Annotated in this window: 95 protein-coding genes and 1 pseudogene (1 of these 96 cut by a window edge); 47 read left to right on the forward strand and 49 right to left on the reverse strand. The window is 61.7% G+C overall.

The genetic code is table 11. The features are described from left to right. A protein-coding gene (phnC, locus tag NH195_RS01345; protein WP_066701904.1) for a phosphonate ABC transporter ATP-binding protein crosses the window boundary here: on the reverse strand, positions 1 to 390 show its 5' end (the start). Its footprint begins 435 nt before the window's first position; only the first 390 of its 825 coding nucleotides appear in the window; it begins with the start codon at positions 388 to 390; its stop codon lies off the left edge, out of view. A 225-nt stretch (positions 391 to 615) separates the two neighbouring features. Here phnC and NH195_RS01350 point away from each other — a divergent pair, with 225 nt between their 5' ends. From NH195_RS01350 to NH195_RS01360, 3 genes are all read left to right on the forward strand, one after another. Then, entirely contained in the window at positions 616 to 1674 is a 1059-nt protein-coding gene (locus tag NH195_RS01350) for an AbrB family transcriptional regulator (protein WP_238379672.1), read from the forward strand. A 114-nt stretch (positions 1675 to 1788) separates the two neighbouring features. Further along, complete coding sequence (locus NH195_RS01355) at positions 1789 to 2820, forward strand: glycosyltransferase family 2 protein (protein WP_081423730.1); 1032 nt, start codon at positions 1789 to 1791, stop codon at positions 2818 to 2820. Between the two features lie 6 nt (positions 2821 to 2826). After that, positions 2827 to 3732 (forward strand): hypothetical protein, encoded by a 906-nt coding sequence (locus NH195_RS01360; protein ID WP_066701909.1) that lies wholly within the window; start codon positions 2827 to 2829, stop codon positions 3730 to 3732. A 12-nt stretch (positions 3733 to 3744) separates the two neighbouring features. Here NH195_RS01360 and rpe read toward each other — a convergent pair whose 3' ends face one another. Beyond that, the gene (rpe, locus tag NH195_RS01365; protein WP_066701911.1) at positions 3745 to 4443 is read right to left on the reverse strand and encodes a ribulose-phosphate 3-epimerase; all 699 of its coding nucleotides are present in this window, start codon (positions 4441 to 4443) and stop codon (positions 3745 to 3747) included. Between the two features lie 185 nt (positions 4444 to 4628). Between rpe and NH195_RS01370 the strand changes: the two genes are divergently transcribed. The 3 genes from NH195_RS01370 to NH195_RS01380 all read left to right on the forward strand — a co-directional run bounded on the left by NH195_RS01370 (position 4629) and on the right by NH195_RS01380 (position 8933). Further along, positions 4629 to 5471: a helix-turn-helix domain-containing protein gene (locus NH195_RS01370; protein ID WP_081423731.1), complete on the forward strand. Its 843-nt coding sequence runs from the start codon at positions 4629 to 4631 to the stop codon at positions 5469 to 5471. A gap of 71 nt (positions 5472 to 5542) precedes the next feature. Further along, on the forward strand, positions 5543 to 6556 hold the full coding sequence (gene deoC / locus NH195_RS01375) for a deoxyribose-phosphate aldolase (RefSeq protein WP_066701913.1): 1014 nt from the start codon (positions 5543 to 5545) through the stop codon (positions 6554 to 6556). Between the two features lie 46 nt (positions 6557 to 6602). Continuing rightward, complete coding sequence (locus NH195_RS01380; RefSeq protein ID WP_066701915.1) at positions 6603 to 8933, forward strand: aldehyde dehydrogenase family protein; 2331 nt, start codon at positions 6603 to 6605, stop codon at positions 8931 to 8933. Positions 8934 to 8957: 24 nt separating this feature from the next. Here NH195_RS01380 and NH195_RS01385 read toward each other — a convergent pair whose 3' ends face one another. From NH195_RS01385 to NH195_RS01395, 3 genes are read right to left on the reverse strand one after another with little or no spacing between them, the layout of a single operon-like run. Next, positions 8958 to 9485 carry a methyltransferase family protein gene (locus tag NH195_RS01385; RefSeq protein WP_066701918.1) on the reverse strand — a complete coding sequence of 176 codons (528 nt, stop codon included), beginning with the start codon at positions 9483 to 9485 and terminating at the stop codon, positions 8958 to 8960. Continuing rightward, positions 9482 to 10114 carry a DUF1523 family protein gene (locus NH195_RS01390; protein ID WP_066701921.1) on the reverse strand — a complete coding sequence of 211 codons (633 nt, stop codon included), beginning with the start codon at positions 10112 to 10114 and terminating at the stop codon, positions 9482 to 9484. Before NH195_RS01390 ends, NH195_RS01385 begins: the two co-directional genes overlap by 4 nt. A 9-nt stretch (positions 10115 to 10123) precedes the next feature. Next, complete coding sequence (locus NH195_RS01395; RefSeq protein ID WP_066701925.1) at positions 10124 to 10390, reverse strand: hypothetical protein; 267 nt, start codon at positions 10388 to 10390, stop codon at positions 10124 to 10126. Positions 10391 to 10565: 175 nt separating this feature from the next. Between NH195_RS01395 and NH195_RS01400 the strand changes: the two genes are divergently transcribed. Then, on the forward strand, positions 10566 to 11132 hold the full coding sequence (locus NH195_RS01400) for a hypothetical protein (protein WP_066701927.1): 567 nt from the start codon (positions 10566 to 10568) through the stop codon (positions 11130 to 11132). A 58-nt stretch (positions 11133 to 11190) separates the two neighbouring features. On the opposite strand, the gene NH195_RS01405 is transcribed toward NH195_RS01400, so the two are convergent. After that, on the reverse strand, positions 11191 to 12435 hold the full coding sequence (locus NH195_RS01405; protein ID WP_238379673.1) for an aminotransferase-like domain-containing protein: 1245 nt from the start codon (positions 12433 to 12435) through the stop codon (positions 11191 to 11193). Between the two features lie 156 nt (positions 12436 to 12591). Here NH195_RS01405 and NH195_RS01410 point away from each other — a divergent pair, with 156 nt between their 5' ends. Continuing rightward, on the forward strand, positions 12592 to 14757 hold the full coding sequence (locus tag NH195_RS01410; protein WP_066701929.1) for an esterase-like activity of phytase family protein: 2166 nt from the start codon (positions 12592 to 12594) through the stop codon (positions 14755 to 14757). Between the two features lie 89 nt (positions 14758 to 14846). On the opposite strand, the gene NH195_RS01415 is transcribed toward NH195_RS01410, so the two are convergent. The 5 genes from NH195_RS01415 to NH195_RS01435 all read right to left on the reverse strand — a co-directional run bounded on the left by NH195_RS01415 (position 14847) and on the right by NH195_RS01435 (position 20156). Next, the gene (locus NH195_RS01415; RefSeq protein WP_066701932.1) at positions 14847 to 15326 is read right to left on the reverse strand and encodes an Hsp20 family protein; all 480 of its coding nucleotides are present in this window, start codon (positions 15324 to 15326) and stop codon (positions 14847 to 14849) included. A 125-nt stretch (positions 15327 to 15451) separates the two neighbouring features. Continuing rightward, the gene (locus NH195_RS01420) at positions 15452 to 16252 is read right to left on the reverse strand and encodes a trypsin-like serine peptidase (protein ID WP_066701934.1); all 801 of its coding nucleotides are present in this window, start codon (positions 16250 to 16252) and stop codon (positions 15452 to 15454) included. A 60-nt stretch (positions 16253 to 16312) separates the two neighbouring features. Beyond that, a complete protein-coding gene (gene glcF, locus NH195_RS01425; RefSeq protein ID WP_066701936.1) occupies positions 16313 to 17605 on the reverse strand; it encodes a glycolate oxidase subunit GlcF in 1293 nt (430 codons plus the stop codon). After that, positions 17605 to 18696, reverse strand: a complete 1092-nt coding sequence (locus tag NH195_RS01430; protein WP_066702194.1) for an FAD-binding protein — start codon at positions 18694 to 18696, stop codon at positions 17605 to 17607. Before NH195_RS01430 ends, glcF begins: the two co-directional genes overlap by 1 nt. Before the next feature lie 23 nt (positions 18697 to 18719). Continuing rightward, complete coding sequence (locus NH195_RS01435; protein ID WP_066701938.1) at positions 18720 to 20156, reverse strand: FAD-linked oxidase C-terminal domain-containing protein; 1437 nt, start codon at positions 20154 to 20156, stop codon at positions 18720 to 18722. Between the two features lie 81 nt (positions 20157 to 20237). Between NH195_RS01435 and NH195_RS01440 the strand changes: the two genes are divergently transcribed. Further along, the gene (locus NH195_RS01440) at positions 20238 to 20933 is read left to right on the forward strand and encodes a DUF599 domain-containing protein (RefSeq protein ID WP_066701940.1); all 696 of its coding nucleotides are present in this window, start codon (positions 20238 to 20240) and stop codon (positions 20931 to 20933) included. Positions 20934 to 21197: 264 nt separating this feature from the next. Continuing rightward, positions 21198 to 21629: a DoxX family protein gene (locus NH195_RS01445; RefSeq protein WP_066701948.1), complete on the forward strand. Its 432-nt coding sequence runs from the start codon at positions 21198 to 21200 to the stop codon at positions 21627 to 21629. An 83-nt stretch (positions 21630 to 21712) separates the two neighbouring features. Here NH195_RS01445 and NH195_RS01450 read toward each other — a convergent pair whose 3' ends face one another. From NH195_RS01450 to NH195_RS01465, 4 genes are read right to left on the reverse strand one after another with little or no spacing between them, the layout of a single operon-like run. Continuing rightward, positions 21713 to 23776, reverse strand: coding sequence for a hypothetical protein (locus NH195_RS01450; RefSeq protein ID WP_066701950.1), 2064 nt, complete (start codon positions 23774 to 23776; stop codon positions 21713 to 21715). Further along, positions 23773 to 26517 carry a DUF4159 domain-containing protein gene (locus NH195_RS01455; RefSeq protein WP_066701952.1) on the reverse strand — a complete coding sequence of 915 codons (2745 nt, stop codon included), beginning with the start codon at positions 26515 to 26517 and terminating at the stop codon, positions 23773 to 23775. The genes NH195_RS01450 and NH195_RS01455 overlap by 4 nt, the downstream gene beginning before the upstream one ends. After that, positions 26517 to 27398, reverse strand: a complete 882-nt coding sequence (locus NH195_RS01460; protein ID WP_066701955.1) for a DUF58 domain-containing protein — start codon at positions 27396 to 27398, stop codon at positions 26517 to 26519. The genes NH195_RS01455 and NH195_RS01460 overlap by 1 nt, the downstream gene beginning before the upstream one ends. Beyond that, the gene (locus NH195_RS01465; protein WP_066701958.1) at positions 27395 to 28414 is read right to left on the reverse strand and encodes an AAA family ATPase; all 1020 of its coding nucleotides are present in this window, start codon (positions 28412 to 28414) and stop codon (positions 27395 to 27397) included. Before NH195_RS01465 ends, NH195_RS01460 begins: the two co-directional genes overlap by 4 nt. 106 nt (positions 28415 to 28520) lie before the next feature. Between NH195_RS01465 and NH195_RS01470 the strand changes: the two genes are divergently transcribed. Next, positions 28521 to 29084, forward strand: coding sequence for a DUF1285 domain-containing protein (locus tag NH195_RS01470; protein ID WP_066701961.1), 564 nt, complete (start codon positions 28521 to 28523; stop codon positions 29082 to 29084). A 27-nt stretch (positions 29085 to 29111) separates the two neighbouring features. Beyond that, positions 29112 to 29876 (forward strand): hydroxypyruvate isomerase family protein, encoded by a 765-nt coding sequence (locus NH195_RS01475; protein ID WP_066701964.1) that lies wholly within the window; start codon positions 29112 to 29114, stop codon positions 29874 to 29876. Positions 29877 to 29880: 4 nt separating this feature from the next. Here NH195_RS01475 and NH195_RS01480 read toward each other — a convergent pair whose 3' ends face one another. Next, positions 29881 to 30807: a cation diffusion facilitator family transporter gene (locus NH195_RS01480; protein WP_066701967.1), complete on the reverse strand. Its 927-nt coding sequence runs from the start codon at positions 30805 to 30807 to the stop codon at positions 29881 to 29883. Between the two features lie 375 nt (positions 30808 to 31182). On the opposite strand from NH195_RS01480, the gene NH195_RS01485 reads away from it, so the two are divergent. After that, a complete protein-coding gene (locus NH195_RS01485; RefSeq protein ID WP_066701970.1) occupies positions 31183 to 31524 on the forward strand; it encodes a hypothetical protein in 342 nt (113 codons plus the stop codon). Positions 31525 to 31627: 103 nt separating this feature from the next. Here NH195_RS01485 and NH195_RS01490 read toward each other — a convergent pair whose 3' ends face one another. Next, positions 31628 to 31855: a hypothetical protein gene (locus tag NH195_RS01490; RefSeq protein WP_066701973.1), complete on the reverse strand. Its 228-nt coding sequence runs from the start codon at positions 31853 to 31855 to the stop codon at positions 31628 to 31630. A 28-nt stretch (positions 31856 to 31883) separates the two neighbouring features. Then, entirely contained in the window at positions 31884 to 32702 is an 819-nt protein-coding gene (locus tag NH195_RS01495) for a sulfotransferase family protein (RefSeq protein ID WP_066701988.1), read from the reverse strand. Positions 32703 to 32836: 134 nt separating this feature from the next. Here NH195_RS01495 and NH195_RS01500 point away from each other — a divergent pair, with 134 nt between their 5' ends. Then, positions 32837 to 34414: a DUF5928 domain-containing protein gene (locus tag NH195_RS01500; protein ID WP_066701996.1), complete on the forward strand. Its 1578-nt coding sequence runs from the start codon at positions 32837 to 32839 to the stop codon at positions 34412 to 34414. A gap of 119 nt (positions 34415 to 34533) precedes the next feature. After that, the gene (locus NH195_RS01505; protein WP_066701999.1) at positions 34534 to 34911 is read left to right on the forward strand and encodes an HIT domain-containing protein; all 378 of its coding nucleotides are present in this window, start codon (positions 34534 to 34536) and stop codon (positions 34909 to 34911) included. Positions 34912 to 34989: 78 nt separating this feature from the next. Here NH195_RS01505 and NH195_RS01510 read toward each other — a convergent pair whose 3' ends face one another. Next, entirely contained in the window at positions 34990 to 35922 is a 933-nt protein-coding gene (locus NH195_RS01510) for an ABC transporter ATP-binding protein (protein WP_066702003.1), read from the reverse strand. Positions 35923 to 36118: 196 nt separating this feature from the next. Here NH195_RS01510 and NH195_RS01515 point away from each other — a divergent pair, with 196 nt between their 5' ends. From NH195_RS01515 to polA, 3 genes are all read left to right on the forward strand, one after another. Further along, positions 36119 to 36301, forward strand: a complete 183-nt coding sequence (locus NH195_RS01515; RefSeq protein ID WP_066702008.1) for a zinc-finger domain-containing protein — start codon at positions 36119 to 36121, stop codon at positions 36299 to 36301. 76 nt (positions 36302 to 36377) lie between these two features. Next, complete coding sequence (locus tag NH195_RS01520) at positions 36378 to 36800, forward strand: globin family protein (protein ID WP_066702011.1); 423 nt, start codon at positions 36378 to 36380, stop codon at positions 36798 to 36800. A gap of 92 nt (positions 36801 to 36892) precedes the next feature. Continuing rightward, complete coding sequence (polA, locus tag NH195_RS01525; protein WP_420795649.1) at positions 36893 to 39724, forward strand: DNA polymerase I; 2832 nt, start codon at positions 36893 to 36895, stop codon at positions 39722 to 39724. Between the two features lie 86 nt (positions 39725 to 39810). On the opposite strand, the gene NH195_RS01530 is transcribed toward polA, so the two are convergent. Together NH195_RS01530 and nth are read right to left on the reverse strand one after the other, a co-directional pair. After that, positions 39811 to 40797, reverse strand: coding sequence for an adenosine kinase (locus tag NH195_RS01530; protein ID WP_066702013.1), 987 nt, complete (start codon positions 40795 to 40797; stop codon positions 39811 to 39813). Then, positions 40790 to 41437 (reverse strand): endonuclease III, encoded by a 648-nt coding sequence (nth, locus tag NH195_RS01535; RefSeq protein ID WP_066702020.1) that lies wholly within the window; start codon positions 41435 to 41437, stop codon positions 40790 to 40792. Before nth ends, NH195_RS01530 begins: the two co-directional genes overlap by 8 nt. Before the next feature lie 162 nt (positions 41438 to 41599). Here nth and NH195_RS01540 point away from each other — a divergent pair, with 162 nt between their 5' ends. The 5 genes from NH195_RS01540 (at position 41600) to NH195_RS21860 (ending at position 45256) form a co-directional block, all read left to right on the forward strand. After that, positions 41600 to 42232, forward strand: a complete 633-nt coding sequence (locus tag NH195_RS01540) for a Hint domain-containing protein (protein WP_155846053.1) — start codon at positions 41600 to 41602, stop codon at positions 42230 to 42232. Positions 42233 to 42338: 106 nt separating this feature from the next. After that, positions 42339 to 43208, forward strand: coding sequence for a methylated-DNA--[protein]-cysteine S-methyltransferase (locus tag NH195_RS01545; protein WP_238379676.1), 870 nt, complete (start codon positions 42339 to 42341; stop codon positions 43206 to 43208). A gap of 79 nt (positions 43209 to 43287) precedes the next feature. Then, positions 43288 to 43935, forward strand: coding sequence for a YiaD family glycine zipper/OmpA-like lipoprotein (locus tag NH195_RS01550; RefSeq protein ID WP_066702029.1), 648 nt, complete (start codon positions 43288 to 43290; stop codon positions 43933 to 43935). 116 nt (positions 43936 to 44051) lie between these two features. Continuing rightward, positions 44052 to 44822 carry a FadR/GntR family transcriptional regulator gene (locus NH195_RS01555; protein ID WP_066702199.1) on the forward strand — a complete coding sequence of 257 codons (771 nt, stop codon included), beginning with the start codon at positions 44052 to 44054 and terminating at the stop codon, positions 44820 to 44822. A gap of 179 nt (positions 44823 to 45001) precedes the next feature. Beyond that, positions 45002 to 45256 (forward strand): helix-turn-helix domain-containing protein, encoded by a 255-nt coding sequence (locus NH195_RS21860; protein ID WP_081423733.1) that lies wholly within the window; start codon positions 45002 to 45004, stop codon positions 45254 to 45256. A gap of 298 nt (positions 45257 to 45554) precedes the next feature. Here NH195_RS21860 and NH195_RS01570 read toward each other — a convergent pair whose 3' ends face one another. From NH195_RS01570 to NH195_RS01590, 5 genes are all read right to left on the reverse strand, one after another. Continuing rightward, a complete protein-coding gene (locus NH195_RS01570) occupies positions 45555 to 46127 on the reverse strand; it encodes a F0F1 ATP synthase subunit B (protein WP_066702037.1) in 573 nt (190 codons plus the stop codon). Between the two features lie 4 nt (positions 46128 to 46131). Further along, positions 46132 to 46677 carry a F0F1 ATP synthase subunit B' gene (locus NH195_RS01575; RefSeq protein WP_066702040.1) on the reverse strand — a complete coding sequence of 182 codons (546 nt, stop codon included), beginning with the start codon at positions 46675 to 46677 and terminating at the stop codon, positions 46132 to 46134. A gap of 180 nt (positions 46678 to 46857) precedes the next feature. Beyond that, positions 46858 to 47094 carry a F0F1 ATP synthase subunit C gene (locus NH195_RS01580; RefSeq protein WP_066608699.1) on the reverse strand — a complete coding sequence of 79 codons (237 nt, stop codon included), beginning with the start codon at positions 47092 to 47094 and terminating at the stop codon, positions 46858 to 46860. Between the two features lie 58 nt (positions 47095 to 47152). Then, positions 47153 to 47929 (reverse strand): F0F1 ATP synthase subunit A, encoded by a 777-nt coding sequence (locus tag NH195_RS01585; protein ID WP_066702042.1) that lies wholly within the window; start codon positions 47927 to 47929, stop codon positions 47153 to 47155. Between the two features lie 2 nt (positions 47930 to 47931). Next, positions 47932 to 48294, reverse strand: coding sequence for an AtpZ/AtpI family protein (locus tag NH195_RS01590; protein WP_066702044.1), 363 nt, complete (start codon positions 48292 to 48294; stop codon positions 47932 to 47934). 228 nt (positions 48295 to 48522) lie between these two features. Here NH195_RS01590 and NH195_RS01595 point away from each other — a divergent pair, with 228 nt between their 5' ends. After that, on the forward strand, positions 48523 to 48876 hold the full coding sequence (locus NH195_RS01595; protein ID WP_066702203.1) for an ArsR/SmtB family transcription factor: 354 nt from the start codon (positions 48523 to 48525) through the stop codon (positions 48874 to 48876). Between the two features lie 255 nt (positions 48877 to 49131). Here the strand turns inward: NH195_RS01595 and NH195_RS01600 are convergent, their stop codons facing one another. From NH195_RS01600 to NH195_RS01615, 4 genes are all read right to left on the reverse strand, one after another. Further along, on the reverse strand, positions 49132 to 49545 hold the full coding sequence (locus NH195_RS01600) for a universal stress protein (protein WP_066702046.1): 414 nt from the start codon (positions 49543 to 49545) through the stop codon (positions 49132 to 49134). A gap of 82 nt (positions 49546 to 49627) precedes the next feature. Beyond that, positions 49628 to 50479, reverse strand: a complete 852-nt coding sequence (locus NH195_RS01605) for a DMT family transporter (protein ID WP_066702207.1) — start codon at positions 50477 to 50479, stop codon at positions 49628 to 49630. A 189-nt stretch (positions 50480 to 50668) separates the two neighbouring features. Continuing rightward, positions 50669 to 51571, reverse strand: a complete 903-nt coding sequence (locus NH195_RS01610) for a LysR family transcriptional regulator (protein ID WP_066702053.1) — start codon at positions 51569 to 51571, stop codon at positions 50669 to 50671. Positions 51572 to 51638: 67 nt separating this feature from the next. Further along, entirely contained in the window at positions 51639 to 52433 is a 795-nt protein-coding gene (locus NH195_RS01615) for a glycosyltransferase family protein (RefSeq protein ID WP_066702054.1), read from the reverse strand. 313 nt (positions 52434 to 52746) lie between these two features. On the opposite strand from NH195_RS01615, the gene ffh reads away from it, so the two are divergent. The 12 genes from ffh to rpmE all read left to right on the forward strand — a co-directional run bounded on the left by ffh (position 52747) and on the right by rpmE (position 61523). Then, the gene (ffh, locus tag NH195_RS01620; RefSeq protein ID WP_066702055.1) at positions 52747 to 54249 is read left to right on the forward strand and encodes a signal recognition particle protein; all 1503 of its coding nucleotides are present in this window, start codon (positions 52747 to 52749) and stop codon (positions 54247 to 54249) included. 17 nt (positions 54250 to 54266) lie between these two features. Beyond that, the gene (locus NH195_RS01625) at positions 54267 to 54809 is read left to right on the forward strand and encodes a GNAT family N-acetyltransferase (RefSeq protein WP_066702061.1); all 543 of its coding nucleotides are present in this window, start codon (positions 54267 to 54269) and stop codon (positions 54807 to 54809) included. A gap of 88 nt (positions 54810 to 54897) precedes the next feature. Beyond that, a complete protein-coding gene (locus tag NH195_RS01630) occupies positions 54898 to 55194 on the forward strand; it encodes a chorismate mutase (RefSeq protein ID WP_066702063.1) in 297 nt (98 codons plus the stop codon). Between the two features lie 46 nt (positions 55195 to 55240). After that, the gene (rpsP, locus tag NH195_RS01635) at positions 55241 to 55633 is read left to right on the forward strand and encodes a 30S ribosomal protein S16 (protein WP_066702064.1); all 393 of its coding nucleotides are present in this window, start codon (positions 55241 to 55243) and stop codon (positions 55631 to 55633) included. 200 nt (positions 55634 to 55833) lie between these two features. Next, a complete protein-coding gene (gene bluB, locus NH195_RS01640) occupies positions 55834 to 56481 on the forward strand; it encodes a 5,6-dimethylbenzimidazole synthase (protein WP_066702065.1) in 648 nt (215 codons plus the stop codon). A 25-nt stretch (positions 56482 to 56506) separates the two neighbouring features. Beyond that, the gene (rimM, locus tag NH195_RS01645; protein WP_066702066.1) at positions 56507 to 57013 is read left to right on the forward strand and encodes a ribosome maturation factor RimM; all 507 of its coding nucleotides are present in this window, start codon (positions 56507 to 56509) and stop codon (positions 57011 to 57013) included. Beyond that, positions 57010 to 57822 carry a hypothetical protein gene (locus tag NH195_RS01650; protein ID WP_066702069.1) on the forward strand — a complete coding sequence of 271 codons (813 nt, stop codon included), beginning with the start codon at positions 57010 to 57012 and terminating at the stop codon, positions 57820 to 57822. Before rimM ends, NH195_RS01650 begins: the two co-directional genes overlap by 4 nt. Then, positions 57823 to 58611 carry a hypothetical protein gene (locus NH195_RS01655; RefSeq protein WP_066702071.1) on the forward strand — a complete coding sequence of 263 codons (789 nt, stop codon included), beginning with the start codon at positions 57823 to 57825 and terminating at the stop codon, positions 58609 to 58611. It abuts the gene before it with no gap. Between the two features lie 21 nt (positions 58612 to 58632). Further along, positions 58633 to 59481 (forward strand): tRNA (guanosine(37)-N1)-methyltransferase TrmD, encoded by an 849-nt coding sequence (gene trmD, locus NH195_RS01660; RefSeq protein ID WP_202906473.1) that lies wholly within the window; start codon positions 58633 to 58635, stop codon positions 59479 to 59481. A gap of 121 nt (positions 59482 to 59602) precedes the next feature. Then, positions 59603 to 60637: an acyltransferase family protein gene (locus NH195_RS01665; protein WP_066702073.1), complete on the forward strand. Its 1035-nt coding sequence runs from the start codon at positions 59603 to 59605 to the stop codon at positions 60635 to 60637. A gap of 278 nt (positions 60638 to 60915) precedes the next feature. Next, positions 60916 to 61290, forward strand: a complete 375-nt coding sequence (rplS, locus tag NH195_RS01670; RefSeq protein ID WP_066702075.1) for a 50S ribosomal protein L19 — start codon at positions 60916 to 60918, stop codon at positions 61288 to 61290. An 11-nt stretch (positions 61291 to 61301) separates the two neighbouring features. Continuing rightward, on the forward strand, positions 61302 to 61523 hold the full coding sequence (gene rpmE, locus NH195_RS01675; protein WP_066702091.1) for a 50S ribosomal protein L31: 222 nt from the start codon (positions 61302 to 61304) through the stop codon (positions 61521 to 61523). Positions 61524 to 61604: 81 nt separating this feature from the next. On the opposite strand, the gene NH195_RS01680 is transcribed toward rpmE, so the two are convergent. Then, entirely contained in the window at positions 61605 to 63401 is a 1797-nt protein-coding gene (locus NH195_RS01680) for an OmpA family protein (protein WP_066702096.1), read from the reverse strand. Positions 63402 to 63626: 225 nt separating this feature from the next. Here NH195_RS01680 and NH195_RS01685 point away from each other — a divergent pair, with 225 nt between their 5' ends. Then, a complete protein-coding gene (locus NH195_RS01685) occupies positions 63627 to 64439 on the forward strand; it encodes a division plane positioning ATPase MipZ (protein WP_066702102.1) in 813 nt (270 codons plus the stop codon). 14 nt (positions 64440 to 64453) lie between these two features. Here the strand turns inward: NH195_RS01685 and NH195_RS01690 are convergent, their stop codons facing one another. The 10 genes and pseudogenes from NH195_RS01690 to NH195_RS01735 form a co-directional block, all read right to left on the reverse strand. Further along, entirely contained in the window at positions 64454 to 64726 is a 273-nt protein-coding gene (locus NH195_RS01690) for a hypothetical protein (RefSeq protein ID WP_066702105.1), read from the reverse strand. A 111-nt stretch (positions 64727 to 64837) separates the two neighbouring features. Beyond that, complete coding sequence (locus NH195_RS01695) at positions 64838 to 65791, reverse strand: glycosyl transferase family protein (RefSeq protein ID WP_066702109.1); 954 nt, start codon at positions 65789 to 65791, stop codon at positions 64838 to 64840. A gap of 16 nt (positions 65792 to 65807) precedes the next feature. Next, positions 65808 to 68444 carry a nitrate reductase gene (locus tag NH195_RS01700; protein ID WP_066702111.1) on the reverse strand — a complete coding sequence of 879 codons (2637 nt, stop codon included), beginning with the start codon at positions 68442 to 68444 and terminating at the stop codon, positions 65808 to 65810. A gap of 11 nt (positions 68445 to 68455) precedes the next feature. After that, positions 68456 to 69682 (reverse strand): annotated as a pseudogene (locus NH195_RS01705) (NAD(P)/FAD-dependent oxidoreductase); the annotation flags it as partial. Positions 69683 to 69686: 4 nt separating this feature from the next. After that, complete coding sequence (locus NH195_RS01710; protein WP_202906474.1) at positions 69687 to 71372, reverse strand: ABC transporter ATP-binding protein; 1686 nt, start codon at positions 71370 to 71372, stop codon at positions 69687 to 69689. Positions 71373 to 71377: 5 nt separating this feature from the next. Then, on the reverse strand, positions 71378 to 72481 hold the full coding sequence (locus NH195_RS01715; protein ID WP_066702119.1) for an ABC transporter permease: 1104 nt from the start codon (positions 72479 to 72481) through the stop codon (positions 71378 to 71380). Positions 72482 to 72558: 77 nt separating this feature from the next. Further along, entirely contained in the window at positions 72559 to 73926 is a 1368-nt protein-coding gene (locus NH195_RS01720) for a CmpA/NrtA family ABC transporter substrate-binding protein (RefSeq protein WP_066702122.1), read from the reverse strand. A 243-nt stretch (positions 73927 to 74169) separates the two neighbouring features. Next, on the reverse strand, positions 74170 to 75345 hold the full coding sequence (locus NH195_RS01725; RefSeq protein WP_066702125.1) for a CmpA/NrtA family ABC transporter substrate-binding protein: 1176 nt from the start codon (positions 75343 to 75345) through the stop codon (positions 74170 to 74172). After that, complete coding sequence (locus NH195_RS01730; protein ID WP_066702128.1) at positions 75342 to 75926, reverse strand: ANTAR domain-containing response regulator; 585 nt, start codon at positions 75924 to 75926, stop codon at positions 75342 to 75344. Before NH195_RS01730 ends, NH195_RS01725 begins: the two co-directional genes overlap by 4 nt. Before the next feature lie 124 nt (positions 75927 to 76050). Further along, complete coding sequence (locus NH195_RS01735; RefSeq protein ID WP_066702131.1) at positions 76051 to 76548, reverse strand: DUF2478 domain-containing protein; 498 nt, start codon at positions 76546 to 76548, stop codon at positions 76051 to 76053. 76 nt (positions 76549 to 76624) lie between these two features. Here NH195_RS01735 and mobA point away from each other — a divergent pair, with 76 nt between their 5' ends. Then, positions 76625 to 77236, forward strand: a complete 612-nt coding sequence (gene mobA / locus NH195_RS01740; protein ID WP_066702133.1) for a molybdenum cofactor guanylyltransferase MobA — start codon at positions 76625 to 76627, stop codon at positions 77234 to 77236. On the opposite strand, the gene NH195_RS01745 is transcribed toward mobA, so the two are convergent. Both NH195_RS01745 and NH195_RS01750 read right to left on the reverse strand, forming a co-directional pair. After that, positions 77237 to 77482 carry a sulfurtransferase TusA family protein gene (locus tag NH195_RS01745; protein WP_238379675.1) on the reverse strand — a complete coding sequence of 82 codons (246 nt, stop codon included), beginning with the start codon at positions 77480 to 77482 and terminating at the stop codon, positions 77237 to 77239. Between the two features lie 52 nt (positions 77483 to 77534). Next, on the reverse strand, positions 77535 to 78485 hold the full coding sequence (locus NH195_RS01750; protein ID WP_066702134.1) for an isopenicillin N synthase family dioxygenase: 951 nt from the start codon (positions 78483 to 78485) through the stop codon (positions 77535 to 77537). Positions 78486 to 78939: 454 nt separating this feature from the next. Here NH195_RS01750 and NH195_RS01755 point away from each other — a divergent pair, with 454 nt between their 5' ends. The 5 genes from NH195_RS01755 to NH195_RS01775 all read left to right on the forward strand — a co-directional run bounded on the left by NH195_RS01755 (position 78940) and on the right by NH195_RS01775 (position 84197). After that, positions 78940 to 80244 (forward strand): extracellular solute-binding protein, encoded by a 1305-nt coding sequence (locus tag NH195_RS01755; RefSeq protein WP_202906475.1) that lies wholly within the window; start codon positions 78940 to 78942, stop codon positions 80242 to 80244. Positions 80245 to 80314: 70 nt separating this feature from the next. Continuing rightward, on the forward strand, positions 80315 to 81196 hold the full coding sequence (locus tag NH195_RS01760) for an ABC transporter permease subunit (RefSeq protein ID WP_066702137.1): 882 nt from the start codon (positions 80315 to 80317) through the stop codon (positions 81194 to 81196). Positions 81197 to 81205: 9 nt separating this feature from the next. After that, entirely contained in the window at positions 81206 to 82102 is an 897-nt protein-coding gene (locus NH195_RS01765; RefSeq protein WP_066702139.1) for an ABC transporter permease subunit, read from the forward strand. An 11-nt stretch (positions 82103 to 82113) separates the two neighbouring features. Beyond that, entirely contained in the window at positions 82114 to 83205 is a 1092-nt protein-coding gene (locus NH195_RS01770; RefSeq protein ID WP_066702141.1) for an ABC transporter ATP-binding protein, read from the forward strand. Beyond that, complete coding sequence (locus NH195_RS01775; RefSeq protein ID WP_066702143.1) at positions 83202 to 84197, forward strand: endonuclease/exonuclease/phosphatase family protein; 996 nt, start codon at positions 83202 to 83204, stop codon at positions 84195 to 84197. The genes NH195_RS01770 and NH195_RS01775 overlap by 4 nt, the downstream gene beginning before the upstream one ends. Positions 84198 to 84200: 3 nt before the next feature. On the opposite strand, the gene NH195_RS01780 is transcribed toward NH195_RS01775, so the two are convergent. Continuing rightward, complete coding sequence (locus NH195_RS01780) at positions 84201 to 84803, reverse strand: TetR/AcrR family transcriptional regulator (protein WP_162265842.1); 603 nt, start codon at positions 84801 to 84803, stop codon at positions 84201 to 84203. Between the two features lie 302 nt (positions 84804 to 85105). Between NH195_RS01780 and NH195_RS01785 the strand changes: the two genes are divergently transcribed. The 4 genes from NH195_RS01785 to NH195_RS01800 all read left to right on the forward strand — a co-directional run bounded on the left by NH195_RS01785 (position 85106) and on the right by NH195_RS01800 (position 89384). Beyond that, positions 85106 to 86089 carry a TauD/TfdA family dioxygenase gene (locus NH195_RS01785; RefSeq protein ID WP_066702148.1) on the forward strand — a complete coding sequence of 328 codons (984 nt, stop codon included), beginning with the start codon at positions 85106 to 85108 and terminating at the stop codon, positions 86087 to 86089. Between the two features lie 369 nt (positions 86090 to 86458). Further along, positions 86459 to 87469, forward strand: a complete 1011-nt coding sequence (locus NH195_RS01790; RefSeq protein WP_066702151.1) for a TRAP transporter substrate-binding protein — start codon at positions 86459 to 86461, stop codon at positions 87467 to 87469. 109 nt (positions 87470 to 87578) lie between these two features. Then, complete coding sequence (locus tag NH195_RS01795) at positions 87579 to 88607, forward strand: ketopantoate reductase family protein (RefSeq protein ID WP_066702153.1); 1029 nt, start codon at positions 87579 to 87581, stop codon at positions 88605 to 88607. A gap of 3 nt (positions 88608 to 88610) precedes the next feature. Then, complete coding sequence (locus tag NH195_RS01800) at positions 88611 to 89384, forward strand: class II aldolase/adducin family protein (protein WP_198403442.1); 774 nt, start codon at positions 88611 to 88613, stop codon at positions 89382 to 89384. Positions 89385 to 89425: 41 nt separating this feature from the next. Here the strand turns inward: NH195_RS01800 and ggpS are convergent, their stop codons facing one another. The 5 genes from ggpS to NH195_RS01825 all read right to left on the reverse strand — a co-directional run bounded on the left by ggpS (position 89426) and on the right by NH195_RS01825 (position 96060). After that, complete coding sequence (gene ggpS / locus NH195_RS01805) at positions 89426 to 90928, reverse strand: glucosylglycerol-phosphate synthase (RefSeq protein WP_066702157.1); 1503 nt, start codon at positions 90926 to 90928, stop codon at positions 89426 to 89428. A 3-nt stretch (positions 90929 to 90931) separates the two neighbouring features. Continuing rightward, positions 90932 to 91714, reverse strand: coding sequence for an HAD family hydrolase (locus tag NH195_RS01810; protein ID WP_066702160.1), 783 nt, complete (start codon positions 91712 to 91714; stop codon positions 90932 to 90934). A 2-nt stretch (positions 91715 to 91716) separates the two neighbouring features. Beyond that, positions 91717 to 92823: an NAD(P)H-dependent glycerol-3-phosphate dehydrogenase gene (locus tag NH195_RS01815; protein WP_066702163.1), complete on the reverse strand. Its 1107-nt coding sequence runs from the start codon at positions 92821 to 92823 to the stop codon at positions 91717 to 91719. Positions 92824 to 93207: 384 nt separating this feature from the next. Beyond that, on the reverse strand, positions 93208 to 94653 hold the full coding sequence (locus tag NH195_RS01820) for an aldehyde dehydrogenase (RefSeq protein WP_066702166.1): 1446 nt from the start codon (positions 94651 to 94653) through the stop codon (positions 93208 to 93210). A gap of 276 nt (positions 94654 to 94929) precedes the next feature. Beyond that, entirely contained in the window at positions 94930 to 96060 is a 1131-nt protein-coding gene (locus NH195_RS01825; protein WP_066703712.1) for an S-(hydroxymethyl)glutathione dehydrogenase/class III alcohol dehydrogenase, read from the reverse strand. Positions 96061 to 96074 lie beyond the last annotated feature (14 nt).

Genomic DNA, 96074 nt, shown 5'->3' on the forward strand with positions numbered 1-96074 from the left:
ACCGAGAATGTCGATCGCCTTGTGAATATCCTCTTCGGGATAGAGATTGAACATGGTCGCCAGAGTGGAGCGACGACCCAGCGTGCCATGCAGCACGTTGGACACCACATCCATGCGCGGCACGAGGTTGAACTGTTGAAAGATCATCGCGCAATCGGATTGCCACTGACGCTTCTCCGCCCCCTTGAGCGACAGCACATTGCGCCCCTCGAACAGCAATTCGCCCTCGGAGGCATCGGTCAGCCGGTTCATCATCCGCAGGAAGGTCGATTTCCCCGCCCCGGAGCGCCCGATAATACCGATCATCATCGACCGGTCGATCTGAAAGCTGACCTTGTCCACGGCCGCTTTGGTGCCGAACCGTTTCGTCAGGCTCTTCACTTCGAGCATATCCGCCCCCTCTTTTTCGCTGGCGGCGATAAAGCACAGGGAGTGCATCCCTTCTGTGACGCGTGGGAAAAAGATTTGTGACAGGGGACGAGGCGTCGTCCGTTACAAGACACGCGACAATCGCCCGCGCAAGACTTGTGCACAATTCCCACGGACCTGTGGGTTGCCCCATCGCAATGGCCTTGTATGTTGGCGCGACAAATTGCCCCCTCAGGACCCCACCCCTTGCCCGATCTGCCCGCCCCGAAACGCCTGTTGCTCATCCTCATGACGCTGATGATCGGCGCGGCTGCGGGCACCGGATTCTATCTGGCACATATGCCGTTGCCCTGGATGCTCGGGCCGATGCTGGTGATCTTCGTCTTCGTGATGGCGGGCGCGCCGCTGGAAGCCCCGAACCAGCTCCGCCCCATCGTCATCCCGGTGATCGGCGTCATGCTCGGATCGAGCTTCGACACCGACACCTTCCAGAACCTCAGCCGCTGGGCGCTCTCGCTGGCGGGGCTCTCGGTCTATATCGCGCTGTCCGCGGCCCTCGTCGTACCCTTCTACATCAAGGTCGGCCGTCTCGACCCGATCACCGCGTTTTTCTCCGCCATGCCCGGCGGGCTCAACGAGATGACCGTGATCGGTGGCGCTCTGGGGGGCGACGAAAAACGGATCATTCTGGCCCATGCCGGTCGGATCGTGGTCACGATCTCGATCATCGCGCTCTATTTCCGGGTGTTCCTCGGCTACGAGGTCACGGGCATTACGCTGAACCACGACGGGCCAGAGATCACACTCATGAGTGCTGCGATTCTTCTGGCCTGCGCCGTGGTGGGCGCCTGGGGCGGCGCCAAACTGCGCCTGCCTGCGCCGGGACTGCTGGGACCGATGATCCTGTCGGGCGCGGCGCATATGACCGGGCTGACCCATTCCTCGCCCCCCGCCCTTCTGGTGATTGCCGCACAGGTGATCCTTGGCACCTCCATGGGCTGTCGCTTTCGCGGTGCGCGCCCCGCGCTGGTGTTCGGCACACTAGCGCTGACGCTGGGCGGCACGCTCGTGACCATGGCCCTGTCCCTCGGCTTTGCGGTCGGGTTGCATCAGCTCTTCGGCCAGACCACGGAGCAGGTCCTGCTCGCCTATGCCCCGGGGGGCCTGACGGAGATGTCGCTCGTCGCCCTCGCGATGCATGCCGAGGTGGCCTATATCTCGCTTCACCATCTGGTGCGGATCGTCATTCTCGTGGCCATCGCGCCGACGCTTTTGTCCCGCATCGCCGGGCGTCTCGGCTATTGAACCCACAGGCCGGTCACCCCGCCCTGCGCTTGACTCAGCCTGAGCTGTGTGAGACCAACGCAACACTGTAAAAGCCGGACGGAACTGTGCAAAAACACGTCACCTCTCCGGCACATGACAGGTAGGTTGGGTTTGAACACACTCGCGATCACATGCATCCGGGACGAGGGGCCTTGGCTTCTCGACTGGATCGCCCATCACAGGGCCGCCGGGTTCTCGCATTTCCTCATCGCTTCGCATGATCTTTCGGACCGCTCGGATGCCCTGCTGGATGCGCTCGACCAGGCTGGCGTCGTCACTCATTTGTCGTTTCAGCCCGACGGCGAGAAATCCGTTCAATGGCAGGCGATGAAACTCCTGTCCAAACATCCGCTCTACAAGGCCGCCGATCTGGCGATGTTTTTCGACGTCGACGAATATCTGGTACTTGAGGACGGACTGAGCCTCGACGCTCTCCTGCCCGAGGGGTTCGATGCCGTGCCGCTGCGTTGGCATCTCTTCGGCAACAGCGGCATCGGCTCTTGGGACGACCGCCCCGTCACCGAACGTTTCACCATGTCCGCCCCCGACGAGATCGCCCTGCCGCTGGCGCATTTCTTTAAGACGCTCCACCGCCCCGCGGCCTTCAAGGGACTTGGTGTGCATCGTCCGAAACCGCTCAAGGACCGGCCCGCGCGCTGGATTGGGGCCAATGGCAAAGCGATGCCAGAGGCCTTTGCCGAGCAAAGCGCAAGGATCAATCTTTTCGGCCTGCCACAGGATGGCGCGCGCGCCTGGCTCAACCACTATTCCGTGCGTTCCATCGAGGAATTCGTGCTGAAATCCGCGCGCGGCCTGCCCAATCACATGCTCAAACCGATCGGCCCCGGCTATTGGGCCGAACGCAATTTCAACAGCGAGGAAGACCGTCGCATTGCCGCCATGCGCCCCGGGGCCGAAGCCGCACACGCCGAGTTGGCCGCTTTCGAAGCGCTCCATGCCGACACCGTCGCGCATCACCGCGCCCGGCTGAAAACCCTGACCGCAGAGCGTCCGGTGGTCGAGATGATGTGGCAGTTGACACTTCTGGCCGGCTCCACCCCACCGGGACCAACGCAGCTCGCGGCCCATCTCGCCCGCCTCAAGGCCCTCGCGCAGGATCATTGAGCCGCCATGGAACGCCCGACACAGGTCACCTTCCATATCGGCGTGCAATTCAGCACAGGCCGCGACATTCTCCTGAGCGCCAAGGCGAATGCGAATCTGTTGCGCGCCCGCGACATTTCCCTGCCGCCCATCCGAAAGGCCCGCAAGATCATCGACGAGACACTCAGACGTCTCGACGGCATGCCGCCAATCCCGGAGGAGCAGGACGCTTTGTTCGCAGAACTGACCGACCCCGGCAAGGTGGCGCATCTGGTGCTGGACGACGACCTGCGCGCCGGCTCCTTGCGCGATCTCTTCACCGGGCCCGTGCTTTACAACGGCATCGAGAGCCGTATCGCACCGGTCGCCGAGCTGTTTTCGAATACGTCGTTCCGGCTCTCTCTGGCGCTGATCAATCCGGTGGTTTTCCTGGATCGCGCCCTTGCCTCGGGGAACGCGATCCGCACGGTCCGGAGCTTTGTCGAAGCCACCGATCCCGCACGGCTGAGCTGGCGCGAGATGGTGCAGCGTCTGCGCCACACCATGCCGGAGGTGCCACTGACGCTCTGGTGCGACGAAGATGCACCGCTGATCTGGCCGCGGGTCTTGCGCCACCTTTTCGCGCTGCCACAAGATGCGAAGCTGGAGGCCCGGCTCCAGCCGCTTAAACCGTTGCTCGAACCGGAGGGTCTCACGCGGCTTCGTGCCTATCTGGCGAAATTTCCGCCGGAGACCGATGCTCAGTATGAGCGGGTCATCCTGTTGTTTCTCGACAAATACGGCATCGAAGACGCACTGTCGCCGCGCTGTGACATTCCCGGCTGGGACAGCGCCAGGATCGCGGAGGTCACGGCGCGTTACGAGGACGACATTGCTGCGCTGGCGCAGGACGAGGGCATCACCCTGATCCTGCCGGACACGCCACTCGCCTGAGCGACGCGACTTTTAGCGCGCGGCCTCGGCTGCGGCGCGGATCGCGCGGATGTTCTCGCCGTAAGGTACCGGGTTGATCACGGAACCACCCTTGAACACGGCAGAGCCCGCCACCAGCGCATCGGCCCCCGCCGCCGCCATCAGCGGGGCGGTGGTCGGGTCGATGCCGCCGTCGATCTCGATATGGATCGGGCGATCGCCGATCATGGCGCGCAGTTCCTTCACCTTGTCGATCTGGGAATGGATGAATTTCTGACCGCCGAACCCGGGGTTCACCGTCATCACACAGATCAGATCGACCATGTCGAGCAGGTACTCGACACTCTCGGCGGGCGTGCCCGGGTTGAGCGCGACACCGGCTTTCATCCCCGCGCCCCGGATCGCCTGAAGTGTGCGGTGGATATGCGGTCCGGCCTCGACATGGGCGGTGAGAATATCGGCACCCGCATCGGCAAAGGCGTCGATATAGGGATCGACAGGGGCGATCATCAGGTGCACGTCCATCACCGTCTTGATATGCGGGCGGATCGCCTTGCACATCGCCGGGCCGAAGGTCAGGTTCGGCACGAAATGCCCGTCCATGACATCGACATGGATCCAATCCGCGCCATGCGCCTCGACGGCCTGAATTTCACGTCCGAAATCGGCGAAATCGGCGGCGAGGATGGAGGGCGCGATCTTGATGGAACGGTCAAAGCTCTGGGCGGTCATCTTGCGAATCCTTGGTCTTTGCGGGGTTGGCCTGCTCTATCCGATGCGCCGCGCGCTGTCACGCGCTCGCGACTGCCCCAGAATGTGGCAAATCGCACCCGACGTCACGTATTTCTGTCCTTATTTATGTCCTTGCTCCATATAAAATGTGAGAATCAGCCGTTTTCCTATGGTAAGCTGTGCACATGCTCACGACGTCATTGCATCAGGCCGACATTCTGTCCAAAGGGGAAGACTACCACTTTTCCCGAAGCGTTCTCTCAAGGACGCGACCGAAAGCCTTACACGATCAGGACTATTACGAACTGTTCTGGCTCCACAACGGGCGGGCGCGTCTGGTGACGGAGGCCACGCGTCTGGCGTTGAGCGAGGGCGATCTGGTGTTCATATCTCCCGGCCTGCCCCACGCGCTTCAGGGACAGGGCGAAGAAAGCCATATCGTCAACCTCATCCTGCGGCGCAAACGGGTTCGGGAGCTGGTCGAACGCTTCCCCGAAGTGAGCCAATATTTCCCCGGCGCCGGCGCCATCCCCGTACAGGTGCGCCGCGACATTCGCCAGATGGCCCAGCTTTCGACCGCCGCCAAGGCGCTGGAGGCCTCGCCCCGAACCGCGCTTTTCCTCGAAGCCTTCCTGCTGCCGCTGATCGCCGGACTGGCGCTCGAAGCCAGAGAGACGACCGAAGCCATGCCGCTCTGGCTGTCCGACGCGCTTGTGCGGGTCGAGGAGCCTGCGGTATTCCGCGACGGCGCCGCCGGGCTCGTCGCGCAATGCGGCAAGGCCCATGCCCATGTCGCCCGCACGATGCAGAATTGCCTCGGCCAGACGCCCTCCGATTATGTCAACCGGTTGCGCATGGACTATGCCGCGCGTCGTCTCAAGGGCACCCCCGACAGCCTGGCGGAAATCGCCACCGACATCGGCCTGCAGAACATGAGCCATTTCCATCGGCTGTTCCGGGCGCGGTTCGGCATGACGCCGCGGCAATATCGAGTGAAATATCAAAAAGGCGTGGTGCAACCGGTTTGACCGATTGGTCAATGATTGCCAAGGCGCGTCGTCCGTGCGAGCTTGCGCCCAAGTGAAAACGGAGCTTTTCGATGAGCACGACCGACCTATCCGTCCCCACCGCCGGTGCGGACACCGAAACCGCTCATCTGCCGCAGGTCCACGAACCGCGCAATCCCGGCATGGAGCTGGACCTCGACATCGTCGAACGCCAGCGGGTGAACACCTCCGCTGTCGAGCGGCGCTGTGCCACCCTGCCCGGACGTCGGTCAGTGAAAAAAGACCACCAAGCCGCGTGGCTGTTGAAAGCGATCACCATGATCGACCTCACAACGCTGGCGGGCGACGACACGGCGGGCCGCGTGCGGCGTCTTTGCGCCAAGGCCGCCCATCCGGTGCGCGCCGATCTCTTGGACGCCATGGGCATGCCTGCGATCACGACGGGCGCTGTCTGTGTCTATCACGATATGGTCGAAACGGCGGTCGAGGCGCTGGACGGCACGGGAATCCCGGTTGCAGCGGTCTCGACCGGTTTCCCGGCGGGGCTCTCGCCCTATCACTTGCGGGTCAAGGAGATTGAGGAAAGCGTCAAAGCGGGGGCGAAGGAGATCGACATCGTGATCTCGCGGCGTCACGTTTTGACCGGCAACTGGCAGGCGCTTTACAACGAGATGCGCGAGTTCCGCGCCACCTGCGGTGAGGCGCATGTGAAGGCCATTCTGGCCACCGGCGAGCTGGGGTCTTTGCGCAATGTCGCGAAAGCCTCGCAAGTTTGCATGATGGCCGGCGCGGATTTCATCAAGACCTCGACCGGCAAGGAAAGCGTCAATGCCACCCTGCCTGTTTCGCTCGTGATGATCCGGGCCGTGCGCGACTATTACGCCCGCACCGGCTATCGCATCGGCTACAAACCGGCGGGCGGGATTTCCAAGGCGAAGGATGCCCTCGTCTACCTGTCGCTGATCAAGGAAGAGCTGGGCGATCACTGGCTCTCGCCGCATCTGTTCCGCTTCGGCGCGTCGTCTTTGTTGGGCGACATTGAGCGGCAGTTGGAACACCATGTGACCGGGCAGTACTCGGCCTCTTGGCGACATTCTATCGGGTGAGGTCGGACATGAGTATTTTTGCCAAGAAGAAGCAGGGGCGCGGGCAATGAGCGTGAAAGAGATTTTCGACACGATGGACTATGGCACGGCGCCCGAAAGTGCGGCGGAGGCTCTGGCCTGGCTGGTGGATGGTGGTGATCGGTTCGGGTTGTTCATTGGTGGCAAGATGACGGATCCGGGCGCGGTGTTCGAGGCGAAGAACCCGGCCACAGGCGAGGTTCTGGCGCATCTCACACAGGCGACCGAGGCCGATGTGGAGGCGGCTGTCACCGCCGCGCGCAAGGCGCAGAGCAAATGGGCGAAGGACAGCAAAGCGCGCGCCAAGGTGCTTTATGCGTTGGCGCGTCTGGTGCAGAAACACGCGCGTTTGTTCGCCGTGTTGGAGACCTTGGATAACGGCAAACCGATCCGCGAAAGCCGCGACATCGACGTGGCTCTGGTGGCGCGGCATTTCTATTACCACGCGGGCATGGCCCAGCTCATGGACGAGGAACTGCCGGGGCGTGAGGCGCTTGGCGTCTGCGGCCAGATCATCCCGTGGAATTTCCCGCTTTTGATGCTGGCGTGGAAGGTCGCGCCCGCGATTGCAATGGGCAACACGGTGGTGTTGAAACCGGCGGAATATACCTCGCTGACCGCGCTTTTGTTTGCGCAGATTTGCCAAGAGGCCGGTGTGCCGAAGGGCGTCGTCAACATCGTGACCGGCGACGGCGCAGTGGGCGAGATGATCGTGACGCATCCGGGCGTGGACAAAATTGCCTTCACCGGATCGACCGCCGTGGGGCGGCGCATTCGCGAGGCGACGGCCGGGTCTGGCAAATCGCTGACGCTCGAATTGGGTGGCAAATCGCCCTACATCGTTTTTGAGGATGCCGACATCGACAGCGCTATCGAAGGGCTGGTCGATGCGATTTTCTTCAATCAGGGGCAGGTCTGCTGCGCCGGATCGCGTTTGCTCGTTCAGGAAGGCATTGCCGAGGATTTCCATGCCCGCCTTGTGGCGCGCATGGCCAATCTGCGCATCGGCAATCCTTTGGACAAGAGCATTGATGTGGGGGCCATCGTCGATCCCGTACAGCTCGCGCGGATCGAAAGCCTCGTGGCCAAGGGCGGCGCGGAAGGCACCGTGCATCAACCCGTGAAGGCGCCGGAAGGCTGTTTCTACCCGCCGACTTTGGTGTCGGGGCTGGAGCCCTCGTCGCTCTTGATGCAGGAAGAAATCTTTGGGCCGGTGCTCGTCTCCACCACCTTCCGCACGCCCGCCGAGGCGGTGCAGGTGGCGAACAACACGCGCTATGGCTTGGCGGCCTCGGTCTGGACCGAAAACGTCAATCTGGCGTTGGATATTGCGCCGAAACTGGTCGCGGGTGTCGTCTGGGTCAACGGGTCGAACATGTTCGATGCCGCGGCCGGATTTGGCGGTGTGCGCGAGAGCGGTTTTGGCCGCGAAGGTGGTTGGGAAGGGCTGATGGCCTACACCAAACCTGCGGGCAAAGCCACGCTGGTGAAGCCCGCAAAGGCGCATATGAAGCCGGATGACGTCGAGGTTCTCGGCCTTGATCGCACCGCAAAGCTCTACATCGGCGGCAAACAGGCGCGGCCGGATGGCGGCTATTCTCAGGCGATCTACTCGCCCAAAGGCAAACTGTTGGGCCATAGCTCGATTGCCAGCCGCAAGGACATTCGCAACGCCGTCGAGGCCGCACAAGGCGCCAAAGGCTGGGCCAAAGCGACCGCCCACAACCGCGCGCAGGTGCTGTATTTCATCGGCGAAAATCTCTCGGCCCGCGCCGATGAATTCGCCACGCGCATCCGCGATCTGACGGGTACGACCGAAGCGAAAGCACAGGCCGAAGTGGCGGAGGCGATCGACACGCTCTTCACCTATGCCGCGTGGTGCGACAAGTTGGACGGGGCCGCGAAACCTGTGCCGATGCGCGGCGTAGCTTTGGCGATGAACGAACCCGTCGGCGTGATCGGCGCGTTCTGTGACGACCGGCCTCTTGCCGGACTGATCGAGGTGATCGCGCCTGCGATTGCCATGGGCAACCGGGTGATTGCCGTGGCCTCCGAGGCCTATCCTTTGGCCGCGACGGATTTCTATCAGGTGCTCGACACCTCCGACGTGCCCGCAGGTGTAGTCAACATCCTGACCGGGTCGCACGCGGAGCTGGCGAAAACCATGGCCGGGCATATGGATGTCGAGGCGGTGTGGAGTTTTTCCTCCGCCGAAATTTCCGCTGTGATCGAGAAAGAGAGCGCCGGGAACCTGAAACGCACCTGGGTCAACAACGGGCTGAGCCGGGCATATCCGGCGCGGGACTGGTTGGCGCAGGCGACCGAGGTCAAGACGATCTGGGTGCCTTACGGGGAATAAGGAAAGAGGCCGCAAGGCCCCTTTTTACATCCACCCAATCCAGCGCGGCGTTTTCTCGGAATAGCGCCGCCAATCGGCATTCTGGCCCAGCACCACCTCTTCGGAGCGCACCTGCATCACCGCAGAGGCGGTCATGATCGCGGCGGCCACCGCCATGGGAAGACCCACGAGCGGTGTCAAAAACCAACTGAACGCGATTTGCCCGACAAAGACCGGATTGCGCGACAGGCGAAACGGGCAGCCGGTGACGATCTCGCCGATCGCGCCCTCCTTGGTGCCGATACGCCAGGAGCGGCCCATACAGGCCTGCGCATAGAGCGCGAAAGCGGCAGAGACAGCCGCAGGCACGATCCAGATCGGCGCGCCGCCTGCCCGTGTCACCACAGGCCAAAGCACAAGGATCGCAAACGCGATGCGAAAGCCCCAAGCCGCCCCGGCTTGGCCGGCGTCAAACAGCCAAAGCTTTTGCCCGCTGCGTCGCGCCAGCGCCGCCGTCAGCGCCAGAAACCCGGCTACATAGCCCGCGCTCACCAGCCAGGCGACAAAACTCACCTGCGGAACCAGCGTTTGACCTTGTCCACCGCGCTGTCCTTTTTCTCGTCGGCCAACTCGAGAACGTCCTCCACATCCTCGACCAGCGGCTCGATGGTGCGTTCGCGGAACTGCTGCCACATGCGGTAGATCGTGATCAGGAAAACAGCAATGAGCGTCAGGATGATGATATTCGTCCAGGGAATGATCGTCGTATCCGGCCCGGACACCGGTTTGATCCCGACGGCATTCGGGAAGATCGACAACACCTGCGAGCGCCAGCCGTAATGGGTCACCGAAACCCACGCGGGCGCGTTCTTGGTCGAGATGGCATCGCTCGCCTCGGTCGCAAGATTGGCCGTGTCGAATTTGAAATAGGGCGGCCAGCCCCAGCCGGTGTCCTCGTTGCGATAAACGATGGTCTTGCCGGAGGGGCGCACCGCCTGGATGAATTGCACGTCGCGGCTCTGCATCGTCGCCGTGCCATTGTCCGGTCCCTGCCAGAAGATCGAGGTCCAGCCGGAAATATCCTGCCGTTCCTGATAGGTGTTCACAATCCGCACGATGTCATGCTGCGGCAGGGTGTAATGGAAGAACCCTCCGACAAAGAGCACGATCAGGGCGATCAGGGTCCATTTCACATAGCGCATCGCGGGGCCTCACATAGAATTCGTCACGTAGAAGATCGCGGCAAAGACGACCAGGGGCAGGATATAGACCAGCAGCAAGAGCTTTGGCCGGAAGGAGCGTTCATACTCCCGCATCCCCTCCTCCACATAATCCTCGCGCGCGCCAATGGAACCCTCTTTCTCCCAATCGTCTTCGAGACGCTCGCGGGTGAGCGAGCGCAGGTAGATGCCCAAAAGCATGTAGAGCGCCGTCAGGAGGACGAGGCCAATCACGAGAAAACGCAGGAATCCCAACATGGTTTGGCCTCAGGACTGAAACACACCGCCCATTCTAGCGGCGTTGCGGCACAAGTGCGAGGTGGTTTCATGTCCCACATGCCCTCTTGTTTTGAGCTTCCGCCCCCATTCTTCCCCTTGCCCGACTCCCGAAGAGCGGTTTTGCTATCGGCACAGCATTCATCGGAGGGGTCCCATGACATTCACAAGCAAACTTCTGGCGGGCACGGCGCTCGCTCTGAGCCTCGGCACTGCCGCCATGGCCGACGAGGTGAGCGACACGCTCAACAGCGCGCTCAAGGCCTATGAGGAGGGCGACGTCACCTACGCGCTCGAAGAACTCGATTACGCCAAGCAACTGATGCAGGAGATGAAGACCGGCGAACTTTCGGCCTTCCTCCCCGCAGCCCCCGAGGGCTGGACGGCCGAAAATGATGCCGACACCACCGCGGGCTTTGCCATGATGGGTGGCGGCACGGCGGCGGCGAAACGCTATTTCAAGGAAACGGGCGAGGAGTTCACCATCACCATCGTGGTCGACAGCCCGATGATTGGCATGATGGGCGGCATGATCCAGAATGCCGGCGCCATGGGAATGAAGACCGTGCGCGTCGGGCGTGAGAAATTCCTCGACAACGAGGGCGATCTTTCGGCCCTGATTGAGGGCCGCGTTCTGGTCCAGGCCTCGGGCGAACCGCGCGAGGTGGTTCTGCCGCTGCTGGAGAGCATCGACTATCGCGAGCTGGGCCGGTTCGGCTACTGAGCGCGAGACACAAAAAGAGGGGCACTGGCCCCTCTTTTCATTCTGAAACTCTGAAAGCTCACATCCCGGCGCGGATCACATCGCCCAGACGGGCGATGCCCTCTTCGATCTTCGCGGCGGGCGACATCGAGAAATTGAGCCGGAGCGTGTTGGTGTGCGAGCCATCGGCATAAAACGCGCCACCGGGCACGAACGCGACCTTGGCCTCAAGCGCTCTGACCAGAAGCTCCGCCCCCCCCATGCCCTTGGGCAGGGTGACCCAGACGAACATGCCGCCCTCGGGACGCGTCCACTCCACCCCCTCGGGCATGTGCCGGTCGAGCGCCGCCAGCATGGCGTTCAACCGCGCACCGTACACCTCGCGCAGAGTCGCGACATGCGCGTCGAACACGCCACGCGCCACCTCGTTCACGGCGATCTGGTTGATCGTAGCGGTCTGAAGATCGGCGGCCTGCTTGGTCAGCACCATCTGCTGAATGACCGGTTTCGCCGCCACCGCCCAGCCGACCCGAAGCCCCGGCGCCAGCGTTTTCGAGAACGAGCCGAGATAGATCGTGCGGCACTCCTCAATATCCCCCTTCTCTTCGATCTCCAGCGCGAGCATCGGTTTGACCTCCGCCCCCGTATAGCGCAGCTCCTGATAGGCCGCGTCCTCGATCACTGCACAGCCCAGCGCCTCGGCACGTTTGAGCACCGTGCGGCGCTGATCCTCGGTCAGGGTCACGCCGGTCGGGTTGGCGAAATCGGACGACAGGTAGACGAATTTCACCTGCCCGCCTGCGGCCTCCGCATCGGCGGTGATGTCTTCGATCGGACGGTTGGCCTGCGGATCGAACCGGTCATAGCGCGGCTCATAGGCGTTGAACGCCCCCAAGGCCCCCATATAGGTCGGCCAAGCGACCAGAGCCGTGTCGTTCGGATCGAGAAACAGCTTGCCGAGGTAGTCGAGCGCCTGTTGCGACCCGGCGGTGATCAGGATGTTGTCGCGGGTACAGCTCACGCCATGACGCCCCATATAGTCGACGATCCAGTCGCGCAGCGGCGTATAGCCTTCGGAGGTCGAATATTGCAGCGCAATGCCCGCCGCCTGTTCGCTCGTCGCCTTGAGCATCGCCTGTTCAAACGCCACACGCGGGAAATAGGCCGGGTCGGGGATACCGCCCGCAAAGGAAATGATATCCGGCTGATCCAGAAGCTTGAGAAGCTCGCGGATCTCGGAAGCCTTCATTTTCTGGGTGCGTTTGGCAAAAAGCGTGTTCAGGCGCGCGGGCGAATTCTGCGACAGACTCATTTTCTTCTCCATTCAGGGCTCCCGTCTCGCGCTTTTCGACGTTTAAGTCAACAAAGCTGACGTGACACTCCAAGCACAGCCCCCTTTACAAAAATGATACAAAACCGTCACCCTGGCGACATTTCCTTTCGTCAAACCCCGCGCGTGTGCAATGACGAGGGACACAACATGAAAAAGCATCTGCTGCTGGCTGCCTCTGCGCTCGCGATCACCGCGACCGGGGCCAATGCCGAACTGAATTTCAACCGCATCGCCGCTTTCGCCACCCCGGACAACATGGCCGAGGGCGAAGACCGCGCGCGCGAGACCTCCGCCGAGATCATCGGCGCCTCCGCGGATGGCATGACGCTGGTCTATACTGACAGCCCGCTGGGCGTCGTGGGCCTGATCGACATCACCGACCCGAAAAACCCGCAGCCGAAAGGCAATGTGGATGTCGCTGGCGAACCGACATCCGTGACCGTGATCGGCAACACCGCCTTTGTCGCGGTGAACACCTCTGAGAGCTATGTCGAACCCTCGGGCAAACTCCTGTCCGTCGATCTGGCCACCGGCGAGATCACCGGGGAATGCGATCTTGGCGGTCAGCCGGATTCCACCGCGCATAATGACGAGGGCACCATGGTTGCCATCGCGATCGAAAACGAACGCGACGAGGATGCAGGTGACGGTCGTGTCGGCCAGCTTCCGGCCGGCTACATGGTCACTGTTGGCGTGAAAGACGAAGCGCTGACCTGCGACAGCCTGAAGAAAATCGACGTCACCGGCCTGGCAGAGATCGCGCCGGAAGATCCGGAGCCGGAATTCGTGGACATCAACGCCTTGGGCGAGATGGCCGTCACGATGCAGGAAAACAACCACATCGTGGTGATGGACAAAGACGGCAATGTGACCGCGCATTTCTCCGCCGGTGCTGTCGATCTCGACAACATCGACGCCACCGACGAACGTGCAGCGCTTTTGTTCACCGAAAGCCAGCCGGGACGTCTTCGTGAACCCGATGGGCTTCAGTGGACCGACAACGACCACATCATGATCGCCAACGAGGGCGACATGGATGGAGGTTCGCGCTCCGTTACCGTGTTCAACAAGGACGGCACGCTGGTCTGGGAATCGGGCGCGGCATTCGAGTATCCGATCATTCAAGCCGGTCACTACCCGGACAAACGCTCCGATGCCAAAGGCGTGGAACCCGAGGGCATGGAAGTCGCCACCTTCGGCGATGTGACCTATGCCTTCATCCTCTCCGAGCGCTCCTCCACCGTTTCCGTCTATGACGTGACCGACGCAGAGAACCCAGTGTTCAAGCAACTCCTGCCCTCCGGCATTTCGCCCGAAGGCGCGATTGCGATCCCCGAACGCGGGCTTCTGGCCACCGCGAACGAGCTCGACCTCATCGAAGACGGCGGCACCCGTGCCCATGTCATGCTCTATGAACTGCAGGACGCCCCCGCCGCCTACCCGACGCTGACGTCAGAAGGCATGGACGAGATCACCGGCTGGGGTGCGAACTCCGGCATGGTCGCGGATGAGGACGGCATGATCTACGCCGTGAACGACAGCTTCTACGGCTATCAACCGACCATCTTCAAAATCGACCCGACGCAGACGCCCGCGAAGATCGTCGACGCGATCCGCGTGGTGCGCACCAATGGCGATGCCGCGCAGAAGCTCGACATGGAAGGCATCACGCTCGATGGCGAAGGTGGGTTCTGGGTCGCGTCCGAAGGCCGCACCGACCGTGTGACCCCACACGCGATCTATCACATCGGCGCAGACGGTGAGATTGACGAGGAAATCGGCTTGCCCGCCGAACTTCTCAATAACGAGACGCGCTTCGGCTTCGAAGGCATCACCAAGGTCGGCGACACGCTTTGGATGGCGGTTCAGCGCGAATGGAAAGACGATCCGAAAAACACCGTGAAACTCGTGGCCTATAACATCGAGAGCGGTGAATGGGGGGCTGTGCGCTATGAGAAAGCCGCGCCGGACACCGGTTGGACCGGCCTTTCCGAGATCGTCGCGCATGGCGACTGGTTCTACGTCATCGAACGCGACAACCAGATCGGTGCGGCGGCCAAGATCAAAAAAATCTACCGCATCCCGGCCTCTGAAATGGTTCCGGCTCCGCTGGGCGGCGACCTCCCCGTCGTGTCCAAGGAAGAGGTGCGCGATCTGATCCCCGATCTGAAATCCTGGAATGGCTATGTGGTCGACAAGGTCGAAGGCCTCGCGATCACCAAAGATGGCGAAATCTTCGTCTCCACCGACAATGACGGCGTGGACGACAGCTCGGGCGAGACCTTCTTCTGGTCCATCGGCAAAGTCGAATAAACGACGTCTCTAAAGTACGGAAACGCCCGCCAAATCGGCGGGCGTTTTTATGTGAGTATTTTTGCCAAGAAAAAGAGCGGAACGGGGGCTCAGACCTCGACTGTCCGTTCGCCTTCGATCACCTTGGTGGCGACCGTGTTCGGCCCGGCAATCTCGATCCGGCGCGGTTTCAGGGCTTCGGGCACTTCGCGTTTCAGGTCGATGTGCAGCATACCGTTTTCATGCGACGCGCCAGTGACTTTGACATGTTCGGCCAAGGTAAAGCGGCGCTCGAAGGCGCGGGTGGCGATGCCGCGATGAAGATAGGTCTTGCCCTTATCTTCCTCGCTGTCGGATTTGCGGGCAGAGACGATCAGAGCGTTTTCGCGTTGCTCGATGGCGATGTCTTCGGTCGAGAACCCGGCGACGGCGAGCGATATGCGCCACGCATCCTCAGCGGTTTTCTCGATGTTATAGGGCGGGTAGCTGGGCTGGCTGACGTCTTGGGCCAAAACCCGGTCCATCAGATCGGCGATCTGATCAAAACCGACGGTGGCGCGGTACAGCGGGGCAAGGTCAAAATTACGCATGGGTATCCTCCATTGAGCGATTCCAGAGTGAGGGCCTTCCGCGTTGCGGACAGGCGATATGCCGGACCCTGTTCAGGCATCCGACATCAAAGATCTGGGCATGGAGAGAGGCGGTTTCAAGGGGCTTATTGCCCGAGCACACCCACGGCGAATTCGGTATTGGTGAGGGCGGGCATGGGGCCGGCGTCGACCTTTTTGAAGGTGCTCTGGCCATTAGACGCCATTTGCAGAAGATCGGCCAGAGCGCCATCGAGAGAGGTGCCGACCGACACGCGTTCGCCCCGGAAATTCGCCTTGGCGGAGACCACGGACACGATGCGCGGCGTGGCGCCGGTCATGTCGAAGATCGGCGCGCCGGAGGAGCCGAAATCCACTTCGCAGGAGGTCACAAGCACACCGCCCTGACGCGCCATCACATGGCAGACCTCCTGAAGAGACGGACTTTCGGCGCGATCATGAGCGTAGGAGACAACCCCCACTTCCTGACCTTTTTCGGGGCGCACGGAGGTTGGGAAAGGGCGCACGGCGCTGTTGCGCACGGGCTGGGACAATTCGATCAGAGCCACGTCATTGACCAGCCGGTCATGCAAATCCCCACTGTTAAGTGAAAAACCCGGATGGACATAAATCGCCTTGGCGTCGCGGTAGGCCTGCGCCTGACCATTGCGCCAACCGGCCTTAAAGGTCACGTCTGCGGGCTTGTGGGGCTGTTTCGAATAGATGTCATACATGCAATGCGCGGCCGTCAGAACGAGGCTCTCGGTGATCAGCGTTCCGGTGCAGAAACTGCGGCCTGCAAAATCCAGCCTCCCGACCGCTTCCCAACCTTTGCTGTCGTCGCCCGTGCGGAAGGTTTTCAGGACACTGTCCGCTTGCGCCGTCCCGCCCAGCAGGATCAGGAATAAAATCGTCAGAAGTTTCTTCATGTCAGCCTCGTCAGCCCCTCTATCCACCCAGTTCAGCGCTAAAGGGGGTTCAAGGCGGGATTATGACCGATTCGAGAACAATTTGGGCGGTTTTGGGCCGCCTGTTGCCCAATCGAGTAATTCGACAGTATGAACCACGGGCACATCCATCCCCGACCCGATCTGCATGATGCAGCCGATATTGCCCGCGGCCACCACATCTGGGGTCTTCGCCGACAAGGTCTTGATTTTGCGCGTCTTGAGATTTTGCGAAATTTCCGGCTGCAACAGGTTGTAGGTCCCTGCCGAGCCGCAACAGAGATGGCTGTCACGCGGCTCGACCACCTCAAACCCGACGCGCTTCAAAAGCGTCTTTGGATGGGTCTTGATCTGTTGCCCGTGTTGCAGAGAGCAGGCGGCGTGATAGGCGACTTTCAGGTCCTGTTTGCCTTCGGGCAGATCGAGCCCGATCAGCACTTCGGAGACATCCTTGGCCAAAGCCGCCACCTTCGCGGCCTCCTCCGCCAATTCAGTGGTCCGAAACATATGACCGTAATCCTTCACCGTCGTGCCACAGCCCGAAGTGTTGATCACGATGGCGTCCAACCCCTCGCCTTCGATCTCCCGCATCCACGCGCGGATGTTCTTCGCGGCCGATCCGTGTGCCTCGGCCTCCTTGCCCATGTGATGGGTCAGCGCGCCACAACAGCCCGCGCCTTTCGCAACGACAACCTCGCATCCAAGCCGGGTCAAAAGCCGGATGGTCGCGTCGTTGATATCGGTATCGAGCGCCTTTTGCGCGCAGCCAGTCATCAGAGCGATCCGCATCTTGCGCGCACCTTTCGCCGGAAACACTTGCGGCGCGTCATTGCGTGAGGCGGCCGGAATACGGGTCGGCGCCATCTCCAGCATGGCTTTCAAGCGCGGATCGGGCATCAGATGGCGCAGAGGCTTCGCGATCTTCGCCCCCAAAAGAGCGACCCGAAATCGCCCCGGATAGGGTAGGATTTTTGCCAGCGTCCAGCGCAGCACCCGATCCATCACAGGCCGTTTGTAGGTCTTCTCCACATGCGCGCGGGCATGGTCGATCAGATGCATGTAATGCACCCCCGACGGGCAGGTCGTCATACAGGCCAGACAGGACAGGCAGCGATCCAGATGTTTGACGATCTTCGCATCCGCAGGCCGGTCGTTTTCCAACATATCCTTGATCAGGTAAATCCGCCCGCGCGGGCTGTCCAACTCGTCGCCCAAGACCGCATAGGTCGGACAGGTCGCGGTACAAAACCCGCAATGTACACAGGCGCGCAGGATCTCGTTGGCGCGCTGAATGCCCGGATCGGCAAGCTGCTCTTCGGTGAAATGCGTCTGCATCAGCCCATCATCCCTTGGTTGAACTTGCCGTCCGGATCGAATTTATGGCGCAGCCCCGCACTGATCCGTGCCAATACTGCCGATTGCGGATGAAACACCCCGAGGCGCCGCTTGGTCTCATCGGATGCCCGGACCAATGTCGCATGACCAGTGGTCATCTTCGCCCGCAGATCCGTGCCCTCTTTCATCAAAAGCCAAAGCCGGTTGCCGCCCCAGTCGAACATCACATCCTCGGGCTGAACCGCCTCGATCAGCCCTGTGGCCTCCGAGGGCTTCACCGACACCCGCCAGACATCGCCACCTCTGTTATTAAACGCCTCGACATCACGGATACCGCACCAGATCGGCGTACAGGCCTCAGCGCCCCAGATCTCCTCAGCCGCACATCGCAGCCGCGCACGCATCCGCCCGACCCGATAACGCAGCGAGGTTTCGAACCCTTCGAGCCGCAGCATAACCTTACCCCCCAGCCAAGCCGCACCGGTCAAATCGAAGGGCTGCCCCAACATGTCCGACATGATCGCCACCGCCCCGGGCGCATCACATCCCGGAACTACCAGCGTCACCACCGTCTCCGGCAAGGGCTGTACCTTCAGGCTCACCTCGGTCAGCACCCCAAGCGTGCCATGGCTCCCCGCCATCAGTTTCACAAGATCGAGCCCGGTAACATTCTTCATCACCCGCCCGCCGTTTTTCACCACCTGCCCGCGCCCGTCCACGAACCTTACCCCAAGGCAAAAATCGCGACAGGCCCCGGACGCCACCCGCCGCGGCCCGGAGGCATTCGCGGCCACCACACCGCCGATAGTGCTGTCCCCTTGGCGCCCAAACAGTCCGCGCAGGTCCGGCACTTCGAACGCCAACCTTTGGTTTTCCGAGGCCAAAAGTGCGTCGATCTCATGCAAAGGTGTTCCTGCCTGCGCCACGAAGGTCAGAGTGCCGGGCTCATACAGCGTAACGCCGCTGAGGCCTCGCGTTATCAAACGCTCCCCTTCGGCCAATCCGATTCGTCGCGTTCCACCACCTTCGATGACACACGCCCCAGTGCTGCGGATGGCCGCACAAACCTCCGCCTCGCTCTGCGGCGCCAGCGTTTCCTTTGCTGTCAAAATACTCATGCCCGCGCCCTCCGCGTGGCACTCACGTCGAGCGGAAACACCTTCGCCGGGTTCAAAATCCATGTCGAATCAAACACATCCTTCACTGCCATCTGCGCTTCCAAATCGGCGGGCGCGAACTGATGCGTCATCAGCTCACGCTTCTCCACCCCCACGCCATGCTCCCCGGTCAGACAGCCCCCTGCATCGACGCAGAGCTTCAAAATCTCCGCGCCAAGCCGCTCGGCGCTTTCCAACTGACCCGGTTCGTTGGCGTTATAAAGAATTAACGGATGCATGTTTCCATCCCCCGCATGGAACACATTGCCGACCATATGGCCGTGCTCGGCGGCCAGATCGGCGATGCGGTTCAGCACAGAGGGCAGCTCGCCCACCGGGATCGTTCCATCGAGACAAATGTAGTCTCCCATCTGCCCCATCGCCCCAAAGGCCGATTTTCGCCCGAGCCAGATGCGCGTGCTTTCCTCCGCACTCTGGCTTTCGCGGATCGCCACCGGATTGTGCCGCTTGGCAATCGCGATGATCCGCGCCAGTTGATCCGCAATCTCCTGCTCCGAGCCCTCGACTTCGACAATCAGAAGCGCTTCGCAATCCGGGTAACCCGCGCCCGCGAACTCTTCTGTGGCACGAATGATTGGCCGATCCATGAACTCGATCGCCACCGGGATCAGACCCGAGCGGATAATGTCGGCGACACAGGCCCCCGCGACTTCGTTGCTGTCGAATCCAAAGAGCACAGGCCGCGCACCCTCGGGTTTTGGCAGGATGCGCAAAGTCGCTTCGGTGACCACGCCCAACTGCCCCTCGGAGCCGCAGATCAGCCCCAAAAGGTCCAGCCCCGGCGCATCCATCTCCGCGCCACCGATCTCGACCACCTCGCCATCGGCCATGACCATTGTGACGCCCAAAAGATTGTTCGTCGTCACCCCGTATTTCAGGCAATGCGCGCCGCCTGAATTCATCGCGATATTGCCCGCGATGGCGCAAGCGAGCTGGCTCGACGGGTCGGGGGCATAGAAAAACCCCTCGTCCTCGACCGCCGCCGTCACGGAGAGATTGGTCATGCCGGTCTGCACCCGGATGTAACGGTCGGCGGTGTTGATCTCCAAAACCTCGCGCAGGCGTGCCACGCCGAGGATCACCGCATCCGCCGTCGGGAGAGCACCGCCCGCAAGCGAAGTTCCTGCCCCACGCGGCACCACGGGCACGCCCATATCGTGGCAAATTTTCATGATTTCAGATACTTGCCCTGTCGTTTCCGGCAGGACCGCCAACAACGGCGGACAGCGATAGGCCGCAAGCGCATCGCATTCATAGGCCTTTAATTCTTCCGGCGCGTCAATCACCGCATCCTCAGGAAGCACGGCGCGCAACCGAGCGACCAGTTCCGGCTTTCTGACAAGGGTCCCCGGCTCGGGCTCTGGCATATCCATGTCTTTCCTCCCCTATTGGTAAAGTTTTAAAACCAATTTTTGGATGTGACAAGCATGCCGCTCTTGCGTAATGCTGCCCCCATGGAACTCATTGACCAGCTTCGACATTTCAGCGCGCTCGACGCCATCGCCGTGATCTATCTGGTCGGGGCCTGGGGGCTTTTGGGCTATGTCATCGAGAACCCGCCCAAATCGCGGATCTCGACCTCGGTGCTGGTCGCCGATTACCGGCGCGAGTGGATGGTCCATATGATCACCCGAAAGCCGCGAATCTTCGACGCCACCGTGCTCTCAACCCTCAGAGAAGGCACGAGTTTTCTCGCCTCCGCCTGCCTGATCGCCATCGGTGGCGGGCTGGCCGCAATCTCCAACGCCGAGCGCCTGAGCGGCGTGGCGCGTGATCTGGCGCTGGATGCGCCACAGATCATCTGGGAGGTCAAAATTCTTCTGGCGCTGTTTTTCATCACCAACGCCTTCCTGAGATTCATCTGGTCGAGCCGGTTGTTCGGCTATTGCGGTGTGGTCATGGCCTCCGTCAGCAACGATGAAAACGACCCCAAAGCCCTGCCCCGCGCACAGAAGGCGGGCGAATTGAACATCACCGCCGCGCGGGCGTTCAATTCGGGGATCAGAGGCATTTATTTCGGTTTAGGTGCCCTGTCCTGGCTCCTCGGCCCGGTCGGTTTACTGATTGGCAGCACTCTTGTGATCGCCATCATGCTGCGCCGCGAATTCGCCTCAAGCTCGCGCGCGATCCTGCTTCGGAAAGAACCGTAAGCCTCCCCCAATCCTGACATTGCTCCCGGCATTTTCAGCGTCGGCAAAGCGTCGGACTTTTGTCGGACTTTCGTCGGGCAGTTTCAGAGTGAGACGGCATCCCTCCGTGCCTCACCGAGAAAATCAGAGAAAGCCCATACGACCGAATTCAGAACGAATTGAAGAAAGTTATTCCACACCTTCAACATATAAAGCCAAATAGAATAGGCCTATCTCTCTCCTCAACGAAACGCCGCACGTCGCGGCTTTGATGAGGACACAGACATGATCGACCTTTCTTCCAACATCCTCGGCGTCGCCGGCGCCGGTTCCGTCACCGCCATCGCGCTTGCCGCCCTGCTGCTGCGCGTCTCTCTTGGTGGTCTCTTTATGGCCCACGCTTACCTGAAATACTTCATCTTCACGCCGAAAGGCGCCGCGGGCTTCTTTGCCTCCCTCGGCGTGCCGGGCTGGTTCGCCTACCTGACCATCGCCGCCGAAACGCTGGGCGGCATCGCCCTGATCCTCGGCTTCCAAACCAGCCTCGTCGCGCTTCTCCTGATCCCGACCCTTCTGGGTGCCGCGATCCTTGCCCACGGCAAAAACGGCTTCTGGTTCACCAACGAAAACGGCGGCTGGGAATATCCGGCCTTCTGGGCCGTGGCGCTTCTGGTGCAGGTCCTGCTCGGCGGTGGCGCTTTGGCCCTGACGGCCTGACCCCTCTGCAACGAAACACCCCCGACACGTCACTGTGCCGGGGGTGTTTGTGTTTCAAAAGCCTTCTCTCAAAGCGCGGACGCCTATCGCCGCCCTTCCCTGAGCCACGCCACCACCGACAGCCCCGCCAAAAGCAGCAGCCAGACCCAGCCCGGCAAGACCGGCATCAGCCGGGTCGATTGCGTCACATAGGCCTCGCGGGGCGTGATGCCCATCCAGCCGCGACCGGCTGCGACACGCCCCTCGGGAACGGTTCGGATCGTGGGCAGGCCATCGGAAAGCGCGAAAGTACCGCCCCCCGAGGCTTTGATCACCGGGGCGAGTTTGCCCCCCGTCGCAATGGTTTCTTCGAATTCGCGCGGCGCTGCGGGGCCAAGGACCATGACGGCGCTCTGGTCGCCTTCGCGGAGTCGGTACAGCCCCATCTCGCCCTCGGTCAGCTCGGCCACGAAACGGCCCGGCGCGATCTCTTCCATCGGGATCTCCACAACGGAGCCGTCCGGCGTCTCGACCGTCACCGACCGCGCGCCCTCGGTCAGACTGCGCCGGGTAATGATCAAAGTGTTCCCCTCGGCGGTGGCGGTCAGGGCCTCTTCTTCGAGATCCGGCTCTTTCATCATCCAATGCGCGAGACGGCGCAGCAATTCGAGCTGCGGCCCACCGCCCTCGACGCCACGGGTCCAGAGCCAGGCGTGATCGGAACCCAAGACGGCCACGCGCCCCTCGCCCACCCGGTCGAGCACCAGCAAAGGCCGCCCGTCGACGCCGGACATCACGGTTTCGCCGGTCTCGCCGGGGTCCAGTTCGACCTGACGGAACCAGCGGCCCCAAGTCGGATCGTCCCCTGTGCGCAGCCCGCCGAGACCTTCGGTCACCGGGTGACGCGCGCCGAGATCGGTGAGACGCGGCAGGAAGGGTTCCTCGATCACCCGGCCCGTCGGTGCGGTCGGGATGACACGGGCCAGAGGCGAGCGATAGAGGCTGTCGGCGGTGGCGAAATCGGGACCGGCGGCGAAGAGCACCGCGCCGCCGTCTTCGACATAGCGCGCGATATTGTCGAGATAGGAGGCGGGCAGGATGCCGCGCAGCTTGTATCGGTCGAAAATGATCAGGTCGAAATCGTCGACCTTCTCCATGAACAGCTCGCGGGTCGGGAAAGCGATCAGCGACAGCTCGGTCACAGGCACGCCGTCCTGTTTCGAGGGCGGGCGGAGAATGGTGAAGTGGACGAGATCGACGGAAGGGTCGGATTTCAACAGGTTGCGCCATGTGCGCTCGCCATTGTGCGGCTCGCCGGACACGAGAAGCACGCGCAGCCGGTCGCGCACGCCGTTGATCCGCACCATGGCGCTGTTGTTACGGGGGGTGATCTCGCCGGGGGCTTCGGGCAGGGTGAACTGGATGACGTTCATGCCGCCATGCGCCAGTTTGAGCGGCACGTCGAGCGGGCGACCGATGGGAACGGTGAAGCGTTCGGGCGCTTCGCCGTCGATGGAAATCATCAGATCGGTGAGATCGGGAAGACCTGCGGGGCGGTTGCCCTGATCCTCGACGCGGAGTTTGAGGGTGACCTCTTCGTCGAGAATGGCAAAAGACGGCGCGCTTTCGATCACAAGACGCCGGTCCCAATCTTCCGGCTCCCCGGTGAGCAAAAGATGCACCGGCGCGGGGAAATCCGGGGCGATGTCGACATCATGAAGCTGACCGTCCGAGAGCAGGAACGCCCCCGCAAGCCGCCCGCGCGGCTCGTCGGCCATGGCTTCCGTCAGAGCGGTCATCAAAAGCGTGCCGCGATTGTCGGGCGCATCGCCCAGCGTGATCACCCGCAACTCGGTATTGGGCAGCGCGGACAGGCGCGCTTCCAACGTTGCGCGGGCCTCGTCAAGTTGTCCGGGGCGGGTCGAAAGCATTTGCGAGGCACTTTCATCGACCACGAGGAAGACGATATCGGACAGCGGATCACGCTGTTCTTCGCGGAGCGACGGCCCACAGAGAAAGGCGAGAATGCCAAGGGTCGCCAAAGCGCGGAAGGCCCAGCCGGAGAGCCCCCGGAAGGCCGCAAAGGCGATCAGCAGGGCGGTGAAGGCGGCCAGACCGGCCAGCACCGGCCATGGAATGAGCGGGGAGAAGGCAAGATCGCGGATCATTGGCCCAACCTGTCGAGAAGTGCGGGGACATGGACCTGATCGGATTTGTAATTGCCGGTCAGCACATAGACCACGAGGTTGATGCCGAAACGATAGGCCATTTCGCGTTGCCGTTCGCCTGCGAAGCCACGGCCCACGGGCAGCATCGGAAAGCCGCTATCCTCCACCGCCCAGGCCGCCGCCCAATCGCCCCCGCCAATGATCACCGGAGTCACATTGTCATTGAGGTTGCGAAACGGCATGCCTTCGGCCTGTTCGGAGTCTGGCGAGGCTTCGACCCAAAGCGTGCCTTCGGCATGACGGCCCGGAAAATCGCGCAACAGGTAGAAGGCGCGGGTCAGAACGTGATCCTCGGGGATCTGCTCGAGCGGCGGGATGTCGAGCGGGGAGGCCAGCGCCTGAAGCCGGGTGCCGGTGGGAGTCGCGGCCCCGAAAGCGGCGACATCGGCGTCGCGCGTGTCGAACACGATCACGCCGCCAGTGCGCAGATAGGCGTTGAGCTTGGTATAGGCGGCGGCGGAGGGCATGGGCTGCGTCGTGGTCACGGGCCAATAGAGCAGCGGGAAGAAGCCGAGCGGATCGGTTTCGAGATCAATGCCCATGGGCGCCGCGGGCTCGACGGAGGTGCGCGCGGTGAGCATGTTGGAGAGGCCCTGAAGCCCCGCTTCGGAGGTGCGGTCGAGCGCGGCATCGCCGGTTTTGACATAGGCGAGCGTCAACTCGGAGGAGGCCAGAAGCGCGAAATCGTCGGGGCTTTGGGCGCGCAGATCTTGCGGCGAGAGCGCCAGCGCGAGAAGCAGGATCGGCACGGCGCGCGCGCCGAAAAGCCGCCCGGAAAGCCAGAGCGAGGCCAAAAGATCGGCGGCCAAAAGCGCCAGAGCGGCGAGCAAAAGCGCGGGCGAGAGCGGGCGTTCACGCGCTGCCGTCACACCGGAGAGCGGCACGTCGGAGGGCCAGCTTGCGGCGGTCAGGGTGTCGCCTTCCGCCATCACATTGAGCGCCCGAAGCGCATCGCGGCCCTGATAGAGCCCCGGCGGCGTCGCGCGGGAGGCATGGGCTTCGGCGAACGCCTCGCCTGCGACCGGCGGCACCGTCCCGGCATCCGTGAGCGTGCCGAACCCGTCCATGAGCTGCTGCGGCTGAAGGCTTTGGCCGGAGAGGTCATCGGCCTCCAGAAACGCCGCCTGAGACGTCACGGAAAGCCGGTCCAGCATCGACACAAAAAGCCCCGACAAAGGCAGCGTCGACCATTCGGCATTGGCCGTGACGTGGAACAACACGACCTGCCCCTGCCCCAGCGCCTTGCGTGTCACCAGAGGCGTGCCATCTTCGAGCGTCGCGATGGTGCGGGCGGCCAGTTCGGGATCGGGCTGGGCCATGACCTGCGCATTCACCTCGACATCCTCGGGAACCGGCAGGCCGTAAAACGGCGAGGTCTCGGCAAAGGGGCGCAGGCGTTTCGGCTCGCCCCAGCTCATCGCACCGCCAAGCGTGCGCCCGCCTGCGCGCAGTCTCACTGGCATCAGCGGGTCTTCCGCGTCGCGCGCCACATCGGAGGCGGCGAGTTGCGGCCCGGCGAAGCGCAGGAGCAGCCCGCCTTTGCTCAGCCAGTCCAGAAGATCGGCGCTCTCCCCGCCCGAAAGCTGCGCCACATCGGCCAGAACGATCACATCCGGGTTGGCCATGATCAGGTCTTCCAGAGCACCCTCGATCACATCGGCTTTGCCGAACAGGGCGGCGCGCAGGTAATGCAGTTGCGACAAAAGTTGCAGCCCCTCGCCGCCTTCACGCACGGACACGATCCCGACCTCGCGGCGTTTGAGACTGTCGTCGGTGAGACGTTTGGCCCCGGCGCTGCGCTCGCCTTCGATCTCGAAACGACTGACACGGGCGCGCAATTCGGGAGGCAGATCGAAGATCACCTCTGCCCGCGCGCCATCGAACGTGACCTCTTGCCGTGCCAGCTCGCGCGCCACCCCGGCAGGATCGGTGCCATGGGCGACAACGGTCACGTCGCGCGGCCCCTCGCCTGCGCGCAAAACCGGGAGCGTGACCCCAGTGTCCGTAAGCGACAAAGCCCCAAGCGCCAGACGATCTCGCCCGGTTTCGAACACCGTGACGGGGCCATGAGATTGCAACAGAGACAACACGCGATCGCGCCCGTCGCGCGCCAGACCGTCGGAGAGCCAGAGCGTTTCGACCCCATCGGGGAGCGTGGTCAATGCGCCACTCAAAGCATCCATATCGGGCGCGAAACCGGCGGGTTTGATCCCCGCGAGACGCGGACGCCAGTCTGCGGCGGAGAGAAAGGCGCAGCCTTCGGCGGGCAGATCACTGGCGGGCAGAATGCAGAGGGTTCGCCCGTCGGCCTCCGCCTCATCGAGCGCCTGACCGAGGCGCCCCATACGCAGGGTCCAATCCGGCGCGGAGGCCCAGCTTGCATCCATCAGAACCAGAAGCGGCCCGGAGCCGCCGCGTTCCACACGCGGGTTCAGAACAGGACCGGCGAAGGCAATAATGAGCGCGGCAACCGCCAGCATGCGCAGGAGCAGAAGCCACCAGGGCGTGCGGTCGGCTTCGACCTCGTCGTCCTTCAGACCCAAAAGAAGCGCCACACCGGGAAAGCGGCGTTTGACCGGCGCGGGCGGCACGGCGCGCAGCAAAATCCAGAGGATCGGCAAAAGAGCGAGCGCGAGGAGCACCCAAGGCGCGGTGAAACCAACAGGGCCGAGAATCCACATCAGCGCGGGCCCTCCAAGGCCTCGTAAAGCCACAGAAGTGCGGGCAAATCGGCTCCGTTCGTATGGTGCGTGGCAAACCGCCAACCGGCATGATGGGCGATGCGGCTCAGGTGATCTTTGCGCTCGGCAAGGCGCTCCAGATAGCGGTCGCGCAGATCGCCCGCGCGCAGGGTCTCATGGCGCACGGTCCCGCTCATGGAGGTAAAGACCGTGCGGCCCTGATAAGGAAACGCCTCTTCGGCGGGGTCGAGAATTTGATAGAGCACGCCGGAAATGCCCCGGTCGGAGGCCATGCCGACGGCGTCTTCAATCGCCTCGATGGGGCCGAGGAAATCCGACAGGAACAGAGCGCGGGCATGGGGCAGGAAGAGGCGCGCATCGGGCGCGCCGTAATCCGCTTCGCCCTGTTGTGAGAGGCCTTCGGCGATACGCCGGAGTTGCAGTGTCCCGATGCGGGGCGGCGTGCCGAGAGAGGCGAGTGACACACGTTCGCCGCCTTTCATCAGAAGGATCGACAAAGCCATGGCAAGCAAAGCCGCACGGTCGGATTTCGGTGGGATCGACTTGCCGGAGGTGAAACTCATCGAGGCCGAAAGATCGACCCAGAGATGCACCGACTGCGCCGCCTGCCATTCCTTTTCGCGCACATAATGCCCGTCGGAGCGGCCAGAACGCCGCCAGTCGATGGCACGGCCCGGATCGCCCGCCTGCGCCGGGCGGTATTGCCAGAATTCGTCACCCATGCCGGATTGCCGACGCCCGTGCCCGCCGATCAGCATTGCGCGGGCAAGCTGTTCGGCCCGGGCCTGCAAGGGCGGCAAGGGGGCGGCGAGCGTCTCTGCGCGGGCGCGCAGGGCGGCGGGGGCGGGGTTTTCACTCACGCGGCGGACCGCGCGTCCATGGCGGAGCCGGCCACAGAGGCGATAATCGCGCCCAGATCGTCGCCACGCGCGCGGGCCGCAAAAGTCAGGGCCATGCGGTGAATGAGCACCGGGCGCGCCATGGCCAGGACGTCTTCCGTGCTGGGGGCCAAACGACCGTCGAGCAAAGCACGCGCGCGGGTGGTGAGCATCAGCGCCTGCGCCGCGCGCGGCCCCGGCCCCCAGGCGACGGAGGCGTTCACCGCATCCGTCGCCTCCGGCTCGTTCGGACGGCAGGCGCGCACCAGATCGAGGATCATTTCAACGACCTGTTCGCCCACCGGCATTTTGCGCAACAGGGTCTGTGCGCGGATCAGCTCGGCGGCGGTGAAGACCGGATGCGCTTCGCCCTCATCCGCACCAGTGGTGGCAATCAGGATGTCACGCTCGGTCGCGCGGTCGGGATATTCGACATCGACCTGAACGAGGAAACGGTCGAGCTGAGCCTCGGGGAGCGGATAGGTGCCCTCCTGTTCCAAAGGATTTTGCGTGGCAAGGACGTGAAACGGCGCTTCGAGATCGTGCGGCTGCCCGGCGATGGTGACGGATTTCTCCTGCATCGCCTGCAACAGCGCGGATTGGGTGCGGGGGCTGGCGCGGTTGATTTCGTCGGCCAAGAGGAGTTGACAGAACACCGGCCCTTCGATGAAGCGGAACGCACGCGAACCGTCGGGGGCGGTTTCCAACACCTCGGAGCCCAGAATATCGGCGGGCATCAGGTCGGGGGTGAACTGCACCCGTGCGCCCTTGAGCCCCATGACCGTCGAGAGCGTATCGACAAGGCGGGTTTTGCCCAGCCCCGGAAGCCCCAAAAGCAAAGCGTGGCCGCCGCAGAGCATGGAGGACAACACCAGATCGACCACAGTCTCCTGACCGATGAAACGACGGGTGATCGACGCCTTCGCCTCGGCAAGCTTCGCGCCCAGCGCGTCGATCTCTGCCGCCAGCTCCGCACCGGTCATATCGGTTTCGGTCATGTCGGTTTTTGTCACGGCTTCACCTCCGATGTCATTCCGTGACACTATTAAGGACAGCTACGTCCGAAAGTACAAATGACAAAAGGGTTAAAAGGGGGATTTTCCAATGAGTGTTTCCGCAGAGAGCATTGCCGCGGCGATCAAGTCGGCGGAAGGCCGCGGATTGCCGCCGGTCGAACGCTGGAATCCGCCGTTCTGTGGCGATCTCGATATGCGGATCGCCCGCGACGGGACGTGGCATTATCTCGGCAGCCCGATCGGACGCGCGCCTTTGGTGCGGCTGTTCTCCACCGTCCTGAAACGCGAAGGAGACCGCTATTTCCTTGTGACGCCAGTGGAAAAGGTGGGAATCACCGTCGATGACGCGCCGTTTCTGGCCGTCGATTTCGACGCAGAGGGCGAGGGCGAGGCGCAAAGCCTGACTTTTCTGACCTCGGTCGGCGACCGGGTCACGGCGGATGCGGAGCACCCGATCCGGGTCGCGACCCGCGACGGTGAACCCGCGCCTTACGTGGAGGTGCGTGCGGGGCTTGAGGCGCTGATCGACCGCAAGAGCTTTTTCCGACTCGTTGACCATGCTGTCACGCGGGAGATTGACGGCGAGGCGGTTTTTGGCGTCTGGTCGAAAAACACGTTTTTCGAAATCGCGAAAGCCTGCGACCTGACCTGAACCCTCACCTGAACCCCGCCTGACCCGATGCCCAAATTCGCCGCCAACCTGTCTTTCCTGTTCAAGGAATACCCTTTCCTCGAACGCTTCGCCGAGGCGAAGGCAGCAGGTTTCAAGGCGGTCGAAGTTCTGTTTCCCTATGACGAACCGGCCTCGGAAATTGCCTGGCGGATGCAGGATCTCGACCTCGAAATGGTGCTGATCAATGTGCCGCCGCCAAATTACACCGGGGGCGAGCGCGGCTTTGCCGCCGTGCCGGGATTGGAAGAACGGTTCCGGCGCGATTTCAAACGCGCGCTCAGATATGCCGAGTTCCTCAAGGCCGGGCATATGCATATCATGGCGGGCAAGGCCAAGGGTGTGGTGGCGCTTGAGACCTACAAGCGCAATCTGGCTTGGGCGGCGCAGGAAGCGCCGAACATGAGCCTCACCATCGAACCGATCAACCCGCATGACATGCCGGGCTATTTTCTCGACGATTTCGATCTGGCGATCGAGGTGCTCGATGCGGTGGCGGAGCTGAACCTCGGGCTCCAGTTCGACGCCTATCACGCCCAGATCATCACCGGCGATGCCATAGCCGCCTGGGAGCGTTACGCGCCCTATGTCCGGCACATCCAGATCGCGGGCGCACCGGAGCGGCACGAACCGGTGAAAGGCCTGATCGACTACCCGGCGTTTTTCAAGGCGGTGGACGAGAGCGGCTATTCCGGCTGGATCTCCGCCGAATACATGCCGAAGACACGCACCGAAGACGGGCTCGAGTGGTTCCGGCAGGCGCAATCGGCGTGACGGATCAGCTCAGCGGCTGAACCCCCGGCGCCTCTCCGGCACAGCCCGCCCCGGGCGCTTCGACTTCGAGCGTGGAATGAGCGATGCCGAAACGGTCGCGCAGAACCCGCTTGAGCGCCCCAAGCACTTCGGCCGGATCGCCTGCGGTCACCACATGCGCCTCGACGGAGGTGCGGTGTTCGTCGATCTGCCAGAGATGCACATGGTGCACATCCTCGACCGCCTCGACCTCGGCCATGGCGCGCGCCACGTCCCCCGCCCTGTGCCCTTCCGGCGCGCCGAGCATCAGGATTCGGATCACCGGGCGGATTTCGACGAAGGCGTGCATGAGGATATAGACCGCGATCAGGATGGTCAGGATCGGGTCGATCAACCGCCAGTCCCACAACAGGATCACCACGCCACCGACGATCACCGCCACCGAGGTCCCGGCATCGGCGAGGTTGTGCAGGAAGGCGGCGCGGATGTTCAGACTGTCCTTCGACATGGCCCAGGTGAGCGCCGCCGTCACCAGATCGACGACAAGCGCAATCCCCGCGATGATCACAACGGTCCAGCCCGCCACCTCCGGCGGGTTGAACAGGCGCGAAACCCCTTCGGCGAAGAGATAGACCGAGATCACCACCAATGTGGTGTAATTGACCATCGCTGCCACGACCTCCGCCCGCCCGTATCCAAAGGTCATCGCACCGTCGCGGGGCCGCCGTGCGATCTTGCGCGCGCCAAAGGCGATGACGAGGGAAATCGCATCCGAGAGGTTGTGGATCGCATCGGCGATCAGGGCCATGGAGCCGGAGATCACCCCGCCGACGATCTGCGCAACGGTCAGCAACAGATTGACGGCAATCGCCCCCGCAACGCGCGCGTCGCCCGCATCCGGGGCGATGTGGTGGTGATGGTGATGTGTGTGAGCATGATGATCATGAGCCATGGACCTATCCATGCTCCAATACACGGGAAATACCAGAGGAAATTGCGCCACAGCCGCGGGCGGAACTCGCACCCGATGTGTCCCGGACAGGCCTGACGTGGCTTTATTCCCAAACCGTCGCGCAAGACATCTCACTTATGTGTGAATACGCACATTGCTACAATTTTCACATCAATATAAAAATTTTGGCGATTTCCAGTCAAAATCCCGAAAATGTGATCAGCTTTTTCGCACATCATTAAGTCATATTTTGAATATTAGTTCGTATTTACACAAGAACAACAAAACCCTAAATTCATTTTCATCGAACGGCGCAAAAATACACAGACCGCGCCGGACACCATTAAAGACACAGATACACAAAGGACCAAAACAATGACCTTCTCTCTGAAAACTCTCTCCGCCGCCGCCATCGTTGCCGTTGCAGGTTCCGCCGCTTTCGCTGGCCCGAACTACATCATCCCCGGCGACCAGAGCGATCTGAAAACCGTGGCTTCCGTGGACCTCGTGCGCGCCGATGAAAACGCCACGCTGCAAGTCTACAACTTCCACGGCGGCGAACGCGGCGCCCTGCTCGGTGCCGCCGATGTGAACGCTGGCGCAAACACCAACGTCAAAGTGCGTCTGACCGCCGCTCCGACCTCCGACGTGGAATTCGTTCTGGTTGGCAGCAACGGCACGCCGCTCGCAATCAAAACCGCCGACACCTACCAATAAGCGGTCGGCAAACCTCCGGGGGGCGCCTGCGCCCTTCCCCACGACACACACGAAAACGCCGCCGGGTTTCCCGACGGCGTTTTTCCACAAACGGGGCTTGCGATCAGGAGCGCCGCAACGCCTCCACCACGGCGGCAAGTCCGATCAGCAGTGCCGGCTGGAATGTGGCAGCAGCGAAACTCAGGAGAAAGTTGATCAAAGCATATCCGCTGCCCAACGCCCCCGTGCGGGCACTTGCGTAAGAACTGACCATCACCCCCATGACTTGCGCCACGAACAAAAGCACCGCAATCCCCACAAGGATGCGCGGGGCGTCTTCAATGATTTTCATGATTTCCTCTTGAATGTCTGGACAAATATCAGTCGCCGAGCTTTGCATGCACCTCGGCCAGATCTATCTCACCGGTCGGCATCTTGTTGGCCGGGTTTTCGAAATCGTATTTGAAAAGCTGGAAATCCTTTTTGTAGATTTCCCACATCAGATGCATCGAAAGGTCGTCAAAATAATCCTCCACCGGATGCAGCCGCTTCGGCCCATGACCCTCGGATTCGTTGAAGCGCGGAATTTGCGCCAGGTCGACCGGATAGGGTGTCTCGATATGATCGAGCACCTCCTGCATGCCCTCGTTGAATTTCTCGGTGAAGAAAATCTTGTCGTAAGTGCCGCCGTTCACAATGAACGTGGACACATGCCCCGCCATCGCGGACCAGTGAATGTCCGGGTCCATCGGGCGGCGAAAACGGATGGTGTCGCGCACGAACAAAAGGAATCGGCGGAAGCTGGCGATCTGGTCGAACTCCTGCTTGCCGTCCTCGCCGCCGACCTCGATACCGTATTTCTGGATGAGCTGTGGCACGAGCTTGCCGCGATAGCGGCTGCCGTTGCGCTGAATGCCACAGATCTTGTCGAAAAACGATGACAAAACCCGGGTGTAGGGATTGCGCACACAGGTGAAGGCATAGGATTTATGCGCCAGGACATTGGCTTCGATCGGCGCCTGGCTTTCTTCTTGCGACCATTTGTGCAGGCGATCCTTGCTGTCGTGAATGTCACCGTCGAAGAACTCGCCGTGGTCGGAATAGAACATGATCTGACCGATGGTCGAACAGGCACATTTCGGGACAACGCGGTATACCACGCTCTCGCTTTCGGTCATCCAGGTTCCGGGAAAGCCCATATTTACCACAACTCCGTTTATGTCGCGACACCCGCGCGCCTTTTCGCTTTAAAAGCAAATTCGCCTTGATTATTCAATGATTGGTTACGCTTGTATGTGAACAATGCGTTAGAAATGAGGTTACGGTTTCCAATATGGCACGAATTGCCTTCATCTTGCTGTGCCATAAGGACCCGGAAGCGATCATAGATCAAGCCCGGCGTCTGACCCGTGCGGGCGACTACATCGCCATCCATTTCGACGCGCGCGGCGGCAAGGAAGCGTTCGAGGCGATCCGGGAAGGGCTCAAGGACAATCCCAACGTCGCCTATGCCACCAAGCGGATCAAATGCGGCTGGGGGGAATGGAGCCTTGTCGAAGCCACGCTTTACGCGATTGAGGCGGCGGAGGCGGCCTTTCCGCGCGCCACGCATTTCTACATGCTCTCGGGCGATTGTATGGCGATCAAGACCGCCGAATATATCCACGATTACCTCGACCGCGAGGATGTGGATGTCATCGAAAGCTTCGACTTTTTCGAGAGCGACTGGATCAAGACCGGGATCAAGGAAGAGCGGCTGATCTATCGCCACTGGTTCAATGAGCGCACGCATAAGTGGCTGTTTTATCAAAGCTTCTGGATGCAGCGGCGGCTTGGCCTGCAACGCGAGATCCCCGAGGATCTGCAAATCATGATCGGCTCGCAATGGTGGTGCCTGCGCCGCCGCACGATCGAATGGATTCTCGATTTCACCCGGAGCCGCAAGGATGTGATGAAATTCTTCCGCACCACATGGATTCCCGACGAGACATTCTTTCAGACCCTCGTGCGCCATCTCGTGCCGGAAAACGAGATCAAGACGCGAACGCTCACCTTTCTGATGTTCACCGATTACGGCATGCCCGTGGTGTTCTATAACGACCACTACGACCTTCTCCTGTCGCAGGATTATCTGTTCGCTCGGAAAATCTCTCCCGAAGCCAAGGAGTTGAAAAAACGCTTGGGCGATCTGTTCGCTGCCACCGGGGTCGAGTTCCAGATTTCCAACGAAGGGCGGTCGCTGTTCAACTTCCTCACCGGGCGCGGACGGGACGGGCGGCGGTTCGCGCAACGCTTCTGGGAGACCGAAAGCACACTGGGCCGGGACCGCGAGCTTTTGATGATCGTCTGCAAGAAATGGCACGTCGCCAAGCGACTGGTCTCACGGATCAAGGATCACTCCGACATTCCCTGTCTCGAATATCTGTTCAACGAGGAAAACACCAACCTGCCCGATCTCGGAGGCATCGAGAAAAGCCTCGAGAAACGCACCCGGCACCGGCGGGCCTGGGTGCGGATGCTGTTCGACTATTTCGACGCCGACAAGATGGTGGTCTGTCTCGACCCGCAGGGCATCGAACTGATCCGCGATTTCAATGCCGACCGCTCCGGCACGCGGGTGCTTGAGATCGACTGCGAGTTCACCGACGACTATCTGGCGGGTCACGCCAAACGCACCGGGCTTGCGGGGGAACAGACGCCCGAAGAGGCGCTCCAGCGCCTGTTGCCGACGATCCGCGCCGACATCAATCACGAGAGCGACCGCATCCGCGACGCCGAATTCGACCATTACGAGCGCATCTCGCAATCCAGCACCCCGGAGGAAAATGCGCGCCCCCTTGCCCGCTTCCTCGGCATTCCCGAAGAAACCGCGCGCGAGATCGTCTCGATGCACTACCTGTTTTCCGACTGAGCCTTTTTCGTTTAATCTGAAACGGATTGAACGAAAACGTCACCACATCGCTTTGCGATTGCGACGTTTTGAAAACCTGAGTACCTCGGATTTCGAGACACGCTGCAAGGGAGGCCACGATGCCCTACACCTATGACGATCAGAATATCTTTGCGAAAATCCTGCGTGGCGAGATCCCCGCGAAGCCGGTTTTCGAAAGCGAGCACACACTGGCCTTCCCCGACATTTCGCCGAAGAAAAAGGCCCATGTGCTGGTGATCCCGAAAGGCCCCTACCGCTGCTACGACCATTTCGTACAGGCGGCCTCCGATGCCGAACAGCTCGATTTCTTTCGCTCCGTGGCCAAGGTGGCCGAACGTGTGGGCGTGGCCGAATCCGCGGGCGGTGACGGGTTTCGCCTGATCACCAACTCCGGCGCGAACTCGCATCAGGAAGTGCCGCATTTCCACGTCCACCTCCTGGGCGGCGAACCCTGCGGGCCGCTGGTCTGCGACTGAGATTTACATCATATCATGAGAAAACCCCGCGAAACGCGGGGTTTTTATTGAGTATTTCAACCATCGGAAAACCGGATCTCATTTCCCTGAGGTCAGATTGACGAAGACGTCTTCCAGATCGGGCTCCATCGTGCGCACATCGCCAATGGTGATCCCCGCCGCCTGCACCGCGTCGATGATCGCACCGACCGAGGTCTGACGCCGGGAAAAATCGAAGGACAGCGTGCCATCCCGGCGCCGCTCCATCTTGACGCCTTCGGGCAGGCCCACGATCTCGGGGGCCGCGCCCTCCGGTTCGATCACAAGCGTCTTGGCATCCATCATCCCCAGCAGGTTTTTCGTCGTGTCGCGCTTGATCAGCTCGCCATGATTGATGATGGCGATCTCGTCACACATCTCCTGCGCCTCTTCGAGGTAATGCGTGGTCAGGATGATCGTCATGCCGCGCTCTTCGTTAAGCTTGCGGACATTGGTCCAGAGCATCTGACGCAGCTCGATATCGACCCCTGCGGTGGGTTCGTCGAGCACGAGGATCTGCGGGTTGTGCACCAGCGCCTTGCCAAGCAAAAGCCGCCGCCGCATCCCGCCCGAAAGCGTCCGGGCATAGGAATCGGCCTTGTCGGTCAACCCGATCAATTCAAGAATCTCATCGGTGCGCCGATCGCGTTTCGGCACGCCATAAAGCCCGGCCTGCACCTCAAGCGCGCCACGCGGAGTGAAGAACGGATCGAGGTTCAGTTCCTGCGGCATCACCCCGATGGCGGCGCGCGACTGACGCGGGTTCACATCCTGATCGAAGCCCCAGATCTTCACCCGACCGGAGGTCTTGATCACCAGCCCGGCAAGGATGTTGATCATCGTCGACTTGCCCGCACCGTTCGGCCCCAGCAGGCCAAAGATCGAGCCTTGCGGGATGCTCAAATCCACTCCCTTGAGCGCCTCTTTCGGCGCCTGCCCCTTGCCCCCCGCATAAGTCTTGCGCAGGGCTTCGATCTCGATTGCGTGTCTCATGCATTCCCTTTCCGGGGCCGAGTGCCCGCGGTTTGCCTCTTGTCCGCATCCCGCGGATGACTATCATGCAGGCCTGATCTAGGCGGTCTCTGGGCACTCGGCAACCGCACGGGCCACACAGCCCCCCTTGCAAAGACCCACACGCTCCGCCAAAGACTGTGCTGACCGCACGTTCAAAGCAAAAGGAACGACAGAGATGACGATTGAAGCGCCGGAAACCGAAGTGGTCTCCTCCTGGAAAGTGGCCTGCGATGGGGGCGAGGGCGCGCTTGGACATCCGCGCGTCTGGCTCGTGATTCCGCATGACACGGGGTTTGTCGAATGCCCCTATTGCGACAAGAAATACATCCACGAAAGCGCCCGCCTCAGCGACGCGTGAGCGATTTTTCCGGAATGTTCTCTTTTCATTAAGGCTTGGCCTGTAACGTCTTTCCAACAGACTTGGGAGACGCATCATGCCTTCGGCCCGTCAAATCGCGCTCGTGCGCAACAATTTCCGGGCGCTTTCACCGAAGCGACCGGATATTTTTATCCCTGTCTACGACCGGCAAGTCGGGGAAGATCCCAAGGCCGCAGCGCAATATGACGGCAGCCTGTGCCAACGTGCACGCGTGCTGGACGGGCTGATCGAACTCGCACTTCTCTCGGCCGATCATCCCACCGCCCTGTTTGCGACATTGCACAAGATGGGGCAGGACTATGCGCATTACGGCTCGTGGCGTGAAAAGCACCCCTTCCTGATCGGGCAAATCATCAAGGCCTTTGCCGAAGCGACCGATACGAATTGGACGGACGAATTGGCCGACGCCTGGGAGCAATTCCTCTATTTCATGGCGGAAGGCATGCTCGAAGGGGTGAATTCCTCCCGCGTGGCCTGAGCGGGCAGGCGAAGGACAAAATGGCGCGCAAGCGCTCCGCCCCGGCTTAGGTGCTTGCAGCCGGTCCGGGCTTCCGTGTTATCAAGGCGCGAATGAAACCGGGACGGGAAACGCGCAACATGACATTCGGCAAGGGCAGCCACCTGCATCTGATCGACGGATCGGCCTTTATCTTTCGGGCCTATCATGCGCTTCCCCCGCTGACGCGCAAATCCGATGGCCTCCCGGTGGGCGCCGTCTCGGGTTTTTGCAACATGCTTTACAAGTATATCGAGGACGCCAGTGGCAATGACGCACCGACCCATGCGGCGGTGATTTTCGATCATTCCGGCAAGACCTTTCGCAACGATCTCTACCCCGCCTATAAGGCGAACCGCCCGCCCGCGCCCGAAGACCTCGTGCCGCAATTCCCGCTGACCCGCGAAGCGACCCGCGCGTTCAACGTCGCCTGCATCGAAATTCAGGGCTTCGAGGCCGATGACATCATCGGCACGCTGGCGCATCAGGCGCGCGACGCCGGTGGCCGGGTGACGATCATCTCCTCGGACAAGGACCTGATGCAGTTGGTCGGCGACGGGGTCGAGATGCTCGACCCGATGAAGAACAAGCGCATCGACCGCGAAGGCGTCGAGGAGAAATTCGGTGTCGGCCCGGAGCGCGTCGTGGACGTTCAGGCGCTTGCGGGCGATTCGGTCGACAACGTGCCGGGCGCGCCGGGGATCGGGCTCAAGACCGCCGCGCTTCTGATCAACGAATTCGGCGATCTCGACAGCCTGCTCGCCCGCGCCGAAGAGATCAAACAACCGAAACGCCGCGAAACCCTGATCGAGAAAGCCGAACAGATCCGGATTTCCCGCGAGCTGGTGAAACTCGTCTGCGACATGGAGCTGGATTTCACCCTCGACACGCTCGAAGTGCAGGAACCGGATGCAGACAAGCTCTTGGAGTTCCTGTCGAAAATGGAATTCCGCACCATCGTCAAACGCGTCTCCGACAAGTTCGGCGTCGCGCCGCCTGCAATCCCCGAGGCTCCCTCGACGGCCAGCGCCCCCGACGCCCCCGCGACGCCGGAATCGAAACCTTTCGACACCGCGGCCTATGAAAAGGTCTCGACCATGGGCGCGCTCGAACGTTGGATCGACGCGATCTATGCCCGAGGTTATGTCGCCGTCGACACGGAAACCACCGGGCTCGACGAAATGGTCGCCGATCTCGTGGGCGTGTCGCTCTGCGTCGAGCCGGGCGTGGCCTGTTACATTCCGGTCGGTCATACGGTGGGAGAGGACGATTTGTTCGGCGGCTCGAACCTTGTCGACGGGCAGCTCGCCAAGAACATGGTTCTGGACGCGCTCAAACCCGTGCTTGAGGACCCGGGCATCCTCAAGATCGGTCAGAACACGAAATACGACGCGAAGATTTTCGCGCGCAACGGGATCAAAGTCGCCCCCTGTGACGACACGATGCTGATATCCTACGCGCTTCACGCCGGGATCAACGGCCATGGCATGGATACGCTCTCCGAACGCTATCTGAACCACACCCCGATCCCGACGAAAGAGCTTCTGGGCAGCGGAAAATCGGCGATCACATTCGACAAGGTGGAGATGACAAAGGCCGTCGCCTACGCCGCCGAGGACGCCGACGTCACCCTGCGCCTCTGGCAGATGTTCAAACCACAGCTCCACGCCGAACGCGTCACCACGGTCTATGAGACACTGGAACGCCCGCTCTCGCCCGTGCTCGCCAGGATGGAAATGGCGGGCGTACTCGTGGACCGCGATGTGCTCTCGCGCATGTCCAACGCCTTCGCCCAGAAAATGGCCGGACTGGAAGACGAGATTCACCAACTCGCGGGCGAAAATTTCAACGTCGGCTCGCCGAAACAGCTTGGTGAAATTCTTTTCGACAAAATGTCCCTGCCCGGCGGGAAAAAGGGCAAGACCGGCGCCTATGCCACCGGCGCCGACATTCTCGAAGACCTCGCCGCCGAAGGCCACGAGTTGCCCGCCCGCGTGCTCGACTGGCGCCAGCTTTCCAAGCTGAAATCGACCTACACCGATGCGCTTCAGACCTTCATCAACGCCGAAACGGGACGCGTTCACACCTCGTACCTGCAAACCGGCGCGGTCACCGGGCGGCTGTCCTCCTCCGACCCGAACCTGCAAAACATCCCGGTGCGTTCAGAGGAGGGCCGCCGCATCCGCGAGGCCTTCATCGCCCCCAAGGGTCGCAAGCTGATCTCGCTCGACTATAGCCAGATCGAGCTGCGCATCCTCGCCCATGTCGCGAACATCGACAGCCTGAAACAGGCCTTCCGCGACGGGCTGGACATTCACGCCATGACCGCCTCCGAGATGTTTGGCGTGCCGATCGAAGGCATGGACCCGATGGTCCGCCGCCAGGCCAAAGCGATCAACTTCGGCGTCATCTACGGCATCTCCGGTTTCGGCCTCGCCCGCAACCTGCGTATCCCGCGTGCCGAGGCACAGGGCTTTATCGACCGTTATTTCGAACGCTTCCCCGGCATCAAACAGTACATGGACGACACGGTGGAGTTCGCAAAAGATCACAAATACGTCCAGACCCTGTTCGGTCGCAAAATCCACACGCCGGAAATCGGCGCCAAAGGCCCGCAGGCGGGTTTTGCCAAACGTCAGGCGATCAACGCGCCGATCCAGGGCTCCGCCGCCGACATCATCCGCCGCGCCATGATCCGCATGCCCGAGGCGATCAAGGACCTGCCCGCCACCATGCTGTTGCAGGTGCATGACGAATTGATTTTCGAAGTGGACGAAGATGCCTGCGATGCGGTGATCGAGGTGGTCAAGGACGTGATGGAAAACGCCGCCGCCCCTGCCGTGCATCTCGATGTCCCGATCGAAGTGGACGCGGGCATCGGCGACACCTGGGCGGAAGCGCACTAGACGTTTCCTTTGCTGTCCAAATACTCAAAACGGCGCGCAGGTGGAAACCCGCGCGCCGTTTGAGTATTTAGACCATCCGAAAAGCCTCAGATCAGCCCCTGTTTCTGGAACAGAATCTTCATGTCCGTCTCGGGGCGCGGCCCGATGTGAGAGATGACCTCGGCGGCGGCGACGCAGCCCATGCGCCCGCTGGTCTCAAGGCTCTGGCCGGTGGCCAAACCATAGAGGAAGCCCGCCGCGAACTGATCGCCCGCGCCGGTGGTGTCGACCGGCTGCACGCGATGCACCGGCACAACGGCCTCCTCGTCCCCGCGCACCAGCACCACGTCGGAGCCGGAGCGGGTGCAGACCACCAGCCCGGATTCGCTTGCTGCAGTTTCCAGCGCCGTCGAGAGGTCCGTCTGGTAGAGGCTTTCCCACTCGTGCTCGTTGCCGATCACGAAATCCATTTCCTTCACAAATTTACGGAAATCGTCACGGTGACGGTCGACGCAGAACGGATCGGACAGCGAAATCCCGACCATGCCGCCCGCCTTGTGGGTCAGCTCGGCGGCGCGGTTGAACGCCTCCTTGCCCTTGGGTTTGTCGTAGAGATAGCCTTCGAGGAACATGATCTCCGTGTCGGACGCCGCCGTTTCTGGCACGTCCTGCGACGAGATTTCCGAGGAAATCCCGAGATAGGTGTTCATCGAGCGCTCCCCGTCCGGCGACACGAAAATCATCGACCGCGAGGTCGGAAGCTCGCCGCCCTGCACCGGCGGATTGACGAAGGCCGTGCCATCGGCCTCCATTTCGGCGGCGTAGAACCGCCCCAGAGCGTCGTCATGCACCCGGCCGATAAAGCCGGTTTTCAGCCCCAGCGCGCCAAGCCCCGCCAGCGTATTGGCGACCGAGCCGCCCGGCGTCTGCACCCGGTTGGTCATCGCACCGTATAGCATCTCGCCCCGTGCGCGCTCCACAAGCTGCATGATGCCCTTTTCGATCCCCATGAGTTCAAGGAAATTGTCATCGGCCTGGGTGATCACATCGACGATGGCGTTGCCGATGCCGACAACCTGATAGGTTTTAGTCAAGGTTCTTCTCCTCGAAGTCACAGAGGTCACGGATGAGACAGGCGCTGCATTTCGGCTTGCGCGCGGTGCAGGTATAGCGCCCGTGCAGGATCATCCAGTGATGGGCATGTTGTTGAAATTCGGCGGGAATATGGTCTTCGATGGCGCGCTCGACCGCGACGACATCCTTGCCGACCGCGACGCCCGAGCGATTACCGAAACGAAAGATATGGGTGTCCACCGCCTGCGTCGGCACATGCCACCACATGTTCAGAACGACATTGGCGGTCTTGCGCCCGACGCCCGGCAGACTCTCCAGAGCGGCGCGCGACGAGGGCACTTCGCCCTCGTACTGATCGACGAGAATCTGGCTCAGTTTAATGACGTTCTTGGCCTTGTTGCGGTAAAGCCCGATGGTCTTGATGTGCGCGATCAGCCCCTCTTCGCCGAGATCGAGCATCTTTTGCGGTGTGTCGGCGATCTTGAACAGCTCTTTCGTCGCCTTGTTCACGCCCTTGTCCGTGGCCTGCGCAGACAGTGCCACAGCCACCACGAGCGTATAGGCATTGGTATGATCGAGTTCCCCCTTCGGCTCCGGCTCGGCGGCTCGGAAGCGGGTGAAAATCTCTTTGATCGTGTGATAATCGAGCTGTTTCGTCATAAAGGTTCTAATGCCTTGTCCGGCCCGGTCGGGCAAGCTGTTCCTGTGTCGCGAAAAGTTTTCATAAAATGCGATGCAAACAAAGGGCAAATCGCCCTGGGCGATTAAACTCGCGTTCAGGTCTCTGCCGCAAAATGCCCCGTGAATTTCGGGAAAATCGACATGACTGAGAACACGGCAATGGACAACGGCGCAGCGCCTGGCGCCCTCTCCGGATTTGGCCCCGGCGTGGTCGTCGAAACGACGGAGGGCCCACAACCGGTCGAATGGCTGCGACCCGGAGATCTCCTTCTGACCCGCGATCACGGCTACCGCCCGGTGATCTGGACCGGGCGCAGCCCCCTCTCCGTCGCTCCGCCCGTGCGCATTGCCGCGGGTGCGCTCGGAACACGCATTCCGGATCGCGATCTTGTCCTGTCCTCGGCCCATCACGTGCTGTTGCGCTCACCACAGATCGAACTGCACTTCGCGACAGAGGAGGTGCTCGTGCCGGTCTCCGACATCGCGACAGAGGAGGAAAGCGGCATGTCCCTGGCGGACCCCGCCTATGGCTATTGCCACATTGTCATGGGCCAGCATGAGCTCATTCTGGCGGAAGGGGTCTGGCTCGAAAGCCTGTTTCCCGGGGAGACCACGCTCAACCTGCTCGGCGCCGTGGCGCGTGCCGAGATCGCCACGAGACTCGGTCAGGATGCCATGGCGCGGCTGCATACGGCCCGCCCCCTGCTCCTCCCCGGCGAGGCCGCCGTCCTGCATCCCCGCTCCGCCATCGCTGCCACACGCATGGCAGCCTGATCCGAATGGAACGGATCACAGAGCTTTGCACAAGTTTCGGGTCGGCACGGTGGCCCCGGTCCGCTAATCTCCGGGCATGTCACTCCGGAGCACCGCCTTGTCCACCCTGCCCCTCGAAGACCGTTATCATTACAACATCATCCGGCGCGCCATCGACCTGATCGACGCCGCCGCCCTGCCCCTGTCGCTTGACGCCTTGGCCGCCGAGCTGGGCATGAGTCCGCATCATCTGCAAAAGCTTTTCACCCAATGGGCCGGCGTCTCGCCGAAACGCTTCCAACAATATCTCACGCTCGGTCATGCCAAGGCACTGATCGACAACCGCCACACCATGCTCGACACCGCTGACGCCACCGGGCTTTCGAGCACCGGTCGCCTGCATGACCTGTTCCTGCGCTGGGAGGCGATGACCCCGGGGGAATTCGCCCGTAAAGGCGATGGTCTCAACATCTCCTACGGGCTCTGCACCACCCCCTTTGGCGAAGCCCTCGCCATGGCAACCGATCGCGGGCTTTGTGCCCTGGCCTTCACCTCGGAAACCGGTCGCGAGGCGGCCTTCGCCGATCTCTCTGCCCGCTGGCCCGCCGCACATTATGTCGAAGCGCCTGAAACCATCCGGCCGCTGATCGACACGGCACTTGGCGGAGGAACCATGCCGCTCCACCTTATCGGCGCGCCGTTCCAGATCAAGGTCTGGGAAGCTCTCCTCTCGATCCCCTCCGGGCATGTCACCACCTATTCCGACATCGCCCAAGCCATCGGCAACCCGAAAGCCGTGCGTGCGGTCGGCACCGCCGTCGGACGCAATCCGGTGAGCTGGCTGATCCCCTGCCACCGGGTGCTGCGCAAGACCGGCGCTCTGGGCGGCTATCACTGGGGCCTGCCGGTGAAACGCGCGATTCTGGCCTATGAAAGTGCGCAGGCCGACGCGACGCGGCCCGATGCGCCTGAGCGAAAACCCGCCACATTCGCGTGATCGCTCAAAATCCACCGTGCCAGAGGCAAGCGACAGCGCTAAAACCAGCGTCAAGAGCAGTTTTTCAGGAGGATCAAACATGAAATCCCCGCTTTACATCGCCATCCCGCTGGTCTCCGCCTTCGGCCTGACCGCCTGTATGGACACTTACGATGCCAATTCCAAAGCCACGCAAGGCGCGGTCGTCGGCGCCACCCTCGGCGGCATCGCTGCGGCGGCCACCTCGGGCAAGAATGACAAGCTGGCCAAGACCGCCGTCGGCGCGATGATCGGCGGAGCCATCGGTGGCGCCATCGGCACCCAGCTCGACAAACAGGCCGCCGATCTCCAGCAATCCATGGGGAATGGCGACGTCAAAATCGTCAACACCGGTTCGCAGCTCATCGTGACCATGCCGCAGGACATCCTGTTCGCCACCGACAGCGCCGTCGTCGTGCCCTCGCTGCAAGACGACCTGCGCGCTCTGGCCTACAACCTTCAGGATTATCCGAGCACCACGGTGCAGATCATCGGCCACACCGACAACACCGGCTCGGCCACCTACAACCAGGAACTGTCGACCCGCCGCGCCTCTGCCGTTGCGACCATCCTGCGCGCCAACGGTGTCGCCTCCGGTCGGATTCAGGCCTTTGGCCGTGGCGAGGATGCCCCCATCGCAACCAACCTGACCCCCGAAGGCCGGGCGCAGAACCGTCGCGTGGAGATCGTCATCACCCCGATGACCTGATCTGTTGTTCAGCCACGATTTCGAAAGGCCGGGGCATGCTCCGGCCTTTTTTCATGCCGGTTTTTCTCATGGCTCCCTGCCCGGCGCGGCCCTATAATCTGCCCAAAGGAGCCGCCATGCCGTTTCAGAGAATCCAAGCCGAAAAGCTCAGCGCCTCCGTCGTGCGGCAGATCGAGCTTCTGATCCTGCGCGGCATTCTGCGCCCCGGCGAACGCCTGCCCTCAGAGCGCGATCTGGCGGAGCGGCTCGGCGTCTCCCGGCCATCGCTGCGAGAAGCCATTTCCGAATTGTCCGCCAAGGGGCTGATCGAGACCCGTGCCAATGCCGGGGTGTTCGTGGCCGATGTCCTGGGGTCCGCCTTCTCGCCCGCGCTCGTGTCGCTCTTCGCAAGCCATGACGAGGCAGTGTTCGATTACGTCGCTTTTCGCCGCGACATGGAGGGGCTCGCCGCCGAGCGCGCCGCGAAACTGGCCTCCGACACCGATCTCAAGGTGATCGACGCGATCTTCCGCAAAATGGAAGCGGCCCACCCCAAGCGCAATCCCTCAGAAGAGGCGCGACTCGACGCCGAATTTCACCTCGCCATCATCGAAGCTTCGCATAACGTGATCATGCTGCACATGATGCGCTCGATGTTCGATCTGTTGCGCGAGGGCGTGTTCTACAACCGCTCCGTGATGTTCAAGCAACGCACCAACCGCGCCCAGCTTCTCGACCAGCATCGCGCGATCAACGAGGCCCTTCAGGCCCGGACCCCGGAGGCCGCCCGCGCCGCCGTGACGCGCCATCTCGACTATGTCGAAGAGGCGCTCAAGGATCAGCAAAAATTCGAACAGAATGAAGAGATCGCCCGCCTGCGCTACGCCCATGAAACGGGGCGTGCTTAAGTCATAGCCGCGAGATTTCATCGACACAGACCCAAGCAAAAGCGTGCATCTTGGAACAGGTGCACGTCGATTGGAATATATATAATTCTCCATATTGTTGCGCTTAAAGAGGTTTCATAGGGCTGAAGGAGTTTCAAACGCCATGTGCGTCCAGATGAATTCCTGTTGGAGCCATATTGATGAAATGTCTTGGAGAAACTCCCAGTCCGCTTTCTCCGCGTCAGGCCCAGGTGCTATGCCTTCTTGCTCATGGGTATCGCTTGGGAGAAGTGGCCCTGCATCTGGGAATCAGCGATTCCGCCGTTAATCTCTATCTCTCGAACACCAGACGAAAACTTGGCCTGAAGACAAACGAACAATGTCTGGCATTGGCCGTCCACAACGGCTGGCTGAAACAGGATTGCCTGTCTCACAGCCTGGATAAAGCCCGTTAGACCGCACCACAAACTTCCTCAGAGAAACAGGATCATCCAGTGATATTCCTTCTTGGCTATCTCTCTCTCATGGCGGCAATTTTTGGGGCACTGTTGAGCTATGCGTATTTCTTTTATGCCCAAAATGCTTTGCTGACACGGTTGCAACTGGGGATCCTTGCCTTTTTGGCCGCCTTGTTCATAGCCTTGAGCTTATATTTTGGCCGATTGGTGCTCGTCTTGTTCCAAGAATAGAAAAAGCCCCGCTTTTGGCGGGGCTTTTCAATTCGGGGTCAGATCGATCCGGTCAGGAAACCGATCAGTGCAGCTTGGCGCCGACCTCGTCGATCGACGCGTCGATCATGGCATTGGCTTCGGTTGCACCCATGTTCTTCGCGATCACGTCCGCAGCGGCAGCCACGGCGACAGAGATCGCGGTGTCACGCACTTCGCGCACGGCGGCAGCTTCGGCGGCGTCGATCTGCTCGGCGGCGGCGGCCAGACGACGGGCGATGGAGGCCTTGAGGTCCTCTTTCGCCTTGTCCGCGGCGGCTTCCGCATCCTTCTTCGCCTGAGCGACGATGGCATCGGCCTGCGCCTGGACTTCACGCTGTTTGCGCTCGTAGGAGGCCAGGATCGACTGGGCCTCTTCGCGCAGCGCACGGGCCTCGTCGAGCTCGGATTTGATGCCTTCGGCGCGCTGCTCCAGCATTCCGCCGATCATCGACGGAACTTTTTTCCAGAACAGGATGCCAACGAACACGAGAAAGCCCAGAAGGACGATCAGGTTGGTGTTGGTGAGCGTCCAGAAATGGCCCGAAAACGGGTTGGAGCTTGCGGCGAGTGCCGGGGTGGCGGTGGTGAGGGCGAGAAGGAGAGAAAGTTTTTTCATGTCCTTAGCCTTTCATCCGTGCGGTGACGGCCGCAGTGACGGTGCGTGCATCGGCGGTGGTGCCGAGAGCGGCCACGAGTTCCTTGGCGGTCTCCTTGGCGACTTCTTTCACGCTGTCGACCGCGCCGGCACGGATCTCGTCGATCGCTTTCGCCGACTCGGCAGCCTTGGCGGAAATCTCCGCATCGGCTTTCGCGGTGGCGGCATCGAGATCGGCCTGAATGGCGGCACGGGTCTCGCCCGCAATCTGTTGGGCTTGTGCTTTGGCTTCGGCGAGCGCGGCGTCATAGGCCGCCTCGGCCTCTTTCGCCTTGAGCTTGAGCTCTTCGGCGGCGGCGATGTCGTTCATGATCGTGCCGGAGCGCTCGGCGAGCACCGCGGAGATGCGCGGCAGGGCGATCTTGGACAGCACGAAATAGATCACGACGAGCGTGACCAGAAGCCAGAAAATCTGGTTGGGGAAAGTTGCGAAGTCGAGCTGCGGCATGCCTGCCTCAGCGGCGCCGTGTGCGGCGTCTACGACCTCTGCCCCATGCGTCTGAGTTGCCATCTTATTCTCCTGATTCTGACCTGTTCTCCCGGTGACGGGAGAGACCCCTTTTATGTGGTCGCAATGCCCATAGTGAAAATCACATGGCGAAAATCATCCGATTTTCTCAGCATTGCTCACATATTACGCGAGGGTGGGACTGTTAGGAGTCCCACCCTGCCGTAAGGATGGAGCGTCGGATCAGACGGCGAACATCAGCAGAAGCGCGACGAGGAACGAGAAGATCCCCAGAGCTTCCGCGAAGGCCATGCCGATGAAGAGGGTCGCGGTTTGCGACGCAGCGGCGGACGGGTTGCGCAGAGCGCCGGAGAGGTAGTTGCCAGCAACATTACCCACACCCATGGCGGCGCCGCCCATACCGATGGCGGTCAGACCAACACCGATGTATTTGCCGAGTTCTGCGATATTGCCTTCCATTGTGATATCTCCTTACGTTGGAATTGGCTGGATAGAGTTCGGACCCTTGCGGACCGGATCAGTGAGCCGGGTGCAGCGCGTCTTTCAGATAGACACAGGTCAGAATGGTGAACACGTAGGCCTGGATGAAGGCCACGAGGATTTCGAGAGCGTACATACCTGTAATCGCAAGAATGGATACAGGGGTGACCACGACACCGATCCCAGAGAACAGGATAATCGGAGCGAAACCGGCGAAAACTTTGATCACGGCGTGACCGGCCATCATGTTACCCGCAAGACGGATAGAGTGGCTGACGGGACGCACGAAGTAGGAGATCAGCTCGATCACCGCGAGAAGCGGGCGCACGGCCATCGGCGCGGAGCTGACCCAGAAGAGGGCGAGGAATTTGGAGCCGTTCTTCACGAAACCGAGGATGGTCACGAAGAGGAACACCAGAACCGCGAGCACGCCGGTGACGGCGATGTGGGACGTGGTGGTGAAGGAGAGCGGCAGAAGCCCAAGCATGTTCGAGAAGACGATGAAGATGAACAGGGTCATCACATAGGGGAAGTATTTCACGGCATCCTTGCCGGTCACTTCCTCAAGCATCTTGTAGACGAAACCGTAGGTCAGCTCGGCGATCGACTGGCCCTTGGAGGGCACGACCGCGCGGCCACGGGAGCCGACGACCAGAAGCAGGATCACACCGACAACGGCGATCGCCATCCACAGCGTCACGTTGGTGATCGTGTACCAATGCACCGGACCATCGCCGAACAACGGCGTGACCTTGAACTGGTCCATCGGGTGGAAAACAAGGCTGCTCTCGGAACCATGTGCTTCAGTCGCCACGTTCAATCCCTCTCATCACGTGCGGGCGTCCCCGCGTTGTCGTCTTCGGCCGCCTTCTGTTCAGCGACCTGTTGTTTTTCAATGTCCCGCGCGGTGCGCATCATCGTCTTGACGCCGGCCGCGAGACCAAATCCGATAAACAGCACGAGGAAAAGGGGCGTTGTCCCCAACAGCTTGTCCAAGCCGAACCCCATGCCGAAGCCAATCAACAGACCGGCCACAAGTTCCGTCACCATCCGCCAGGCCATATTGGCCTGGGAAAAGTGCTCTTCGCCGCGGGAGGTCTTCGGCTTTTGCGCCTCTTTCACCTTTGCGATCCGATCTTCCAGAGCGCGCAAACGCCCGGGATCATGCGGGTCGGTCATGGTGAAAGCCCCCTTGGTCACTTGCGGGCAAGCTATGCGGGGGGGGATTTAGAGTCAACGCGGAATTGACCACACCACATACAATACAAGACACTGTTTATATTGAGTATTTTTCCATCGAAAAACCAGGAGCTCGGCGCGCACGGGACCGTTAGCGCAAAAGGCTCGCGTTTTCGTTATTCAACCAAACGGTTGACCAAACCCGCGCGCGCGCCTATCGGCAAGAACATGACCCATGATCTCGACCTCATCTTCGCAGCGCTCGGAGACCCGACCCGACGGGCCATCCTCTCGATGCTTTTGGAAGACGACATGGCGGTCACCGATGTAGCCGAACCGTTCGAGATGTCTCTGGCCGCGATCTCCAAACACCTGACCATCCTGACCCGCGCCGGTCTCATCGCGCAGGAAAAACGCGGACGAGTGAAATGGTGCAAACTCGAACCCGACGCCATGCGTGCCGCTTCAGTCTGGATGCAGGGCTTCGGACAATTCGAGGAGATTGATCTCGACGGTCTGGAACGGTTTCTGGAGCTGGAACTCTCGCCCCTGCCCGGCACGACAGAAACCGACACGCGCTAAAACCGCCCGGCATCAGAGCAAATCTGCGGTGAAGACCGCCCCCGAGACAGAAACAAACACGCGGAGCACTTCTGCTCCGCGTGTTTCTCTTCAGCACTGTCTGTGCCGTGCAAGCTGCAATCAAAAGACAAAGCTCAGGATTGCACCGACAACGACAACGAGACCGACAAGATAAATGACAGAGTTCATAACTCTTCTCCGCGTTTGTTCTGTTACAGAGACAACGCGGAGAAGACCCGGAAGTTCCCGTGCGCCTTAGCGCACCACGAAAACCGACATCTTGGCATGCGAGGCGAGCGTGCCCGCGTTCGAGCCGAAGATATATTCGGCAAAGCCCGGCACATGGCTGGCCATCACCACGAGATCTGCGCCCAACTCATCGCTGGCTTTCATCAGAAGCGCATCGAGATCAATCCGCAAATCCGTCGCGATCACGGGGTGCGGCGTGACGGGACGCCCATAACGGTCGGACAAGTCGGCTGCAAAGGCCCGGAGCCGCGCCTCATATTCGGCAGGGGTGTGCCCCAGAGCATGCGGAGTTTCGGGAGCAACCCCCACCACATGAACGGCCGCATCGTATTGCGCCGCAAGATCGCCCGCGACACCCAAAGCCTTTTCGAGGCGGTCCGCATGGCCGAGATCGACGGGGATGACGATCGTTTTAAACATATCTCCTCCTTCTGACCTGCCTGTGCAAATCCCGTTCATTCTAACAGAAATGGAAGGTTACCGATATGCGGGAGGTCAACCCTCAGCCCTCGTGCTCGAGCAGGAGATAGAGCGCCAGAATGGTCAGGCCGATGCCGCCGAACACCAGCGCGGGCGGCGTGCCATGGCCCAGAGCGATCTCCCAAATGATCACCCAGGACGGCACGAGATAGGTGTAAGCCATGACCTTGGCCGCTGCCAGACGCACGGTGGCATAGGCCAGAAGCGTCGCCGTCGTGGTCGTGGCGAACACCGTGATATAGCCCAGCGCGATCCAGACGATGGCCGGAAGATGGGCCCAGTCGGTCGCCAGCACGTCTTTCCAGCCGAAAAGCAGGATGACGAGCGAGGCGGAGGCCAGCACAAAGAAGGTGAAGACCAGCGTGCGCTCGCCTCGGTGCAGGCGCGGCACCAGCGGGGTGTAGATCGCATGCGCCACGACGCCGATGAAATAGAGCGCCTCGCCGCGTCCGACATGAAAGGCCAGAAGCGCATGGATGTCGGCGCGGAAGATCACCCAGAGCGCGCCCGCCGCCCCGATGGCAAGCGCCATGGCGATGCGGCGCGTGGTGATCTGGCGCATGATCAGATAGCCGAAGCCCGCCGCCAGAAGCGGCGTCAGGGTGAAGACGGCGGAGGCGGAGACCGGCTCTGCGGTTTTCAGACCGACGAACATCATCACAAAGTAAAGCGCGAAAATACCGCCAAGGATCAGGTAGCGCCAGGGCTGACGCGTGGCCTCGCGCGGGATGCCGCCCGTGGCCATGGCCATGATGCCGACAAAGATCGTCGCCGCGACGAAGCGCACCCCGTTCAGCGCCAGCGGCGTGATCTCGTTCGCCGCCATGGAGCCCAGCGAGAACGATCCGGCCACGAGACAGGAAAAGGTGAGCATGGCCAGATGGCCATTGCGGCGGTCGGCGGCGGTCGCGTCATGGGGCACGGGGAGAACTCTTTTGAAAACGCTATGGATCGTGCTCCCTTAGCGCCCACGGCCCGGAAGGTCCATTGCGAGCATCCGCACAGGACAAAATCGTTTTCGCGGCTTTCCGGGGCACCCAGTCTGCAATTGCCCGGTCTGCGATCACCCGACCTGCGAACAGGGCCATTCGCGCGAGCGCGCCTTGAGGAAGGTCAGGAAGGCCTGCACCTTCGGCGTGCGGTGCAGATCGACATGGGTGACGATCCAGTTCTGACTGTCCCAATCGGGGCTGGGCGGCAACACCTCGACGAGATCGTCGCGCTGCCCGGCCTGCCAGGTCGGCATGAACCCGGCGCCCGCACCCGCACAGATCGCCTCGGTCATCACCTCGACATCGGAGGTGCGGAAGGCCAGCCGGTCGGCGGGCACATGTTCGTTGATCCAGACCATGAAGGGCGCGCGCGAGCTCGGGTCGTCGAGCGACACGAACCGCAGCTCATGCGCAAGCGCCTCACCCGTCGCCTCCGGCATGCCGTAGCGCTCGATATAGGTCTTGTGGACGTAGAGCGCATAGGCCTGACGGTGGAACGGCTGGACCACATTGTCGGGTTCCTGCGGCGGACGCCCGGCGCGGATCGCCACATGCGCCTCGCCATATTCGAGCCGGAACAGCCGCTCGCCGGTCAGGTAGCGCACATTGAGGCCGGGGTGTTCGAGCTGGAACTCCGCGAGCACCGGCACCAGAAGCGCGCCCATCCCCGGCAGCGATGTCACGACCAGCTCCCCCGCCACCTCTTCGCCCCGGCCTTTGATCCGGGAGACAAGCTGCGAGAGCTGATCGTCGGTGGTTTGCGCGACCTTCAAAAGGTCCATCCCCGCCTCGGTCGGCGTATAGCCGCGGGCGTGACGCTGGAACAGTTTGACGCCAAGGCGCTGTTCGAGGCTGTCGATATGGCGGATCACCGTGGCGTGGTGCACGCCCAGCGCCTGCGCGGCACCGGATACGGTGCCCATTTTCGCGACCTGAAAGGCGGTGCGGAATTCATCCCAGTTTTCGACGGACATCTCTGGCCTCATGTGCGGAGAGGAACGGTTCACCGCGATCATCCAGAGGTCTGTGTGGAATTACAAGCTATTTTGCCACGTCGCGGTTTCTTAATTCCGCCCATCCCTGCGCGGCTTCGGGCAAATCGCCCTGCCATTCCTCTGCCAGAGCCCTCCGCTCCGCCTCCAGCAATGCCTCCAGCGTCGCGATCCGATCCCCCCGCCCGCGCATGTGATCCTGAAACCGGTGCGAATGCAGGATCGTCGGCACCGCATCCAAGGGCTCCCAGGCATCCAACACCGTCACCCGCCGCAGGTTGAATTCCGGCGGCAACACATAATAGCGCAGATCGCTCTCCCAAAGCAGGTCCTTGAGTATGATCTGATCGCGCTCCACCGCCGCATCTGCAAAGAACCGCGCCGCCCATTCGCTCAGAAACCCGAGCATCACCTCGGACCGCCGATAAAGAAACACCCCCGAATTGTGCTGCGGAAAGGCATAGGGCGTGTGGTGATCCCGCCCCTGCCGGATCAGATCCCAGTCGCGGCGCACATCATGGGTCAGCGCACATTCGAACCGCTCCAGCACATCGAAGAGATCGCCCAGCGGCGCGACAAACAACGTGTCGCTGTCGACATACAACGTGCGCTCGAACCGCGTCTCCGGCATCGCCCGCAGCTTCTCGCGCGCATGCATCCGTGCCTCGACCCGCACCTGATCGAACAGCCCCTCGGGCAGAAGCTCCTGCACATCCGTCACCAGATCGATGGCCAAATCCGGCTCCACCGCCCTGAGACTCCGCGCCGACTGAATCGCCAGATCGACATAGTCCGGCCCGCTCGCAACATAGAGCACGCCCCGCGTCACACCACTCTCCCCCATCGGGTCTCCCCTCCGTTCTCTGGTCCGCAGAAGCTAGAGCAATCCCCCGCCAAGGCCAGCCCTCACCTCATGTCAACGTCCCGGCCAAAACGCCGCATCTCTCTTGACTCATTTCCCGCGCACGCGTAGAGACCCGGCAACATCCCGGAAAGCAGTCTGCCTTCCGGTCCTCAGGCTACATGCCAGGATCGCCCCCCGTCAGCGCGTTGCGCCCACGGGGGCTGAGCCGCATTGGTCTTTTAAACTCACCGCTCCGTGCCCACATGGAGCAGATCGCAACACGGCCAAACGTCATAATGACAGGAGTACGCCCATGTTTGAAAATCTGTCCGAACGCCTCTCCGGCGTCTTCGACAAGCTCACCAAACAAGGTGCCCTGTCCGAAGACGATGTGAAAACCGCCCTGCGCGAAGTGCGCGTTGCGTTGCTTGAGGCCGACGTCTCGCTTCCCGTGGCGCGCGACTTCGTCAAGGCCGTGGGCGACAAGGCCACCGGTCAGGCGGTCACCAAATCCGTCACCCCCGGCCAACAGGTCGTCAAGATCGTTCACGATGAACTGGTCCACGTCCTCGCCGGTGACGAAGGCGAGATCGGCACGCTCAAGGTCGACAACGCCCCGGCCCCGATCCTCATGGTCGGTCTGCAAGGTGGCGGTAAAACCACGACCACCGCGAAACTCGCCAAACGCCTGAAAGAGAAACAGGGCAAACGCGTCCTGATGGCCTCTTTGGACGTCTACCGTCCCGCCGCTATGGACCAGCTCAAGGTTCTCGGCGAACAGATCGGCGTCGACACGCTGCCGATCGTTCCGGGTCAGAAACCCGCCGACATCGCCCGCCGCGCCAAGCAACAGGCGACCATGGGCGGCTATGACGTCTATATGCTCGACACCGCAGGCCGCCTGTCCATCGACGACGCGCTGATGGCCGAGGTCGAAGAGGTCAAAGCCATCACCACCCCGCGCGAAACGCTTTTGGTGGTCGACGGTCTCACCGGTCAGGACGCCGTCCACACCGCCGAAAACTTTGACGGGCGCATCGGCATCTCCGGCGTCGTCTTGACCCGGATGGACGGTGACGGTCGTGGCGGTGCGGCGCTCTCGATGCGCGCGGTCACCGGCAAGCCGATCAAATTCGTCGGTCTCGGCGAGAAAATGGACGCGCTCGAAGAGTTCCACCCGGAGCGCATCGCGGGCCGTATCCTCGGCATGGGCGACATCGTGGCCCTCGTCGAGAAGGCACAGGAAACCATCGAGGCCGAACAGGCCCAGCGCATGATCAAGCGTTTCCAGAAGGGTCAGTTCAACATGAACGACCTGAAGATGCAGCTTGAGCAGATGCAAAAGATGGGCGGCATGGAAAGCATCATGGGCATGATGCCGGGCATGGGCAAAATGGCCAAGCAAGTCCAGGACGCCGGGTTCGACGACAGCATCATCAAGCGTCAGATCGCGCTGGTGAACTCCATGACCAAGAAAGAGCGCGCCAACCCCGCGCTTCTTCAGGCCTCGCGCAAAAAGCGTATCGCAGCGGGTGCCGGTCTTGAGGTCGCCGAGCTGAACAAGCTTCTGAAAATGCATCGCCAGATGGCGGACATGATGAAGAAGATGGGCAAAGGCGGCATGCTGAAACAGGCTGTGAAAGGCATGTTCGGCAAGGGCGGCCCGCAGGGTCTCGAAGATATGGACCCGGCGAAAATGGCCGAAGCCACCAAGGCGCTGCAAGGCGCGATGCCCAAGGGCATGGGCGGCCTTCCGGGCCTCGGCGGTGGCATGGGCCTGCCGTCCAATCTCTCGGGTCTTGGGAAGAAAAAATAAGGCAAGAAGAAATAACCATGACCCTCGCCCCCACCATAGAAACCCAGCGCCTGCGGTTGCGCGGCCATGTCGAGGCGGATTTCTATTCGTTTGCCGACATGTTCGCCTCGGACCGGTCGCGCTTCATGCATGGCCCGCTCTCGCGGCGTCAGGCATGGTTTGCGTTCTGTGGCGACGTGGCGCAATGGCAGCTCTTTGGCCATGGCGCATGGGGTGTGGAACGTCTGGACGACGGCGCGTTCGTCGGTCAGGTCGCTTTGAACAAACCGCCGCATTTCCCGGAGCTGGAGCTTGGCTGGTTCGTCATGGACGGGTTCGAAGGCAAAGGTTACGCACTTGAGGCCGCCACGGCCGCCCGCGATTACGCCTATGTCGAAATGGGCCGCGACACGCTTGTGTCCTATATCGACGCCGCCAACACCCGCTCGATCGCTTTGGCCGAACGCATGGGCGCGGAACTGGACGAGATGGCTCAGACGCCCGACGGCGAGGCTTGCCTCGTCTACCGTCACCCGACGCCCGACGCGTTGCAAGACGGCGGCATGGAGGCTTACGCATGAGCCTTTCGAACCGCCTCCTCTTTACCGAAATGTGCCCGACAAAAGTCCGACACAAATCCGACGCTTTGCCGACAGGGGAGTTGCGCCCATGAACGAGACCCAGAAACGCGCCGCCGAGATCCTCAAGGAGCATCGCGAAAGCATCGACCGGCTCGACGCGATCCTCGTCTACACGCTGGGCGAGCGGTTCAAACACACGCAGGCCGTGGGGAAACTCAAGGCCGAAAACGATCTTCCGCCGTCGGACCCGGCGCGCGAAGAGAAACAGATTGCCCGGCTAGAGGAGCTTGCCATCGCGGCGGACCTCGATCCGGAATTCGCAAAGGCCTTCCTGAAATTCATCATTCGGGAAGTCATTCACCACCACGAAAAACATCAGGAATAACAGGGGCTTAGCCTCTGACAAATAGCTAGTATCAGGAGAAACAACCATGGCTATGAAAATTCGTCTCGCCCGCGGCGGTTCCAAAAAACGCCCGTTCTACCGCATCGTTGCCACCGATTCCCGCATGCCGCGCGACGGTCGCTTCATCGAGAAACTGGGCACCTACAACCCGCTCCTGCCGAAAGACAGCGAGCAACGCGTTCAGATGGACATCGACGCCGTGAAAGCATGGCTCGACAAAGGCGCCCAGCCGACCGACCGCGTCGCTCGTATGCTCGAAGCCGCTGGCGTCCTTGAGAAAAAAGAGCGCAGCAACCCGAAGAAAGCCGTCCCGGGCAAAAAAGCCCAAGACCGCGCCGAAGAGAAAGCCGCGAAAGCTGCCGCCGCCGCGGAAGCCGCTGCGGCTCCGACCGAAGAAGAGGCCGCTGCCGAAGAGTAAGCCCACCGGGGACTTGCTTTGGGCGATTCGCCATTATTCGGGCGCGGGCAATTTGCCTGCGCCCGTTTTCCGTCGCTCTTGGGCTGTGAGCAATAAAGCAAGGGATTTCAGCGCCCTGCGATTTGCGCACAATCAAAGTTGCCCCCGGCTTAACCCGTTACGGTGCTTATATCTCTGAGCCAATACAGGGGAATGAAGACATGACCAAACCTGCTGCACTCGGGCAGTTTTCTGCCGCATTTCGCAACGATTTTTCCGAACTTCTACGCTGGCGCCGGGATGTCCGCAGCTTTCGGAACGATCCGGTCGACGAGGCGGCCCTGAGCCGTTGCCTCGACACCTTCACGCTGGCCCCGTCCGTAGGGCTGTCGCAACCGTCGCGGATCGTCAAAGTCGTCAGCCCGCAGGCCCGTCAGGCCACGCTGGAGAATTTTCAGCGCGCCAATGAAAAGGCGCTGGCCGGATACGAGGGCGAAACCGCACAGGCCTATGCCAACCTCAAACTGGCCGGCCTCAAAGAAGCCCCCGTGCAACTCGCCGTGTTCTGCGACGAAGCCACCGAACAGGGCAAGGGCCTTGGCGTCCAGACCATGCCGGAGATGCTCCACTATTCCGTCGTCAGCGCCATCATGCAGTTCTGGCTCATGCTGCGCGCCGAGGGAATTGGCCTTGGCTGGGTCTCCATTCTCGATCCGAAAGCGCTTTGCGCCAGCTTGAATACACCGCAAAACTGGTCTCTGGTCGGCTATCTCTGTATCGGTTACCCTGAAGAGATCACGCGCGAACCGGAACTGGAGCGCGCGGGATGGGAACATCGAAACGCACATCCCGAGATTATCGAGTGCTAATCCACGGACGGGACCGAAGGGCAAAATGACAGACACGCGGATCATCGTCGGAGCCATCGCGGGCGCCTTTGGCGTCCATGGCGAGGTGCGTATCAAGAGCTTCTGCGCCGATCCGGAGGACATCGGGGAGTATTCCCCACTGACCTCCGAAGATGGCACGGAATATGTCCTGACCCTGACCCGTGCGATCAAGAACGGCTTTGCCGCAGAGATCGAAGGTGTCGAGACCAAGGAAGAGGCGGACGCCCTGCGTGGCGTGACGCTCTATGCCGACCGCGCGCATCTGCCCTCCCTGCCCGACGACGAGTTCTACCATGCCGATCTGATCGGTCTCACCGTGCTCGACACGGGCGGAGCGGTGCTCGGCACGGTGCGCAACGTATTGAACCACGGCGCGGGCGATCTCTTGGAGGTGCAGGGACCGAAGCTAAAGACCCCTGTTCTCCTGCCCTTCACGTTGCAGAACGTGCCGACGGTCGATCTTGCCTCCGGCCGGATCATCGCAGACCCGCCGGACGGTCTCTTCGAATGACACTGAGAGGGGACAGACGCGTTCTGCTCCATGCCGGGTTCCACAAAACCGGCACCACCTCGCTGCAAAAAACATTCGAGCAGAACCGTCATCTGCTCGACCCGCATGTGGAAACCTATCTGCGTTACGATTTTCGCACCGGTCTCCTCGTCCGCCCGGTGCGAAAATTCGCCGCCCAGCGCAACAAGGCGGCGAAAGAGGCGATCCTTGAAGAGGCCACGCTGTTTTTCACGGGGCTCGACCATAGCGATCCCCGCCCCGTCTTCATCAGCCATGAAAACCTGTCCGGCACCTATATCGGCAAGGATCGTGTCGCCAGCTATGCTGCGGCCCCGATCGCGGCAAAGATCATTCAGGATGCCTGGCGCAGCGTGACCGGAGGCACGCACAATCTGGAATTTTTATACTCAACGCGCAGAACGGGATGGATTGCGTCCTGTCATTGGCAGAGAGTCATCACGGATCGGGAAACCCGGGACCTCGCGCAATATGAAAAGCAATATGCGCATGCCGCCGATCTGGACATCGTGGTCGATCAGATTTGCGATGCCGTGGCTCCCGGTCGCGTCCACAGTTTCGCCATCGAAGACGTTCGGCACCCCGCCTTGTCTGCGCTCGAACACCTCGGCCTCGGCGCGCTTTGGCCCGGATTTGACATCCCCGACAATCAACATACCGCTCTGGACGGGGCAACGCGCACAGAGCTTTTGGCGCTCAATCGTTCGCCCCTCAAAGGGCCTGAGTTCTACGCCCGGCGCAGCGCCCTGCTTGGGCTGCCGCACGCCTCTGCGGCAGAGGGGCGCCGATAAATGCGGCGGCTGGTCGTTCATGGCGGGTTTCACAAAACCGGCACGACCTCGCTGCAGAAAACCCTGAAACTCAACGCGCGCCTGCTGGTCGATCATGTCGAGGTGCATGTTCAGGAAAACCTCTGGATGGTGCCTCTGGCCGAGGCGGTGCTCGAATTCTCTCTCGCCCGCAATCCCGAGACCAAGGCCCGCATCCGCAGCGAGGCCCGGGCGCTGTTCGCCACCTTCGATCTCGACGATCCCCGCCCGATCCTGATTTCCTCGGAACATCTGGCCGGTCACATGATCGGGGTCGGGTCGGTTCAGCGCTATGTCGCCGGCCCGATCGCCATGGAAATCCTTCGTGACGTCTGGCGCGAAAGAGCCGGGGCGGAGGCGCCGTTCGATCTCTATTATTCGACCCGGCGGGAGGGCTGGATCGCGTCCTGCCACTGGCAGCGGCTGAAATTCAAGCGCTGCCTCCTCAATCTCGAGGACTTCGCCGCCCGCTATCCTCTGGCCAGCGACTTCGACACGATCCTCGACATGGCGCGGGCGCGTCTCGGGGCGGAGAGCGTGCATGCCATGGCGCTTGACGACATGAGCCACCCGATCGACCCGGTGCTCGATCTTCTCGAGCTCACGCATCTGCGTCCCGTCATCACACTGCGCCACCGGGTCAATGCCTATCCCGGCGGCAATGCCCGTGAGGCGCTTCTGGAACTGAACCGCTCCGATCTGCACGGCGCGCCCTATATCGCGGCACGCGATGCGATCATTTCTCCCGCACAGCACATTCCCAAGCCCTGACATGCGAGGCTATATGGGGCCATGAGCGACGATTCGATCCCGACCCGACCCGCAGACATCCCGGCCACCGCCCGGTCCCATGGCCGTCTGGCCGTCCGCCCGACGCTGAAACCGCGCGAGCTGATGACCAATACGCCCGACATCGCGGGCGTGTGGAAGGCCAAGGTGATCACGCTGTTTCCCGGCGCCTTTCCCGGCGTTCTGGGCGAGAGCCTGACCGGCAAGGCGTTGCAGGACGGCACATGGCAGCTCGAACCCATCCATTTGCGCGAGTTCGGCGAGGGCAAGCACAAGAATGTCGACGACACGCCCGCAGGCGGCGGCGCGGGCATGGTGATCCGCCCCGACGTCATGGGCAACGCCATTGATTTCGCAATGAACGGCGTGCCGCCGGATCGCGCCAAATGGCCTCTGGTCTACCTCTCGCCGCGTGGAAGGCGCTTCGATCAGGCGACGGCGAAACGCTGGTCCGAGGCACAAGGCATCACGATGATCTGCGGCCGGTTCGAGGGCGTCGATGACCGGGTGCTGTTTCACTACGGCATCGAAGAGGTCTCGCTCGGCGATTTCGTCCTCACCGGAGGCGAGATCGCGGCACAGGCGATGATCGACGCCACGGTGCGTCTCTTGCCCGGCGTGCTCGGCAATGCCGAGAGCGTCGAGGAGGAAAGCCATTCGAACGGCCTTCTGGAACACCCGCAATTCACCCGCCCCGCCGAATGGCGCGGCCTGCCGATTCCGGAGGTCCTGATGTCCGGCCATCACGGCAAGATCGCCGAATGGCGCCAGAAGATGGCCGAGAAGATCACCCGCGACCGCCGCCCCGACATGTGGGCGGCCTATGAGGCAAGCCGCAAGCCGGACGAATAAGCCGCGTCCCAAGCCACGCAAGCGTCAAAACACCGCGAATGACAACTCTGTACGGATCGGCACTTGCCCGGATGCGGGTCTGCGCCTAGCCTCGCCCGGACAACAACCAGAGCAGAACACCTTGGACAGCCAAAGGCATACCCAGATCGACGGCCTGCGCGCGCTCGCCATGACCGGCGTGCTTTATGTGCATTTCTGGGACCGGCAACCTCTGACCGAAAACCTGCGGGTGTCCCTGTTCTTCACAGTCAGCGGGTTCCTGATCACCCATATCCTGATTGCCGCCAAGGAAAGCGGTCGCTCTGTCAGCATAGGAAATTTCTACATCCGCCGTGCGCTCCGGCTGTTTCCCGCGCTGTTCGTCCTCGGCGCCGCCGCGGTGATCTTCGACATGGATGGCGCGCGCACCTCCTGGCCCTGGCATGTGTTGCAGGCCTCGAACCTCTTTTTCGCCTTCCATGAACAGTTCAGCCCCTGGGTGTTCAGCCATCTCTGGAGCCTCAACATCCTAGAACAGTTCTACCTGATCTGGCCCCTGGTGATCCTGCTCATGCCGATCCGGGGTATTTATCTTGTGACGCTGGGCATGCTGGTCGGCTCCGCCTTCGTCTATGCCCATGGCAACGACATGGGGTTGACCGACTGGACCCGGCGCCTGATTTTTCAGTTCGATCCGATTGCCAGCGGTGCGCTCACTTATCTTTTGGTGCGGCACAACCGCGATGTGCGCGAGGTGGTCACCTCCCGCTGGGCCCTTCTGGCGGCGCTCATGGTCATGGCCTCACCGTCCTTCCTCTGGCCGGGGTTCAGTGAAGACCCGACCTATCGCCTGCTCTGCCAACCGGCGCTCGGCGTCGTCGTCGCCGGAGCCTGGCATGGCTATCGCGGCCCGATCGGCTGGCTCCTGGGCTGCCGCGCCGCGCAGTTCATCAGCAAGATCAGTTACGGCGTCTTCATGTACCATCTGGCGATCTGGTGGGCGATGGCGCAACTCGGCTCGCCGCTTTACGACACCGGCCCGCTGCCGTTTTTTGCCATGACCGGCCTCAGCGTCCTGGCGGCGACGCTATCCTGGTATCTCATAGAGGAACCGATTTCGCGGCTGAAACTGCGCTTCCCGACGGCCCGTCCCGCCAACCTGGCCGTGACCGCCTGAGCGCACCTGAAAAGCGGCGCATAACGCTTGCATTCCGGGGCATTTCTGCCTAGAAACCGCCCGTCCGGGGTCGAGATTCGACCAACCGGGCCTTTGCGTTTTGTCCGGGCCTGTTCTTCGACGCCCGACCCGACAGGCGGAAAGACCAAAGCAAAGACGACCTGAACCCTCCGGCGGGCATCCTTCCTTGCAAGGCTGCGATGGACCCGATCGAAGATGCGGAGCTCTGAGGCGGTTGAAACTTCGTGGCATACCACGAGCAAATTGGAGTGTAAGCGATGGATCTGATCGCACAGCTTGAAGCCGAGCAAATCGAAGCTCTCGGCAAAACCATCCCGGATTTCAAGGCCGGTGACACCATCCGCGTCGGTTACAAAGTGACCGAGGGTTCCCGCACCCGTGTGCAGAACTACGAAGGTGTCTGCATCTCCCGTAAGAACGGCAAAGGCATTGCCGGGTCCTTCACGGTTCGCAAAATTTCCTTCGGTGAAGGCGTCGAGCGTGTGTTCCCGCTCTACTCCACCAACATCGAATACATCGAGGTGGTGCGTCGCGGCCGTGTGCGTCGTTCCAAACTGTACTACCTCCGTTCGCGTCGCGGCAAATCCGCCCGTATCGCGGAAGTCACCAACTACAAGTCGCTCGAAGCCTGAGGATCGTCACGATGAAAAACGATATCCATCCCGACTACCACTTCATCGACGTCAAAATGACCGATGGCACCATCGTCAAAATGCGTTCCACCTGGGGCTCCGAAGGCGACACCCTGTCGCTCGACATCGACCCCTCGGTGCACCCGGCCTGGACCGGCGGCAACTCCCGCCTGCTCGACGCCGGTGGCCGCGTGTCCAAGTTCAAAAACAAATACGCTGGCCTCGGCTTCTGAGCCTCCGCCCGTATCTGACATGCAAAGGCCCGCCATCTGGCGGGCCTTTTCGTTTGGTCGTCACGCAGGATCATCAAGACCTTACTGCGCCGCGACTTCGGCCAGAAGCGGCGTGATCAGCCGCACCGCGGCACGGCGATTGCTGCGGTCGGCCTCAATGGTCTGGACCTTGAGATAGCGCTCGCCATAGCCTTGCACGACCATGTTTTCCGGCGGCACGTCGAAATATTCGGTCAGTGCGAGGGCCAGACTTTCCGCACGACGGTCCGACAGCGCCAGGTTCATCGTCGCAGGCCCGACCGCATCGGTGTGCCCTTCGACCAGAAACACCTCACGCGGGTTGGCGGCAATCGCCTCACGCATCGCCCGCCCCAGAGCCGCAAGCTCCTCGGCCTCAGTGGGCGAGATCGCCGCGGAGCCGGTGGCGAAGGTCACATTGGTCAGTTCGATCTCCGGCGCCAGCTCGCGCACCGCGCGGATCGAACGGATCTGGTTCAGGGAAAAGCGACGGTTCAGCGCCTCGTTCTCCATCTGACTGGCGGCAAGGGCCGCGCGCAGGGCGTCTTCGTCTTGCGTGTAAGTCACTGTCTTCTGAGACGGCGACGGCAGAGCCGTCACATCGACCGCCTCAATGGCCTGCGTGTCATCGAACAGCACAACGCGCGTGCCATCGACAAGCACACGTTCGCGACGCAACACCCGACCGTCGGCGGAGCGAATCGTCACCACCTCGCTGCCGTCTTCACGATTCAGCGTGGTCCGGGTCGAGCCGTCGGTGAAGCTCTCCGTGGTCACCTGGGAACCGGGTTGGCGCAACAGGGCGTCGTCATTCTTGAGCACGCGCAACTGGCCGTCGCGCTCAACAATCACCCGGTCACCGGTATTGGCCACCACCTGATCGTCATCGGCGAGCACATTGCCGATGACGGCGGCGCCCACGGCCCCGATCAGGAATTTCTCGAGATTGGACAGACCCTCGTCGTCCTTCTCACTCTGCGCCGTGGCCCGGTTGGCGAATTCCTCGTTCGAGGCCCGCGTGGTTTCGCGCGTTACGGTCTCGGTCTCGACCTCAATCTCCTGTCCGGTCTCGGCCGAAGCCGCTGCCGCCGGGGCCGCCTGCGTCTCTTCCTCAGCCGCCTGCGCCGCCTCTTCCTCGGCCTGCGCCTTGAGCACCTCCTCGGTCATCTCGACGGCCTGGGCCTCACCTGCATCGGTCGGGACGAAAATTCCTTCGGCCTCATCGGGGATCTGCGGCTTGACCTCCGCATCGGACATCTCGCCCCTGACCGGATTATCCGCCATCGGCGCCATCTCCTCATTCGTGACTTCCAAGGTCTCGTTCGGTTCCATCGGCTGCACCGTCACATCACCGCCCATATCACCGCCCGTCTCAGCCTCTTCCGACGCAAGCGCCTCTTCCAGCATCTGGGTCGGGTCACTCTCGGTCACATCCGGCACAACCGTCCCCATTTCCGGCACCGTTTCCGTGGTCGCTTCAGAAGCTTCCGTCGTTGCCTCCTCCCCAGCGGCAGGCATGTCCTCCGCCAGTTGATCGGCCAGGATGTCTTCCTCGACCACCTCCTGATGTTCGAGATCGGCGGTGGCCTCTTCCCCCACGGTCGCGGGAGCGGTTTCCACCTCCTCGCGCGGCGCAGCAATGCCAAGCGCCTCATAGGCTTCGACGGCACTGACGACACGGCCGTCCTTCAGCAGCACCGTTCCCTCTTCGGTCATGCAGGGCGGCTGAATGTCGCTGCAACTCTCCAGCACCATGTTCTCCTCCACCGCCTGCGCGTCCTGTGCCAGAGCGGGTGTCCCCAGCCCGAGACCGATGAGGCCGAAACCGGTGGCGGCCGTGCTCATAATCATGCGTTTCATATGTCTTCTCCCAGAGTGATGCGGCCCCTGGAGGTCCGCACATGTCCCGTCTCAACGCATGAAACCGCAAATTCGTTTCCATATCCGCGTCGCAACACTGCGGAACGGATCGCGAAAACCGGGCGAAACGCTCTTGCACGGCAGCCAAAAACATCGTCATACAAGGTCTCAAAGAGACAACACACGCAGCGCAAAAGCGCGCGGACAGAACGGGAAATTGGGAACGTGGCGCATATCATTATCGTCGGCAACGAGAAGGGCGGAGCGGGAAAATCGACCGTTTCCATGCATGTGGCGACGGCTTTGGCGCGGCTGGGCCACCGGGTCGGCGCTCTGGATCTCGATCTGCGGCAAAAGACCTTTGCCCGCTATCTGGAAAACCGCCTGAGCTATTGCCTGCGCGACGGGATCGAACTTCCAACGCCGGACTACCGCGACCTTCCCCAGGTAGATGCCGACGATCTGGCCGAGGGCGAAAACATCTACGACCGGCGCCTGTCCATGGCCGTCGCGGGGCTGGAAGAAACCTGCGATTTCATCCTGATCGACTGCCCCGGCTCCCACACGCGCCTCTCGCAGGTGGCGCATACGCTCGCCGATACGCTGATCACCCCGATGAACGACAGCTTCATCGACTTCGATCTTCTGGCCCGCGTCGATCCGGACAGCAACAAGATCCTCGGCCCCTCAGTCTATTCGGAAATGGTCTGGAACGCCCGGCAATTGCGGGCGCAGGCCGGGCTCAAGCCCATCGACTGGGTGGTTCTGCGCAACCGTCTCGGCGCGCAGCAGATGCACAACAAGAAAAAGATCGGCGATGCGTTGGGCGAGCTGTCGAAACGCATCGGGTTTCGCGTTGCTCCCGGGTTTTCCGAACGGGTGATCTTCCGGGAACTGTTTCCGCGCGGGCTGACGCTTTTGGATCTCAAGGACATCGGCGTCAAATCCGCGATGAACATTTCCAATGTCGCCGCCCGTCAGGAATTGCGCGACCTGATGAAAGAGCTGAACCTGCCCGGCGTCGCGGTCGATTTCTGATCGCGCATCAGGCCTCAGCCCATCCGATCCAGACGGCGCAGAAACGCATCGCCTTTCTGACGCGTCACCATGTGGCGCTCCCCTGGCACACTGCGGGAGACGGTCTCGGCGAGCGGCGAGCGGCTGGGCGCATTGTGCTCCGCCCGGCCACGATGCTGCCAGATCAACAGGGCAACGGCCAAAATCATCAGACCAAGCCCAACGGCCATGAGCGTGACCTGTGCGCTGGCGTCAAATCCGATCGGCACTTGCCCGAACAGCGCCTTCACCTGCATGACGATGTCCATCGCAAGATCTCCACAATCCTCCGGTTAACCGCGACTGTCCCCCGAAAAGGGGCAGAATTCCGGCCAGCCTGTGGTCAAAACTGTGGAATTTCGTGATGCTCGCAAGACAGGTTAACCTGACCGCGCCCGCCAGAGCGCCCCGGCCCGTTCTACGGGGTCGGTTTCCCCTAAAGTCTCCAGTGCTAAGGACGCCGTGGCCAGCACGATCGCCTCCGCAAAAGGATCGTCGAGCGCCCCGCCCCAAAGGGCCGTGAGGCGGGAGAGATCGGTTTCGCCATCGTTGAGCCTGCGCGTATCCTCATGAGCCGGGGGCACAAACCCGTCCCAGCGCGCGCCCTCTCGCAGGCCAAACACCTGAACATCCTTCGACGGATTGCGCTCGAACTCGCCGCCGCCGCCTTTGATCACCGACAGGGATTTCAGGCCCAAAAGCGCCGAGGCATCCGCCTGCAATTCCCGATACGGCGGGTGAAACACTCCCTGAACCGAGGCCCCTGCCCCGCCCGGATTGAGCATCCGAGCCACGGTATTGAGACAGGAGCGAAGGCCGAAAACCGCGCGCAGTTGCAAGAGGTGCAGAAGCTCCGGCGAAAAATTCTCAAGCGGCAGATAGGCGATGCCTTCTGTCGCCATGACCTCGCGCGCGTGATCCGGACTGTCGCAGGAGGTGATCCCCGCACAGGGCATCCCTTCGCGCACCAGATGGCCGCTTTCGCCCAGCCCGTTCCAGCCATGCATCAGGACCTTATACCCGCCCTCGGCCACAAGCCGCGCGGACAAGAGGAACCACGGCAAGCCCCGCGTGCGGCCCGCCGCATAGGACGGCCAATCGAGATCGGGCATGGGCACGGCCACAAGCGTATCGCGCAGCGCACGGGTAAATCCCGCGATCTCCTCAGGCACTTCGCCCTTCATCCGCATCAGCATCAGCATCGCACCGACGCTTTCGGGCGCGGCCTCGCCCCGGAGCACACGCGCCATCGCCTCATGCGCCTCGTCATAGCTCAGGGATCGGGACCGGCCCGGGCCACGACCCAGAATCCGAACGAATTCGGCAATGCTCATCGGGTGTCCCCTCGGTTTACTCTGCGGCTGCGCGGCCCTTGATCCGTTCGATCAGCGCCTTGATCTCGGGTCGACAGGAGCCACAATTCGTGCCCGCCTGCAGCGCCTCGCCAATCGCTTCGACCGTCATCAATCCGCGTGTTTCAATCGCGGACAGAATAGTGTTCACGCCCACATTGAAGCAAGAGCAGAGCACGGGCCCCGGATCGGGTTGATCGGCGGGGGATTTGCCCGAGAGCACCATCGGCGCCTCCTGTCCCGGCAGATGGGTCAGGTAATCGCGCATCACGGCAACCGGTTGGCACGACACGAAAAGCGCGGCTTGCAGCGCGCCGTCCTTGTGAAAGGCGATGCGCGCGGTGCCTTTGGCCGGGTCGAGCATGGTCTGGACAACCGCATCGGCCAGATCGAAGAGCTGGCGTGCCGCCTCAACCCAATCTTCGGGCGTCTCGCGCCCCGCCAGTTCCATGCGATAGCCCGCGTAGGTTTTGGCCTGCGCCCAATACTCCGCATCGGCTTTCACCGGGGCTTGCGAAATCGCAAAACCATACCACGCCGCCTCAAACGGTTTGATCTGCGCCACCGCAGCCTTGCTTTCCGGCTGACCGGAGACCGGATCCGTCACCGCGGCCACAAGCGCGTCGATTCGTGCGGCGGGGGCGTTTTCGCCGGTCCAGTGCATCGGCGCGAAAATCTCGCCAGGGGCGATCCGGTCGGTGATCATGGCGCGCAGGATCGCCTTGCCATTGGGCGATGTGACCTCAACGAGAGAGGTCGGACCAATGCCACGGGCGCGGGCATCGTCCGGGTGAATCTCGATGAACGGCTCGCCCAGATGGGCATTGAGGCGCGGTGCGCGGGCGGTGCGGGTCATGGTGTGCCACTGATCGCGGACCCGACCGGTGTTCAGCCGGAACGGATAGCGCGGTTCGGTTTTCGCCACGGGGGGCTTCCACGACACGGCCAGCATCCGGGCCTTGCCATCGGGGGTATAGAATTTGCCATCGGCAAAGAAACGACCGCCCTGTTTGCCATCGGAGACCGGCCAGCGGGTCGGCGCGAGCGCGTCATACTCGGCGTCCGACAGGTCCTTGAGACCGGAGATGTCGAAATCCTTGCCAAAGCCACCGGCAATGCCGGACAGGGCGGCATATTCGCGGAAAATCTCGGCGGGGTTCTCGTAATCGAAGGCCGCGCCATAGCCCATCAGACGCCCGACCTCGGCCAATTGCCACCAGTCGGGGCGCGCCTCGCCCGGCGCGGGCAGGACGATGCGTTGTCGCGAAATGATGCGGTCGGAATTAGTCACCGTGCCGCTTTTCTCGCCCCAGCCGGTGGCGGGCAATAGCACATGGGCAAGGCGCGCCGTATCGGTCGCCTCGGTGATGTCGGAGACCACGACAAACTCGCAGCCCGCAATGGCCTCGCGCACCTTATCGGCGTCCGGCATGGATACGGCGGGGTTGGTATGAAGGATCCACAGCGCCTTGATCTTGCCCTCGCCCACGGCGCGGAACATGTCGACGGCTTTGAGACCGGCCTGTTCCGGGATGACCGGGGCGGACCAGAAATCACCCACGGCCTTGCGATGGTCGCCATTCTCGATGTCGAGATGGCAGGCGAGCATATTGGCAAGCCCGCCGACCTCGCGCCCGCCCATGGCGTTGGGCTGACCGGTGACGGAAAACGGCCCAAGCCCGGCGCGCCCGATGCGACCCGTGGCGAGGTGGCAATTGATGATCGCGTTGACCTTGTCGGTGCCGGAGGAGGATTGGTTGACGCCTTGGGAAAAGATCGTCACGACCTTTTCCGTACCGCACCAAAGCGCATAGAACTCAGCCAGCAGATCGTCCGACAGGCCCGTCACGGAGAGATCGTCGGCCTTGGCGGCTTCGATGGCCTCATCGAGACCCGTGACATGTTCGGCGAACTCCCGGTCGATCAGGCCACGCTTTTCGATCTCAGCCAAAAGCCCGTTGAACAGCGCTACATCGGCCCCCGGTTTCACCGGCAGATGCAGGTCCGCCAGATCGCAGGAGGCGGTGCGGCGCGGGTCGATGACGACGAGCTTTTGCTCCGGGCGTTTCTTGCGATTGGCCAGAATGCGTTGATAAAGCACCGGGTGGCACCATGCGAGGTTCGACCCGGTGAGCACGATCAGATCGGCCTCACCAAGGTCCTCATAGGTACCGGGAACCGTGTCGGTGCCAAAGGCGCGTTTGTGTCCGGCCACAGTCGAGGCCATGCAGAGGCGCGAATTCGTGTCGATATTGGCCGAGCCGATGAAGCCTTTCATCAGCTTGTTGGCGACATAATAATCCTCGGTCAGGAGCTGGCCGGAGACGTAAAAGGCCACGCTGTCGGGGCCATGTTCGGCGATGGCTTCGGAGAACTTGCGCGCCACAAGGCCCAACGCGCTGTCCCAATCCGTGTCCTCGCCATGGACGCGCGGGGCCAGAAGCCGCCCGTCGAGCGAGACGGTTTCTCCCAGCGCCGTACCCTTGGAACAAAGACGCCCGAAATTCGCCGGGTGGCTTTTGTCGCCGCGCACATCGAGGCCGCCCTGCCCGTCCGGGCCCAGAACGACACCGCACCCGACCCCGCAATAGGGGCAGGTCGAGCGGATCGCACAGCTGGAGTTCGGAGCTTTCATCCCATCACCTCCAAAACCGGTGCCGCAGCCGTTTCCTGATAGGCCGGACCGAAAATCAGCATGTCGCGCATGTCGGAAATATCAACGCCGTCACGGATCAGGTTGAAGAACCAGCCGCCATCATCCGTATCGCCATACATCACCGTGCCCACGAGCCGCCCCTCCTCGATCACGAGGCGCTTGTAAATCGCGGCCTGCGGATCGGAATAGGTGATGCATTCGCGGCCCTGCGTCTCGCGGAAATCTCCGGCGGAGAAGAGATCGCAGCCGGTGACTTTGAGCTTGGTCGACACATCCTTGTTGACGAAGCTCGCGGGCAGATCGCGGAGCGTCTTGGCCAGCACCTTGGCCTGATCGAAAAGCGGAGCAACGAGGCCGAAGACCTGCCCATCATGTTCGACGCATTCACCCAAGGCAAAGACATCGGGAGCGGTGGTCCGCAACTGGTCATCCACCAGAATGCCGCGCTTGGTCTCAATACCGCAGGCGCGGGCCAGAGCGATAGAGGGGCGGATGCCCACAGCCATCACCACGAGATCGCAATAGAGCATGCGCCCATCGTCCAGCAGAAGGGCGCGCACACGCCCCTCGTCATTCGCGATGACCTCTTTCGAATTGGCACCACAGATCACCTCGATGCCACGCGCCTCCAGCGCATCCTGTAACAAGCCAGCAGCCGGAGCGTCGAGTTGCCGATCCATCAGGTGATCGTTGAGATGCACCACAGTGACATGCGTCCCGCGCGCGGCCATGCCCGCCGCCGCCTCAAGCCCCAGAAGCCCGCCGCCGATCACAACGGCACGCCCGTTCGGTTTTTCAGCCAAACGGACCATCTCTTCGGTGTCTTCGAGATCGCGATAGGCGATGACGCCGGGCAAATCATGGCCCGGAAGCGGGACGATAAACGGGGTCGAGCCGGTCGCGATGACAAGCTTGTCATAAGGCACTTCGCCGCGTTCACCGAACACGACGCGCCGCTCCGGGTCGATCCGTGTGACGCGTTCGCCGAAGCGGCAGGTCACGTCATGGCGGGCATACCAATCGTCATCATGGGTAACGATCTCGTCATAGCAGAGCTCCCCCGCCAAAACCGGCGAGAGCATCAGACGGTTGTAGGTTCCGCGCGGCTCCGCATTGAAAAGCGTGATGTCGAAGACCCCGGGAGCCTCGTTGATCAGGTGATCGAGAAGCCGCCCCGTGGCCATACCCGCACCGATGATGACAAGCCGTTCCGCCATATCTTTACTCCGCCGCGATGGCCTTCGGTTCAGGCTTTTTTGGTTTTGCGCCGTGCTCATATTCCTCAAGAAAATCGAGCACGTCCTGCCGGTAGGCATAGTAATCCGGGTGCTCCAGAAGCGCCTTGCGGGTGCGCGGACGCGGCAGGTTCACCTCGGTGATCTTGCCGATCGTCGCCTGCGGCCCGTTGGTCATCATCACAACACGGTCGGCCAGAAGGATCGCTTCGTCGACATCGTGCGTGACACAGATCGCGGTCACTTTCGTGCGCTCCCAGACCTCCATGAGCACCTCCTGCAACTCCCAGCGCGTCAGGCTGTCGAGCATGCCGAAAGGCTCATCGAGCAGGAGAAGTTTCGGAGAGAGGGCAAAGGCGCGGGCGATGCCCACACGTTGCCGCATGCCGTTGGACATCTCCGAGGCGGGCTTGTCCATAGCGTCGGCGAGGCCGACCCTTTCAAGATAATATTCAATGACGTCCTGCCGCTCGGATTGCGACGCACCGGGATAGACTTTGTCGACACCAATGGCCACGTTCTCCTTTGCTGTGAGCCAGGGAAACAGGTTCGGCGACTGGAACACCACGGCACGCTCCGGATCGGCGCCACGCACCTCGAAACCGTCGAGTTTGATCGCGCCTTTCGAAATGTCGTTGAGCCCGGCCGCCATGGTCAGAACCGTGGATTTGCCACAGCCCGAATGCCCGATCAGCGAAATGAACTCGCCCCGGTTGAGTTTGAGGTTGAAGTCCTCCACGACCGTCAGCGGCCCTTTCGGGGTTGGGTAGATCTTGTGGAGGCCTTCGAAGGTGAGGAATCTCTGCTCGATAAGTCCCTCTTGTGCTTTTTCCACCGCCGCGGGCACCTTTTGGTTGTGGATCGCGGTGATCCCCGGCAGCTGTTTGAGGCCTTCCGCCTTGGCTTCGATGCCCACATCCATGAGATAATTGGTCACGGCCGCGCGCAGGTGGTGGAAGGTCTCGTCATGGTTCATCTCGGTGCGGTCACGCGGACGCGGAATGTCGACCTTGAACTCATCGCCAAGCGTCCCGTCGGGATTGAGCGCGATGATCCGGTCGGCCAGAAGGATCGCTTCGTCCACATCGTTGGTGATCAGAACGCAGGTCTTCTTGTCGGCGTCCCAGATGTGTTCGATCTCGTCGGCAAGGTTCGCCCGCGTCAGCGCATCGAGCGCAGAGAGCGGCTCGTCCAGTAACAAAACCTCCGGGTTCATCGCCAGAGCGCGGGCGACGTTCACACGTTGCCGCATCCCGCCCGACAACTCCGCCGGGCGGCGCGTCTTGGCGTGGCTCAGCCCCACCATCTTGACGTAATGATCGACTTTTTCCTGTTGCTGGGCCTTCGAAAGCCCCGGAAAAATCGCATCCACGGCCAAGGCGACGTTTTGATCGACGGTGAGCCACGGCATCAGCGAATAGTTCTGAAAAATCACGCCGCGCTCGGGGCCGGGGCCGGTCACCGGCTGGCCTTTGAACGTCACGGAACCGGTAGAGGGCGTATCGAGCCCGGCCATCAGATTGATCAGCGTGGTCTTGCCGGAGCCGGAGAACCCGAGGAGCACAAGAAACTCGCCCTCCTCGACCGAAAGGTTGATGTTCCGAAGAACTTGGGTGCGGTGCAGACCCTCACCATAGCCCTTGGACACGTTGTCGAATGTCAGGAAACCCATGTCGATCACCGGTTGTTCGTGAAGGTGAAGAGGGATTGCAGCGCATACATCACGCGGTCCAGAAGGAAGCCGATGATGCCGATGGTGAGCACGGCGACGATGATTTTTGCCAAGGATTGCGAGGAGCCGTTCTGGAATTCGTCCCAGACGAATTTGCCAAGACCGGGGTTCTGCGCCAGCATCTCGGCGGCGATCAGCACCATCCAGCCCACACCCAAGCTAAGACGCAGACCTGTGAAGATCAGCGGCAGGGCGGAGGGCAGCACGAGCTTGGTGATCTTGGACCAAGTGCCCATTTTCAGCACTTTGGAAACCGACACGAGGTCTTTGTCGATGGAGGCCACACCCAGAGAGGTGTTGATCAGCGTCGGCCAGAGCGAACAGAGCGTCACGGTGATCGCGGAGACGAGGAAGGACTTGGCGAACAGGCCATCGTTCGTCGTGTAAAGCGCGGAAACCACCATGGTCACAATCGGCAGCCAGGCGAGCGGCGAGACCGGTTTGAAGATTTGCACCAGCGGGTTGATCGCGGCGTTCGCGTAAGGAGAAAGCCCGGCGAGAATGCCCAGCGGCATGGCAATGGCAGACCCGATCAGGAAGCCGAAGAACACAGTTTTGATCGAGGTCCAGATTTGTTCGTAGTAAGACGGCGAGCCGGTGTAAGGGATGTCCTTGACCTTATCCATCTCCCCCGCCGCGATGTATTTCGCGTTGCGCGCCTCGACGCGCTCAAGGAACGCGGCCTTTTTCTCGGCCTTGGCAATGGCGTCATGATGCAGGTTCACCGCCTCTTCCCACACCGCCGAGGGACCGGGGATGGCGCCCAGAGAGGTCTGAACCTTCGGTGCAAGAGCGCCCCAGAGCATCAGGAAGCCGACGATGGCCAGAACCGGAACGCCGAGAAGCTTCCAGATTTCCTTGACCTGCGCTTTCGGGTTGTCACCGGCGAGCGCTTTGAGGATCGGCGTCATCCAGGAGAGGCCCAGAACCTGAAACCAGGCGTCGGCCTTGTTGATCCGGGTGAAGAGTTTGGCGCGACGGGCCGCACGAGCTTTCGCTGTGGCCTCGGCGTCGAGCGCCCGTTCGTCACTTGGGTCGATAGCAGTCATTGCGGCGTCCTCACGAAAGACAGGGTATTTTGAAAAAGGCGGGCACAGCGGCGCTGCGCCCGCGCAGGAGAGGTTGATTAGCCTTTGACTTCCGTCCCTACGACCACTTGCTCGCCTTTCAGACCGATCGGCAGGCTGTCGAGATAGGCGTTGGGCGCTTTGCCGTCATAGGCGATGCCGTCGATGATGTCGGCAGCAGGCGTCGGCGCTTTGTAGCCATCGCTATCCCAGGGGAAGTCGGCCTCATTCGCCAGACCTTCGTCCACGAGAAGACGGGCCGCTTCGAGGTAGACCTCCGGCTTGTAGACGGATTTCGCTACTTCATCGTACCAGCTATCGGGCTTGGCTTCGGCGATTTGGCCCCAGCGACGCATCTGGGTCAGATACCAGACGGCGTCGGAATAGAACGGGTAGGTCGCATTGTAGCGGAAGAACACGTTGAAGTCCGGAACGTCGCGCTTGTCGCCTTTTTCGTACTCGAACGTGCCGGTCATGGAGTTCGCGATGACTTCCGGATCGGCGCCCACATAGTCCGGGCGGGACAGAATCTCGACGGCTTCCTGACGGTTGGCGTTGTCGTTCTCGTCAAGCCACATGGCGGCACGGATCAGCGCCTTGGTCACGGCCAGCGTGGTGTTCGGATACTGCTCGGCGAACTCGGCGGTGATGCCGAAGACTTTCTCCGGGTTGTTTTTCCAAAGCTCATAGTCGGTGATGACCGGCACACCGATGCCCTTGAACACGGCCTGCTGGTTCCACGGCTCACCCACGCAGTAGCCATAGATCGTACCGGCCTCCAAGGTGGCGGGCATCTGCGGCGGGGGCGTCACGGACAGGAACACATCGGCGCCGATCTGGCCGGTGATGTTCTCGGGCGAGTAGTAGCCCGGATGCAGACCTCCGGCAGCCAGCCAGTAGCGCAGTTCGTAGTTGTGGGTCGACACCGGGAAAACCATACCCATGTTGAAGGGCTTGCCTTCGGCTTTGTATTTTTCGACGACCGGCGCGAGAGCTGCGGCGGAGATCGGATGCTCCGGCTTGCCATCGGCCCCCATGGGAATGTTCGGCTTCATCTCTTCCCAGATCTCGTTCGACACGGTGATGCCGTTGCCGTTCAGATCCATGGAAAACGGCGTGATGATATGCGCTTCGGTGCCGAAGCCGATGGTCGCAGCAAGCGGCTGGCCCGCCAGCATATGCGCACCATCCAGTGTGCCGTCGATCACGCCATCGAGCAGAACTTTCCAGTTGGCCTGCGCTTCGAGCGTCACGAAGAGACCTTCGTCATCGAAGAAGCCCTGCTCATAGGCCACCGCGAGCGGTGCCATGTCCGTCAGCTTGATGAACCCGAAGGTCAGTTCGTCCTTTTCCAGATCGAGCATCTCGGCCCAACCTGGGGCTGCGAGTGCCGTCGTGGCCGCGAGGCCGAGAAGAAGCTTTTTCATCCGTGTGTCCCTGTGAAGATGAAAATACAAAAAAGCCGCCGATGGACCGCCAGGGAGGAGAAGGGCGGTCAATCGAGCGGCTTTGCTCTGTGTCCCGAATCTCCGGGACAAATTTCGTATCGCGGCATCGTTGCCTAGCGATGAGTTTGTTATGCCGGGAATCGCGCTGCGGATGCAAAGACCCTGACAAATGCGTCCAGGCAAAAATGCTGCACCCGCATCAAAATGCGAAAATTTTGTGCATCACTCCCCAGAAGGATCAAAAACGCGCCCATCGAAGAACTGATTGCGCGTCAGAATCAAATGCCCCGCTCCCGAGGCGACCGGGGTCGGCGCGCTCAGAGCCCCCTCGAGTTTCGACGAGGCCCCGGGCAAATCCGCGGAGGTCTGTGCCAAGGCCTGTCGATAGAGATCGGAACGGAACACCCCGCGCGCCACAGTGCGTGCCTGCGTCCGTTCAAGCCCGGTGCGGGCGGCAAGCTGAGTGCCGATCCATTCTGCCTGCGACCGCCAGGGGAAGGTCGCGGCCCCGTTGAAGAACTCTAGAAACCCCTCGACCCGCCGGGTTTCCCCGGTCGGCGCGATGACGATCTGGCCGGACAGCGCGCGTTCCAGCATCTCGGAGGGCAGATCGAGATAGTCCGGTCGGCTCAGAAGCTCAGAGGCAAGTGTCCGGCTGTCGGGCGAACCGAGCCAGCGTCCGGCGCGCCACACGGCCCGGATGAGCCGCCCCATCAGCGCGGTTTCCTGTTCGGCCCAGTCGGAACGCACCGCCAGCACCTTTTCCGGCGCGGCGGACCAGATCGCCGAGCCCGGCAGCAACAGCTCCCCCACACCCTCGTCCACCGCTTTCGAGCCCCAGGGCTCGCCGACGCAAAAAGCGTCGATCTCGCCCGTGGCCATGGCATCTGCCATCAGAGGCGGCGGCACGGTGCGGATGTCCACCGATTGCGGTGCCGGAAGCCCCAGCGCGGAGAGCCAGTAATACAGGAGTTCGGCGTGCATGGAGAACGGGAAGGGCACCCCGATCCGCAGCCGTCCCTTGACTGCCCCGATCAGGGCCCGGCCCGCCGCCTGTGCATCTTTGAAGGCAAAATCGTGCCCCTCGTCGCGCAGACGCGCTGCGAGAGCGTTCGACACACCGATGACATTGCCATTCATCGACAGGACGGCGACGGCCGACAGCTTCGCCCCGCTCCCGCCAAGCCCCAATGCGGTCGCGACCGGAACGGGCGACAACATATGCGCGGCCTCGACCTGTCCGAAACTCAGCATGTCACGCACCGAGGACCACGACGGTGCACGTTTCAAATCAAGCGCAATGCCCTCTTCCGCGGCAAAGCCCATTTCCTGCGCCACGATCAGCGGCGCGGCATCCACCAGCGGAATGAACCCGACGGAGAGTGTTGTCGCCCTCATCCCAGCAGCCCCGCCGCCGTCACCAGAGCCTGCGCCACATCGGCCACGCGCTTGCCCTGATCCATTGCCGCCTTGCGCAGCAGGGCATAGGCCTCGTCCTCACCGATCCCCCTGGCCCGCATCAGCATGCCCTTGGCCCGGTCGATCACCTTGCGCTCCTCAAGCGCCTTCTTGGTCTCGGCCAGCTCCGTGCGCATGCGCTGGAACATGCGAAACCGCACGATGGCGGCATCCATGATCGGTTTGACCCTCTGGGCCTGCAACCCGTCGACCACATAAGCCGACACCCCGGCCTCGATCGCGGCGGTCGAAAGCGCCTCGTCGGTGCTGTCTACGAACATGGCGACGGGACGGTCGAGCGGGCCGGAAGCCAGCGCCAGCTCCTCCATCGTGTCGCGCGAGGGATTTTCGATGTCGATCAGGACCACGTCGGGATTGCGCGCCTGAATCTGCCGCGCCAACCCGTTCGGGTCGTTGATGACGGAAATGTCGAATTCTCCGGCGGCGCGCAGGCTGTCCACGATCAGTTGGGCGCGGGTGCGGTCGGTTTCGACGACGATGACGGAAAGGGGAGCACTCATGCGGTCAGATCGTGGGAAGCCAGAAAGAAAGTAAACGATTCCCGCACGGGGCGGCATGAGAGGAGCCGAAGACAGACCTGCCCTTGCCTAATTTTTAGAACATCGCGGCGAATTTTCCGGCAATTCACATTTTCCCGAGACACCACTCCCGAAGCACCGCAAGCTCCGGTGCCACCGGTTCGGCGAAGTCACCCGCATAGGCCTGGAACGCGTCGAAATTCTTGGTGTTGACGCCGAGCAGCACCGGAATGCCTTCGGACAGCGCCGTGGCGATGAGGTCGCGGAAACCGCGCCCCTCGATCTCCTGCTTACCGAACTTGTTGATCACCACAAGATCCGCACCGGCCTCGAGCGCGGTTTCGGCATGATGCACGGCACGTTCCAGCCCGTCCGGGTCGAGGCGACAGCCCTTGGCCAGGGCGCCGAGGCTCTGGGAAATCGTCACACGCGCGCCGCCGGGCAAGAGACGCAACTCCATCCGGCATTTGATCTGATTGGGAAGTTCGGTGTTGATCTGCACCGCGCCGATCACGCGTCGCCCCTCGACCTCGAACCCTTCCGCAAGCTCCGCCAGCAGGCGATCCGTACCGCCACGGTCTTCCGTCATCACATAGCCGAGCATGGCCTGCCCCTTGATTTGCCCTGCCCCCGGCATACAGAATGGCGGGCAAGAGCAAAAGCCCTATGGAGGGACCCCGATGAGCAGCTATCCCGGCGTCATTCTCGCAGGTGGCGAAGGCACCCGCCTCGGCACGGTCGACAAAGGTCTTGTGGAGATCGGCGGCGCGCGTCTGATCGAAAGGGTCATCGACCGGCTTGCGCCGCAATGCGCCACTTTGGCGATCAGTGCCAATGGCGACCCGAAACGCTATGCCGAATTCGGCTATCCGATCATCCCCGACGCCACGGCACAAATGCAGGGGCCTCTGGCCGGTGTTCTCGCCGGGCTAGACTGGGCGGCGACGAAAGGTTTCGAGGCGATCGTGACGGTCGCCACCGACACGCCGTTCTTCCCGACCGATCTTGTCGCCCGCCTGTCGCAGGTGTCCCGGCCCGAGGGGTTTGGCATCGCGGTCACAGAAGAGGATGGCAAAACGCGCTGGCATCCGACCTTCGGGCTTTGGCCGGTGAGCCTGCGCGACGATCTGCGCGTCGCGCTGGCCCGGCATCAGCGGCGCATGGTGCAATTCGCGGAAAGCAAGGGCGCTGTGCCGGTTCTGTTCGAGAGCCCCACGCCCGCAGAACTGTTCTTCAACATCAACACGGCCGAGGATCTGGCGCAGGCCGAAGAGATGTTGGCCCGCGTCTGATCACTTGCGCCGGATCAGGTAGGCCTGGCGCGCACCGCAATCTTCCATGCCGAGATAGTCATGCCCGGCCTCGTTGCAGAAATGCGGCACGTCGATCACCGCGGCCGGATCGGAGGCCAGAAGCAGCAAGATCTGCCCCGGCGCCATGGCCAAGAGGCGCTTGCGGGCCTTCAGCACCGGCAAAGGACAGATCAGCCCGACCGCGTCCAGTTCTTCGTCCCAATGTGGCATATTCTCAGACATCATGGCCGAGGCTTAGGGCGCCCCCGCCTGTCTGTCCAGACGTCTTCGACGCCCCTCAGCCTCGCAGGCCACGCGCCTGACGCAGGGCCGGATCGGGAAACAGATAGGTCTCCTCGAGCCGCGTCCTGAGATACTCCGCCGCCTGAACCGGCGGATAATGCGCGGCCTCGGTGCGCGGCAGGGGCGCGATCACGCTGTCGGGATTCGGATCGAGATAGAAGGCCGCCAGCGTCCGGGGCCGGACCGGAGGCAACAAGCGATGCGGCAGGGAACGGTATTGATCATTGGTCCAGCGCATCAGCCCTTCCCCCACCAGCACAAGCAGCGCGCCAGGGATTTCCGGCACATCGCGCCACTGCCCGGATCGGCTCAGATATTGCACTCCTCCCGTGCCATCGGTGAGCACCACCGTGAGCGCCCCGTAATCGAATTGCGGCTGATTTCCGGGGGGCATACCCTGTGGCCAGGTGGGGTAATGCGACAGGCGCAGCGTCGCCATCGGATCGGTGAAATGCGGCTGGAAAAACCCCTGCGGCAGATCGAGATCGCGCTCGACGCCGCGCATCAGGGCGCGACCGAGCCCCAGCATCTCCTTGTAATAGTCGCGCATGACATCGCGAAACATGTCATCCTCCGGCCAGAGGTTCGGCCCCCGGAACGGCTCGCCTGCCTGCACGCGCGGATCGCTCTCCGGGAGATCCAGCCCGAGGCTGAAACTTTCCTTGGCCAAAGGCGTTCCGGACGCGCCACCGAGCATTTCGACACCCGAGGCCGCCCAACCGCGATTGATCGGCGAATGACGGATGTCGAGCGACGCCTTCTCCGCCTCTGGCAGAGCAAAGAAACTCTCGGATGCGTTCAGCACCTCGCGCAGAAGTCCTCGCGGGATGCCGTGTTCGGACAGCAGGAATACGCCTTCGTCACGACAGGCCTGCCCCACCTGTCTTGCAAATCCGAGCGGGTCCTTGCCCGAGGCCTGTAGTCGAAAATCCAGTAAAGGTATCATTTGAAAATCTCTCGAATGGTCACCTGCGCCTCCTCCTCCCAAATGATCCGCAGGCCGATCATCGGGTCGGTTCAGGATACATGCGCGATGCCCGCCCGGAGAGCACAACCCAAGGGAGAACGGCTTGAAAATTTAAAAATGGTCAAAGCACGGGCTGTTTTTCATCCAGAAGATCAAATCCGGTGCATCCATGGTGCGGCAGCCTGTCGCAGTTATGCACAGGTTCACACCGAAGCGTGCACGGCTTGCGACCTAAAATTTGTCATAACGGTAAAAAATCCTTCACAGAACCATCACACTCTCCCGGCATGTGGTCGCCTGTGCAGGACCGGCCTGGGCTCAGCCCGGCCTTCGATGTCTTGCGCCTCCTCCATGAGGGGGAAGCACCGTGCGCCACAGACAGCGGGCGCCTCACCATGACAGGCCCGGATCGGGTCCAGACCGGAGACGTAAGATGAACACGATGAAGATCACGGCGGCTGCCGCCGCTTTCGCCCTCGCAGGCACCGCCGCTTTCGCGGAAACCGAGATCACCTGGTGGCACGCCATGGGCGGCAACCTCGGCGAGACCGTCAACAAGATCGCCGAAGGTTTCAACGCCTCGCAGGACGAGTACAAGATCACCCCGGTGTTCAAAGGCTCTTATGAAGAGACCCTGACCTCCGGCATCGCCGCCTTCCGTGCGGGCGAACAGCCGAACATCATGCAGGTGTTTGACGCCGGCTCCGCCACCGTGATCGGTGCTCAAGGCGCGACTGTTCCGGTGCAGGATTTGCTGTCCGAGAACGGCGTCGATTTCGACATCAACGACTACATCCCGGGAGTGCGGTATTTCTACGCCGACAACCAAGGCAAGATGATCGGCATGCCGTTCAACTCCTCCTCGCCGGTGATGTATTACAACGCCGACGCGCTGGCCGCCGCTGGCGTCGAAGTACCGACCACCTACGAAGAATTCGAAGAGATCGCGCCGAAGCTCAAAGAGGCCGGTTACATCCCGCTCGTGCAGACGCACCTGCCGTGGGAATTCGTCGAGAACTTCCATTCCCGTCACAACCTGCCGTTTGCGACCAACGCCAATGGCTATGACGGCGCTGAAGGCACGCAGATCCTCGTCAACTCCGACGAGATGAAAATGCACTTCACCAAGGTCAAGGAATGGCTCGACGAAGGCTATTTCGGCTTCTTCGGCACCGGTTGGGACGACAACCAGGCGCAATTCGAAGACGGCAAAGCCGCGATGTACATCGGCTCCTCGGGTGACTTCGGCGGCCTGACCACGAAAGGCATGTCCTTCGAGTGGGGCTCCGCCTACCTCCCCTACTGGGCGTCGATCACTGACGAGGGCTACCAGACCTTCATCGGCGGCGCAGCTCTGTTCGCGATGTCCGGCAAATCCGCAGAAGAAAACAAAGCGACCGCCGAGTTCTTCCGCTACCTGACCTCGCCGGAAGTTCAATACATGTGGCACCGTGAAACCGGTTACGTTCCGGTCACCACCGCCGCTTACGAGCTGGCCAAAGCCGATGGTCACTACGACCGTTTCCCGGCCGCTGAAACTGGCCCGAAACAGCTGATGCTGCAAGCTGGGGAAAACACCCGTGGCTACCGCATGGGCTTCTACGTCCAAATCCGTGACGTGGAAAACCGTGAGCTGGGTCGTGTGCTCTCCGGCGAGACCACCGTCGAGGACGCTCTGGCCACGATCGAAAAAGAAGGCAACGAGCTTCTCGCCCGTTTCGCCAAGACCCAAGGGTAATTCCGGTCTTCAAGACATCTCTGGCGGCCGCGACCTCGCGGCCGTCAGGCTTTTGCGAAAGGTCCCTCCCATGAAACGCGCAGGCTTTGCCTCCCGCTGGTTGCCGATCCTCCTTCTGGTGCCGCAGCTTTCGATCATCCTCGTCTTTTTCTACTGGCCCGCCGCCTATGCGGTAAAATCGTCTTTCTACCTGCAAGACCCGTTCGGCTTCGGGCAGACCTTTGTCGGGCTGGAAAACTACAGTTCACTGGCAGACTCCGCCGAATATCTCAGAGTGACGAACTTCACCGTGGTGTTCACGGTTTTGGTGACGTTTTTCTCGCTGGCGCTGGCGCTGTTGCTGGCGGTGAAGGCGGATAAGGTGATCCGGGGCGCGAAGAGCTATCGCACACTGTTGATGTGGGTCTATGCGGTCGCGCCGCCAGTGGCGGGCTATATGGGGCTGATCCTGTTCAACCAGCGCTGGGGGCCGCTCACGGAGCTATTCGGCATGTTCGGTTGGGAGTTCAACCTGCGGGCGGATTATTTCGATACGGCCTTTGCCATGGTGGTCGTCTCCGTCTGGAAACAGGTGCCGGTGAATTTCATCTTCTTCCTCTCCGGGCTCCAGAGCATTCCGAAATCCGTGCGCGAAGCCGCCCTGATCGACAACCGCTCTGCCTCTGGCCGGTTCTGGGACGTGACCTTTCCGCTCTTGGCACCCACCGGTTTTTTCCTCCTGATCATCAACATCACCTACGCGCTCTTCGACACCTTCGGCGTCATCGACACGCTGGTGAAAGGCGAGCCCGCGAACAATCCGATGACGCTGGTCTACAAGGTCTATATCGACGGCTTCCGCGGCAATGACCTTGGCGGATCGTCGGCGCAATCGGTGGTTCTGATGCTGTTGGTTTTGGCGCTGACCGTGTTCCAGTTCCGCATGGTCGAAAAACGCATTCATTATACGTGAGGCAGGACAATGGCTGACATCTCCCTCTCCACCGCCACGCCGGTCATCCCCCGCCGTCGTTTTCTCTGGTCCACTCTGGTGGACCACGCGGTGCTCATCACCGGCGCGCTCATCATGTTCTTTCCGCTTCTGGTGATGCTGCAAACCGCCTCGACGCCCGATATCGAGACGATGAAATACGGGCCTGGCCTCTACTTTGGCGATCAGCTCGACGACAATTTCCGCAAGGCGATGTTCGAGGCCTCGGGCTTTTCCGGCGCGAACACCGGGTTGTCGATGTTCAAGAACTCGCTGATCCTCGGCCTTGGCTTTGCCATCGGCAAGATCGTCATCGGCATGATGGCCGCTTACGCCATCGTCTACTTCCGCCTGCGGTTTGCGACGTTCGCCTTTTGGCTGATCTTCACCACGCTCTTGTTGCCGCTCGAAGTGCGCATTCTGCCCTCCTATGAGATCACGCAAAAACTGGGCCTTCTCAACACCTACACCGGTCTCATCGTGCCGCTCATTGCCTCCGCCACCGCGACGTTCTTTTTCCGCCAGTTCTTCCGCTCCGTGCCCGAAGAGCTGGTCGAAGCCGCCCGCATCGACGGCGCAGGGCCGGTGAAATTCTTCATCGACATCCTCGTGCCGCTCTCGCAGACCATGATCGCCGCGATGTTCATCATCATGTTCGTCTATGGCTGGAACCAATATCTCTGGCCCACGATGATCACCACGGACGAAGGCATGTACACCCTCGTACGCGGCATCAAGCGGATCGTTCAGGTGCTGCAGGGCGGCAATGAAATCCCCGAATACGGACGCGCGAATGTGCTGGCGATCATCGCCGTTCTGCCGCCCGTCGCCATCGTCATTTTCTTCCAGAGCTGGTTCGTCAAGGGCCTCACGGAATCCGACAAATAAGGACACACTCAATGGCTCAGGTCACTTTGGACTCCGTCCGCAAAATCTACCCGAACGGCGTCGAGGCCGTCACCCCTGCAAGTTTTCAGATCAAGGACGGCGAATTCGTCGTCTTGGTCGGTCCCTCGGGCTGCGGAAAATCCACGCTCCTGCGCATGATCGCAGGGCTTGAGGACATCACCGAAGGCGCGCTCTCGATCGGCGACAACGTGGTCAACACGCTCGACCCGGCGGATCGCGACATCGCCATGGTGTTTCAGAACTACGCGCTCTACCCGCATATGACGGTGCGCAAAAACATCGCCTACGGCCTCAAGAACCGCAAAACGCCGAAAGACGTGATCGCGCAAAAGGTCGATGAAGCGGCGAAGATGCTCAACCTCACCGAATACCTCGACCGCAAACCGGCGCAGCTCTCCGGCGGCCAGCGTCAGCGCGTCGCCATGGGCCGCGCCATCGTGCGTGACCCGGCGCTGTTTCTGTTCGATGAGCCTCTGTCGAATTTGGACGCGAAACTCCGCAACCAGATGCGGATCGAGATCAAGGCCCTGCAACGTCGCCTTGGTGTGACGTCGATCTACGTCACCCACGATCAGGTCGAAGCCATGACCATGGCCGACCGCATCATCGTGTTGAACGGCGGCAGGATCGAACAGATCGGCACACCGTCCGACATCTACCACAACCCGGCCTCGACCTTTGTCGCCTCCTTCATGGGCGCGCCGCCGATGAACCTTGTGGCGGCCGAGATGCAGGACGGAATCCTGAGCTTTGCCGGGCTGGAGCTGCCTCTGGCCTCGTCGATGCGCGGTCCGGTGACGCTGGGTCTGCGGCCCGAGGATTTGATCATCGACAGCCACGGCCCGCTGGCGATGGAGGTCGAATTGATCGAAGAGTTGGGCGCGCATCGTCTGTTGCACGGCCAGGTCAACGGCCAGCGCCTCACCGTGCATCTCGCCAAGGAAGAACAGGTCGCGCTCGGCCCCCTGCACCTGTCGTGCCGGGTGCAGAACCTCTGCCTGTTTCACCCCGAAACAGGCGCGCGCATGGATGGCGGCTTTGCCTTCAACCTCGCGCAGGACCGGATGGAAGAACGCGTATGATCTCGCTTTTGGACAGCCTGCCCCCGGTCACCGACGCCCAGCGTGAGGCGCTTTTGGCCGCGCCACGCACGGCGGATGCCCACCGCGACATGATGGCCGATGTGCTGGCCATGAACGCCGTGCAGATCGGCGGCACGGCGACACAGACCACCCTGGCCTCTGAGTTCACCGTCGCCGCGTGGAATGTCGAACGGTGCCTGTTTCCCAAGGACACAGCCGCGCATCTCATGCCGCTTGCGCCCGATGTCGTCCTTTTGTCCGAGGTCGATCACGGCATGTCCCGCACCGGCCAGCGCCACACCACCGAAGAGGTCGCCGCAGAGCTTGGCATGACCTACGCCTTCGGGGTCGAATTTTTTGAGATGGGGCTGGGCGGGCCGACCGAACGGCATTTCTGCCAAGACGATTTCAATGCACTTGGCTGGCATGGCAATGCGGTGCTGTCCAAGGTGCCCCTCTCCAAAGTGACGCTCATTCGTCTCGACGATCACGGCCATTGGTTTTCCACGGAAAGTGGTGCCGACCCGGAGCAGCCGCGCCTTGGCGGGCGGATGGCGATTGCCGCTGTGCTCCCAACAAAGGCGGGCGAGATTTGCGTCGTCTCCACCCATCTGGAAAGCAATGCTGGCCCCGCACATCGACAGGCCCAATTCGAGAGTCTGCTCGACGCGCTCGATGAGTTTGCGCCGGGGATGCCTGTGCTGATCGGCGGCGACCTGAACACCGGCAACCACATCCCGCCCCACTTCGACCATCGCGACGAGACCCTGTTCGAACTGGGTGAAGCACGCGGTTACGACTGGGGTTTCACGGCCGAGGGCATGACCACGCGTCCGTCCTTGATCACACCACACCCGGAGCGGGTGATGAAGCTCGACTGGATCGCCGCGCGCGAGATGCGCTGTCTCGACAAGGGCGTGTTGTCGTCTCTCGACACCAACAACCGCCCGCTTGCGGATCACGATTGCGTCTGGGCACGGGGCGCGCTCTGAGCGTCAGGGCCGGGCGAGCAAAAGATCGAGGCTCGCCCGCACCCGCTGTTTCAACGCCTCGGGCGTCTCACCGGTGAACATGTAGCCACAGCTCAGCGTGACGGAATACATCGAAATCGCCCGCATCCGGGCTTCCTCCGGAGAGAAGCCCGTGGCGGCGAACTGGCGGGTGAAGAACTCCAGTCGTTCGGCATCGACCTCGGTCAACCCCGCACGCACCGTATCGTCGCTCTGGCTCCATTGCCGCATCGCCACCTCGGAGGCGATGTCGTAATCGCCCAGGGTGACGAATTCGGCGACATGCCAGATGCGCTCTTCGGGCTGGGTGTAACGCTCTTCGACATGCTGGATCAGACTGGTGGTCTCCCGCCCGCGCCAATAGGCGAACAGCGTGTCGAGAAAATCCTGACGATCCTGGAAGTGCCAGTAGAAGCTGCCCTTGGTCACCTTCATCGCCTTGCAGACCTGATCAATCCGAAGACCGCCGGGGCCGGTCTGACCGAGGATCGCCAGCCCCGCATCGAGCCAGTCTTCCTTGCCTAAACGGTCTTCTTTCATCCGTCCCGAGTTGGAGCCGGTCTTTCGCGTCTTCCCTGAGTCCGTCATCTGACTGCTCCCTGTTGCGATCTGCGAAGTGGGCTTGCGCCTCTTTTCGCCTGTTTTTAGGGCAATTTCCACGCCCATCCAACCGGAAGATTATTATTTTGCAAGTCTGTACCAAATGGTATTGACTCAAATTTCATCTCCGCAAAAGTCTATACCACTTAGTACGGAGATTCGACAACATGAACCACACGGATGGAAACGCACAGTCCTGCGCACGCTGCGCCGTCTGTTCCTGCCATGGTGACGACCGTCTCTCCGCCCCGGAACATTCCGCACACGCACAGGCTGGAAAGGACCAGAACATGAGCATCATTCTGACAGAGAAAATCACAACGCCCGCGGCCTGGGTCGCCCAGGATTTCGACCGGGACGACAGTTGGGTTCACATGCTGAGCGCGGAACAAATCGCCGCAATCGACGCCGCGCTCGCCGGCCTGAAGGACAAGGGCCTGTCTTTTCCACATTTCACCCGCGCGGATTTCCCCCTCGGCCCGCTCGAAGCGGAACTGACACACTGTGCCGACGAGTTGGAAAATGGGCGCGGTTTTCTCGTGCTGCGTGGGTTGCCAATCGGGAACTACAGCGATGTGGAGATCGACACGCTGTATTTCGGCATCGGCCTGCATCTCGGTGAGCCGGTGGGCCAGAACCCGCGCGGCGATCTGATCGGCAAAGTGATGGCCGTGGGCGACGCTAATAAGAAGGACACCCGTGTCTACGAGACCAACCTCTACCTGCCCTATCACTCCGATCCGTCCGACGTGGTCGGGCTTCTGTCCGTGCGCAAGGCACGCGAGGGCGGCCTCAGCAGTCTGATCAGCGTTGCGTCGATCTACAACGTGATCCTTGAAGAGTACCGCGAATTCCTCGGGCTCTACTATCGTCCTTGGTATTTTTCGCATCTCTGCGAGGACACCCCGTCGCTGTCACCGATCTTCAGCTTTCACGAGGGCAAGCTGAGCTGTCGTTACCTGCGGCAATATCTCGAACTCGGGCATGAGATCATGAACCAACCGCTTTCCAAAGTCGAAATCGAGGCGCTGGACCTGTTCGATACGATCATCGACACGGATGCGCTGCGGCTCGACATGATGCTGGAGCCTGGCGATCTGCAATTCGCCAACAATTACGCCGTACTGCACTCTCGCAACGCCTTCCTCGACCATGACGAGCCGGAGAAGATGCGCAAGTTGTTGCGGCTCTGGCTGAAGATGCCGAACGCCCGGAAACTCGCCCCTGAATTTCCCGGACGCAACGGTTTTCCGCTGCCGGAAGCGGTCGCATAAGCGGCGCTCTGCGCGGTGTGAAACCTGTGCCCCGTCCTTTTGGCGGGGCACAAATAAAGGAAATATACCGTTATTGCAGCACAGAACAGACCCTGAAACGCCGCACTCATGCCCGGCGAGGGGCTTCCGGAAAGCCCGGATGAAAATTTGGGCACCAAAGGGGAAATTCCACAATGCAATGAAGTAAAGAAGAAACTTCGGATCTGACAGGGTATGAACAACGGCCAGATTGGGAAATTACAGCACAGAGTGACATCCCCTCTTCCCCTGAAGCCCATCTGTCGTAATATTCACTTAATTCCGTCCACAGAGACCGGAACGTCAAAAGCCCTGCAACGACGGGGCACACACACGCATCAGGGAAACCACATGAAACACCTATTGCCCGCAACCGCACTGTCGCTTCTGCTCGCAGGCCCGTCTTTCGCCGAAACCGTGCTGACAGTCGCGAACTGGTTGCCGCCGTCGCACCCGCTCGTCTCCGAAGTGATCGTGCCGATGACCGAGGAAATCGCAGAGGCCACCGGCGGCGAAGTGGTCGCCAATATCCTGCCCGCCCCGCTCGGGCCGCCGGGGGCGCATTTCGATTTCGCGGTGAATGGCGTGGCCGACATCACCTTCTCCGTGCAGGGCTATACGCCGGGCCGGTTCAAGACCACCAACATCGCCGAGATCCCCTTTCTGAGCGACAGCGCCGAAGTGACCTCTGTCGCCTATTGGCGCACCTGGGACGCGATGCTCAAGGACGCGGGCGAATACGATCAGGTCAAGGTGCTTGCGGTTTTCACTCACGGCCCGGGCGAGATTTTCCTGAAAGACACCGATCCGACGGCAGTCGATCTGATGAAGGGGCAGAAAATCCGGGTCGGCGGCGGCATCGTGCACGAGATCGCCACGAAACTCGGCGCCGTGCCGGTCGAAGGCCCATCTTCGAAAGCCTATGAACTTTTGTCCCAGGGGGTCGCCGACGGCATCCTGTTCCCCTATGAATCGGTCAGCTTCTTCGGCCTGATCCCGCAGCTCGACATCGGCGTCTCCGTGCCCGGCGGACTCTACAACACCTCTTTCTACATCGTCATGAACAAGGCGAAATACGACAGCCTGACGCCCGAACAGCAGGCGGCGATCGACAGCGTGACCGGCGAGCATCTGTCCCGCATGGCCGGCCAGATGTGGGACCGCGTCGATGCGGCGGGGCTTGCGGCAATGGAAGGCAAGATTGCCGTCACCCCCGCAACCGAGGAACAGATGGCCGCGTGGAAAGAAGACCTTCAGCCGATCATCGACGCGAAACTCTCGCAAGTGTCGGAAACCGGCGTCGATGGCCCGGCGGCCTATGAAATGATGCTCTCCGAGATCGCCAAGCTCTCGGCGGAATAATCCGAAACAGGGTCCGGGGAACCGGGCCCTTCCTCCCACAGCGGAACAGCCTCACGAACGCCTTTCGGGCGGATGGCCGAGGCTTGTCTGCACAACCGAACAAAACACCATGACAACGCACCCCCTCGACATCGCCGTGATCGGCGCGGGCAATATCGGCACCGCCATGGCGGCGCTTTTGTCACGCTCCGGCGCGCAAGTGCATCTTGTCGCCCGTGGCGCACGGCTTGCCGAGGTCCGGACGGGCGGCGTCACTCTGGATGACCGGGGCGATGTGCTCCACGCCAGACCCGAAACGGTGGCCAGATTGACCCGACCGATGGATGCGGTCTTTCTCTGTGTGAAATCGCAAAGCCTTGCCGCCGCGGTACGCGACAACGCGGCGGGGATCGGACCGGACACATTGGTCATTCCGATGGTCAACGGCCTGCCCTTCTGGTTCTTCGCAACACCCCATGACATGGGCGACATCCCCCATCTCGACCCGGCGGGCGATCTCGCCGCACTGCTGTCCCCAAGACAAATCCTGGGCGCCGTGCTTCTGATGACCGTGCGGATGGAGGGAAGCCGCGCGCTGTCCTCGAACACACCGACCCTGAGCCTCGGGCCAGTCACCGAAGGAGCGGACAAACCCCGCATCGACGCTCTGATCGAGGTGCTGGAAGCGGGCGGGGTGCGCACCGATCTGAGCGAGGACATTCGCCAGAAGGTGCTTGTCAAACTCCTCGCCAACCTCGCCACCAACCCATTGACCGCCCTGAGCGGTGCGATGCTCGAAGAGGTCGGTCAGACGCCGCTGCTGCGCGAGATCGCCACACGGCTTGCCACCGATTTTCGCAACTGGGCCACCATCCGGGGGTTCGATCTGCCCGGCAATGACTGGCTGGTCGATCTCATGATCGACGCGGGATCGTTCCCGACCTCGATGCTTCAGGATGCGCAAGCCGGGCGGGCGCTCGAGCTGGATGCGATCTGTCGCGCGCCTCTCGCGCTCTCACGTCGCGACGGGATGGATATGCCGCTTCTCGCGGGTCTGATCGCGGAGGTCGAAACCCATCCCATTCTCCCCCTGCCCGGGGCCGCCCTGCCTGCGGCACTCGACGGGCTTCTCACCCACACCGCGTCTCCGAAAGGATAAGTCATGAACACAACCTCGACCGTGACCAAGGATGCAAGCCCCATGGCGGGCATGACCGAAGCCGAGCTGCGCGTCCAGCTTGCCGATTTCTATCATCTGGTGAGCTATCTCGGCTGGACTGAACTGATCTTCAACCACATTTCCGTGCGGCTCCCCGGCGAGGAACATGCCTATCTGGTGAACCCGATGGGGCTGCATTACGACGAGGTGACACCGGAGAATCTTCTGGTCGTCGGCGTCGATGGCAAGCTCAAGCGCGAAAGTCCCTACAAGCCCAACCCGGCTGGCTTTGCGCTTCATGGCGTGATCCACGAACACCGCCCGGATGTGGGATGTATCGCCCATACGCACACCACGCCGATCTCCGCCATCGTGATGAAAGAAGCGATGATCGACCATAACAATTTCAACGGCGCGCAGCTTTACGGTCGGGTCGGTTATCACGCTTTCGAAGGCATCACGATCTACGACGAAGAGCGCGACCGCATGCTCGAAGCCCTCGGCGACAAACACGTTCTGGTGCTCAGGAACCACGGTATTGCGGTCTGCGAAGCCGATATTCCACTGACCTTTTTCCTTTTGTGGACCGTACAGCGCGCCGCCGAAATCCAATGCGCGGCAGCGGCGATCCCCGGGCCGAATGTGCAATTGCCGGAAGCGATCAAGGAAAAATGCGCCGCAGATGCCCAGCGCCTCAAGGACAACGCCGCATTCGCGACGCTGCTGTTCGATGCCATGGTACGCAAGATGAAACGCGAGCGGCCCGAGTTCGCGTAATCATCCAAGGTCGCGGAAAAGGGGAGCGAAAGCGTTCCTTTTCATGCCGCCGGGGATGCCAGCGCGGGCAGGACACCCGATCCGAAAGCCTGCATCTGATCCTCCGCCCAGAACCGGATGTCCTGTTTCACGACCATCTGGCGATTGGCCTTCATCCGGCCCTTGCGATCCTCAGGCGACATATCCAGTGCGAACTGGATCGCCCCGTCCATCGACTTGTGCGAGAACGGATTGGTCGGCACGGCGGCGGCCAGTTCGACCGCAGCGCCCGCGAATTCCGACAGGACAAGCACCCCGTCGCCATCGGTGCGCGCGGCACAGAATTCCTTGCACACAAGGTTCATCCCGTCGGCCAGCGGCGTAATCCAGGCAACATCGGCTGCGCGATAATAGGCCACGAGATCGGTGAATTTCACCGGCCTTGAGATCAGAGCAATAGGTTGCCAGTCAAAGGACCCGTAGCGCCCGTTGATCCGCCCGGCGAGCTGTTCCAGCGCCTGCTGGATTTCCTCGTAAGCGGTCATGTTGGAATTCGCGGCCACGGACACATGCATCAGCCGCACCTTGCCGCGCAGATCGGGCCGGGCTTCAAGAAGCCGTTCGAAACTTTCGAGCTGCTCGATCCCGCCCTTGGTGTAATCGGTGCGTCCGACGGAGAGGATCAGTTTCGCCCCCCCCAGCTCGGAATTGATCGCTTTGACCTTACGGGCGGTTTCCTCGCGTGCGGCGACCTCTTCGATGTAGGACACATCGACGCCGACGGGGCTGGCCTGAAGCCGGATGGTGCGGTCCTCATAGCCGATCTCGGTGACCACGGATTGCTCGGAAAGCGCCGAAGTTTCGGCGGCCAGTTCCGGCTTCACCTTTTCGCGTTTGAGCGTCTCGACTTCGAGAAGCGAGCGCGCCGCAGAGACGAAATTGTTCACGTAACGCGGGATGTGGAACCCCACGACATCGCAGGCCAGAAGGCTCTCCAAAATCTCCTTGCGCCACGGCAGCACGTTGAAAATATCGGCGCTCGGGAACGGTGTGTGATGGAAAAAGCTGATCTTCACATCCGGACGCAGCGTCCGCAGATAACCGGGCACGAGCCACAGGTTGTAATCGTGAATCCACACGACAGCCCCCGGCGCGGCCTCGGCGGCTGCGGCCTCGGCAAAGGCCCAGTTCACCTCGCGAAAGGTCGGCCAGTCGACCGGGTCGTAATTGTAGCGCTCCTTGAAACCATGCAGGATAGGCCAGAATGCCTCTTTCGACGACACATGATAGAAACTCGTCACCTGTTCCGGCGTCAGAGGCAGGCGCGAGACGGTGTATTTGCCATAGGCGTCGTCAATCTCGATCACACGTTCGAATTCAGGCTTCGCCGGGTCTTCGGCATGCTTCCACGCGATCCACGCCCCCTTGTCGAACCGGCCGAAGAAACTCTTGAGCGTCGGAACGATGCCATTGGGGCTCTTGTTTTCGCGATATTCTATTTTGCCATTCACCTCGACTTCTTCGTAGGGCTGGCGGTGGTAAACGATCACCAGATCGGACGGCATGGGTCAGTCTCCTTTCGGTGTCTCATGAAGATCGAGTGCGGCGATGGCCTCAAGGATCCCGGCGGCGCCATGCGCACTGGCATGGTAGACCGTCCCCTGACCTTCGAGCCGCGATTTGAGCGCAGTTTCGGAATTGCCCACAGCGACAGCGGGCAGACCGCTTGCAAGCATGGAAAAGTCGTTGAGCGTATCGCCCGCGCAGAGCACACGCGCCTCCGGGATGCCCAGATGCGCGATCAGACGTTTGATCGACGGTCCCTTTGAGATGCCTTTCGGCAGAACATCGAAATAGCGATTGTCGGAAATGAGCCAGTCGAGCCCCATCTCCTCCACCCGCGCTTCGGCCACGTTGTCATATTTGAGGGGTGTCAGATCGTAACTCACGCGATAGCGAAACGCGGTCGGTTGCAGCTTCAGCCCCGGCAATCCGTCGAGCGCATCGCGCACCCGCGGCCCGGCGTCGTTCCAGCGTGCGGCAATATCTTCTTCGAGCGCCGGGATCGGTTCCACATGGCCATCCTCGCGCACATGGGCAATCGTGGTGCCGACATCGCCCACGACATATTCAGGCCATGGCAGGCCGCATTCGCGACACATCTCCATTATGAACTCGGGATCGCGTCCGGTCACGAAGATCAACCCCACGGTGTCGCGATTGGCTTCGATCCAGTCGTAGAGCGTGGTCCGCTCGGCGTCCGTTCCACCGAGAAACGTGCCATCGAGATCGGTCGCAAGGGTAAAGCGGCGCGCGGCGATGGCCGGGCGCGGGGAAACATGAACATTCATTTTCAGTTCACTCCGAATTGCAATGGAAGGTCGGGCGAAGGATGCGCGAGCGAGAGATCGAGCGCATAGGGTTCGGCCTCGATCGGACGGGTCCAGAGCGCATTGAACGCCTCTTGCAGATCGGCGCCTTTGTGTAGCACGGCGTTCACCGTCTCGCAGATCGGCATCGGCACCCCGATGCGATGCGCCAGATCGGTGACGGAGACCGCGTTCACCTCGCCCTCGACCACCACGGACCGCCCTTCGAAACAGGACGGGCGCGGCGTGCCCTGCCCCAGTTGATACCCCAGCGACATATTGCGCGAGGTGGTGGAGCTACAGGTCAGGGTCAGATCACCCGCGCCGGAAAGCCCGGTGACGGTCTCACGCCTGCCGCCCAGCGCCTGCGCCAGAAGCTTCATCTCGTCGATGCCCCGCGTGATCAGCGCCGCGCGGGTGTTTTCGGCAAAGCCCGCGCCCGACATCATGCCACAGGCAATGGCAATCACATTCTTGACCGCGCCGCCAACCTCGACACCGACCAGATCGTCGGACACGTAGGGCCGGAACCCGCCGCCGGAGAGCGAGAGGGCCAGCCGCGCCGCCGGGCTTTTCTCCGGCGCAAGACGGTCCCGATAGGAAAACGGAAAAGCCACCGTGGCCGCCGTCGGATGGTCGAGGGCGGTTTCGCGGGCAAAGGTGGGTCCGGACACCGCACCGACCGGATGGCCGGGCAATTCCTCTGACACGACCTCGGACAGCAGATAACCGCTGCGCCGCTCGACGCCCTTGCAGGCCAGCGCAATCGGCACGGCTTCGGGCAGGTGCGGCTTGATCGCCTGACACATGGCGCGCAATGTCGCCGAAGGGGTGACCATCAGAACCGCTTCGGTCCCGGTCAGCGCGGCGTTCAAGTCGGAGGTCGCGATGAGCCCACCGGGAAGGTCCACATCCGCAAGGTAATCGTCATTCCGGGAGGTTGCAGTGATCCGTTCGGCCAGAGCGGGACGACGTGCCCAGAGGCGGACATCGTGACCGTTTCGGCCCAGAACGGAGGCGAGCGCAGTGCCCCAGCTACCGGCACCGAGAACGGTGAGGCGGCGCAGGGGCTGCGGCGGGGTATAGGGCATTGAATCCTTGATCGGGAGCTCCTTCGGGTGCTCTTACTCAGGTCTTCTCTTCAAATCTCGGCGCGCCCCACCCGTCCGTCACAGACCGCGCGGCAAGGGGCAAAGACAGGCCGGAGAAACAGGCATGAGCCCGAAATCAGATCCGGTGTCGCGCAATGCGGGTCGGTCGGAAAGCTTCTTGGAAGGCCATCGAAACCGAGCAGGTCCGCCGCGTGGACCCTGCATCATAACCTACACGGATGCGTGAAAATTTCAACCGTTCGGGGGCCGCATCGCAGCAAGACATTGTTTAAATTGTAATTTTTTTGATAGCACCGATGCAGCGCAGAAAAGACGGTCAGGATATACCTGCCGTCTTCTGCGCTTTCGCCTCTTGGAAAAGGCTCAGAACGGATAGTGCTGCTTTGGATCCTCAATGGTGATCCAGCGCGTGACGGTGAATTCCGCGATCCCAAGCTTGCCGCCGAAGCGACCGAAGCCGGAGTCCTTCACGCCGCCGAACGGCATTTGCGGCTCGTCCGACACCGTCGGCCCGTTGATGTGACAGATGCCGCTCTGGATGCGGTTGGCGGCGTCCATCGCCTTGGTGATGTCCTGCGAGAACACTGCCGCCGACAGCCCGTATTCGGTGTCGTTGGCGACCGCGATGGCCTCGTCCGCGTCCTTCACCCGGATGATGGACTTCACCGGCCCAAAGCTTTCCTCGCCATAGATGCGCATGTCGGAGGTCACACCATCAAGAAGTGTAGCCGAGTGGATCGCGCCGTCCCGCGCACCACCGGCCACGAGTTTCGCGCCTTTCGAGGTCGCGTCCGCAATCAGCGCATCCATCTTTTCCGCCGCCGCTTCCGTCACCAGAGAGCCCAAAACGACCTTCTCGCGCGGGTTGCCATAGGGCAGGCTCGCGGCCTTGGCGGCGAGTTTTTCGATGAACGCGTCGGCCACGGCCTCGACCACGATGATGCGTTCGGTCGACATGCAGATCTGGCCCTGGTTCATGAACGAGCCAAAGATCGCCGCGTTCACAGCGCCCTCGAGATCGGCATCTTCCAGTACCACGAACGGCGCTTTGCCGCCCAGCTCAAGAAGCGCTGGTTTGAGGTTTTCGCCCGCCAGACGGCCAATAATGCGTCCCACACCGGTCGAGCCAGTGAAGTTGACGTGACGCACTTCGGGCGCCTCGATCAGAGCCTTGACCACCTTCGCGGCGTCCTCCGGCGCGTTGGAAATCACATTGATCGCGCCTGCCGGAAGCCCCGCTTCCACAAGGCATTCGCCGATCAGACGATGCACTTTCGGGCACATCTCGGAGGACTTGAGCACAACCGTATTGCCACAGGCCAGAGCAGTCGCCACCGCCCGCGTGCCCAGGATCACCGGCGCGTTCCACGGTGCGATCCCGAGGCAAACGCCACGCGGTTTCGCGACCGCCATCGCCAGTGTGCCCGGTTTGTTCGACGGGATCACCTCGCCGCCGATCTGCGTCGTCATCGCGCCCGCTTCGCGCAGCATGCCGGCGGCGAGATGCACGTTGAACCCGGCCCAGATCGCCGTCGCGCCGGTCTCCCTCACCATCGCGTCGACAAACGCATCCGCGCGGGCCTCCATGATGTCCCCGGCCTCGACCAGAACCGCGCGACGCACCTCCGGCCCCATCGCCGACCATTCGGCAAAGGCCGCCTGCGCGCTGGACACGGCCTTGAGCGCGTCCCCGACAGAGGCGGCGGCGGCCACCGTCGCCACATCCCCCGTCACCGGGTCCATACGTTCATACGTGCGCGCCCCTTCGGACGGGACATCTGCACCTCCGATCAACAGATTCAGACTCATCGAATTCTCCTCTCTTCACTCCATTTGCGCTGCCCCGGTCGGGGCGTGCATCGACGTTGCGCCATGCTCAGAAGTATCACAGGCCAGAAGCGCGGCATTCATAACATCGACACGCACAAATGGAATTGCGGCAAGACGTGTCCAGCACGTGCAAACGCGTTGGTCCACAGCGCGGCCCAAGCCGGCTGTGGCCATGTTTTTCATATTCACCGCGCGTCCCTCCCCATGACCGTCTCACATGACGCCCGAGGGAGGGGCCCGTTTGCCGCTGAGCGTTTAAAACTCGACGACAGCGCGGATCGACTTGCCCTCATGCATGAGATCGAACCCGTGGTTGATCTCTTCAAGCTTCAGCTTGTGCGTGATCATCGGGTCGATCTCGATCTTGCCGTCCATGTACCAGTCGACGAATTTCGGCACATCGGTGCGGCCTTTCGCGCCGCCGAACGCCGTGCCTTTCCAGACGCGGCCCGTGACCAACTGGAACGGACGCGTGGAAATCTCCGCCCCCGACGGCGCCACGCCGATCACCACGGACACGCCCCAGCCCCGGTGCGAACATTCCAGCGCGTCGCGCATCACCTTGACGTTGCCGGTCGCATCGAAGGAATAGTCCACGCCGCCGATCTGATCCGCGCCACGTTTGGTCAGGTTGACGATTTCCTCGACCACGGTGCCTTCGATTTTCGTCGGATTGATGAAATGGGTCAGGCCGAATTTGCGGGCCATCTCCTCTTTGTCATCGTTCAGGTCGACACCGATGATCATGTCGGCCCCGGCCATGCGCAGGCCCTGGATCACGTTCAGACCGATGCCGCCGAGACCGAAGACGGCGGCGGTCGCGCCGATCTCGACGCCCGCGGTGTTGATCACAGCACCGATGCCGGTGGTCACGCCGCAGCCGATGTAGCAGATCTTGTCGAAGGGCGCGTCGTCACGCACCTTGGCCAATGCAATCTCCGGCATGACGGTGTGGTTCGCGAAGGTCGAGCAGCCCATGTAGTGGTAGACCGGCGTGCCGTCGAGCATCGAAAACCGCGTGGTGCCATCGGGCATCAGCCCCTGACCCTGAGTATTGCGGATCGCGGTGCAGAGGTTGGTCTTGCCGGAGAGGCAGGACGGGCATTCGCGGCACTCGGGCGTGTAAAGCGGAATGACGTGATCGCCCGGTTTCAGCGTGGTAACGCCTTCGCCAACCTCCAGCACGACGCCCGCGCCCTCGTGGCCGAGGATGCAGGGGAAGATGCCCTCCGGATCGGCGCCCGACCGGGTGAACTCGTCCGTGTGACACAGACCCGTGGCCTTGATCTCGATCAGAACCTCGCCCTTCTTCGGGCCTTCGAGGTTCACTTCCATTATCTCGAGCGGTTTCCCGGCCTCAAGCGCAACCGCGGCTTTCGTTCTCATAAACGCGTCCTCTT

The organism is Celeribacter ethanolicus (assembly GCF_001550095.1).
Lineage (GTDB): Bacteria > Pseudomonadota > Alphaproteobacteria > Rhodobacterales > Rhodobacteraceae > Celeribacter > Celeribacter ethanolicus.

Coding starts and splice junctions, on each gene's coding strand:
- NH195_RS01355 (WP_081423730.1), top strand. CDS start 1,789: ATGACAGGTAGGTTGGGTTTGAACACACTCGCGATCACATGCATCCGG.
- NH195_RS01360 (WP_066701909.1), top strand. CDS start 2,827: ATGGAACGCCCGACACAGGTCACCTTCCATATCGGCGTGCAATTCAGC.
- rpe (WP_066701911.1), bottom strand. CDS start 4,443: ATGACCGCCCAGAGCTTTGACCGTTCCATCAAGATCGCGCCCTCCATC.
- NH195_RS01370 (WP_081423731.1), top strand. CDS start 4,629: ATGCTCACGACGTCATTGCATCAGGCCGACATTCTGTCCAAAGGGGAA.
- deoC (WP_066701913.1), top strand. CDS start 5,543: ATGAGCACGACCGACCTATCCGTCCCCACCGCCGGTGCGGACACCGAA.
- NH195_RS01380 (WP_066701915.1), top strand. CDS start 6,603: ATGAGCGTGAAAGAGATTTTCGACACGATGGACTATGGCACGGCGCCC.
- NH195_RS01390 (WP_066701921.1), bottom strand. CDS start 10,114: ATGCGCTATGTGAAATGGACCCTGATCGCCCTGATCGTGCTCTTTGTC.
- NH195_RS01395 (WP_066701925.1), bottom strand. CDS start 10,390: ATGTTGGGATTCCTGCGTTTTCTCGTGATTGGCCTCGTCCTCCTGACG.
- NH195_RS01400 (WP_066701927.1), top strand. CDS start 10,566: ATGACATTCACAAGCAAACTTCTGGCGGGCACGGCGCTCGCTCTGAGC.
- NH195_RS01405 (WP_238379673.1), bottom strand. CDS start 12,435: ATGGAGAAGAAAATGAGTCTGTCGCAGAATTCGCCCGCGCGCCTGAAC.
- NH195_RS01410 (WP_066701929.1), top strand. CDS start 12,592: ATGAAAAAGCATCTGCTGCTGGCTGCCTCTGCGCTCGCGATCACCGCG.
- NH195_RS01415 (WP_066701932.1), bottom strand. CDS start 15,326: ATGCGTAATTTTGACCTTGCCCCGCTGTACCGCGCCACCGTCGGTTTT.
- NH195_RS01420 (WP_066701934.1), bottom strand. CDS start 16,252: ATGAAGAAACTTCTGACGATTTTATTCCTGATCCTGCTGGGCGGGACG.
- glcF (WP_066701936.1), bottom strand. CDS start 17,605: ATGCAGACGCATTTCACCGAAGAGCAGCTTGCCGATCCGGGCATTCAG.
- NH195_RS01435 (WP_066701938.1), bottom strand. CDS start 20,156: ATGGATATGCCAGAGCCCGAGCCGGGGACCCTTGTCAGAAAGCCGGAA.
- NH195_RS01440 (WP_066701940.1), top strand. CDS start 20,238: ATGGAACTCATTGACCAGCTTCGACATTTCAGCGCGCTCGACGCCATC.
- NH195_RS01445 (WP_066701948.1), top strand. CDS start 21,198: ATGATCGACCTTTCTTCCAACATCCTCGGCGTCGCCGGCGCCGGTTCC.
- NH195_RS01450 (WP_066701950.1), bottom strand. CDS start 23,776: ATGATCCGCGATCTTGCCTTCTCCCCGCTCATTCCATGGCCGGTGCTG.
- NH195_RS01455 (WP_066701952.1), bottom strand. CDS start 26,517: ATGTGGATTCTCGGCCCTGTTGGTTTCACCGCGCCTTGGGTGCTCCTC.
- NH195_RS01465 (WP_066701958.1), bottom strand. CDS start 28,414: ATGACCGAAACCGATATGACCGGTGCGGAGCTGGCGGCAGAGATCGAC.
- NH195_RS01470 (WP_066701961.1), top strand. CDS start 28,521: ATGAGTGTTTCCGCAGAGAGCATTGCCGCGGCGATCAAGTCGGCGGAA.
- NH195_RS01475 (WP_066701964.1), top strand. CDS start 29,112: ATGCCCAAATTCGCCGCCAACCTGTCTTTCCTGTTCAAGGAATACCCT.
- NH195_RS01480 (WP_066701967.1), bottom strand. CDS start 30,807: ATGGCTCATGATCATCATGCTCACACACATCACCATCACCACCACATC.
- NH195_RS01485 (WP_066701970.1), top strand. CDS start 31,183: ATGACCTTCTCTCTGAAAACTCTCTCCGCCGCCGCCATCGTTGCCGTT.
- NH195_RS01490 (WP_066701973.1), bottom strand. CDS start 31,855: ATGAAAATCATTGAAGACGCCCCGCGCATCCTTGTGGGGATTGCGGTG.
- NH195_RS01495 (WP_066701988.1), bottom strand. CDS start 32,702: ATGGGCTTTCCCGGAACCTGGATGACCGAAAGCGAGAGCGTGGTATAC.
- NH195_RS01500 (WP_066701996.1), top strand. CDS start 32,837: ATGGCACGAATTGCCTTCATCTTGCTGTGCCATAAGGACCCGGAAGCG.
- NH195_RS01505 (WP_066701999.1), top strand. CDS start 34,534: ATGCCCTACACCTATGACGATCAGAATATCTTTGCGAAAATCCTGCGT.
- NH195_RS01510 (WP_066702003.1), bottom strand. CDS start 35,922: ATGAGACACGCAATCGAGATCGAAGCCCTGCGCAAGACTTATGCGGGG.
- NH195_RS01515 (WP_066702008.1), top strand. CDS start 36,119: ATGACGATTGAAGCGCCGGAAACCGAAGTGGTCTCCTCCTGGAAAGTG.
- NH195_RS01520 (WP_066702011.1), top strand. CDS start 36,378: ATGCCTTCGGCCCGTCAAATCGCGCTCGTGCGCAACAATTTCCGGGCG.
- polA (WP_420795649.1), top strand. CDS start 36,893: ATGAAACCGGGACGGGAAACGCGCAACATGACATTCGGCAAGGGCAGC.
- nth (WP_066702020.1), bottom strand. CDS start 41,437: ATGACGAAACAGCTCGATTATCACACGATCAAAGAGATTTTCACCCGC.
- NH195_RS01540 (WP_155846053.1), top strand. CDS start 41,600: ATGACTGAGAACACGGCAATGGACAACGGCGCAGCGCCTGGCGCCCTC.
- NH195_RS01550 (WP_066702029.1), top strand. CDS start 43,288: ATGAAATCCCCGCTTTACATCGCCATCCCGCTGGTCTCCGCCTTCGGC.
- NH195_RS01555 (WP_066702199.1), top strand. CDS start 44,052: ATGCCGTTTCAGAGAATCCAAGCCGAAAAGCTCAGCGCCTCCGTCGTG.
- NH195_RS21860 (WP_081423733.1), top strand. CDS start 45,002: ATGAAATGTCTTGGAGAAACTCCCAGTCCGCTTTCTCCGCGTCAGGCC.
- NH195_RS01570 (WP_066702037.1), bottom strand. CDS start 46,127: ATGAAAAAACTTTCTCTCCTTCTCGCCCTCACCACCGCCACCCCGGCA.
- NH195_RS01575 (WP_066702040.1), bottom strand. CDS start 46,677: ATGGCAACTCAGACGCATGGGGCAGAGGTCGTAGACGCCGCACACGGC.
- NH195_RS01580 (WP_066608699.1), bottom strand. CDS start 47,094: ATGGAAGGCAATATCGCAGAACTCGGCAAATACATCGGTGTTGGTCTG.
- NH195_RS01590 (WP_066702044.1), bottom strand. CDS start 48,294: ATGACCGACCCGCATGATCCCGGGCGTTTGCGCGCTCTGGAAGATCGG.
- NH195_RS01595 (WP_066702203.1), top strand. CDS start 48,523: ATGACCCATGATCTCGACCTCATCTTCGCAGCGCTCGGAGACCCGACC.
- NH195_RS01600 (WP_066702046.1), bottom strand. CDS start 49,545: ATGTTTAAAACGATCGTCATCCCCGTCGATCTCGGCCATGCGGACCGC.
- NH195_RS01605 (WP_066702207.1), bottom strand. CDS start 50,479: ATGCTCACCTTTTCCTGTCTCGTGGCCGGATCGTTCTCGCTGGGCTCC.
- NH195_RS01610 (WP_066702053.1), bottom strand. CDS start 51,571: ATGTCCGTCGAAAACTGGGATGAATTCCGCACCGCCTTTCAGGTCGCG.
- NH195_RS01615 (WP_066702054.1), bottom strand. CDS start 52,433: ATGGGGGAGAGTGGTGTGACGCGGGGCGTGCTCTATGTTGCGAGCGGG.
- ffh (WP_066702055.1), top strand. CDS start 52,747: ATGTTTGAAAATCTGTCCGAACGCCTCTCCGGCGTCTTCGACAAGCTC.
- NH195_RS01625 (WP_066702061.1), top strand. CDS start 54,267: ATGACCCTCGCCCCCACCATAGAAACCCAGCGCCTGCGGTTGCGCGGC.
- NH195_RS01630 (WP_066702063.1), top strand. CDS start 54,898: ATGAACGAGACCCAGAAACGCGCCGCCGAGATCCTCAAGGAGCATCGC.
- rpsP (WP_066702064.1), top strand. CDS start 55,241: ATGGCTATGAAAATTCGTCTCGCCCGCGGCGGTTCCAAAAAACGCCCG.
- bluB (WP_066702065.1), top strand. CDS start 55,834: ATGACCAAACCTGCTGCACTCGGGCAGTTTTCTGCCGCATTTCGCAAC.
- rimM (WP_066702066.1), top strand. CDS start 56,507: ATGACAGACACGCGGATCATCGTCGGAGCCATCGCGGGCGCCTTTGGC.
- NH195_RS01650 (WP_066702069.1), top strand. CDS start 57,010: ATGACACTGAGAGGGGACAGACGCGTTCTGCTCCATGCCGGGTTCCAC.
- NH195_RS01655 (WP_066702071.1), top strand. CDS start 57,823: ATGCGGCGGCTGGTCGTTCATGGCGGGTTTCACAAAACCGGCACGACC.
- trmD (WP_202906473.1), top strand. CDS start 58,633: ATGAGCGACGATTCGATCCCGACCCGACCCGCAGACATCCCGGCCACC.
- rplS (WP_066702075.1), top strand. CDS start 60,916: ATGGATCTGATCGCACAGCTTGAAGCCGAGCAAATCGAAGCTCTCGGC.
- rpmE (WP_066702091.1), top strand. CDS start 61,302: ATGAAAAACGATATCCATCCCGACTACCACTTCATCGACGTCAAAATG.
- NH195_RS01680 (WP_066702096.1), bottom strand. CDS start 63,401: ATGAAACGCATGATTATGAGCACGGCCGCCACCGGTTTCGGCCTCATC.
- NH195_RS01690 (WP_066702105.1), bottom strand. CDS start 64,726: ATGGACATCGTCATGCAGGTGAAGGCGCTGTTCGGGCAAGTGCCGATC.
- NH195_RS01695 (WP_066702109.1), bottom strand. CDS start 65,791: ATGAGCATTGCCGAATTCGTTCGGATTCTGGGTCGTGGCCCGGGCCGG.
- NH195_RS01700 (WP_066702111.1), bottom strand. CDS start 68,444: ATGAAAGCTCCGAACTCCAGCTGTGCGATCCGCTCGACCTGCCCCTAT.
- NH195_RS01710 (WP_202906474.1), bottom strand. CDS start 71,372: ATGGGTTTCCTGACATTCGACAACGTGTCCAAGGGCTATGGTGAGGGT.
- NH195_RS01715 (WP_066702119.1), bottom strand. CDS start 72,481: ATGACTGCTATCGACCCAAGTGACGAACGGGCGCTCGACGCCGAGGCC.
- NH195_RS01720 (WP_066702122.1), bottom strand. CDS start 73,926: ATGAAAAAGCTTCTTCTCGGCCTCGCGGCCACGACGGCACTCGCAGCC.
- NH195_RS01725 (WP_066702125.1), bottom strand. CDS start 75,345: ATGAGGGCGACAACACTCTCCGTCGGGTTCATTCCGCTGGTGGATGCC.
- NH195_RS01730 (WP_066702128.1), bottom strand. CDS start 75,926: ATGAGTGCTCCCCTTTCCGTCATCGTCGTCGAAACCGACCGCACCCGC.
- NH195_RS01735 (WP_066702131.1), bottom strand. CDS start 76,548: ATGCTCGGCTATGTGATGACGGAAGACCGTGGCGGTACGGATCGCCTG.
- mobA (WP_066702133.1), top strand. CDS start 76,625: ATGAGCAGCTATCCCGGCGTCATTCTCGCAGGTGGCGAAGGCACCCGC.
- NH195_RS01745 (WP_238379675.1), bottom strand. CDS start 77,482: ATGATGTCTGAGAATATGCCACATTGGGACGAAGAACTGGACGCGGTC.
- NH195_RS01750 (WP_066702134.1), bottom strand. CDS start 78,485: ATGATACCTTTACTGGATTTTCGACTACAGGCCTCGGGCAAGGACCCG.
- NH195_RS01755 (WP_202906475.1), top strand. CDS start 78,940: ATGAACACGATGAAGATCACGGCGGCTGCCGCCGCTTTCGCCCTCGCA.
- NH195_RS01760 (WP_066702137.1), top strand. CDS start 80,315: ATGAAACGCGCAGGCTTTGCCTCCCGCTGGTTGCCGATCCTCCTTCTG.
- NH195_RS01765 (WP_066702139.1), top strand. CDS start 81,206: ATGGCTGACATCTCCCTCTCCACCGCCACGCCGGTCATCCCCCGCCGT.
- NH195_RS01770 (WP_066702141.1), top strand. CDS start 82,114: ATGGCTCAGGTCACTTTGGACTCCGTCCGCAAAATCTACCCGAACGGC.
- NH195_RS01775 (WP_066702143.1), top strand. CDS start 83,202: ATGATCTCGCTTTTGGACAGCCTGCCCCCGGTCACCGACGCCCAGCGT.
- NH195_RS01780 (WP_162265842.1), bottom strand. CDS start 84,803: ATGACGGACTCAGGGAAGACGCGAAAGACCGGCTCCAACTCGGGACGG.
- NH195_RS01785 (WP_066702148.1), top strand. CDS start 85,106: ATGAGCATCATTCTGACAGAGAAAATCACAACGCCCGCGGCCTGGGTC.
- NH195_RS01790 (WP_066702151.1), top strand. CDS start 86,459: ATGAAACACCTATTGCCCGCAACCGCACTGTCGCTTCTGCTCGCAGGC.
- NH195_RS01795 (WP_066702153.1), top strand. CDS start 87,579: ATGACAACGCACCCCCTCGACATCGCCGTGATCGGCGCGGGCAATATC.
- NH195_RS01800 (WP_198403442.1), top strand. CDS start 88,611: ATGAACACAACCTCGACCGTGACCAAGGATGCAAGCCCCATGGCGGGC.
- ggpS (WP_066702157.1), bottom strand. CDS start 90,928: ATGCCGTCCGATCTGGTGATCGTTTACCACCGCCAGCCCTACGAAGAA.
- NH195_RS01810 (WP_066702160.1), bottom strand. CDS start 91,714: ATGAATGTTCATGTTTCCCCGCGCCCGGCCATCGCCGCGCGCCGCTTT.
- NH195_RS01815 (WP_066702163.1), bottom strand. CDS start 92,823: ATGCCCTATACCCCGCCGCAGCCCCTGCGCCGCCTCACCGTTCTCGGT.
- NH195_RS01820 (WP_066702166.1), bottom strand. CDS start 94,653: ATGAGTCTGAATCTGTTGATCGGAGGTGCAGATGTCCCGTCCGAAGGG.
- NH195_RS01825 (WP_066703712.1), bottom strand. CDS start 96,060: ATGAGAACGAAAGCCGCGGTTGCGCTTGAGGCCGGGAAACCGCTCGAG.